Source organism: Insulibacter thermoxylanivorax (genome assembly GCF_015472005.1).
Classification (GTDB): Bacteria; Bacillota; Bacilli; order Paenibacillales; family DA-C8; genus Insulibacter; species Insulibacter thermoxylanivorax.
On sequence record NZ_BMAQ01000019.1, the window covers coordinates 1 to 115,343 of the forward strand.

Genomic DNA, 115,343 nt, shown 5'->3' on the forward strand with positions numbered 1-115,343 from the left:
TTGTCCTAAAAACAGGACAAAAACCGAAAAACAGGCGCCGGCGGGGAGGATGTGTCCTAAATTTAGGACAAAATCGTTGAAGAATCGTTTGGCACAACATGATGACAGGGTGTTCCAGCACAATATGATGGCAGGGTCTGCGGATTCGAAATTGACACCAGGGATTCCTGGGTTCTTAAACACCAAGGGATTCATGTATTCCTCTAAATGGAACCAAGGCATAATTGGAACCAAGGCAGGCGACCTAACATAGGATGTGGTAAAAGGTGATACTGTTAGTCGATGCAGATCATCGAATCAACGATCTTGCGTATCCATCATCGACTTCGCCAGAAAATCATGAAAATATAAGACTATGGCATGAGCGAAGATGCTTGATCTAATCTTGATCGAATCAAGATTAGATTGTTTCGTCAAAGGGATTCTGTGATAAAGTTTAAGAGTTATAGATTTGTGGCATAATGCTAAAAAAAGAAATAAGGATGATGGTGCCTATGGAACAAAATGCAGAAGTGTGCATCATATGCGGCCGTGATCAGCAGACGGGTATATTGATTTGTGACCAATTAATCTGCGAGCAATGCGAACAAGAAATGATCCGAACAGATGTTAAGGAAGAGAAATATCATTTCTTTGTCGATCAAATGAAAAAGATATGGTATAAGATGACCTCATAGCGCAGAAGTATCTTCTTAACAAGGCCTTTCGATCATAGTGATTGATCGGGGCTTGTTCGTGTTATAATAGACATAATTCGCCCTTTGGCAGCCGTTGTTTACACTGCAAAGCTGTATAGAGGATCATTTTAACCATAGTGTTTATAATCATAGAAGAACATGAGCCTTAATAGAAGGTGTGCATGCTCGTCTGAGTAATCGCGTTATATTCGCATCATAACCTAAGATGTAACGAACGCAAAGTACATAAACGCAAAGTACATAATACTTAGATAATCTATACACATAACTAGTGGTGCAACAGCCAATATTAGAACACGAAATGCAACAAAAACACAGATTGCAAAAACACAGATTGCAATAACACAGAATGTAATAACACAAAATGTAATAACACAAAATGCAAGAGCACCCGATAAAAAATAAACACAAAAACTAATGCATGGATCATCAACACCTAAACACAGATCATGCGTTGCGGAGGCCTACATGTTGGATAAGCATCGTGCCCCATTATATGAACGAATCATAGAACACCATGAAAGCCGGCCGATCAGCTTCCATGTTCCGGGGCATAAACAGGGAGACGCAGTGCCTGGGGAAGTTTTGCCGGGGGAAATCATACCGCGAGAGGCTGTGTCAGAGGCAGCCATATCGAGGATAGCTATGCCGGGTAACGCGGTGCAGGATGCAGGAAGTCAAAATCGGCTTAGGGCTTGGATGGAATACGATTATACAGAGATTACTGGATTGGATGATCTGAATCAGCCGACAGGTGTGATCAAGGAAGCGGAGCAGCTGGCGGCACAGTGTTTTGGTGCGGATCGGACGTTCTTCCTTGTGCAAGGAAGCACATTAGGGAATCTGGCGTTGATCCTAAGTGTATGTGCTCCGGGGGATGTGATCCTCGTCGACCGTTTTGTTCATAAGTCGGTGATTCATGGCTTGATGTTAGCCAATGCGAAGGCAGTCTTCCTGCCGCCGATCTGGGATCCGATCACTGGGTATCCTGCGGGAATCCAGGTATCTGCATTGGAAGAGGCGCTGCGCCGATATCCGGAGGCTAAGGCATTGTTCCTGACGCGGCCGAATTACTATGGACAAGCCGCTGATCTGGCAGAGGTCGTAAGCATCGTGCACCGTGCCGGAATCCCGCTGCTGGTGGATGAGGCCCATGGCGCGCACTTCGGCTTCCATGAAGCCGTACCCCCGTCTGCGCTGAGCTTCGGCGCAGATGCCGTGGTACAGTCGACGCACAAGATGTTGTCGGGACTGACGATGGGAGCGATGCTCCATATCCAGGGACCGCGCGTCGACCAGGAACGCATCGTTCAGACGATTCGCCTCTTGCAGACGAGCAGTCCTTCATATCCGATCATGGCCTCGTTAGATGTGGCCAGGCTTTTGATGCATACGAAGGGCAGAGAATTCATCGAAGCGGGCTTGCAAGCTGTGCGCCGTTTTGAACAAGGGATGGCGGAGATGGAGTGGTTCTATCTGGCCTCATCTCGAATTCCGCCTCGAACCCCGCCGCGAGCATCGGAGTCTGAGCATGGATTGGATTCGGTGCAGGAATCTTTGAAAACTCAGGATTCACTGGCAACCATTCTGCAGGATCCTTTTAAGCAAACTGTTCAAGACTTAACAGGGACTTATACGGGATATGAGTTACAGCACCTGCTTGAGCAGCACGGGTGCATGGTCGAACTCGCAGATCCTAATTGTGTACTGCTTGTATTCAGCCCCTTTTCAACGGTGGAACACAGCGAGCGGATCTTGGAAATTTTTCGACGGATCTCGACGCAATCTCAGTTGGACAAGAAGGAACTTAGCAAGCCCGTAACGAATACATATACATTACCCACCATTCCGACTTCAACCGAAGCAGTAACGTTCTCTAGACATATGATGGATGGGGAACAGATCGTCAAGGTGCCGCTTTCAGAAGCGGTTGGCAAGCGCAGTGCAGAGATGATCATTCCCTATCCGCCGGGAATTCCTTTCGTCTATCCTGGTGAAAAGCTGAGCGGCGAAGTGATCGGAATCTTGCAGACGATGGCAAGGATGGGGGCGCGGTTTCAAGGGACGATCGATGCTGGATTAGATGCTGTCTGCATCATCAAGGGAACTTGAAACGCATGAAAGGAAGGCATACGATATTGCATCTTAAGGGAATATTCATCACATTCGAAGGTCCTGATGGATCAGGGAAGTCCACACAGATTCAGAAACTTGCTGAGGCACTGGTTCGTGACGGTTATCCGGTAGTGGTTACCCGGGAGCCGGGAGGCACGCCGATCAGTGATCAGATTCGAGGCATTCTGCTCTCCCCCGAGAACACCGCGATGAATGGGCAGGCAGAGGCGCTGCTCATGGCAGCTTCACGAGCACAGCACGTCCATGAGAAGATCATCCCCGCCTTAGAAGCCGGAAAGATCGTATTATGTGATCGTTTTGTCGATGCCAGCATGGCTTATCAAGCAGCTGGATTAGGTCTTGATGCAGAGGCGGTAAGAGAGATTAATCGTTTTGCGATCTCCGGCATCATGCCGCATCGCACGTATCTGCTTGATATCCCGGTGGAAGTGGGGAGGAGACGGATTCAAGAGCGGTTAGCGCGGTCAGGAACTCGTCTGGACCGCATCGAACTGAAGGACGAAGCCTATCACGAGCGGGTGCGCGAAGCTTTCTTGCAGATCGCATCAGCGGAACCGGACAGGGTATACCTCATCGATGCAGACCGGGATCCGGAGGAGATATTCAAGACGATCTATACCGATTGCCAAAGGTTGCTTCGTGTGTCGTCAGCAGATTAAGGTATAATGAAGGAGGAGGATTGTCTATGAAAATGGTGGTTGCTGTCGTACAGGACAAGGACGCGCCCAGACTGTCTAATGCCTTGGTTCAAGAAGGAATCCGGGCGACGAAACTAGCGAGTACGGGCGGCTTCTTGAGAGCGGGGAATACGACGTTCCTCATCGGGGTTGAAGATGAGAAGGTGGAAGATGTCATGCGCATCATCCGTTCGAACTGCCGTGTTCGCGATCAATTGGTCACACCAGTTTCGCCGATGGACGGTACGACTGATTCATACATTCCTTACCCCGTTGAAGTACAAGTGGGCGGAGCAGCGGTATTCATCATACCTGTAGATCGCTTCGAACATTTTTAAGGTCAAGGGAGGCCGCCGGAGGCCTCTTTTATAGATGATATATAGATGCATTCACAGAGATGCATAGAAGAGTTGCATGTGAAGATGCATTGAAGTCATTCCGATAGATGGGATTTATTCCATCGTCCAGAGAGGGAGCAGGTTCGATCATGAAAGCGAAAGGGGCGTGTTGGATATGAAGATCGACAATCGAATACGCGCGATCACCAGCGACAGGAAGACGGTGGATCATCCTTCCGCGATGCATGTCCGAAACCGCTCCTTTCAAGACTTTATGGGGCAGCAGGAGAAAGAGCATTCCGAAGAGCAGCTGCGGCGAACACTGCAACAGATCATCCTGCAAGGCGAGCGGTTGAGCAAGTCGATGACCGTGCGCGAGTTATACGCATACAAGAACATGATCCGTAACTTCTTGGAGGATACGGTACGCAGGGGCATCGGCATCAAAGAGACGCGCGGCTGGGATCGGCGCGGCCGCGGCAAGAAGTACAAAATTCTCGACGAAATCGACGCTCATCTCATCGGCATGGCAGAGGAGATGCTAACCCATGAGCAGGGACGCATCCAGATCCTGCAGAAAATCGGAGAGATCAAAGGTCTGCTGATCAACCTGCTCTCATAATTGGAAAGAGGGATCAGCATGGGAATCACCACGAGTATCAAGCGTGAACATGCGGAGGCGCTGCTTCTAAGAAGCTTAGCGGAAGGGAAGCTGTCGCACGCATATTTGTTTAGCGGACCGAAGGGTTCAGGCAAGCTGCAGACGGCGATGGCGCTGGCCCAAGCGCTCTTCTGTACGAATCGGACAAGCCCTGTAGACGGCGGAAGAGCCTGCGGTCAGTGTGTTGAATGCCGCAAGGTCCTTAACGGCAATCATCCGGATCTCATCCGCATCGCACCCGACGGCGCTTCGGTTAAGATCGACCAGATCCGCCAATTGCAGCGCAGCTTTGCTTATCTCGCCGAAGATGATCGGCCGCGTATGTATATCATCGAAGAAGCGGAGAAGATGACCATCCAGGCAGCGAACAGTCTGCTCAAATTTCTGGAGGAGCCCGGCGAGAGGATCACAGCAGTGCTGATCACGGATAATGCGAATGCGCTTCTGCCAACGATCGCTTCACGAGTACAACGCATCGCTTTCCCCCCGTCACCTCCTGCCAGCATCGCCAGCCAGCTCATAGCAGAAGGCATCCCCGATACCCTAGCAAACCCCGCATCGCAGTTAGCAGCAGGTTTGGAAGCTGCTAGAGAATATGCCCAATCCGAATGGTTTGCAGAATGTCGGAATATAGTGATACAATTAGCGAAAGAATCCTTGAGTTCGCCTGCTAAGTCATTGCTGACTGCGCAGCAGAAAATATTCAAGAATTCTTTGTCGGAACATATGGAGATCATATTGCAATTATTTGGATTACTGTTTAAGGATATCATCCATGTACAGGCCCGGCTGACAACGGCTTTGAATTATCCAGACCAGATCGGCTGGCTAAAGCAAGCAGCGCTTAAGCGAGATGCAGGCTGCTGGGTCCGGGCGCTGGAGTTCGTGATCGAAGCACGCAAACAATTGCGGGCGCATGTCAATCCGCAGCTTGTACTGGAGCGGTTACTTGTTGCAGTACAGGAGGTGTAATCGATGTACAGCGTCGTAGGCGTCCGTTTCAAACGAGCCGGCAAGATCTACTATTTTGATCCGCATGATCTTGAGATCGAGAAGGATCAATATGTGATCGTCGAAACGGCACGCGGCATAGAATACGGCAAAGTCGTCATCGGACGCAAAGAAGTAGATGACACCGATGTCGTCCTGCCGCTGAAGAAAGTCATCCGCGTAGCCGGCGAAGAGGACGCGAAGATCGTGGAAGAGAACCGCGCAGCTGCCAAGGAAGCCTTTGGCACCTGTGTGATGAAGATCAAAGAGCATAATCTGGGCATGAAGCTCATTGATGTGGAATATACCTTCGATCGAAACAAGATTATCTTCTATTTTACGGCTGAGGGACGAGTGGACTTCAGAGAGCTTGTCAAAGACTTGGCCGGTGTATTCCGTACACGAATCGAACTCCGCCAGATCGGGGTTCGCGATGAGGCCAAGATCTTGGGCGGGATCGGTCCCTGCGGGCGTCCGTTATGTTGTTCGACATGGCTGGGTGATTTTGAACCCGTATCGATCAAGATGGCGAAGGACCAGAATCTGTCCCTGAACCCGACGAAGATCTCCGGGTTGTGCGGCAGATTGATGTGCTGTCTGAAGTTCGAACATGATAACTATGAGAATGTGAAGACAGAACTTCCGAAGGTGGGCTCCCACGTGATGACCACGATGGGACCCGGCAAGGTCGTCGGTTTGAAAGTGGACGAACATATGGTTCAGGTTCAGTTGTTCGAACATCACAATAAGATCTGGGACATGTCCCCTGATGATGTAGTTGAACAAAACGACATCTAATGGATATCGCACCGTGAGTGATGTGCTGAAGCAGAGGTGAGACCGTGGACAAGAAAGACATCTATCAACAGATGATTCTTATCGAAGAGCAAGCCGGGATCTTGCACGAATCGCTCAGTGCTATGAAGGAACAGCTCGTTCACTTGCTTGAAGAGAATAAGAGGTTAAGCATAGAGAACCAGCAATTACGCAAAATCTTAAAAAAAGAGCACGCCGTCGAATCTGCGGAAGAGGACCAGAAGCGTGCATCCCAGCAAGCTGAGGAGGATGCCAAAGCTTCTTCAGCACAGGTGGGAGAAGGGTATGACAATCTCGCGCGGCTGTATTACGAAGGTTTTCATATCTGCAATATCAACTACGGCCATTTACGAACGGAAGGCGATTGTCTATTCTGTCTCTCCTTCTTGCATAAATCATAAATGACCGCAGGATGATCTCCTGCGGTTTTAACATCACTGGAAAGTGGAGTGTTATGAAAGATATTGTGTTGTACCCCAGCGAACGCATCGACGATCTGTTAACCCATGACCTGCGCATCATCCAAAGTGATGAGGTGTTCAGCTTCTCCCTCGACGCGGTGCTGCTGGCGAGGTTCTGCAGCATTCCAGCCCGCGGCAGGCTGCTGGATCTATGCAGCGGGAACGGAGTGATCCCTTTGCTCCTGTCAACGCGCAGCAAGCTGCCGATTACCGGCGTGGAGATCCAGCCGCGGTTAGCCGATATGGCGAGAAGGAGCGTGAAGCTGAATCATCTGGAAGGGCGCATCACCATCGTCGAGCAAGACCTTCGAACCTACCAATATGAAGTTCCGCCCGGATCTTACGATCTGGTCACCGTTAACCCTCCGTATCTGCCGAAGAAGATTGGGATGGTGAATCAGAACGAGTACATCGCAGCTGCTAGATTTGAGATTCTATGCACGATGGAAGAGGTCATCGCTGCCGCTGCCCGCTTGGTCAAGAGCGGCGGCAAAGTAGCCGTGGTTCACCGCGCTTCACGTCTTGGCGAACTGCTGTCAGTGATGCGCGAGTATCGTTTAGAACCCAAACGGCTGCGTATGGTGCATCCAAGAGCAGGGACAGAAGCGAACATGGTATTGGTGGAAGCGATCCGCGATGCGGCTCCGGAACTCCGCGTACTGCCGCCCCTCATCGTCTATGAAGGCGATCGATATGGACAGGAGTTATTGGATGTCTATTATGGGAAGCGTTCTCAGCTCCAGGATTGAACGGAAACAGCAGGAAGATGGGACGGACCGTAGATAGACCGGAGTGATGAACAAGAAGGAGAGCGGACAAAATATAGGGAACAGATAGAGAACAGATAGAGAACAGATAGAGAACAAACCCCAAGGAGATCACCCCGATATCACCATGCGGAGAGGAGATAGCCATGCAGATCCAAAAGAGTTTCGATGAGCACCCGACAGGAACGCTGTATCTGGTCGCAACGCCGATCGGCAATCTGGAGGATATGACCTTCCGCGCGATTCGCATCCTGCGCGAAGCGGACTGGATCGCTGCAGAGGATACAAGACATACACGCAAGCTGCTGACGCACTTTGACATCACACCGAAGCGTCTGGTCAGCTACCATGAACACAATAAGCATGCCAGCGGCGAAACATTAATCCGCGCCTTGCTTGAAGGACAGGATGTGGCGCTTGTCAGCGACGCGGGACTGCCCGCGATCTCGGATCCCGGAGTGGACCTTGTTCGGGCTGCCATCGCTAAGCAGATCCCCGTTGTTCCGATCCCCGGAGCCAATGCAGCTCTCTCCGCGCTGATCATCTCAGGACTTCCTGCGGAGCGCTTCATGTTCGCTGGGTTCCTGCCGCGGGAGAACAAGAAGCTGAAGGCCGTGCTGGAAGAACTCCGAGGCTTCGAAGGAACGGTGATCTTCTATGAAGCGCCGCATAGACTGCGCAAGACCTTGACCGCTGTTCATGAGCTGTGGGGAGACCGGTCGGCAGCAGTGGTCCGTGAGCTCACGAAGAAGCATGAAGAAGTCATCCGCGGCACGCTTGCGGAATGCATCGATTGGTTTGCGTCCCAGGAGCCGTTAGGCGAGATCTGTCTGCTGGTAGAAGCACCGGGTGCAGCAGCGCAAGACGATACCCTGTGGTGGGAAGAACTATCAATCCCCGAGCACGTGGCTTATTATCAAGAGCAGGGCTTCGATCGTAAGGAATCGATGAAGAAGGCTGCTGCGGACCGCGGTCTTTCGAGGCGCGAGATCTATCAAGCCTGTCTAGCAGAACAAAAAAATCCCTAAGTACGCCTCGAGCCAAACGCACTTAGGGATATTAAGGAGATATAAAAGGTTAGAATTAACAAGGTCATTATTACTTAAATTATAACCTATTTTCACCGATTTGTCAGCATAATCTGAAGAGATAAGCGGAAAATATCTGACCAATCGGTGAAAACCGCGCCGCTAAAGGGATGCAACCGACAGGCTTGTCCCTTTAGAAGTCCTGGTAAGGCGCAGGTCGAACAGGAATTAGGATTGCGACTGTGAAGAATTGTAGATTTCGATCAATTCCTCAATACATTGCTTGCTGATCATCTTGCCTCTGTAGTGAATGAGATCATCAGCGTTGCCGGTGAAGATGCAAGCAGGCTCATACTTCTTGAGCATGATGCGTTCGCCGTCTACATAGATCTCCAGTGCATCTTTCTCGCTGATTCCTAGAGTGCGACGTAATTCGATCGGAATAACTACGCGTCCTAGTTCGTCAACTTTTCTAACAATTCCAGTAGATTTCATCATGACAATAATTCTCCTCTCTAAAATTAAACGTCATCTTTCGACACTCTTTTCATTACTAGAGTACCAACCATTCCCAAATAAGTCAATATCCTTTGCGGGTGAAAAATTAGTATGTAGGCGAGAAATATGCAGATTATATGGAGAAAAACGACTATAATGACTATATATTAATTTTAAAACAAATTCAATTGAAAATTTATTTATTCGACATGTTTCGACATTTTTTTCGCCTATCATCGTCAATAATCCGACAAAAATTTCAATTATCTAAAGGCGGGTGAACCTATGCGTCTGGTAAATATGGAAGAAAAGGTATTCAAAGATCCGGTTCATCAATATATCTATGTGCAAGATGAACTGATCTGGGATTTGATCAATACGAGGGAGTTTCAGAGATTACGGAGAATTCGCCAGCTCGGAACTTCATTCATGACCTTCCATGGCGCCGAGCATAGCCGATTCACTCATTCGCTTGGAGTCTATGAGATAACCCGGAAGATCATCTCGCAGTTTGAACGGCATCGGTATGAGGATTGGCCGGCGGAGGAACGCATGGTATGCTTGTGTGCTGCCTTGCTTCACGATGTCGGGCACGGTCCCTTCTCCCATTCGATCGAGCCGATCTTCCATGTGGATCATGAGGAATGGACGTGTCAGATCATCCTTGGGGATACGGAGATTAATCGGGTATTGCGTAAGGCCGATGAGCGTCTGCCGGAGCGGGTGGCGGCGGTGATCCGCAAGGAGTATCCGCAAGAGATCGTCGTACATCTAATATCCAGTCAACTAGATGCGGACCGCATGGATTATCTGCTGCGCGACGCCTATTATACCGGTGTCAGTTACGGCACTTTCGACTTGGATCGCATCCTGCGGGTTATTCGCCCCCATCAGGGACGGATCGTCGTGAAAGAGAGCGGGATGCATGCCGTTGAACACTATTTGATGTCGAGATACCAGATGTATTGGCAGGTATACTTCCATCCTGTCACCCGCAGCTCGGAGATTATCTTAAGGAATATTCTTAAACGGGCAAGAAGCTTGTACCAACAGGGCTATGCTTTTCGGTTCTTGATGGATCCCCTGCCGGCCTTATTCGAAGAAAAGCTGACGCTTGAGCAGTACCTCAAGCTGGATGAATCCTTCATGCAGATGACCTTGATGCAATGGACGAAGGAGGAGGATGCCGTGTTAGCCGATCTTTGTGATCGCTTCCTCTTTCGCCGCCTATTCAAATATACACCATTGGAAGAAAAAGATAAACCATTCGTGAACGAGCTTCGCATGTATATGAAGGATCTGGGCATCGATCCGGACTACTACCTGGAAATTGACTTCCCTTCCGATCTTCCTTATTATGTTTATCAACCTGGAGAAGAGACGAGCAAGAAGGCGCCGATCTTGCTGCTCGGCGAGAGGGGACAGATCATCGAGATCTCCGAGAAGTCCGAGGTCGTCCGCTCCATCAGCGGTGTTCATAAAGGCACGAATCAGCTGTATTATCCACGGGAATGGCTGAAGCAGCAAACTTCGGCATGGCCGGCGGAGCTGAGGGATTTCCTGGGTATGTAACAAGCCGATCCGGCTGCAGGGTAAGATCAGTATAGATACAACTTGGATTGCAAGAGATCCAGAGTGGAAAGGAAGGCAGTCAGATGTTAATCGATACGCACGCTCATATTAATATAGAACAATTCGACGAGGACAGAGAACAGGTCATCGAGCGGGCTCTGGATGCAGGTGTGACGAGGATCGTTAATATCGGATATAATCGCGAGACGATACCAAGTTCGCTTAAACTGGCAGAGGAACATGACTTCATCTACAGCACCGTGGGCTGGTATCCGCAGGATGCGATCAATATGGAGGAGGGCGATCTCGAGTGGCTGGAATCGCTCTGTTCCCATCCAAAGGTCGTTGCCATCGGGGAGATCGGATTGGATTATTACTGGGATACTTCCCCCAAGGAGCTTCAACAGCAGATCTTTCGCGAGCAGATTCGCTTGGCCCGCCGGATGAAACTGCCGATCGTCATTCATAACCGCGAGGCCCATGGCGATGTGGTGCGAATCTTGAAGGAAGAGAATGCTGCAGAAGTAGGGGGCATCATGCATTGTTTCTCGGGCAGTTGGGAGATTGCCAAGCAGTGTCTGGATATGAATTTTTATATCTCCTTTGGCGGCCCGATCACCTTCAAAAACGCGGTCCGACCCAAGGAAGTGTTGGCCAAAGTGCCATTGGACCGTCTGCTGATCGAGACGGATTGCCCATATCTGACTCCTCACCCATATCGCGGGAAACGAAACGAACCTGCCTATGTTCGTTATGTTGCAGAGGCAGCTGCGGAAATAAAAGGAATAGAAATGGAAGAAATCGCAAGAATAACCTCCGAAAATTCGTTTCAAGTATTTACCAAAATGATATAATCATGAGCATTCATGAGAAATGAAGAGAAAGAATGCAAAATAACTGGGTTCTGTTTGGAAAATGGAATTGGGAACTCGGATTAGGTCAAATGACGCATAATCAAAGGAAATCCCCATCTTTACACTTCCTCCTCAAGTTGAGTAATATCCCTAAATGAGATAAAAAAAGAGGAGGAAATAGTTGGTGGGTCTTATTAGTCACGTTAAAACCGCAGTGAAACCTGCCGCCGGTTGGATGCGTGACAATTTCCGAATCGTTGGTGGAGCAGCCGCAGCGCTCATCATGATCGTCATATTGACCGTCGTGCTGAATCTAAGTCAGCTCAAGCAGGTAGAGCTCATCGTCGATGGGCACGGCCAGACGGTTAGGACGAAAGCTGTGTATGTGCAGGAATTACTTGCGGAACAAGGAATCTCTCTCGCAGAAGCGGATGAGGTTTCTGTGCCATTGACGGATAGAGTGAGTGATCACGCGCGGATCGAGGTGAACTTCGCCGTACCCGTAACGATCACGGCCGATGGGCGATCGATCGAACGGATGACGACGGCGGAGATCGTAGCAGAACTGCTGCAAGAAGCGGGTTATGAGCTCGGCGAATGGGACGAAGTTCAGCCCGGGTTGACGAGCCCGATTGAAGCAGGGCAGCAAATTCGAATCGCGCGCATCGAGAAGAGAATCGAGACAGAGAACGAGATCATTCCATATGAAATTGTCACGACCCAAGACCCGGCGATCGTCAAGGGGAAAGAGAAGGTCTTGCAAGAAGGTTACCCCGGTATGATCGAACACGTCTATGAGCGCGTCTACGAGGATGGGCAGCTGCGTGAAGAGCGGCTGATCTCGACCACGCAGCAGCGCGCTCCGACGAACAAGGTCGTCGCCGTTGGAACACGCAGTGAAGTGGCGATCCTTTCGGCGTCATCGCCGAACATCCAGACCGTCACGAAGGACGGTGTCACCTTCGGGGTGAAGAAGATCATCGAAGCGACGCTGACGGCCTATGATGCCGGACCTGAATCGACGGGCAAGACAGAGGATCATCCGGAATACGGGATCACTTATACGGGAACGAAGGTGAAGGAAGGCCGTACGGTTGCCGTCGATCCCAAGGTGATTCCGCTCGGCTGGTGGATGTATATCGAGGGATACGGCTTCCGTCGAGCTGAGGATAAGGGGAGCGGAGTGAAGGGCAACTGGGTGGACATCTACTTCGACTCCCATGAAGAAGCCGAAAAATTCGGCAAGAAGAAGGGAACCGTATATATAATCGGTCCCGAACACCCGCTGGAGAATTGATAAGTCGGGAATGTGCAAAGGGAGAGGTTCAGGGCCTCTTCCTTTTATCTTGTTACTGGAGTTAATACAAGCATGATTGTGAGGAATGGGCATGATCCGTGAAGTTATTGTCGTAGAAGGCAGAGAGGATACGGCAGCGATCCAGCGAGCCGTGGAGGCGGACACGATCGAAACCGGAGGCTCTGCGATTAACCAAGAGATTATCGAGCGCATCAAGCTGGCGCAGGAGCGCCGCGGGGTGATCATCTTCACCGATCCCGATCATCCGGGAGAACGTATACGCAGTATTATCTCGCAGCATGTTCCGGGCTGTAAGCATGCGTTTCTGCCGGTATCCGAAGCGAGGCGCAAAGGCGAGGTCGGGGTGGAGCATGCTTCGCCGGAAGCGATCCGCCGAGCACTGAGCCATGTGAAGACCGAGATGCCGGAAGCGGAGCCGGAGATTACGATGGAGGATCTGCGGGCGTGCGGCCTGGTCATCCATCCGGGTGCAGCGGCACGCAGGGAAGTGATGGGCATTCTGCTTGGTATCGGACATGCCAACGGCAAGACTTTCCTCAAGCGCTGCCGCATCTTTCAGATCACCAGGGAAGAATTCTGGAAAGCCTATACCCAGATGGAGGAGACGCTTCATGAATGACCATGGACATATATCCCAGCAAGAAATCGCAACGCCGACCAGAACGCAGCAGATCCTGAAGAAGCATGGATTTACATTCAAAAAAAGCCTGGGACAAAACTTCCTCATCGATCAGAACATCCTAAACAAGATCGTCAGCGCGGCACAGCTTACAGAGCAAAGCGGCGTACTTGAGATCGGTCCCGGCATCGGTGCGTTGACGCAGCGTTTAGCGGAACATGCCCGCAAGGTCGCAGCGGTGGAGATCGACCAGCGTTTAATCCCGATCCTCAGCGAATTGTTCGCCGATCAGGATCATGTGGCGATCATCCACGGCGACATCCTGCAGATCGATGTCAAGCAGCTGATCTCGGAGCAGTTCGCGGACTGTGCTTCGGTGCATGTCGTCGCCAATCTGCCTTACTATATCACGACCCCGATCCTGTTAAAGCTGTTGGAAGAGCGGCATGACCTCAGCAATATCGTGGTCATGATCCAGAAGGAAGTAGCAGAGCGGATGGCAGCAGATCCAGGAGGAAAGGAATATGGAAGCCTAAGCATCGCGGTGCAGTATTACTGCGAGCCGGAGTTGGTGACGCTGGTGCCGCATACGGTGTTCATCCCACGGCCGAATGTGGATTCAGCGGTTATTCGCTTAAAGGTGCGGAGCGAGCCGCCGGTGTCCGTTAAGGATGAAGTGCATTTCTTCCGCGTCGTGAAGGCGGCCTTCGCCCATCGCCGCAAGACGATCTACAACAATCTTGCCTCGTTCACCGGCAAACAGAACAAAGAGCGGTTAACGGAAGCGCTGCTGTCAGCCGGTGTAGATCCGTCGAGGCGGGCTGAAACCGTATCGATTGAGGAGTTTGCTCTGATCGCTGACGCTTTGTATGAGAATCATTGAAAATGCCATACACCATCCGCCCATGTTCACCATAGGATGAACGAGGAGGGATGGCTGCATGAAGCAAGGCGATATCGTTGTACGCAAATCATATGGCGAGGATATTCAATTCCGCATCGAGACGATCAAGGGAAACTTAGCAGTGCTCCGGGGCTTAGAGGTTAGACTCTTGGCCGATGCCCCTCTGTCCGATCTGCTTCCTGCCCCGGTGACTGAGGAAGAGATCTATCGCAGCTGGGATGCTGCGGCAGAGCAGCGGACGAACGAACTGCTGCGCTATGTAGAAGCAGCGCGTATGCAGGAGCTGAAGAGAGACGCAGGGGAAGAAGAGGATTCCCAGCGGCTGGACGAAACCTTCGAACTGCCTGGCAAGGTATTGCACCTGGACGGCGACCTGAGTTATATGCGAAAGTGCATGCAGGTGTATGGGAGGCTTAAAGTACCCGCTGAAGGGCATTATGTGCCGGAAGCAGAGATGGCGGATTTCCTGCAGTACATCCTGCCGCATTCACGTCCCGATATCGTCGTCATCACCGGGCATGACGGACTGGATAAACATTATGTCAACAAACATGACCTGTCCAGTTACCGGAATTCGCACAATTTCGTCAAAGCCGTGCAGGTCGTTCGGCGTTATGAACGGAACAAGGATGCTTTGGCGGTGATCGCGGGTGCCTGCCAATCCCATTTTGAGGCGCTTCTGCAGGCGGGAGCGAACTTCGCCAGTTCACCGGCGAGAATCCTGATTCACGCTTTGGACCCCGTACACGTCGCAGTGAAGATGGCCTACACCTCGATTCGCGATACGGTGAAGGTGCGGGAGGTGCTGCGGCAGACGCAGTCCGGCACGCGGGGGATGGGCGGATTCGAGACGCGCGGCAGTTATCGGGTCGGCACGCCCAAAGTCGAGGGATAACAGAATATTTCATTGACAACATCACAAGGCATTGTTATAATATTTTTTCTATCTTTGACAAGCGTGTCCACCTTGTGCTATAATGGCACATGAAAGAGGTGGTAGCTCGTCATGGCAAGGAATTCTTTAAGTGAGATCAAACAGAGTTTGGATGCGCACGTGGGACAGAAGATCCTGCTTCGTGCGAATGGAGGTCGTCGCAAGACGATTGAGCGAGTTGGCGTGCTTGAAGAAACCTACCCATCTGTTTTCATCGTCAAATTGGACCAGGATCAACATGCCTTCAAGCGAGTTTCGTACAGCTATGCCGATATTTTGACCGAATCGGTTGAAGTAACGGTCATCAGCGACGAAGGGCAAGTTCGCATTTCCTATATGCAAGATTAACCTTAACTTGTTACAGCAGTCCTCGCACTGCTGTTTTTTCTGCTCATCGCGGGCTGTATCATCGGATAGGATGCCGACCATACTAAGGGTGATTCCTTAATCCAAAGGAGGGATCCCTTGATGTCAAGACGCAGAAGGGGCGTCATGTCGGAAGAGTTGAAGACAGAGCTGGCCAAGGACTTGGGTTTCTATGATCAAGTCCAGCGTGAGGGCTGGGGCGGAATCACCACGAAGGATGCCGGCAATATGGTGAAGCGGGCGATCCAGCTGGCAGAAGAACGCCTTAAGCAGCGGTGATGGAGAGAGCGTGTGGCTGTTCCGAGAGCAGGACTCTTGGAGCGGCTTTTTTTGTTTGCTTGGAAGGTTCCTGAGGAGGGGTTCCCTCTATTGGCATCACCTGGGGGAATCCGATATACTATCAGTTAAGTCATGGTCAAGAATATGAACACAATCCATTAAGTAGGAGTCATAATCATGATCGTATATGAGAAAGCACCTGCTAAGATCAATTTGACATTGGACATCTTGCGGAAACGTGAAGACGGCTACCATGAAGTCGAGATGGTGATGACCATGGTGGATTTGGCCGACCGTCTGGAGCTGAAAACGCTGGATCGCGATACGATCATCATCGCAAGTCCCGTCGGCTATATCCCCGTTGATGAGAAAAACCATGCCTTCCAGGCTGCGAAGCTGATCAAAGAGCGTTATGGGGTCAAAGAAGGCGTCTATATCCATATCGACAAGCAGATTCCCGTCTCCGCCGGTTTGGGAGGCGGGAGCAGCGATGCTGCGGCGACGCTGCGCGGCTTGAATCGCTTGTGGAATCTAAATATCAGCGAGCAAGAACTGCAGGAATTAGCAGCTGAGATCGGTTCGGATGTGCCCTTCTGCGTCACCGGCGGAACGGCCCTTGCTGCCGGCAGAGGCGAGAAGCTGAAGCGGGTGAAGTCTCCTCCGCCTTGCTGGGTGATCCTGGCCAAACCCGCGATCAGCGTGTCCACGGCTGAGGTATACAGGAAGTTCGATGTCTCGGCCAATCAAGAGCCGGCAAGAAGTCGTCAGATGATCCAAGCGCTTGAGAATGGGGATTACGAAGGGATGTGCCGCTCTCTTGGCAATATGTTGGAGCAGGTGACCCTCCGCATGTATCCTGAGGTCGCACGCATCAAGGCCTGTATGGAGCGGCTTGGTGCTGACGGCGTGCAGATGTCGGGAAGCGGACCGACGGTTTTCGGTTTGGTAAGGAAGGAGTCCAAGGTGCATCGCATCTATAACGGTCTGCGGGGGTTCTGCAAAGAGGTGTATGTGGTTCGAACTTTGGCGTGATGAAACAGCACAGATTATTGCTTAAACCCGTACATAGATGATATATTCACTATATAACATTCGGATTTGGAGCATAATTTAGATTCATTTGGACCACATATAGACTGAGGAGATCACATAGATGAAGAAAATGAAAAGAAGTTCACGACTCGTGGACATGACACAATATTTGTTATCCCGCCCTCACACCTTAATCCCGCTCACTACTTTCGCTGAGCAATACAGGGCGGCCAAGTCGTCGATCAGTGAAGATCTGGCGATCATCAAGGAGGTCTTCACTTCCGAAGGTTTGGGAGAACTGATCACGGTCACGGGAGCGGCCGGCGGAGTCAAATATATCCCTCGGGCGCCGAAGCAGCAATCCCTGGCATTCATCCAGCGCATCTGTGCGATGCTGGGACAATCGGAGCGCATCCTGCCGGGGGGATATCTGTATATCACCGATCTCTTGGGAGAACCGTCGATCATGCAAGAGGTGGGCCGGATGTTCGCTTCAGCCTTCGCCGACCGCGAACTGGATGTCGTTATGACCGTGGAGACGAAAGGCATCCCGATCGCCTACGCTACAGCATCTTATCTGAATATCCCCGTAGTGATCGTGCGGCGGGATAACAAAGTGACGGAAGGTTCAGCCGTCAGCATCAACTATGTCTCGGGTTCATCCAAGCGCATCCAGACGATGTCCCTTGCCCGCAGGGCATTGTCAGAAGAAGCGAAGGTACTGATCATCGATGACTTCATGAAGGCCGGCGGCACGATTCAGGGCATGATGGATCTGCTTAAGGAGTTTCGGGCTACGGTGCAGGGTGTGGGCGTATTCGTCGAATCGGAAGTGCCGAACAAGGAAGAGCAGTTGATCAGCGATTATGTTTCTTTGGCCAAGATAGCTAAGATAGACCAGAAGGAGAAACGAATAGAAGTCCTTCCGGGCAATTACTTTGAGATGGAGGGTTGAACGAGATGACCATATCAATCGAAACGATCGCAACATCAGAAGCGCCTGCTGCGATCGGTCCATACTCGCAGGCGGTAAGAGCAGGCCAGATGCTCTGGACATCGGGGCAGATTCCCTTGACGGCTGACGGCCGCCTCGTGGAGGGCGGGATTGAGGAACAGACCCATCAGGTGTTTCGCAATTTGCAAGCGATCCTGAAGGAAGCAGGTGCTTCCTGGAAGGACGTTGTGAAGGTAACGGTATTCCTGAAGGATATGGATCAGTTCGCGGTTGTAAATGAGATTTACGCCTCGTATTTCGGTGATCACAAGCCGGCTAGATCCACCGTAGAAGCAGCCCGTTTGCCCAAAGATGTCCTGATCGAAATCGAATTAACAGCAATTTTGCACAATTAAATTTGTTATATTAGAAAAAATCAAAAAAATATCGCAAAAATAAGAAGGAATTTCGGCGCATTTGTGGAATTATACACCAACCAGCAGGTAGGGGAAAAAGGTGGTGAACACAGATGCAAATTACTGATGTCAGACTCCGCCGAGTCAACACAGACGGCAGGATGAAAGCGATCGCATCGATTACGATTGATAACGAATTCGTCGTTCACGACATTCGCGTAATCGACGGCAATAACGGCCTGTTCGTGGCCATGCCGAGCAAGCGTACACCTGACGGTGAGTTCAGGGACATCGCTCATCCGATCTCTTCTGCAACCCGCGAGAAGATCCAATCCGCGGTGCTCGCTGAGTACGAGCGTGCAGTAGAAGAAGATGAAAGTGTAGTAGAAGAAGGTGCATAATCTAAAGAGCAAGAGCCTGCGCTGTGCAGGCTCTTTTTCCTTGTCTCCGAATCTTATTCGCGGTGCCAGAGTAAAGATTTCCTCGATAGATAGAAGATTTTAGGGGCGAAAACAGCGATTCCTAATCCAAGGGTCATTGTGTTACGATAGAACGAGATCAACTGAAGATTGGAATTCTACTAGATGGAGGGTAATGGATTGATGAATCGTTATGGAATCGTTCTGGCAGCGGGCCAGGGCAAACGGATGAAATCCAAATTATATAAAGTACTCCATGAGGTCTGCGGCAAGCCGATGGTCGGCCATGTGACGGACGCACTCGCAGAAGCTGGAATCCAGCAAACCTACGTCGTGGTCGGTCACGGCGCGGAAGCGGTGCAGCAATACCTCGGAGAACGGGTTCAATATGTGATGCAGCAGGAGCAGTTGGGCACAGGACATGCGGTGCTGCAGGCTGCGCCGCTGCTGGCTGAGCAAGCGGGGACAACGGTTATCGTCTGCGGCGATACCCCGCTGATCCGCGGTGAGACGATCCGGCGGATGGTGGAGCTCCATGAGGAGAGCGGCGCGGCGGCGACGATCATGACCGCGGTCATCGAGGACCCAACGGGTTACGGCCGCATCATCCGCGGTGCGGACGGAAGCGTGGCAAGGATCGTGGAGCATAAGGACTGCGATGAGGAAGAAGCTGCCGTTCGCGAGATTAATGCGGGAACGTATGTTTTTGACAATCGCAAGCTGTTTGCCGCCTTGAGCCAGGTGACCAATGACAATGCGCAGGGCGAATACTATCTGACCGATGTGTTCCGCATTCTAAGCGGGGAACAGGAGCGGATCATCGCTTACCCGATCGAAGATATCACGGAGACGATCGGCGTGAATGACCGCATCGCCCTGGCCGAAGCTGAACGGCATATGCGCGAGCGGATTAACCGGGAGCTTATGCAGGGCGGCGTGACGATCATCGATCCGGTCCATACGTATATCGAGAGCGGCGTGACGATCGGCGCTGATACCGTACTCTTGCCGGGTACGATTCTAAGGAGCGGCACCATCATCGGCGAGGACTGTGTGATCGGGCCGCAGGCGGAGATCGCGGCTTCGAAGATCGGTTCAGGTGTCACGATCCGCTATGCGGTATTGGAGCAAGCTGTCGTCGGCGACGGCACGACGGTCGGTCCGTTTGCTTATCTGCGGCCGGGCGCTGAGATCGGCAGCGGCGTGAAGATCGGGGACTTCGTCGAGATCAAGAATTCGGTGATCGGAAACGGCAGCAAGGTGCCGCATCTCAGCTATGTCGGAGATGCCTATGTGGGCGAGCGGGTGAATATCGGCTGCGGCGTGATCACGGCGAACTATGACGGGTTCAACAAGAATCGCACGACGATCAAGAACGATGCATTCATCGGGAGCAACAGCAATCTGATCGCGCCTGTAACCGTCGGCGAAGGGGCTTATGTCGTCGCCGGCTCGACGATCACGCAGGATGTGCCCGATGATGCCATGGCCGTCGCCCGGGAGAGACAGACGAACAAAGAAGGGTATGCTTCGCGAATCAAAGCACGTATGAAATCGAAAAAAAGGGAATCCTAGTCGTATCACGGTTAAGCGGAATGGAGTGAACCCGGTTGTCTCAAGAAGACCCGAACTTGAAACTGTTCAGCGGCAATTCCAATCCCATGCTCGCGCAGGAAGTGGCGCGGGTGATCGGCGTGTCGCTGAGCGAAGCAGAGATCTCTCAGTTCAGCGACGGGGAGATCAAGATCCAGGTGCAGGAGAGCGTCCGCGGATGCGATGTGTACGTGATCCAGTCCACCTGTTCGCCGGTGAATGACCATCTGATGGAGATGCTCGTATTGGTGGATGCGCTGAAGCGCGCCTCGGCGAAGACGATCAATCTGGTCATCCCTTACTACGGCTATGCGCGGCAGGATCGCAAGGCGCGATCTCGGGACCCGATCACCGCTAAGCTCGTGGCCGATCTGATCACCGCCGCGGGCGCCCACCGCGTGATCACGATGGATCTGCATGCCACTCAGATCCAAGGGTTCTTCAACATCCCCGTCGATCATCTGCACGGCGTACCGATCATCTCGCAGTATTTTCAGACCAAGCAGCTGCAGGATGTCGTTGTCGTCTCCCCTGATCACGGGGGCGTGGTGCGCGCCCGCAAATTGGCTGAACAACTGCAAGCACCGATCGCGATCATCGATAAGCGCAGACCCGAGCCGAATGTCTGCGAAGTCATGCATATCATCGGCGATGTGGCCGGCAAAACCGCGATTATCATCGATGATATCATCGATACGGCGGGAACGATCGTGCTGGCGGCGGAAGCGCTGAGCCAAGCGGGGGCGAAGCGCATCTTTGCGACCTGCACTCACGCCGTGCTTTCCGGCAGTGCGATGGAACGCCTCCATCATTCAGTCATCGAAGAAGTTGTCGTAACCAATACGATTCCCTTCCGCGGCGGTTCGGATAAGTTCACGGTGTTGTCCGTTGCTGAACTGCTCGGCAAGGCGGTCATGCACATTCACGAGAATATCTCGATCAGCGTGCTGTTCGAGACCGTCTGAGGCTTCTGCAGAGAGGAATCCCGCAGGCGGTGCGGTGATCTGACGTTTGCGCTTGTCCGTCTTTCCTTATGTTGGAGAAACAAAACTACCCTGGTAAACGACCTGAGAGCCGGCGAAGTTTTTCTAGCTTTTCTTTGCTTTCATGGTTGTATGTTCGCTATAATGCATATAGATAAAGAGGAGAAGTAAAGGAGTCTGGATGGTGAAATGGATCGCAGGCCTGGGCAATCCAGGCGGCAAATATGAAGACAATCGGCATAATGTCGGTTTCATGGCCGTGGACCGCATGGCCGAGCGATGGGACCTCCGCTGGAGGGCGGACGCGAAATGCCGGGCTTATGTTGCCGAGGGCAGAGCGCCTAACGGAGAGTCCGTCGTTTTGTTGAAACCGCAAACCTATATGAACTTATCAGGAGAATCTGTGAAGGCATATATGAACTACTACAAGCTGCCCTTGGAGGACTTCATCGTCATCTATGATGATATGGACACAGAAGTTGGGCAGCTTCGCTTGCGTTATAAAGGCAGTGCCGGCGGTCACAACGGCATCAAGTCGATCATTCAGCACGTGGGGACGGAGGAGTTCAAACGGGTGCGCATCGGCATCTCCCGACCGCCGCAAGGGATGGAAGTGGTCCATTACGTGCTCTCTGATTTTACCAAGGCGGAACGGCCGTTGATCGAGGAAGTGCTGGACCGCGCGACGGAAGCGATGGAGATGGCACTCACGGAATCTTTCGATAAGGTGATGGCCAAGTTTAACAGCAAGAAGCGTTCATAGGTGTCATACGGGTATTACTTGCAGGCATTCCGGACATACTGATGGCAAGCAGCATTCGAGCATCGATCCGGGAGGAATCAGTATGCCTGTCATCTACTATTGCCGACATTGCGGGACCAAGGTAGGAGAGATCCACGACGATGTGAGCGAATATGCTCTAGGATTCCACCATCTAACCCCTGAGGAACGATCGGAGATGATCTCCTATCAAGCAGGTGGCGAGATTACGGTACGAGTGATCTGTGACTATTGCAGAACCGCACTAGAGACGAATCCCGAACTGTCGCTGCTTCCGAACCTCCTGCAATAGATGCATGTACCGCGTATGGCCTGGGCCTTAAGCCGAGGCCTATTTGGATATGAGAGAGGAGTGGAATTCTATTGCTGCAGCTGCTGCAAGCTTTTCAGAATGACCGAGATTTTCAGACGATCCTATCCGGCATCCGATCCGGGATGCGTGAGCAGCTCGTATCAGGACTCGCAGGATCCGCACGGCAAGTGATGGTGGCAGCCCTGCACCAGAATATCGAACGGCCGCTCTTAATCGTGACTCACAATCTATATGCAGCGCAGAAGATGATGGAGGATCTGCAGGAGATCTGCGACGAAGACTCGGTGATGCTCTACCCGGCGAACGAGCTGACCCTGATCGATATCGCCGCTTCGAGTCCGGAGACCGTCGCCCAGCGCATCGCTGTGCTGTCCCGGCTGTCCCAGGGCTATCGCGGCATCGTGATCGTGCCGTATGCCGGATTGCGCAGGCTGCTTCCCGTGAAGGAAACTTACCGCGATGCGCAGCTCACTTTGCGCGTCGGGGAAGAGGTGCCGCTTGCTGAACTGTCGCTGCAGCTCGTCAGACTCGGCTATGAACGGACGGATATGGTAGAGAAAAAAGGAGAGTTCAGCATCCGCGGCGGGATCATGGACGTCTATCCGCTTACCGCCGATGAAGCCTACCGTATCGAGTGGTTCGACGACGAGATCGATTCGATCCGCACCTTCGATCCCTCTGACCAGCGTTCGATTCATAGAGTGGAGTCGCTGACGATTACCCCGGCGAGAGAGATCATCGCCGATGAACAGCGGATGGCAAAGGCCGCCGATCATGCCGCCGAACTGTTGAACGAACAGCTGGCGAAGATGACGGACCGCCGGGCGAAGGAGCAGCTCGAGGAACATATCCGTGAAGATATTGCGAGATTAAGAGACGGGCATTACTTTCAAGAGATCTATAAATATATATCCTTGTTGTATCCTGAGAGACAGACGATCATCGATTATATGCCTGAAGATACGATCATGATCGTCGATGAGCCGAATCGGCTGCTGGAAACCGCCCGCCAACTGGAGCGGGATGAAGGGGAAACGGTAACGGACTTGCTCAGTGAGGGCAGGACCTTGCCGGCTTTTGTGCTGTCCAAGACTCACGAGCAGGTTCTGCAATATAAGAAATTCCCGATGCTCTATATCCAGTTATTCCTGCGCCAGGTGCCGCATACACAGCCGCAGAATATCGTCAACTTCGTTACCCGGGCGATGCAGAATTTCCACGGCCAGATGAATGTGCTCAAGGCGGAGGCGGACCGCTGGGCGAAGGCGGAGACGCAGGTGCTCATCTTAGCCAGCGACGAGGAGCGGATCAACCGTCTTCGCAGAGTATTAGCTGACTATAAGATCGAGACACCGAGAATCATCAAGGGCAATCTGCAGAGCGGCTTCGAGTTCCCAACCGGAAGGATCGCCGTGATCACCGAGGGTGAAGTTTTCTCGCAGAAACAGCGCAAGGTGAGGAGAAGCGACCGGAAGATCGACAACGCGGAACGCATCAAGAGCTATACGGAGCTTAAGGTCGGCGACTATGTCGTGCATGTCAACCACGGGATCGGCAAGTACGTCGGCATCGGCACCTTGGAGATCGACGGCATCCACAAGGATTATCTCCATATCCTCTATGCCGGCGGGGATAAGCTCTCCGTGCCGATCGATCAGATCGATCTCGTGCAGAAGTATGTCGGCGCCGAGGAGAAGGAACCGAAGCTCTATAAGCTGGGCGGCACGGAATGGCAGCGGGCGAAGAGCAAGGCGCGCAAGTCCGTACAGGACATCGCAGATGATCTGATCAAGCTCTATGCCGAGCGTCAAGCGAGCCGCGGCTACGCTTTCTCGAAGGACACTCCTTATCAGAAGGAATTCGAGAGCATGTTCATGTACAATGAGACGCCTGATCAGCTGCGGGCGATTGAGGAGATCAAGCGGGATATGGAAAGCCCTGTGCCCATGGACCGGCTCTTATGCGGCGATGTCGGCTACGGCAAGACGGAGGTGGCGATTCGCGCTGCCTTCAAGGTGGCGATCGAGGGCAAGCAAGTCGCCGTGCTTGTGCCGACGACGATCCTTGCGCAGCAGCACTTTGAGACCTTCAAGGAGCGATTCAGCGGCTTCCCCTTCGAGATCCACGTGTTAAGCCGCTTCCGCAGCCGCAAGGAACAAAACGAGACGATCAAAGGCCTGAAGCTCGGCACCGTTGACATCGTCATCGGCACCCACCGCCTGCTGTCGAACGACGTGCAGTTTAAGGATCTGGGACTGCTCATCGTCGACGAAGAGCAGCGCTTCGGCGTGGCCCACAAGGAGAAACTGAAGCGGCTGAAGACCAATGTCGATGTCCTGACCTTAACGGCCACGCCGATCCCGCGCACCCTTCATATGTCCATGCTGGGTGTGCGGGATCTGTCCGTCATCGAGACGCCGCCGGAGAACCGCTTCCCCGTACAAACCTATGTCGTCGAACACAGCAACTCGCTGATCCGTGAAGCCGTTGAGCGGGAACTGGCACGCGGCGGTCAGGTATACTATCTCTACAACCGCGTCCAAGGCATCCATCAGATGGCCGAACATATCCAGAACCTCGTGCCCGATGCCCGGGTGGCTGTCGGTCATGGGAAGATGAGCGAGCAGGAGCTGGAGAAAGTGATCCTCGATTTCCTCGATGGGGAGTATGACGTGCTCGTCAGCACGACGATCATCGAGACGGGGGTCGATATCCCGAACGTCAATACTTTGATCGTGCATGACGCCGACAAGATGGGGCTGTCCCAGCTGTATCAGCTGCGCGGCCGCGTTGGCCGTTCCAATCGGATCGCTTACGCATACTTCACGTATCAGAAGGATAAGGTGCTGAACGAAACGGCAGAGAAGCGGCTGCAGGCGATCAAGGAATTCACGGAGCTCGGGTCCGGTTTCAGGATCGCTATGCGCGACCTGGCGATTCGCGGCGCAGGCAATCTGCTCGGTGCTGAGCAGCACGGTTTCATCTCCTCCGTCGGCTTTGAGTTGTACACCCAGATGCTCGCGGAAGAGATTGAGAAGCGCAAACTCGGCCTGCAGGGCGCAGAGGTGAAGGAAGAGAGCAAGGAGTTCACCACGCAGATCGATCTGCCGATCGACGCTTATCTGCCGACGGAATATATATATGACAGCATGCAAAAAATCGAAATATACAAAAAGACTGCTGCCGTGCGTACGCTTGACGATGCTGAACAGCTGCGCGAGGAGATCATCGACCGCTTCGGTCCGATGCCGCAGGCGGTTCAGAATCTTCTGGCTGTTGCCCGCCTGAAAGCTTATGGTAATATGTATAAGATCATATCGATCACGCAGAAAGGTCATGAAGTATCGCTCATCATCGATGAGTCGCAAAATGCGGTCATCGACGGGCAGAAGCTGTTTGCCCTGGGCAGCCAATTCTCCAGAAGGGTGCAGTTCAAATCCGGTTCCAAGATCCACATCGTGTTCAACTGCCGCGGTTTGACGCCCGAGGAGACGGTGGAATTGCTGGAGCAATTCCTCTCCCAATATCAGGATTGCCTGAAACCTAAGGAGGTTCTACAACATGCAGCCAAGTAAATTACGCACTGGATTCACCGCAGCCGTTCTGTTGATCTTACTCGCCGCCGCGCTTACCGCATGCGGGGGCAAAGGTGATCCTGAGCCAATCGGGGATCCGGAGAAGATCGTGGCAGTGTATCAAGGCGGGGAAGTGGACGAGCAAGAATTCAACCGCTACTATTATGTGGACAAATTTCTATTTGCTGCTATGCACGATTATTACGAGCAGATTGCACCCGAGGAGTTCAAACGCCATATGCTTGAGAGTTATATCTCATTCAAGATCCTGGGCGAAAGAGCAAGCGAAGAGATCAGCTCCAGAACAGAAGGTGAAGTGGACGAGCGGATGGTCCAGTTCGAGGCAGAGCTGAGCGCCGATGAGGCAGCGACGCAGAGCTGGGAAGAGAAGTCCAAGGAATGGGGACTCCAGAAGGATGACATCAAGCAGTATATCCTGCTGCAGGCCAAGGCTCTGAATCACGTCCGCTCGCTCATCACCGAGGAGAGAATTCAAGAGATCTATCATGCTGCTTTGGCCGAGAATCCGCACGCATATACGACGGCTACGGTCAGACATGTGCTGGTCGCCTTTGAGCCGGAGGGCGGGGAGCCGCGGTCGAAGGAAGCTGCCCTTGAGCGTGCGCAAGAGATCAAATCGCTGTTAGAGCGTGGAGAAGATTTCACGGAAGTGGCTGAATCCTACTCCGATGATCCGGGTTCCAAAAACAACGGCGGCAGATACGAAGCCGTGAACGTGAACAACTGGGTGGAGCCGTTCAAGGAAGCGGTGCTGGAACTGGACATCGGCACGATCAGCGAACCGGTGGAAACGGCCTACGGCTACCATGTGATTCAAGTGGAAGAACGCGTGGAACCGGGCCTTGATGAGCTGCGAGATCAGCTCGAGGGACAAGCTGTTGACGAGTACTACAAGGCGTTCGTCAACGAAGAATTGCCCGCCTTGATCGAAGAGATCAAGCTGTAGGACGGTGCAGCGTGCAGCAGACGTTCTTCGCGGTCATCACCAGCTTCCCAGCGGCGCAGCAGTGCATAAAATTATGGGAACAGAAGAACACTATGGTCAGCACCAAGTAACCCAGCTATTCCTGTTGTATGACCCATAAATCCCTGTATCCAGTGTCCAATACAAACCCCAAGGAAAGTGAGGCATCAAGACACATGAAAGCAACTGGAATTGTTCGTCGTATCGACGATTTAGGAAGGGTCGTCATACCGAAGGAAATTCGTCGCACACTGCGTATTCGTGAGGGAGATCCGTTAGAAATCTTCGTGGACCGCGACGGTGAAGTGATCCTTAAGAAATATTCTCCGATTGGGGAGTTGGGTGATTTTGCCAAGGAATATGCGGAATCGTTGTACGAGAGCACGAATCATATCACGATGATCTCTGACCGCGATACCATGATCGCCGTTGCCGGAGCATCGAGGAAAGAATACCTGGATAAGGGTGTCGGCTCCCTCGTCGAGAATGCGATGGAATCCCGCAAGACCATCCTGGAGACCAACCCTGGTGAATATGACCTGATCCGTGATGTCATGGAATATTATACCTCCTTTGTTATCGCTCCGATCATCGCGGGAGGAGATCCGATCGGTTCGGTTATTCTCCTCAGCAAGGAAGAGGGCGTGAAGATGGGCGAGATGGAGACGAAGATGGCGGAGACGGCGGCAGGTTTTCTAGGCAAGCAAATGGAACATTAAACAGCCGGATGATACATGGAAGATCCAGGCTTCCGCTCAGCAGACCATGGTCTAGCGAGGCGGAAGTCTTGTTGCTTTAGGGCGCCCTCCCGCGTTTGCTTCCCGCACCAAACGGTGGTAAGGTTTGGGTGAGAGCGGGATGGTTGTTGAAAAGTTACTGGCCTTATAGATGTGGTTACAAGCCGCGCAGGTATGTTGTTCATGTTGTTTGTTCATTAGGTAATGGTCTTATTCCAGTGAATGTTAAGTGGGGGAGAGCATGAAAGGATCTACGCCCGGTACAGCCGTTCATGGGGGAACGCGTCTCATAAGAGGGGTCGCCGTCCTCGGTCTTGCGGCTGCCATCTCGAAGCTGCTTGGCACCCTGCAGAAGATCCCGCTGCAGAACTTGGCCGGAGACGAAGCCTACGGGATCTATTCAGCGGTATATCCCTTCTATGTGCTGGTCCTGTTCCTGGCCACCGCCGGTCTGCCCGCAGCGGTATCCAAACTGGTATCCGAGCAGGCGGCGCTTGGGAATTGGCGGGAAGCACGCAGGATCTATCGGCTGTCCTCCTATCTCTTAACCGGTACGGGCATCGCTGCCTTCCTCTTCTTATATGCCGGGGCAGGGCTTATCGCCTCTTGGATCGGCAGCGCCCAGGCAGAGCAAGCGCTGCGCAGCGTCTCTTACGCGCTGCTCATCGTTCCGCTGATGGCCGCGGGTCGCGGCTATTACCAAGGTTTGCAGAATATGATCCCGACGGCTGTATCGCAGGTCGTGGAGCAGACAGTGCGCGTGGCAGTGATGATCGGCCTGCTCTTGTATCTGACCGGAGCGGGGGAGTCCAGCGGCACCATCGCCGCGGGAGCTGCCTTTGGCTCTGTTGCAGGCGCAGCAGCCGGGCTTGCGGTTATGCTCTGGATCGATATGCGGGATCGCCCGCGGCGCCTTGCCGGGATCCGAACAAGCAGCCGTGAGGCCCGCTTGCCGGCATCCGTCCTCATGCGCAGCATCATCCGTTATGCCATGCCGGTCGCCTTGGGATCGATCGTTGTCCCGATCATCAATATGATCGATTCCTTTACTCTGCCGCGGCTCTTGGTCATCTCCCAAGGATTAAGCGACAGTGAAGCGCTGCATGAATTCGGCATCTATGCCCGCGGTCTGCCCTTGGTGCAGCTCGTCTCGATGCTGTTCAGCGCGATGTCGGCAGCCCTGGTGCCGTCCCTGTCCGAGGCGAAGGTGCAAGGGCAGGAGGAGATGGTGAGGCGCCGCGCGGATCTGACCCTATGGCTCACCTGGCTGATCGGCCTCGCTGCATCTGCTGGTCTTATGGCTGTGAGCTTGCCGGTGAACATCATGCTGTTCACGGATGCCAACGGCACGGTAACCATGATGATCGTCGCCTGGACGGCGGTCTTCAGTTCGCTGAATGTCGTATCTACAGCGATCCTGCAAGGCATCAGTCAGGAGCGGCTGCCGGCGATCCATCTGCTTATCGCCGCCCTATTGAAAGTCATCCTGAACCTCCTTCTCATTCCCGTCCTGGGAATTAACGGTGCTGCTTGGTCGGGTGTGGTCGCTTATGCCGCAGCGTCGCTCCTTAATATCCGAGCGATCATGAAGCATATCGGCTTAAGGCGGGGGATGAAAGAGGCAGCAGGCAAACCTCTCCTTGCTGTCATCACGATGGTGATCTGCGTCCTGATCGTCTACAGCGGTCTGACTTGGCTGGCGGTGGTGCTGGGAGCGGATGCGGAGGGAAGAGGATGGAATACGATCAGTGCCCTCGTGCTGATCCCGTTTGGAGCGGCTGTGTTCGGACTTGCCTCACTTGCGAGCGGGGCAATCGGCGCAGCCGAGCTTATGCTCTTGCCCGGCGCAGGCGAGAAATTGGTGCCGCTGCTGAGAAGGCTGCGGCTATTGCGAGGGGGACGTGAGGATTCGGCTGAGGATTCAGCATAGCAGAACATAGAGATGATCAGAGGAAGTGATGAAGATGAGAGGATCGATTACCATCGCAGGGCTTGGCTCGGGCGATGAAACACAGCTGACGATCGGTGTATGGAGGCAGTTGGAACAAGCGGATCTTATCATGCTCCGCACTATGCATCATCCGGTGACGGAGTTTCTGAGGAGCAAGGGGATGCCGATCCGAAGTTTCGATCACCTCTATGAGGCCCATGATCAATTCCCCGATGTGTATCAGGCGATCGTTGATGAACTGGTGCGGCTTGCCTTGGAGGAGCCTGGACGCAAGATCGTCTATGCCGTCCCCGGTCACCCCCAGGTAGCGGAGGCAACGGTGCAGCTGCTGCGCGAACGGGCGCCTGAAGCGGGCATCGAGCTCAAGATCATCGGCGGGGAGAGTTTCCTGGATCAGGCCTTCCTAAGATTGGGATTTGATCCCCTGGACGGCTTCCAACTCATCGATGCGACGAACCTGGAGCGCGTGCAGTTTAACCCGCTGCAACACACGATCTTCGCTCAGGTGTATGACAGGATAATCGCCTCTGAGGTCAAGTTGACGCTGATGGAATGGCTGCCTGATGATTATCCCGTCGTGGCCGCCCATGCCTTGGGTGTAGAGGAGCAGGAGAAGATCCAGAAGGTCCCGCTCTATGAATTGGATCGCATCGACGGATACGGCAATCTGTCGCTGGTCTGGGTGCCGCGGGATGATGATGAGGAACTGCTTAGCCGCAGCTTCCAGAGGCTGCATGAGATCGTCGAGATCCTGCGCAGCCCCGAAGGCTGTCCTTGGGACCGCGAGCAGACGCATCAGAGCATCCGCAAGAATCTCATCGAGGAGACCTATGAAGTCCTGGAGACGATCGATGAGGATGATCCGGAGCATATGTGCGAGGAACTCGGCGACTTGCTGCTGCAGATCATGCTGCATGCCCAGATGGAGCAGGAAGCGGGCACGTTCAATATCTATGATGTGATCGAGGGTTTGAACCGGAAGCTGATCCGCAGACACCCGCATGTATTCGGTGATCTGTCCGCAGCTGATCCGGAAGCTGCGCTTCGCAATTGGGAATCCATGAAGCAAGAGGAGAAGCGCCAGACCGGCCGGGACCCGCAGCAGTTATCCGTTCTGTCCGGGATTCCGAAGGACCTGCCCGAACTGCTTAAGGCGCTCAAACTGCAGAAAAAAGCGGCGAAGGTCGGGTTCGATTGGGATCACATCCAAGGTGTGTTTGAGAAATTGAGCGAAGAATTGCAAGAGCTGCGCGAGGTGATAGATGCCCCGGGCAAGGAAGAACAACGGATGGAAGAATTGGGGGATCTGTTATTTGTCGTAGTGGTCTTGGCGCGATTCTTGAACGTAGATCCTGAAGAAGCGATCGCTCGTGCGAATCGCAAGTTTGTCCAGCGCTTCACATACATCGAAGAACAGCTGCGTTTAAGAGGCAAGACTTTTGAACAGACTGACTTAACAGAAATGGAAGCTCTGTGGCAAGAAGCTAAATATCGGGTAAACAGGGATTGATAGGCGTATATCTCCGCTGATTTCATGATTTTCGTGAATAAAAATTTATCGAAAACCGCCCCTGTAGCAGGATTTTCCTCGGCAAGGCAGAATACATAAAATCATGCGCAGCAAGTTTAATTTTCACACCTGTCCCAAGGTGCTGAAAAAGATTAAACCAATTATCAGGAGGTTTATGACAAATGAACAAAACGGATCTGATCAACAACATCGCTGCGAAAAGCGGCATGACCAAAAAGGATGTTGAAACCGTACTGAACGGACTGCTGGGTGAGATTACGGAAGCGCTCGCTAAAGGCGAGAAAGTACAACTGATCGGTTTTGGTACTTTCGAAACGCGCAACCGCTCCAGCCGTGTAGGCCGCAACCCGCAAACAGGCAAGAGTATTACGATCCCGGCTACGAAGGTCCCGGCGTTCAAGGCGGGCAACAAACTCAAAGAAGCGGTTAAATAATGCGACTGGACAAATTTCTTAAGGTCTCTCGCCTCATCAAAAGGCGCACCGTTGCCAAGGAGGTAACCGAACAGGGCCGCGTATGGCTTAACGGCCGCGAAGCGAAGCCCAGTGCTTCCGTTAAGCCGGGAGATGAACTCAAGATTCAGTTCGGTCAGAAGCTGGTGACGGTCCGCGTGGAGCGGGTCGCCGACTCGGTGCGCAAGGAAGAAGCCGGCGAGATGTACACGATCCTTAAGGAAGAGGGAATCGGTTCATAGAAGAACCGGTTCCTTTTTTTTGTGGTGATAGTTCTAATTGAACACCTGTCCTCATAAGTTACTGATAAGAGGAGGGGTACAGGCCATGATCGATCAAGGGAAGAGCAAGCGACAAGAGATCAAGATGTTGAACCGCAAGCTGCTGGAGATCTCCGGCGTGCTGAATGTCGAGAGCTTCGACAGCGAGGAATTCTTGTTGGAGACGGAGTGCGGCTTTCTGACGATACGCGGGTCCAATCTGCATATCAAGAATCTCAACCTGGAGCAGGGGCTGGTCGCGATCGAGGGCTTAGTGAACGATCTGACCTATCTGGACGCCCATGCCCCCGGCAAATCATCGGGATTCTTCGGTAAGTTGTTCAAGTGAGCCTGAATACACAATTCATCACTCTATGGATGATGTTCGTCAGCGGCTGCATGCTGGGCGGCATCCTCGATTGCTACCGCGTCCTCTCGGGACAGCTGCACCTTAAGCGATGGTTGATCCCGTTGTTCGATGTCCTGTACTGGTTAACCGCCATGGTGCTTGTCTTCCGCATCCTGTATTGGAGCAATTTCGGCGAAGTCCGGTTATTCATCTTCCTCGGACTGATCGCCGGGGCAGCGGTGTACTATGCCTTGTTCAGCAGGCACTTCATCCGCTTGTTCCGTCTCATCCTTAGGTGGCTTGCTGCATGCTGGCGCTTCATAGTACATTTCTTCCGCATCTTCGTCATCACGCCGATGGTTTACATCAGCCGTATTGTCTTGGCTGTAGTGATGTTTTTTGGCACAGCCTCTATTTTATTGGGGAAATTTGTGCTACAATTGGTATACCCGCTGTGGAAAATCTTGCGCCGATCGTTGCAGCATCTGATGAGGATCACATGGCTTCGTGCAGCGGCCAAACAACTTCGCGCCAAGATATCCCAATTTAGGCGAAGGTCATAGGAGGCGTGAAAGCGATGCCTGCAGACTATACATATAATAGCCGCAGGACCGTGGAGCGAACCGGCAGCAACAAGGGGAAGAAGCGCCGTATTCGGCTGTTCTTGACAATTCTGCTTGGTTTCATGGTATGGGCAGGATTCACGATATATGATCAATATACCCTTGCACAGGCCAAAGCGGAACAATTGATCGAAACGGAACAGAAGCTGGCCGAGATTCGTCAGCTGAATGCCGAATATAAACGTGAGATTGAACGTCTGAAGGATCCGGAATATATCGAACAGAGGATCTACAAGGATCTGCAGATGAAGAGGGACGGAGAAACCCTGTACCACGTTTATCCATAGGCTTCCTGAAGCACCGTGTGCGAATGCCCAAGGGATAAGTTTAGCATTGACCGTGAAGTCCCCTTCGGTTATAATCGGCATAACATGATCATAGTGATCTATTGAGGCATTCCAAGGGAGGAACATCTGATTTTATGGCAATTGAAGTTGGCACGAAGTTACAGGGCAAGGTGACGGGGATTACCCATTTTGGAGCGTTCGTGGAGCTCGCGGGGGGTGTCACCGGACTCGTGCATATATCGGAAGTGGCGGACAACTACGTCAAAGACGTGAACGACCACTTGAAGATTAATGACGTCGTAACGGTTAAAGTCATCAATGTGGACAAAGACGGCAAGATTGGTCTCTCGATCAAACAAGCCGCAGACAGACCAGTCAGCGACAGACGTCCTCCTTCCAACGATAGAAAGCCTTACGGTGATCGGAAGCCCTATCGAGATCGATTTGGCGGAAGCCGGATGGATGCCAAACTATCGTTCGAAGACAAGATGTCTAAGTTTCTCAAGGACAGTGAAGAACGAATCTCTTCCTTACGGAAACATACCGATTCGAAACGAGGCGGTCGAGGTTCTAGACGTTATTAAGGAACCGTCCGTAATATTCTAATTAATCAAGGACTTGCGAAGCCGATTCCCTCAACCGGGGATCGGCTTTTTGTATGTTCATCTGCAGGTCGAATGGATGCACCGCTGCAGAGAAGACATGTCGAGGAAGATGAATCCTTCGACTAGTTCGTACGTGATATGAGGTATTTCATGCTTGTTCTTGCCCGCTTGCTGCAGCGGTTATCCTTCGTATGCTCTGCACATGTGTTGTACGAGGAAGCCATGAAGTGCATCCACCATGCTTCCTCCGCTCTTGACTGAGGGATGCAGAGGAAGCGGGATCTTGTCGGAAACTTTTTCTATCCCGGCAACGCATTGTGACAAACTTCTAATTCTAGGCCGTTCTATAATAGGGGGCACACGAATATATATGTAGGTGGTGCTTCCCATGATGCTGAGATGGAACGGCTGGAGCAAACAAGGTTCGCAGATGGATCCGATACGAAGCAGGGCGGACAACCGATGGGGGGGATATGCTCGTCAGAAGCAGGTTCGTCCAAGCCGTTGCCGCCCGCAGATGGTCGATATTATTGGTCTTGATGGCTTTGCTGCTGGGCAGAGCTGTGATATTGGATGAACTCGCGCCTTTCGCGCTTGCCTTCTTCGGCGTCGTGTACTTCCTGCGGCGGGATGTGATCTTCTGGGCGGCTGCGGCGCTGCTCCTCGGCAGTGTGTTCTCGCTCTCCAGCGCCGGTTTGGAACTGCGGACGGGCATGCTGGCGGCGGAGCTGCTGGTCTTCCTCGCCATCCAGCGCAGTTTGGAGAACTTCGGCAAAGCGGATCCCGCCTATGCGCCGATTCTGGTCTTCGTCTCTTCTTTCTTTGTGGATTTCGTTGCAAGTGTGATGCAGACGCAGGTTTCTTGGTACGGACTTCTGATGGGCGGGGTAGAAGCGGGGCTTGGTTTCATCCTGACGCTCATCTTCCTGCAGGCGATCCCTGTCTTCACGATGACGCGCCGGCATTATCAACTGAAGAATGAGGAGATCATCTGCTTGATCATCTTGCTGGGATCGATGATGACGGGGACGGTGGGCTGGTTGATCGCGGGTACGGTGTCCATCGAGCATATTTTCTCCAGACTGCTAATCCTCATCTTCGCGCTGGTCGGCGGAGCTCCGCTGGGTGCGTCCGTTGGTGTCGTCACCGGTTTGATCCTAAGCTTAGCCAGTCCGGATGCCGTCTACCAGATCGGCCTGCTGGCTTTCTCCGGAATGCTGGCCGGACTCCTGCGCGAAGGTCGGAGAGCGGCGGTGTCCTTCGGTCTGCTGCTCGGTTCGATGATCCTTACTTTCTATATCAGTGAGCAAGGACAGCTCTTGCATTCAACCCTGGAATCCCTCATCGCCATCGCCGTCTTCCTCCTGCTTCCGCGCAGTTTGCTGGATACCGTGGCGAAGTATGTGCCCGGGACACAGCAGAACATAAAATCGCACTATGACTACGTGAAGCGGGTGCGGGAGATCACAGCTTCCCGCGTCCACCAGTTCTCTGAAGTGTTTCGGCAGCTGTCCCACAGCTTCCGTCCGCCGGCTGAGGAACTGATGGTGAAGAAGGAGGCCAGGGCCGAACAGTATATGAACCATGTGGCGGAACGGGCGTGTGCGAACTGCTTCCGGCGGCAGCGGTGCTGGGAACGGAACTTTGATCAGACTTATCAATGCATGACAGAGATGTTAAACAGCGTGGAATCCGCACTGGATCGGGATCAGCGCTCCCTGCGTCCGGAGTGGCGCGATGCTTGCATCAAGGCGGAGACAGTATGGGAGATCATGAAAGAGAAGTACGCGCAGGAGCTGCATGACTTGCACTGGCGCAAGCAGATCCAAGAGAGCCGGCTGCTCGTCGCAGAGCAGCTGCACGGCGTCTCGCAAGTCATGGAGGACTTAGCGAATGAGATCAAGCGAGAAGGCCAGGAATTGTTCCTGCAGGAGGAACAGATTCGCCAGACCTTGGAGGAGCTCGGGCTGTCCATCCGCGGCATCGACATCATCAGCCTGGAAGAAGGAAACGTGGAGATCGAGATCATCCATCAATATCACAAGGGATTGGATGAGTGCCGGAAGATCATCGCCCCGCTTCTTTCCGATATATTAGGCGAGAATATCGCGGTGAAGAAGGAAACCTATTCCGGGATTGAAGAAGGTTGCTATACGGTATTGTTCGGTTCGGCGAAGGAATATGAGATTGAGACGGGGATCGCCGGGGCGGCGAAGGGCGGAGGCTTGCTTTCCGGTGACAGCTTCAGCACGGTGGAACTCGGCAACGGCAAGTTTGCAGTTGCCCTAAGCGACGGCATGGGCAATGGAGAGCGGGCTAAGATGGAGAGCAGCGCGGCGTTGATGATCCTGCAGCAGTTGCTGCAATCGGGAATGGATGAAGAGCTGGCGATCAAGTCCGTGAATTCCGTCCTGCTCCTGCGGTCTTCGGAGGAGATGTTCGCGACGATCGACGTGGCCCTGATCGATCAGTACAGCGCTCATACGACGTTTCTGAAGACGGGTTCGACGCCGAGCTTCATCAAGCGGGGAGAAGAGGTTCTGACGATCTCCGCGAATAATCTGCCGATCGGCATCCTTCAGGATATCGAAATCGATCTGATCCGCCTGCAGCTCATGCCGGGGGATACGCTCATCATGTTGACCGACGGCATCTATGATGCCCCGGGGCCGGCGGTGAACAAAGAGCTGTGGCTCAAACGGATGATCCAGGAGATCCAGGCAGAAGATCCGCAGGACTTTGCGGACCTCCTGCTGGAGAAGGTCGTGCGTTACCATCAAGGTGAGATCAAGGATGATATGACCGTCGTCGTGGCGAGCATCGAGAAGTACAAACCGGAGTGGGCGACCTTCCGGCTGCCCAACGCACCTCAGATTGAACGCCCGAAGACGGTTAGTTAACCTGCGCGCAGCGCTTGCCGCGGTCCGGCAGCGGTGTCTCAGCAGCGGCATTGATGGGGGCTTGATCACAGGCGGAGTCCGCATGGGCTTCGCCTTCTGCTTGTCTATGCTGATGCACGCTCTCTGTGCGCGGTGCCGGGATGCTGCTTTGGATTCAGCCGTTTGCACAACCTTCGCTGATGTTGCACCAAGTCCGCTCAGGGTCAGGGAATGAAGGGATAAAGATCCATGATTTTGGCGAGACTGTTACTAGATTCAGATTGCTAGAAAAAAGAGGGTGTGTGAACTTGCTGAAACAGATCCTGTTGATTACGGATGGCTGCTCGAATGCCGGACTCAGCCCTGTGGTGGCTGCAGCCCATGCGGCGAGCGCCGGTGTGACGGTGAATGTCATCGGCGTCGTCGAGAAGGGAGAGATCGGCCGAAGCGGTGCAGCGGAGGCAGAAGCGATCGCCCAGGCAGGCGGCGGCATGTGCCGCATCGTGCAGCCGCGTGAACTGGCTCAGACGGTGCAGATGATGACGAGGAAGACGGTGGCACAGACGATTCAACGAGTCGTGGAGAAAGAGTTGCAGAAAACCTTCGCCGTAGATGCTGTGGAGCGGCTGTCCCCCGTCAAGCGGGCCCATGTAGTAAAGGTGATGGACGATCTGGGAGAGACGGTATCCATCCGGGTATGCCTGTTGATCGACGCCAGCGCCAGCATGAAGTCGAAGCGCTCCTCCGTTGAAGAGGCGGTGCATGATCTTGCCCTGAGCTTGGAAGCGAGGGCGGGGAGGAGCGAGATCAGTGTGCTGACGTTCCCGCATGCCGATCAGTATGTCGACATCGCCGTGCCGTGGACGATGCGTTCGCAGGAGATCAGAGAGATCTTCGGCCGTCTGGAGATGAGCGGCGTGACGCCGACCGGCCCGGCGATGATGGCGGCGCTTCAATATATTACTGAGAACGTCATCGAACCGCTGCGGGATGAGCGTCCGGATGCCGCTCGCGAAGCGGGGACGGGAATGGGGCTGCTCCAGGACTATGTTGTATGATCGCCTGCTAAAGCCCGGCGAGATCATCACCGGTATATGGAATAAGCGCGTCTACCGCGTAGAGGAGTGTCTCGGTTCCGGGGCGAACGGCGAAGTCTATCTCGTCGTACACAACGATGTGCGCTGTGCGCTGAAGATCGGTTATGATGCGGTAGACTTTCAGTCAGAGATCAATGGGCTTACCTCTTTGCAGCAATACGCAGGCGGAGCGGATCGATTCCTGCTGGACAGCGATAATGTGTTGATCCGGCACAAGGATTATCCTTTCTATGTGATGAAATATGTAAGCGGTGTACATCCCGCACGCTTCCTGTATGAGAACGGGATCGAGTGGTATCCGGTCATCGGCTACCGCATCCTCGGAAGGCTTGCAGAGATTCATGACCGCGGCTATATATTCGGCGACCTAAAATCTGATAATATATTAGTGTCGGGATATGGTACAACGGAATTGATCGATTACGGAGGCTTAACCCGCCGCGGCCGAGCCGTCCGGCAATACACGGAGCGTTTCGATCGGGGGTTCTGGCGCGCAGGCAGCCGTATCGCCGATGAGCGGTATGACCTGTTTGCCTATGCGATCGTCTGTCTTGAAATGGCGGACCTCAGCGGCTTAAGTCTGGCTCAGCTGGAGGCCGATCGCGCGCGGTCCGTGGAACATTTGGTCCAATTAGCAAGGCAGCTGCCCGCGAGCCAGGCGGCAGCGCCGGTGATCGAAGGCTGCCTAAGGGGCAAGTACAACAGCGCAGCTGAGGCAGAGCAGGCCTGGCGCCGAGCGATCTACGCCGCGGCCAAGGGCGATGCGAACCGCGGCAAGCATAGTCAAGCTTCGCCGGGACTTACCTTGAGTCTTGCCACAGCACTCATCCTTATGGCCGCAGTATGCGGCACGGTATTCTATTGGACCTTCAGCCCCGGATGGTAAGGCGCGGGCGGAACGGCTGAGGTCAGGGAAGAGGGGGGATCTGGAGCGACGGTGTCTATCTTAGAGCGCATAGAGAGCTATATCATCCAGGAGAATATGATTGCAAAGGGCGAGCGGATCATCGCGGCGGTATCCGGAGGGCCGGATTCCACGGCGCTCTTGTATATTCTGAAAGAATTGAGCACGGCATGGGATCTTAAGTTGCATGTGGCTCATATGGAACATGGATTCCGCGGGGAAGAGTCCCTTCGTGATGCAGAATGGGTACGGGAACTGGCTGTCCGGCTCGAACTTCCCTGCACGATCCGCCATGCGGATATTCCGGCTGTGGCTGCGCAGCGAGGCGGCAACGCACAGGAGATCGCTCGGGAAGTGCGGTATCAATTTCTGCTGGAGACAGCCCGCAGCCTGGGAGCTACGTCGATCGCTTTGGGTCATCATGCGGATGATCAAGCGGAGACCGTGCTGATGAAACTGCTCCGCGGTGCATCCCTGTCCGGCCTTGCCGGCATGGCCCCGGTTACAGAGCGGGAAGGCGTGAAACTATTTCGTCCGCTGCTGCGTATATATAAGGATGAAATCGAGGCCTATCTGCATGAGCGGGGACTGGCATACCGAACGGACAGCAGCAATATGGACCGCTCTTATACGCGCAATCGCCTGCGGCTGGATCTCATGCCCTTGCTAAAGACCTTTAATCCCGGATTCGTACAAGCCATTAACCGCACGGCGGATCTGATCCGCGATGAGGACCGCTTGCTGAGCCGCTTGGCTGAAGCGGAGGTGCAGCGGATCTTTCGATCAGTTCAGGATGGGCCGGCAGATTCCTACATAGGTTCACGAGCAGAGTGGTTAAAGCTCGATGTCGCTTTACAAAGAAGAGTGATTAAACTAATATTAAGTTATCTGTGTGAAAATCAGGATATGCAATCCATACATATTGAACAAGTGAGGGAAGCGATCGCGCAGGATGCTTCGCCTTCCCTTGTCTTGCATCTGCCCGGTGTCACATTCCGGCGGGAGTACGATCGGCTGCAGTTTGCGAGGGGGCATCTGGAGGACGCCCCCCCGTCCTTATGAATACCGGGTATCGCTCCGGGATGGTCGTCTTGCCGTAGCAGAGGCCGGGGTTGAGCTGATCTTTAACAGCTATGAGCGGTCTGCTGGAAGATCTGGAGATGATGAAGGTCAGCATGGAATCGATCAACGAAGCGCATACTTTGATCTGGATGAACTTCACTACCCGCTTACGGTTCGCAACAGGCGCCCCGGTGATCGCATCCAGCTCTGGAATACGCAAGGGTCGAAGAAGCTGAAAGACCTGTTCATCGATCTGAAGATCCCACCCAGCAAACGCGATGCAATTCCACTGATCGTCGATGCAGAAGACCGAGTGCTGTGGGTGTGCGGGATAAGGAGAAGCCGCCATGCGCCTGTACAGCCCGGCACGAGGAATATCCTGCAGATTAAGCTTGTGCAGAATGAGCGGAATCACCGCGACATAGACTAACTTAGGAGGTTTACGTCCCTTGCATAACGACATCCAAGAAATCTTATACACAGAAGAACAGATCCAGGACAAGATTCGCGAACTCGGCGAGAAGATCAGCAGCGAATACGCAGGCCGCAATCCGCTGGTCATCTGCGTATTGAAAGGTGCTTATATGTTTATGGCTGACTTGACGAAGCGAATCACCATCCCGATTGAAGTGGACTTCATGGCGATCTCCAGCTACGGGCAATCGACCAAGTCTTCCGGCGTTGTAAAGATATTGAAGGACCTCGATGTGCCGGTAGAAGGCCGCGATGTCATCATCGCTGAAGATATCGTCGACAGCGGACTCACCTTGAGCTACCTCATCGATGTCTTAGAACGCCGCAATGCGAAGTCCGTGTCGGTTGTAGCGCTCTTTGACAAACCAGCCGGCCGCAAGGTGGATCTGCAGGCGGATTACATAGGATTTACGCTGCCGGATGCATTCGTCGTCGGATATGGCTTGGACTATGCGGAGAAATACCGCAATCTCCCCTATATCGGGATCTTGAAGCCGGAAGTCTATGCCTAGGAGCATCCTTTCCCGTCCAAACGACGAATTGTATTCATCGGATCGCCGTGATAAAATGATTAGAACTCTGCCTGTAATGGAGCAGAATCAACGCTACTGAGAGGAGGGTGGGGATGAATCGATTCATCAAAAATACCGGATTCTACTTAATCATTATCCTTATAACTGTTGGTATCGTTAACATAATAAGCAACAACAATGAACAAAGATCCGAACTTACGTATGATGTTTTTCGTTCCCAACTTGAACAAAACAATATTACCGAGATCAGCGCAAGATTTGACGGATATACCTATTTTATAACCGGTAAGATGAAGGTGAACCCGGATCCAACCAGGTACCCATCCACGGAATTCTGGACCAGAGCCCCTTATACCAGCGATCTGATTCAGAAGATAGAAGAAGCTGGGATCACCGAGAAATACCTGCCTATGGAAGGGCAGAGTATATGGATCACGTTGTTAACGACGCTTATCCCGTTCATCATCATGTTCGCCTTGTTCTTCTTCTTATTGAATCAGGCGCAGGGCGGCGGCGGCAAGGTGATGAACTTCGGCAAAAGCCGTGCGAAACTCTATACGGAAGACAAGAAAAGAGTCACGTTCGATGATGTCGCAGGTGCGGATGAAGAGAAGCAGGAACTCGTGGAAATCGTTGAATTCCTCAAAGATCCCCGCAAGTTCGCCTCTCTGGGAGCTCGTATCCCTAAAGGTGTGCTTCTTAACGGACCGCCGGGAACGGGCAAGACGCTGCTGGCTCGGGCGGTTGCCGGAGAAGCGGGCGTTCCCTTCTTCAGCATAAGCGGTTCAGACTTCGTCGAAATGTTCGTCGGTGTCGGTGCTTCCCGTGTCCGTGACTTGTTCGAAAATGCGAAGAAGAATGCGCCTTGTATCATCTTCATCGACGAGATCGATGCTGTCGGCCGTCAGCGGGGTGCTGGACTCGGCGGCGGTCATGACGAACGCGAGCAGACCTTGAACCAGCTGCTTGTCGAGATGGACGGATTCGGAGCGAACGAAGGCATCATCATCATCGCTGCTACGAACCGCCCGGATATCTTGGACCCGGCGCTTCTTCGTCCGGGCAGATTCGACAGGCAGATCACAGTGGATCGTCCGGATCTTAAGGGACGTGAAGCGGTGCTTAGAGTCCATGCACGCAACAAACCGCTGGCTAAGGACGTGAAACTGGATGTCCTGGCACGGTATACGACGGGATTTACAGGAGCCGATCTGGAGAACCTGCTGAACGAAGCGGCGCTCATCGCAGCCCGCCGCAACCGCAAGGAGATCTCCATGGCGGAATTGGACGAAGCCTTCGACCGCGTCGTGGTTGGTACACAGAAGAAGAGCCGCGTGATCAGCGAGCGCGAGAAGCGCACGATCGCTTATCACGAAGCAGGGCACGCGATCATCGGTTATTATGTACGCCATGCCGATGTCATCCATAAGGTGACGATCGTCCCAAGAGGTCGTGCCGGCGGCTACGCGATGATGATCCCCAAAGAGGGCGAAGACCGTCTGCTGCAGACCAAGTCCGAACTGCTCGACCGGGTTGTTGGGCTCTTGGGCGGACGTGTAGCTGAGGAATTGTTCATCGGCGAGATCGGCACCGGTGCCTATGATGACTTCCGCAAAGCGACACAGATCGTCCGTTCGATGATTACCGAATACGGTATGAGCGACAAGCTGGGGCCGCTCCAATTCGGCAACAACCAAGGTCATGTATTCTTGGGCCGCGATCTCGCTCATGAGCAGAACTACAGCGATGCCATCGCCTACGAGATCGACCAAGAGATGCAGTCGATGATCCGCGAATGCTATGAACGCGCAAAGCAGATCCTGCAGGAGCACGCGGATAAAGTGCATCTTCTGGCCGATGCGCTGCTCAAATACGAAACGCTTGATCGAGAGCAGATCACCGAACTTCTGGAGACGGGCAAGCTGAGCAAGGACCCTCTCGGATTCGGAGATGATGGGCAGGAAGACACGGCGAAGGAAGCCGCGGATTCCAGCGACGTGAAAGTGAACATCCAACAGCAAAGCAGCGGCAATGAAGCCAATAAGCTGGACTTTGACCGGGTCAAAAAGGACAACGCCCCTGCTGATGAAGCGGACCGGGATAAGGAATCTGCACAAGACAGCAGCGGCGAAGGTAACCCTGACCATAACAATAAAGAATAAGTCAAGAGCAATAGAGAGCACTCCTGAACACACTGTTAGCACAAGGCAGTCCTTGGTTAGCGGTGTGTTATTTTTATGTCTTTCATTTCTTGCACGTTGACACCGTATGGGGCGTTGTGTAAATTAGGTGTTAACTAGCTTCCAGCTGGCATTATATATATAACTATGTACATTTTTTCACGAATAGGAGGGGGCGAAACCGATGGCGATGACGATGGATCAATTAGCTAAGCAACGCAAAGAGGAACAGAATCGCGAACTCAAAGAACGGCTGATGCAGCTCAAGAAAGAGAGAAACGCGATTATCCTGGCCCACTATTATCAACGTGATGAAATTCAAGAGGTGGCGGACTTTCGCGGGGATTCCTTCCTGCTTGCGCAGAAAGCGGCTCAGACGGATGCGGATGTGATCGTATTCTGCGGCGTTCATTTCATGGGAGAGAGTGCGAAGATCTTAGCGCCGGATAAGACGGTGCTCATCCCCGACGAACGCGCCGGATGCCCGATGGCCGATATGGTGAATGCTGAAGGGCTGTTGGATCTGAAACGCAAGCATCCGAAGGCGAAGGTCGTGACCTATATCAACTCTTCAGCTGAAGTGAAAGCCGTGACGGATATCTGCTGCACTTCATCGAATGCGGTGAAGGTCGTGAATTCCCTGGATGCGGATGAGATCATCTTCGCTCCGGATAAGAACCTCGGCCGCTATGTGCAGCAGTTTACCGACAAGAAGATGATCCTCTGGGAAGGTTACTGCAACACGCATGATCTCTTGACCCTGAAGGATGTCGAGGAGATGAAGGCCAAGTATCCCAACGCCCAGTTTGTCGCGCATCCTGAGTGCCGGCCGGAGGTAGCGGCGGCTGCGGACTTTGTGGGCAGTACTACGGCTATCTTAAAATATTGTCGTGAAACTGACTGTGATGAATTCATCATCGGCACCGAGGACGGCACGGGGTATCAGCTGCGTAAAGACAGCCCGCATAAGAAGTTCTATTTCGCATCGAAGTACCTTGTATGTCCGAATATGAAAGTGAACAATCTGAAGAAAGTCGTGCGTGCGCTCGAGACGATGCAGCCGCAGATTTACGTTCCGCCGGTCATTGCGGACAAAGCCAGACAGGCATTGGAACGCATGCTGCAAGTCCAATAATGCATCAAGCAGGTCCAAAATGGATAAAGGTGGCGCATAGCATGACAGTACCTCGGTATCTTAGCAGCTTCAGCCTCGATGAACTGCCCCGGCAAGATTTCGATGTGATCATCGCCGGCGGCGGCATCGCAGGTTTGTATACAGCGCTGTGCTTAAGTTCAACGCATCACAAGGTCTTGATCATCGCGAAGCACTCTCTGCTCGACAGCAATACGAGGTATGCACAGGGCGGCATCGCGGCGGTGTTCTCCGATGATGACGCACCCGAATACCATCTGCAGGACACGCTGCTTGCCGGGGCCGGACTGTGTGATCCTAAGGCCGTCGAAGTGCTTGTTCATGAGGGGCCGGCGTGCGTGCAAGATCTGATGCGTCTAGGTACAAATTTCGATACGAAGCAGGATGGCAGCATCGCGCTGACGATGGAAGGCGCACACAGCCGGCGGCGCATCCTGCATGCGAAAGGCGACGCGACGGGCAGCGAGATCATCCGCGCCTTGTCGGAGCAAGTTAAAGGCGATCCCCATATCACCGTATGGGAGGATCATTATGTCATTGATCTGATCACCCATGAGGAAGTCTGCCTCGGCGCGCTTGTGCTTAGGCCGGATGGTTCGCAGGTGCTCGCTGCCGGCAAGGCAACGGTCCTTTGCACGGGCGGAGCGGGTCAGTTGTACCGCTGTACGACCAATCCCGAAGCAGCGACGGGGGACGGGATCGCCATCGCATACCGGGCAGGTGCATATGTACGGGATATGGAGTTCGTCCAATTCCACCCAACAGCGCTCAGCCTGCCGGACGCGCCCCGGTTCCTGATCTCAGAAGCGGTGCGCGGAGAAGGAGCCTGGCTGCGCAATATCCATGGGGAACGCTTCATGGCGCGCTATCATCCCATGCTGGAGTTAGCGCCGCGGGATGTTGTGGCGAGAGCGATCATCAGTGAGATGGAGGCGACCGGGGCGGACTTCGTCTATCTCGATATCACCCATGAAGATCCGGAGCGGGTGCGCGCTCGATTCCCGACGATCTATGCGACTTGTCTGCGATATGGGCTCGATCTGACGAAGGATCGGATTCCCGTTGCACCAGCGGCCCATTATATGATGGGCGGGATAAAAACCGACCTGAGCGGAGAGACCAATATCAAGGGATTATTCGCCTGCGGCGAAGCGGCGTCGACGGGCGTGCACGGTGCCAACCGCCTGGCAAGCAATTCGCTCACGGAAGCGATCGTCTTCGGCCGCCGCATCGCACAGAGAATATCTGAGCTTAAGGCCGCGGCCTCGCCGCTGACTGCTGCCTCGCAGGAACACCGCGATCCCCTGACGATGCCGGTTGCCGAGAAGCAGCGGCATCTGCAGGAGACGATGCTTCGATATGTCGGGGTGCGGCGTCATGCATCCACCTTGAAGATCGCGCTGGAAGAACTGAGGTCCCATCAGGTGATCTTCAGCGCTAAGCTCAGAACCCGCGAGGAATATGAATATGCGAACCTGCTCACCTGTGCGCTGCTGACGACGGAGGCGGCGCTCTTGAGAGAAGAAAGCCGCGGCGGCCATTACCGGGAGGATTACCCGGAGCAGGATGATGCTTGGCTTAGGCATCTGGTATTCCAACGAGAGATCGGTATAGTGGAGGAACCCATCTATGAGCATGCTTAATATAGAGAAGCTGAAGGCGATGATCCGCGATTGGCTGGAAGAAGATCTCGGGACGGGAGACATCACTTCCTTGGCTGTGATCCCGGAAGATCATGAGTCGATCGGGATCATCCATATGAAGGATCAAGGGATCATAGCCGGCTTGCCGGCGGCGGAGACGGTGTTCCGCGAGGTGGATCCGGGTCTTCACTTCCGTGCGCATGTTGAAGAAGGCGCCCATGTATCCCCAGGAGATGTGATCGCCCGGGTGCACGGGCGTACCCGCAGCATCCTGAGCGGAGAGCGGCTGGCTTTGAACCTGCTGCAGCGGATGTCCGGCGTTGCGACGAAGACCGGGGAGTTCGTCCGTGCCCTTCAGGGGCTGCCTGTGCGCTTGGTCGACACGCGCAAGACGACACCGGGTCACCGCATGTTGGAGAAATACGCGGTGCGGGTTGGAGGCGGACATAATCATCGCTTCGGACTGTCGGATGCAGTGATGATCAAGGACAATCATATCAAGGCGGCGGGCGGCATCGAGCAAGCCGTGCTGGCGGCAAGGGAGATGATCCCGCATACGATGAAGATCGAAGTGGAGACGGAGACGCTGGAACAAGTACAGGAAGCCTTGGCAGCGGGTGCGGATATCATCATGCTGGATAATATGCCGATCGACCGCATGGAGGAAGCGGTTCGCATGATTCGTGCGCATGCGGAGCATGTCGTCATCGAAGCCTCCGGCGGCGTGACGCTTGAGAACGTCAGGAGCATCGCCCAGACCGGCGTCGATGTGATCTCTGTCGGCGGCTTGACGCATTCGGTGCGATCTCTGGATATCAGCTTGGATTTGAATGCGAAGAAGGAGCGGCGTATATGATATTGGTGATGGATGTAGGCAATACAAATATCGTACTGGGCGTATACGAAGGGAAGGAGCTGCTTCATAACTGGCGTCTAAGTACGAATCGTTCGGCGACGGCAGATGAATACGGCTTGATGATCAGCAACTTGTTCAAACATGTGCAGCTGGATGTGTCCGAGATCAGCGGCGTCATCCTCTCATCGGTCGTTCCGCCCCTGAACCACTTGATGGAAGAGATGTGCGAGCGCTATTTGGGCAAGAATCCGTTCATCGTGGGTCCCGGCTTAAAGACGGGGCTTAACATCCGCTATGAGAATCCCAAGGAAGTCGGAGCGGACCGCATCGTGAATGCGGTAGCGGCGATTGAGCAGTATGGTGCGCCGCTGATTATCGTGGACTTCGGCACAGCGACCACGTATGACTATATCGATGAACACGGGCAGTATATCGGCGGGGCCATCGCGCCGGGGATCGGCATCTCAACGGAGGCCCTGTATCAAAAAGCAGCGAAGCTGCCGCGCATCGAGCTCAGCAAACCGAAGAGTACGGTCGGCCGCAACACCGTCGCTTCGATGCAATCGGGGATCATCTATGGATATGTCGGTCAGGTCGACGGGATCGTCAGCCGGATCTGTGCAGAGACGAAGCTGAAGCCGCGGGTTATCGCGACGGGGGGCTTCGCGGAATTGATCGCATCAGAGTCGAAGACGATCGAGATCGTGGATCCGCTTCTCACGTTGACCGGCCTTAGAATCCTGTACGAGCGCAATATATCGTCATAATCTATTTGGCATCAAGCAGGACCTGCAGCGGTTTATAAATTCATGAACGTTAACAACTAGGGGGGATCTCATGCGAGACTATCTGATTCGCGGTACGGCATTAGATCAGAAAGTGCGGATATTCGGCGTGCGGGCAACGGAGATCGTAGCGGAACTGCAGCGCCGCCATGATACGTGGCCGACAGCTACGGCAGCGCTGGGCAGAGCGGTAGCGGCCGGGTTGATGATGGGAGCGATGCTGAAAGATGAGCAGAAACTGACCATTCAGATCAAGGGCAACGGTCCGCTCGGCCAGATTGTCGTCGATGCCAATGCCAAGGGGGAAGTGAGGGGCTATGTCGACAATCCGCATGTTGATCTGCCGCCTAATGAACAAGGAAAGCTGGACGTTAAAGGCGCTGTCGGTACCGAAGGCGCGCTGTATATCATTAAGGATCTGGGGCTGAAAGAGCCGTACCGCGGCAGTATCCCGATTATATCGGGAGAGCTGGGAGAAGACTTTACTTATTACTTTGCAAAGTCGGAACAGACCCCTTCCGCGGTAGCCGTTGGCGTGTTGGTTAACCCGGATGGTTCGGTGCGTGCTGCAGGCGGCTTCATCCTCCAGCTGCTGCCGGGACTTTCCGATGAAGAGATCAGCGATATGGAGAGAAGACTTGCAAACCTGCGCCCCGTTACCGAGATGCTTGACAGCGGAATGTCATTAGAAGAGATCATCTCTGAAGTCGTTGACGATGTGAAAGTCGGCGAGACGATGGATGCAATTTTTCGCTGCCAATGCTCGGATGAACGGGTGGAGCGGACGCTGATCAGCATGGGACGTGAAGAGTTGGAGAACTTAGCGGGTGAAGATGAACCGGTGGAAGTGGTGTGTCATTTTTGTAATGAAAAATATCTCTTCGAGAAAGAAGACCTCCAGCGAATTATCGAGCAGTTGAATCAAGATGAATGAATAATCCATCGGTGGAACCTGCCACACTGGTCATAGGGATCGCTGGTTGCTGATGGAATTCGAAATTCTGAAATAATTCCATTGACAACCATGATATCCACTGTTAATATTGAAAGTAATATAAAGCCGACTTGAATACTCGGATTAAGATTCACTCACAAATACATGTCCAGAGGGATAATAGGAGGTTCACATCGATGGCCAAATTAGTACAAAACATCACCCAATTAATCGGTGACACCCCGCTGGTTCGTCTGAACCGCGTAGTGCCGGAGGACAGCGCTGAGATCTATGTCAAGCTGGAATATCAGAACCCCGGTGCCAGCGTCAAGGACCGGATCGCGATCAGCATGGTAGAGGCTGCAGAGCAAGAGGGCAAGCTGAAACCCGGCGGAACGATCGTTGAGCCGACGAGCGGCAATACAGGGATCGGTTTAGCGATGGTCGCCGCTGCCAAGGGGTATCGTGCGATCCTGGTCATGCCGGATACGATGAGCATGGAGCGCCGCAATCTGCTTCGCGCTTACGGCGCTGAGCTGGTGCTGACTCCGGGAGCAGAAGGGATGAAGGGTGCGATCCGCAAAGCTGAAGAAATCGTAGCCGAGAACCCGGATTACTTTATGCCGCAGCAATTCAAGAACTTGGCGAATGTGAAGATCCACCGCGAGACAACAGGACCTGAGATCGTAGAAGCGATCAAAAATCACGACGGCAAACTGGATGCCTTCGTTGCAGGAATCGGAACAGGCGGTACGATCACCGGTGCCGGCTCTGTATTGCGCGAGCATTTCCCCGACATCAAGATCTATGCGGTTGAGCCTGCTGCGTCCCCGGTCCTGTCCGGCGGCCAGCCAGGTCCGCATAAGATCCAAGGGATCGGTGCAGGTTTCGTTCCGGATATCCTCGATACAGGGATCTATGACGAGGTCATCACAGTGGAGAACGAACAAGCCTTTGAAACATCGCGCCGCGTAGCTCGTGAGGAGGGCATCCTCGGCGGAATCTCCTCTGGTGCAGCCATCTTCGCTGCACTGAAGGTGGCAAAGGAACTCGGCAAGGGCAAACGCGTTGTCGCTGTCCTGCCGTCCAACGGGGAGCGCTACTTGAGCACGCCGCTGTATCAGTTTGATTGAGCTTGATGACGGGTCTATACTGTCTCGTCTCTTGCAGACAAGGGAGCCTGCGGGCTCCCTTGTTGTTTTTGTCTGGATATTTCCGCTGCTCCTTACTGCTCTTTGAATATGGACGATATTTCCATTATACTAATCTTATTACCATGGGGGGTGGGAGATGAGCCATGATCCGTACTGATTGGCAGGATTGGAAGCGTTGGAGCCGCAAGTATACGATGCTTCCTTATATATATGAAGCAGAATGGAAGGGGCTTCCCTTGTCGTGGGAGGCATTCTGGGATCAGGCAGGTCCTTATTCCTTCGTCTTGGAGAGCGGAAGAAGCGGCCGTTACACCTATGTGGGTTTGCTTCCTTCTGCATATATCTGCGGTTGCGGTGAGGAGGCTGTCGAATATGTACTCTTGGATCGAGACAGCGTTCAGGAGGCATTGAGCGGTGCCTCTGCACATCTGCTCTCTGTTCGCTATGAACCGGCACGAAAGATGCAAGGCCCTCCGCTCGACATCTTGCGTGCTTGGATGGCGGAGTATCACTCCCCGCTGCCTGAAGAGATGTCATGTTTTACGGGGGGCTGCGCCGGTTACTTAGGATATGACAGCCTGCCAATGACGAAACAGCCCCGATCCCGTACCGAGGCTGATCCGGATGAGCCGGATTATCTCTTCATGTTGTTCGACCGGATCTGGGTCTATGACCATGAATGCGAGAAGTTGTCGGTTTGTGTCCATATCGACATTTCCCGGGAAATGTCGGATCAAGGGGTCGATGAGGCGAAACTGCTCGAAGCTTATCGCCGGGCAGCGCGAACGGCAGAGAATCTAGCAGACATGTGGCGGGTCTGTGCAGAGAAGGCGGCCGCCGCGGGGAAGACGAGACGAGCACGCTTCGAGCAATTGGCGAAGGCGGAAGATCGGAACACCGATGGTGAGGCATATCTTCTTGAGACCAACATGAGCAAGGAACAGTTCACAGCTGCCGTCAAGCGCGTACAGGACTATATTCGTGCCGGGGAAGTACTCCAGGTCAACCTGTCCCTGAGCCAGAAACGCAAGGTTGATCTTGCGCCGGAGATCTTGTATGAATGGTTGAGGCTGCTGAATCCATCTCCGTATATGGGGTTGTTAAGATTGGGAGAGTTTCAGCTGGTCTCTGGTTCTCCGGAACTGTTGATCAAGAAGTCGGGGAATCACTTGCGAACGCGGCCGATTGGCGGCACTCGCAAGCGGGGCAGAACAGAGGAAGAAGATCGGGCACTGGAGCAGGAACTGCTTACGAACGCCAAGGAGCGCTCGGAACACAAGATGCTGGTTGACGTTGAGTACGCAGATCTCAGTCGAGCAGCGGAACATGGTACGGTAAGCGTCGATCAATTCATGGTGATCGAACGGTATTCCCACGTCATGCACCTCGTATCCGACTTGTCTGCTAAGCTGCGGCAGGGACTGGATGCCTATGATGTCCTGGAAGCTGTCTTCCCAGGCGGTACGATCACGGGTGCGCCGAAGCGCCGGACGATGGAGATCATCGAGGAACTGGAGCCGACGCGGCGCGGGGTATATACCGGTTCCTTCGGCTGGATTGACTACAAAGGGAATATGGAATTTAATATAATCATACGTACGATGCTGGTGAGAGGCGGCACAGCCTATGTACAAGCCGGAGCCGGGATCGTCAGCGAGTCGGTGCCGGAGCGGGAGTATCAGGAATCCCTAAGCAAGGCGCAGGCTCTATGGCAAGCGGTTCATTATGCGGAGTCGGCCGAGAAGGATAGTTTAACGTGAACTGCGTCTAGATGGTTGGATAGTGGAAAGTGGAATTAATAACGCTATTATTGTAATAACCGATAACTCGGGGCAGCTGCAGGGATAGAACTGGCAGATGTTCTGCATCGACTAAGATCATGAGAGATCAGGGGGCAAGTGATGATCATCTCGATCAATGGGCGTCTGGTGGATGAACGGGAGGCGGTCATCTCCGCCTATGACCACGGTTTCTTGTATGGGCTGGGGTTGTTCGAGACCTTTCGCACCTATGACGGCCGAGCCTTCTTGTTGGAGCAGCACTTGGCGCGGCTCCATGAGGGCTGTGCCTTGCTCGGCATCCCGCACCAAGCTGAGCCGGAGGATGTGCAGGCGGAGATCGATTGCTTGCTTGCGGTCAATGGCCTGCAGGATGCCTATATCCGCTACTCGGTATCAGCGGGCAAGCAGGATCTTGGCTTGGCCCAGACCTTGCCGGATCATCCCACGGTCGTTATCTATATCAAGCCATTAGCGATTGTAAATAAGTGGTATGAGACGGGGCGTCCGATTCAACTGCTGCGCACCATTCGCCCAAAACCTGAAACCACTGTTCGGCTCAAGTCGTTTCAATATATGAACGGATGGTTGGCGAAACGGGAACTCGCCGGCTATGCGTGGGCGCATGAGGCAGAGGGGGTGCAGGTCAATGAGCTGGGGGAATTGACCGAAGGGATCGTCAGCAATATCTTCTTCGTGCGGAAGGATCGTCTTCATACGCCTTCTCTTGCCGCCGGTGCTCTTCCCGGGATTACGAGAAGTTATGTTCTAAGACTGGCTGCACATCTGGGCATCCCTTCCGAGGAGGGGATGTACACCTTTGATGACCTGCTTCAGGCAGAGGAGGTATTCCTTACGAATTCCATTCAGGAGATCGTGCCGGTCTGCACGATCTATGATCCCGATGGACGGCGGACGAAGTTTCCTTCGGCGGTGCCCGGCCCCATCACGTCAGCCTTGATGAGGGGCTATGGTGATGTTGTGTAGAATCGAGCAGCGATGAGCGGGCGATGAGGTATGATTACAATGGGATGATGATTCGATCAAGTATCGATGACGCATTACATCGCGATCCAATGCATAAAATGACGTGAATGTGATTATGTGAATATATGATCGGATGACGATTATGATTGGATGACGATTATGATCGGATGACGATTATGATTGGATGACGAATGTGATCGCATGACGAATATGATGGCATGACGAATATGATGGCATGACGATCAGATACGACTTGATATGGCAGAAAGTGAGGCATAGTCCGATGACCAATCAACAACTCTCCAGAAGGATTCGCGGTACCGATGAATTGCAGCCAAACCGCACCTATATCATGGGGATCCTGAATGTAACGCCGGATTCCTTCTCCGACGGCGGCCGCTACCATACCCTGGATGCGGCGGTGAAGCGGGCGCTGGAAATGGTGGAAGAAGGAGCCGATATCATCGATATCGGCGGTGAATCGACCCGCCCGGGTCATGAACCGGTGCCGCTGGAGGTGGAGATGAAGCGCGTCATCCCCGTTGTGCGGGCCGTGCGCGAAGCCGTCGGCGAGCGGGCTTTGATCTCCGTTGACACGTATAAAGCAGAGGTGGCGCGCGAAGCCATCCTGGCCGGTGCTGACTGGATGAATGATATATGGGGATTGAAGCGTGATCCGAAGATGGCTGAATATGCCGCTGAGCTCGGATGTCCTGTTGTGGTGATGCATAACAGACAAGAAGCCGTCTATGAAGATTTCATGCGGGATGTGATCGCAGATCTGCAGGAAAGCATCGCCATCGCCAAAGCAGCCGGCATGCGGGATGAACAGATCATCCTTGATCCCGGTGTGGGCTTTGCTAAGTCCCATGAACAGAATCTCATGGTGATGCGGGAACTGGATCAGATCGTCGCTTTGGGCTATCCGGTCCTGCTGGCCACATCCCGCAAAAGGGTCATTCGCCATACCCTTCAGCTGCCCGTCGACGATCTCGTAGAAGGCACGGCGGCGACGGTGGCCATCGGTATCGCCAAAGGATGCCGTATCGTCCGCGTGCATGATGTCAAACCGATCAAGCGGACGGCGCTGATGAGCGATGCCATTGTATATGGCGGCTCTGTCGGCATACAATAACGAAAATAGTCGTTGACCCGCGGATCAACAGAGGTGGGAGAGACCATGGATAAAATTACATTACACCGCATGACGTTCTATGGCTATCATGGAGTCATGCCGGAAGAACGCACTCTTGGGCAGAGGTTTATCATCGATGCGGATCTGCATCTGGATCTGCAGCCGGCAGGACGGGGAGATGATCTAAACTTAACCGTCAATTATGCAGGAGTATTCGAGACCGTACGGCGGATCGCTGAGGGCGAGCCTTGCAAGCTCATCGAAGCTTTGGCAGAACGGGTCGCCCAGACGCTTCTCGAGACCTATCCGCTGATTCAGACGGTCACGATACGCGTGACCAAGCCGCAGCCGCCCTTCGCAGGTGATTATGAGGGTGTGTCCGTGGAGATTACCCGCAGGAGATCGATGAGCGATGCATGATGCGATAACCGATACAGCGAAGAAGAATCTCTACATCGCTTTGGGATCTAATGTGGGGGATCGCGAATCATGGCTGGCGAAGGCCCTTGCTGCCTTGAACCGGCTCCCCGGTGTCAGGCAGATGGTATGCTCAGCTGTTTATGATACGGACCCGGTAGGCTATACAGAGCAAGCGTCCTTTCTCAATATGGCGGTCAAGTTGGAAGTGGAGATGCCGGTGGTGATGGTCTTCCGCTGTATGCGGGAGATCGAGACCAGCCTCGGACGCAGGAGGGAGATCCATTGGGGTCCGCGAACGATTGATCTCGACCTGCTCATGGTGGATAACCTGGACGTGCAGATTCGGGCTTATGACCCGGAACTCATCGTTCCTCACCCTCGTATGTTGGAGAGAGCTTTCGTTCTCATCCCCCTGCTCGATGTGTTAGAACGACAGCATCCGGACTATGAGAAGCTTGAGCAATGTCTGCAGTTGCTGTCGGATCGGGAAGGAGTCAGATTATGGAGAGAAGCAGTTCCATAGCAAGGCGCATCCGGGCGTTCCGCAAGCTCAAAGGCTTAACGCAGCTGGAATTAGCCGAGAAGGTGAACATCTCGATCGCAGTGATCGGTTCGATCGAACGTGGAACGCGCAAGCCGGATGAACGTATACTATCGCGCATTGCTGAAGCGCTCGATGTATCTTTGGAGGAATTAACTGGTACAGAAGCGCAGAATCTCATTCAGAGGCCGCACTAATCACTAATACGCACTAATCGTTGCGTGGATGAGCAAGTACAGGTATGAAAGGAGAGGATGCTGTATTGCTCAAGATCGGAGATATCACGATGGCCAACCAGGTTGTGCTTGCGCCGATGGCAGGAGTGTGCAATCCGGCATTCCGCTTGATCGCGAAGGAGTTCGGCACGGGACTGGTATGTGCTGAGATGGTCAGTGACAAGGCGATCCTGCACGGGAATAAGCGCACGATGGAGATGCTTTACGTCGATGAACGGGAGAAACCGCTCAGTCTGCAGATCTTCGGCGGGGACAAGGAATCCCTCGTGGAAGCCGCTAAGATCGTGGATCAGCGGACGAACGCCGATATCATCGATATCAACATGGGATGCCCGGTGCCGAAGGTGACAAAATGCGATGCAGGCGCAAAATGGCTGCTTGACCCCAACAAGATCTATGAGATGGTCGCCGCCGTGGTGGATGCCGTCAGCAAACCGGTCACCGTCAAGATGCGGATCGGCTGGGACGCACAGCACATCTACGCCGTAAAGAACGCTCAGGCAGTTGAGCGGGCCGGCGGGCAGGCGGTGGCGGTGCATGGCCGTACCCGTGAACAGATGTATACGGGCAAAGCTGACTGGGGCATCATTAAAGAGGTAAAGGAAGCGGTCAACATTCCGGTCATCGGCAACGGCGATGTCTTCACGCCGGAAGATGCGAAGCGAATGCTGGATACAACCGGGGTTGACGGTGTGATGATCGGTCGTGCTGCGCTGGGTAATCCATGGATCCTGTACCGCACCGTCGAGTATCTGACGAAGGGCGTGCTGCCGCCCGAGCCGACACCGCGCGAGAAGATCGATATCGCCATGCTCCATCTTGATCGGTTGATCGCCCTCAAAGGAGAGAAGGTCGCCGTGAAAGAAATGCGCAAGCATATGGCGTGGTATCTCAAGGGGCTCAAAGGTGCGGCTAAGGTCAAGGAGCGGATCATGGAGGAAACCACGCGGGATGCGCTCACAAAAATTCTCTATGAATTCGTCGAGCAATTGGAAAACGCAAATGCTGCAGATGAGCAAGCAGCCCTTGCGTTACATTGACATTTCCATATGCGGATAATATAATATTCAATCAAAGTAGACACCAGAGTTGAAGATATTACCAGCGGATACTGCTTGATTAGCAGTCATACACGATGTTCTGCTGATATATGATTAAGAAGTACCATGTGCCTGTGCGGCTCATGGAATATCACGATGTGACAGGAGATCGGTAGCTATGTCAGAAAAGGAAGTCATTCTCACTCAAGAAGGACTGAAGAAGCTCGAGGAGGAACTCGAACATCTTAAGTCAGTCAAACGCCGCGAAGTAGCAGAACGCATCAAGGTTGCGATCGGCTACGGCGACTTAAGTGAGAATTCAGAATATGAGGATGCGAAGAATGAGCAGGCTTTCATCGAAGGACGCATCATCACTCTGGAGAAGATGCTTCGCAACGCACGCATCATCAACAACGACGAAGTTGATACAAATATAGTCAGCATCGGCTCAACGGTCATACTGGAAGATCTGGAGTTCGGTGATAAGCTGGAATATACGATCGTCGGGACCGCGGAGTCCGATCCTTTCCAGAATAAGATCTCCAATGAAAGTCCAGTTGGAAAGGCGATCCTGGGTCAGAAGAAGGGATCGATCGTAGACGTACAAGTTCCTGCAGGCATCATCCAGTATAAGATTATAGATATTAAGAAGTAATTGCAGCTAACTGGACATAGAACATGGAAGAAGCTCCATACGGAGAAGAAGCTCCATTCGGAGCTTTTTCCATGTTGTAAGAGTGCGGAACTGACATGGGCGCAAGATTTGTGTTAAAATGTTGAAGTCCTATATTGTTCGTTACAGTTGTAATATATGGCATAAAGTTAGGAGTTGAAGTCGTTGAGCCAGGAACAAGAATTAAATGAACTGCTCGCGGTACGTCGTGAGAAACTGGACGAACTGCGCAGTCTGGGCTTCGATCCGTTCGGTCAGAAGTATGAGCGCACCCATTGGGCAGAGCCCTTACTCAAGGAATACAGCGATAAGTCCGCTGAAGAACTGGACGAGCTGGCAGTGGAAGTCAGCATCGCCGGTCGTGTGATGCAGCTGCGCAAGATGGGCAAAGCAGGTTTTGCTCATGTACAGGATCAGACGGGACGCATTCAGATCTATGTGCGGCAGGATTCCGTCGCGGAGAATGAATATGCGGCCTTTAAGCTGCTTGATCTTGGCGATCTGATCGGCGTTCGGGGGACGGTATTTAAGACCAAAACCGGCGAGACCTCGATCAAGGTCAGCAAGCTTACCGTGCTCACCAAATCTCTCTATCCTCTCCCAGACAAATTCCACGGTCTCAAAGACGTAGAACTGCGCTATCGCCAGCGATATGTTGACTTGATCATGAATCCGGAAGTCAAACATACCTTCATCACGCGCTCCCGGATCATCCAAGCGATGCGCAGATATTTGGACGAGAGAGGATACCTGGAAGTGGAGACGCCGACGATGCACGCGATCGCAGGCGGCGCAGCGGCCCGGCCGTTCATCACGCATCACAATGCGCTGGACATGCAGCTCTATATGCGAATCGCGATCGAATTGCACCTGAAGCGCTTGATCGTGGGCGGTTTGGAGAAGGTATATGAGATCGGCCGCGTCTACCGCAACGAGGGGATCTCCACCCGACACAATCCGGAGTTCACGATGCTGGAGCTGTATGAGGCATATGTGGACTATGAGGATATCATGCGTTTGACGGAAGACATGATCGCCAGCATCGCCGAGGAAGTCCTGGGCACGAGGGTGATCCAATATCAAGGTCATACGGTGGATCTGAATACGCCGTGGCGCCGTGTGTCCATGGTGGAGCTGGTGAAGGAAGCAACGGGCGTGGATTTCAGCCTGCAGATCAGTGATGAAGAAGCGCGCCGCTTGGCGAAGGAGCATCAGGTGCCGGTAGAAAGCACTTACTCCGCCGGACATATCCTGAATGCGTTCTTCGAGCATTTTGTTGAGCATACGTTGATTCAACCGACCTTCGTCACTGGGCACCCTGTGGAGATCTCTCCGCTGGCGAAGAAGAATGCGGAGGATCCGCGATTCACAGACCGCTTCGAACTGTTCATCGTCGGCCGTGAACATGCCAATGCCTTCACGGAGTTGAACGATCCTATCGATCAGCGGGAGCGCTTCGAAGCGCAGCTGCTTGAGCGCGAGCAAGGCAACGAGGAAGCTCATGAGATGGATGAGGATTTTGTCCATGCACTTGAGTACGGGATGCCGCCAACGGGCGGACTGGGGATCGGTATCGACCGCTTGGTGATGCTGCTTACCGATGCGCCTTCGATCCGAGACGTGCTGTTGTTCCCATTGATGCGAGATCGGAGCTAAGGGGCAAGGATATCAGCGAGCGGAGCATGAGAATATTTGCATCTTGAGATTCATACAACTTGTGAGTATAATGGATTACGTGCTCCGCTCGAATTATTATGCTATAATGGTGTTTGTCGTGCAAAGATGGGTATTGCAGGGTTGGGTGCCGATCTAGCCTCCGAATTAGGGTGCCTAAATGGTAACTTAGGTATCTAGAGCTGGAGTGAATGCAGGAGGGATTGGTCCAAGTGTGACAGAACACCGAACATAATCAATTGCATAAAAATGGACTTGCATTTTGGTGCGAAGATGTGTTATCTTAAAAAAGTCGCTGTTAAAGAGTTTAACCCACAAGAAGTCATGTGGCGGCGTAGCTCAGCTGGCTAGAGCGTACGGTTCATACCCGTAAGGTCGGGGGTTCGATCCCCTCCGCCGCTACCATTATTCTCATCAAGAGAATCCCGCTGGGTGACAGACGGAACAGCGGAAGAGGATGCAGTGCAAGACGGTGCAGCGAAATTCCATACCATGCCGGTGTAGCTCAATTGGTAGAGCAACTGACTTGTAATCAGTAGGTTGGGGGTTCAAGTCCTCTCGCCGGCACCACTTAAGGAGGAGCCGTGGTGTAGAGGCCTAACATGCCTGCCTGTCACGCAGGAGATCGCGGGTTCGAATCCCGTCGGCTCCGCCATTATTTTCTAGCTCTGTAGAGGGCTTTTTTCATTCACGGCTCGGTAGCTCAGTCGGTAGAGCAGAGGACTGAAAATTCTCGTGTCGGCGGTTCGATTCCGTCCCGAGCCATCCGGAATCTCCGCAGTTTCGCGGTACACCCTCGAAGTGAACTGATTAAGCGGCGAAGCGGAGTACAAGTGTTTCCCATTGCTTCTGGATTCTCACTGCAGCATCTGGGATCACCTGAGTTCCGGAATACCCCCTTAGATTATGGGTATGCTCATTACATGGAGGCTTAGCGAAGTGGCCAAACGCGGCAGACTGTAAATCTGCTCCCGTAAGGGTTCGGTGGTTCGAATCCATCAGCCTCCACCATTTTTACCATATGAAGTCTGTTGACATAAGACCCTAATACATGATATTATCTTACTGTTGATGAACAACACATTATGCGATCGTGGCGGAATTGGCAGACGCGCTAGATTCAGGTTCTAGTGGGGTAACACCCGTGGAGGTTCGACTCCTCTCGATCGCACCATACATACAGATCTCCGTTTACGAACACACCTTTATTGATTCTGCTAATAGACGATAAGGGTGTGTTTTTTCATGTTGTATTGATATCAGTAAGGGAACATTCATTAGGCCCGATCTCGCCTCTTTGGAGGGATGAGTGATCGGGCCTTATGGCATTAGCCTTATAGCATCACTTATAGCATCATTTGATATTCGCGGCATTATGAAATATCTGAAGATACTTGTTGGTGACGTTGTTCATAATAAGTCATAACCTTGTCGACATATCGCTGCGTCTCTTGCGGAAGCAGTTCATAACGCGAGCGAAGATCGGCGTCATCCTGAATTCCGAGCCGATCGATGCGGCCTGGACCGGCATTGTATGCGGCGAGTGCGGTGCGCACGTTCCCGCCATACTTATCGATCAGCATGGATAGATAGCGTACGCCGCCGTCGATATTTTCTTCAGGATTGAATGGATCGCGGACGCCCAGTTCTGCAGCGGTGCCGTCCATCAACTGCATCAAGCCTTTGGCACCGGCACGGGAGACAGCATAAGGGTTAAAGGAGGACTCCGCCTGGATGACGGCCATGACTAGGTTCGGATCGACGCCGTAACGCGCAGCCTTGGTCTGAACAAGCGGTGCAACGGCGGCTTCCTTCTCTCCCTTAACGACAGGGTATGTATTGACTTTGTTGGCTTGAATACCCATCAAACGCTGCCAATCGAATGCTGTTGACGAGCTTGCACGTTTTGCCGTATCCGCTGGAGATGATGACGCAAGTATGATATCCGACAACATTTGATGAAAATCCGTCGACGATGTTGTTCGCTTGTTGTCTGAACTATGCAGATCAAGCGGCCGCATCGCCGATAACTGCAACAATTGCTTCATATGCCTTGGATCAATATTCATGATCGATTTACTCTCCTCTATATGATCCCTTCTTATATAGCTTGACTTATCTTACCTTGTCTTAGGTTATTATAATATCACTTGTATTTGGAATAGTAATTGTGATTTAGGGTAATAGTGATTTCGCATTATCTTATATTGATTTCGGCATGCCGCCGTTGAAATATTAGAGATGGTTTTGCACGAATTCACGTTGAGCCGACAGGAAGCGTGGATTGAGCAGCGGGCAAGCATGGGCTCGTGCTGAGTCGACTGGAAGCGTGGATTCAGTAGCGGGCAGGCATGGGCTCGTGCTGAGACAACAGGAAGTGTTGACTTAGCCGTGGTGCAGGCATGGGCTCGTGCTGAGTCGGCAGGAAGTGTTGACTCAGCGGTGGTGCAAGCATGGGCCTGTGCTGAAACAACAGAAACCGTGGACTGAGCGGCGGGGACAGGCATGCGAGTGCGCCGAATGAGCGTGGATTCGCAATCGACTGAGAAGCGTCGGCTTCTATGCGGTTGTTCGTGCTGATCGATGCCCGGCTGTGGTAAAATGAAGGATATGACGGTTAAGGTGGTCGTAAGATGGATCTGGAACGAACGAAACACCGATTGGAACAAACCTTGGGCGTGTCTATCCGCGTAGAGACATTGCCTGTTTGGGATTCGCCATCCATCAGCTGGGAAGTGAACGGAACGATCTATTACAAACTGCAAAATTCCTCTGAGCAAGCTTCCGACGGGATCCTGGCATGGGCGGTGGATGCCCGGGAGATTTCGCCGAAGGAAAGGCGGCTCATCGAATTGCTGCTTGAAGCGGTGCTGCAAGATGGGACAACCCCGGCGATTCGTCCGGTCTCGGTGAATGATGAGGAGGGACGGGCCCGGGCAATCGGGGAATGGATCGCCGGCAAGCTGGAGGAAGGCGATCTGGCCAGTATGCTGCCGGATCTGGCTTTCCTGCGTTCCTTGCAATATGATTCCTCCCTCTGCTTGCTGCTGGATGTGGAATTCCGCGAGTCCAATCGCTTTACGTATAAGGAATTAAAGAAATTAATCGGTACCTACTTCGAATCGGACACTGTGCTGATCCCCCTCACTGAAGGGGAATGGATCATCTTGGCTTCCGGTGCTGTGCTGGAGTCCGTTCATGAGGACGGGGACAACGAGGAATCCATAGAGGAGCTTATGGAGTCGATCGCGCTGTCCATGCATGAGATGATCAACGAGTGGATCGGGGACTGCCGCATCTCGGCAGCCGGATTGATCCACGCGCCGACGAATCTGCTGCAAGCGATCCAGAACATGCGCGGCTCGATCCGTCTGGGGAGATTATTCCATCCAGAGGAGTCGGTCTACCTGCCGTGGAAGCTGCATCTCGAACGGTTGCTGTATACGATGGAGGAGCGGGAGAAGAAGCGGTTCCTGGAACAATTGATGAAAAATACGGACTCTTCCACCCTGGATGCGGAGATGTTAATGACGCTGAAGACCTTCTTCCAGCACAACTGCAACATCAGCGAGACGTCCAAGGCGTTGTACATCCACCGCAATACCTTGCTCTATCGGCTGGATAAGTTTAAGCAGGCAACGGGGATGGATGTCAGGAACTTCCACGATGCCGTGCTGATCCATATGGCCCTGCTATTGTATAAAGTAACGAAATGGGATTAGTTTTTTTGTAAGGATTGTGCATAGTCATATGGAACGGAAGTAGGGTAAGATAAAGTTAGCCTTAAGTACATTTGATTGGGGGAGAACCTAATGGCAGGATTATCGCTTAGACACATCTATAAGCGCTATCCAGGTGCGAAAGAGCCGTCTGTTAAAGACTTTACGCTGGAGATTAAGGATAAGGAATTCATCGTTCTGGTTGGTCCATCCGGCTGCGGTAAGTCCACCACGCTTCGGATGATCGCAGGACTGGAAGAGATCACGGAAGGTGAACTGTATATCGGCGACCGCCTCGTGAACGACGTGGCTCCGAAGGACCGCGACATCGCGATGGTGTTCCAGTCCTACGCTCTGTATCCGCACATGAACGTATATCAGAACATGGCATTCGGTCTGAAACTCCGCAAATTTAAGAAAGACGAGATCGATCGCCGCGTAAGAGAAGCTGCGAAGATCCTTGATATCGAGCATTTGCTGGACCGCAAGCCGAAGGCACTCTCCGGCGGTCAACGTCAACGTGTTGCTCTCGGACGTGCAATCGTGCGTGATCCGCAGGTGTTCCTGATGGACGAACCGCTGTCCAACTTGGACGCGAAGCTGCGCGGACACATGCGTGCTGAGATCAGCAAGCTGGCTAAGCGCTTGGAGACAACGGTTATCTACGTTACTCACGACCAAGTAGAAGCGATGACGATGGGTGACCGGATCGTAGTTATGAATAACGGGGTCATCCAGCAAGTTGATACGCCTGAACAGCTGTACAACTATCCGGATAACCTGTTCGTTGCAGGGTTCCTGGGATCTCCGACGATGAACTTCATCAACGGTCGTCTGGAAGAGTCCAATGGTGTCGTCTCCTTCAAAGCTACGGGCATGGATATTCAGCTGCCCGAAGGCCGTGCGAATGTTGTACGCGAGAAGGGCTATGTGGGCAAGGAAGTCATCCTTGGCGTACGTCCGGAAGACATCCATATGGAACCGATCTTCCTCGAAGCTTCTCCGAACAGCATCGTGAACACTTATGTCGATGTTGTGGAGAACTTGGGTCACGAGATCATCCTTTACCTGAGCGGTGTGGGTGAAGGTTCGTTCATAGCTCGCGTAGATGCACGCAACAATGTCACCGACGGCACGAACCTCAAGCTTGCGATCGACATGAACAAGATTCATCTGTTCGATCCAACAACGGAAAAAGCGATTCGCGAATAATGACATCGATTACCATAAGGTCGGCGAAAGCCGGCCTTTTAGCTTTATAGCGTGCCCAGCTAAACACGCATTCTCTAGCCGGTGCAAGTCCGGTCGCGGGAGGAACCAAGTCCCCGCGCAGCTAGGATAGCTGCGTATAGAGAGATCTGTGCGTAGAAGCGTATCGACGAAAGTACCTGTCAGAGACAGGGCGAGCAACATACCAGGCGGTAACATAAAGAACGTCGGAAAGCCGTATGAGGGAGAACCTCACGTACGGTTTGATGAGGAGGGGCTGGGCTCCGCCCAGCCTCTCACTCTAGGTTATATATATATACATTATATATACATAATCAAGATCTCATTGCGCTGTACATACAGTTCTCTATAAGATAAGTATTAACGGCCTAGAAAGGTCAAAAAGGGATATTTTTCGACTTTAGGTTGATTTTATCCCCGGTATTGAATTACGATGAGAACGATGGAAATTCGGGACATAAGGAGTTATCGAGAGATGGCCAAAAAGTTACGCGTACAAAAGCTCGTTAACCGTATGAATCTTGATGTGTTAGCTGGAGAGAACGGTCTGCACCGCATCATCCAGGTGGCAGACTTGCATCGTCCGGGGATGGAGATCGCGGGATATTTTGACTATTATCCGAGAGAACGCGTGCAGATCATGGGCAAGACGGAATTGACCTTCATCCAGACGCTGCCCAGCGAAGTCAGGCAGGAACGCATTGCTCGGATGCTTGCGGATGAGACGCCGTGCTTTATCATCTCGCGGGGGATGGAAGCGCCGGACGAACTGCTGCGCATGGCAGAAGAAGCGGCGATCCCCGTGCTGAGAAGCCCTCTGACGACGACGATCTTAGCTAGCCGTTTGACGAATTTCCTGGAAAACGAATTAGCACCGACAACGACGATTCACGGTGTACTGGTCGATGTATACGGCGTGGGCGTACTGATCACCGGCAACAGCGGCATCGGGAAGAGCGAGACGGCTTTGGAACTGGTCAAGCGCGGACATCGGCTGGTCGCTGACGATGCAGTGGAGATCCGGCAGACAGCGGATTTTCAGCTCTATGGCTCGGCACCGGACTTGATCAAGCATCTCTTGGAGATCCGCGGCATCGGCATCATCAATGTGATGACCTTATTCGGTGCGGGCGCTGTACGCAATGTGAAGAAGATATCGATTGTCATGGCGCTGGAGAACTGGCAGCAAGATAAGCAGTATGACCGGATCGGACTGGACGAGGAGAAGACCCAGATCATCGATACTGAAGTCCCGCTGCTTACGATTCCTGTTCGTCCTGGTCGAAACATCGCGGTCATCATCGAAGTAGCCGCTATGAACTATCGACTGAAGGCCATGGGGTACAATGCTGCACAGCAGTTTACTAATAAATTAACCGCTGCGATCAGTGACGAATTGGAGGATTCCGAATAGGAGGTTGTAGGCAGATGTTAGATCCGGTAGCATTTCATATAGGTCCCATACCGGTTCATTGGTATGGGATCATCTTGGGATTAGGAGCTGTGGTGGGCCTAATCATGGCGATCTGGGAAGGGAAGAGGTTTCTTATTCCTTCGGAATTTTTTATGGATCTGCTCTTGATCGGCGCTCCCTCTGCAATCCTCGGTGCACGAATCTACTATGTCGCTTTCAGATGGGAGGATTACCAGGATAACCTCTGGGATGTGTTCAAGATCTGGGAGGGCGGCATCGCCATTCATGGTGCGCTCATCGGGGCAGTGATCGCCGGTGTGATCTATACGAGATATAAAGGATATGATTTCTGGCGAATTGCGGATATCTGTGCCCCGTCACTGATCACAGGTCAGATGATCGGCCGCTGGGGCAACTTCGTTAACCAGGAAGCATACGGCGGTCCGGTATCGGAGGAGTTTCTGCGGAAGACGCTGCATTTACCGGATTTTATCGTGAATCAGATGAATGTCCAAGGAACCTATCACCATCCCACCTTCCTATATGAATCGGTATGGAACTTAGGCGTGCTCATCCTGCTTCTCGTGCTGCGCCGCCGCTCCTTCATGCGGGCTGGGGAGCTGTTCGCAACGTATCTGATCAGCTATTCGGTGGGACGTTTCTTCATCGAAGGTCTCCGAACCGACAGCCTGGCTTTCCATGGTCCGGCGTGGCTGGATTCGCTGTTGGATGTTCTGTGGTCGCCGATGCTGCTCGTATTCGAGCCCGGGTTTCTCGATCCAGCTTACGGCAATATACGCACGGCCCAATTCATAGGCGTACTGATCATCCTCGCTTGTGTCCTCTTCATCGCAGCCAGGAGACTGCTTGGCTATGCGAACATGAAGTATTCGGACCCGATCAAACCGCAGCTTAGATATCACAGAAGATAAAGGAGAGAGCTATGGCGCTTTATGATACGGTGTTGTTCGACTTAGACGGAACGATCATCGATACGAATGAGTTGATCATCGCATCGATTCAGCATGTATGGCAGCAAAAGTACGGCACCCTTCTGAATCGGGAGAAGATCATCCCCCAGATGGGGCTGCCGCTGGAACAGCAGTTCCAAACCTTCACCGGCCTTGATGAGGTTCAGGATCTGATCGCCGAATATCGGAAGTTCAATTATGCGGCTCATGACGACTTCGTGAGACCATTCCCCTACGTGAAGGAAGTGCTGACGACCCTGCGCGAGAACGGCATTCGAACGGGAGCGGTCACGACGAAGATGCGTGCGTCATCGCTTCGAAGTCTGGCTTTCTGCGGATTGGACGAGCTGTTGGAGGTTTTGGTGGCGGTGGACGATGTGGAGCATCCGAAGCCCCATCCTGAGCCGGTGCTGAAGGCAGTAGAGCAGCTTGCTGCAGATCCGTCCAGAACCTTGATGGTCGGCGACAGTCCCTTCGATCTGGTTGCAGCAAGGGAAGCGGGGGCGGCATCCGCAGCTGTCGCCTGGTCATTGAAGGGCGAAGATGTCCTGCGCGAATATGAACCGACCCATGTCATCTACAACATGCGGGAACTGCTTCCGCTGGTCGGGCTCGAGGATCTTGCAGGATAGACGGAAGGCAGGGAATGATCATGCGTAACGTCGAGAGATATCCCGTGGAAGGACCCAATTCCCTGTGGCAGATCTATCGAACGGTCAGCCCTTGGAAGGGAATTCGCAATTTTATCTTCATCCAGATTGCCCGTTACAGCCCTTCCTTGAAGTTGAAGAACTGGATCTATCGCCGCATCCTGGGGATGAAGGTGGGGAAGAATACAGCCTTCGGCTTAATGGCGATGGTGGATGTCTTCTTCCCGGAACGGATCACCGTGGGCGATAATACGATCATCGGTTACAATACAACGATTCTGGCCCATGAATACCTGACGAACGAGTATCGCTTAGGCGATGTGAAGATCGGTTCCCATGTGATGATCGGTGCGAATACGACGATCCTGCCGGGCGTGACGATCGGTGATTATGCCGTGGTCGGGGCGGGGTCCGTTGTACACAAGGATGTGGCGCCGCACAGTTTCGTTGCGGGCAATCCGCTGCGCGTGATCCGCGAGCAGGCGAAGACGAAAGATGAGGACGGGGCTTGGTCGTAGAGCCTCAGTCCTCATTCGATTGTGCATGAATGAACAATAGGCTGGCTAAGAAACGGTTTGGTCGTACATAGAGGGGTTGGAGGAGCGGGCGTAATGTCGGGTGAAATTTTATTTTTTTGGTTATTCACTTTACTTTGATGATATGTTACCATATTAGCAGACTAAAGCATTTGTTGATTTCGCTTTGTTTTGCATGTTATTTTGCATGTTATGAAGATGATTGATCATGATGATGAGTAATTGGTTGAATATGAACCTAGGAGAAGGTTAACAACTTCTTAGAATGGATATAGAGGTGAACTCCGTGCCTAAACCGAAAGTGTTCGAGAAGCCGTCCGGCGTCAAGGACTACCTGCCGAAGACAGTGGCCCGGCTGCGCCGCATCGAAATCCAGGTACTGGCTTGCATGGAACAGTGGGGATACCGGCAGATTATGACGCCGACGCTGGAATATTACGATACCGTTGGAGTGACAAGTTCGACTTCGGATAAGCGGCTGTTCAAGCTGCTCGATCATCGGGGCACCACGCTGGTGCTGCGTTCGGATATGACGGCGCCGATCGCCCGCGTGGTCTCCTCCCTGCTGAAAGATGAACCGCTGCCGATCCGCTTGGCTTACCATGCCAATGTGTTTCGTGCTTTTGAAGAAGAAGCGGGCCGGGATGCGGAATTCTTCCAGACGGGTGTAGAGCTGGTAGGGGATGCTTCGGCCGATGCAGATGCGGAGGTCATCGCTTTGGCGACGGCTGCGCTGCAGGCTGCCGGTATCAGCGAGTTTAAATTAGCTCTTGGGCATCAAGGATTGCTTAACGGCTTGTTGCGGGAATCCCTGGAAGGTCAGGAGGAGGCCCAAGATCAGCTGAAACAATGTTTGCTCGCCCGCGACTATGTCGGTTATCGATATTTCATCCGCAATATGGGCGTGCCTCCTGAGATTCAGAATAAGCTGGAAGCGATCTTGGAACTGCGCGGCGGCAAGGAAGTTTGCGAGAAAGTGGCGTCCTATACGCAAGATGAAGAGACGCGTGCAGCTGTGCATAATCTCTGCGAGATCTGGGAGGCCTTGGAAGCATACGGGGTAAGCGATCGGATGTTAATCGATCTGACGATGATCGGTCATTTCTCCTATTATACTGGGATGGTCTTTGAAGCTTATTCGGCGCAGTCCGGCTTCCCCGTGGCCAGCGGCGGCAGATACGATAATCTGCTGCAGCGGTTTGAGCGTCCGGCACCGGCGACGGGATTTGCCCTGAAGACGACGCGCATCCTGGAGATCCTCGGGCCGAGCGTCAAAGAGGATGAGAAGCGGGTGCTGCTCGTCTATGATGCGGCTCATCGCCGCGAGGCTTATGCTCGGGCATCCGAGCTGCGCAGCCGGCAGGGGTATGTGGTGGAGACGTATCGCGCAGATGCCCGGGAGACACCGGAGATCGAACATACGGCTGACGGCAAGGCAAGCTGGAGCGGACGGGTTTATGATGAGATCGTCTTGATGACGGACGCAGCGAGAGGAGGGATGGGAAGATGAGCGATCGGTTGAAAGTGGCGATGCCGAAGGGACGCATCTATAAGCAGGCTTCGAAGCTGTTCCGCGAGGCAGGATTGCCGATCCCGGAGGAATTTGATGATTCGCGCAAACTTATCATCGAGATTCCGGAGGCGGGTATGGAGTTCATCATGGCGAAGCCCGTGGACGTCCCGACCTATGTGGAGTACGGCGCGGCGGATGTCGGCGTGGTCGGCAAGGATGTCCTCATGGAGGAGAGACGCGATGTCTATGAACTCTTGGATCTCGGCATTGCCCGCTGCCGCATGTCGGTGATCGGACTGCCGGACCGCGAGTCTGGACATACGATCAAGGTGGCAACCAAGTACCCGAACGTCGCTTCCCAATTCTTCCGGGAGAACGGACAGCAGGTGGAAGTCATCAAATTGAACGGTTCCATCGAACTTGCGCCCTTGATCGGGCTCGCCGATCAAATCGTCGACATGGTCGAGACAGGGCAGACAATTCGTGAGAACGGACTGATCGAACTGCAGACGATCTTCCATATCACAAGCAGGCTGATCGCCAACCGCGTCAGCTTCCGCATGAAGAGCGAAGCAATCGAGGATTTGTGCAGGAGACTGCAGAGCGTCATCCCGCAGGCGCCTTAAGCGGCGAAGCGCCAGGTCCAGTCTGCTTGACTGACGGGTGACAGCAGTGCGTACAGGGTGAGTACAGGATAAGTCAGGGTATGGGCAGAGTGAATAGAGAATAATCGGATGCCACGAATTGTAAAGTGAAGGGGTGGAGTTTATGCCGATGCGCATAATCCCAGCGGATGAATTCCAAATTGAACGAAGCGTCGAATACGGGATGCCGGATCAGAACGAAACGGTGAGACGGATTATCGGAGATGTGGCGGCTAATGGTGATGAGGCGCTGCTGCGGTATACGGCGGAGCATGATAAGATGACCCTGACGGCGGCAGAGCTGCGTGTGACCGAGGAAGAACTGCAGGAGGCTTACCGCTCGGTTGACGAGTCCGTCCTGCAGGCCATTCGCCTGGCTGCAGCGAATATCCGAGCCTACCATGAGAAACAGAAGCGCAACTCGTGGATGGATCTGCAGGAGGACGGAACGATCCTCGGACAGATCGTCCGCCCGTTGAAACGGGTCGGTTTGTATGTGCCGGGAGGAACAGCGGCGTATCCATCATCGGTGCTCATGAACGCCATTCCGGCGCAGGTCGCCGGCGTGAAGGAGATCGTCATCGTGACGCCGCCGGCAACGGCTGGAGCGGCAGGGATCAATCCGTATATCCTGGTCGCGGCAGCAGAAGCCGGCGTGACGGAGATCTACCGCGTCGGCGGAGCGCAGGCGATCGCAGCCCTCGCCTACGGGACGGAGACGATCCGCGCCGTCGATAAGATCTGCGGCCCGGGCAACATCTACGTCGCGCTGGCGAAGCGCTATGTATACGGACAGGTCGATATCGACAGCATCGCAGGACCAACGGATATCGTCGTGCTGGCGGATAAGACAGCGGACCCGCAGTACATAGCGGCGGACCTGCTGTCGCAGGCGGAGCACGATGTGCTGTCTTCGGCGATTCTGGTGACGGATTCCGCCGACCTTGCGGAAGCTGTGTCGCAGGAGATCGACAGGCAGCTGGCAGAGCTGCCGCGCCGCAAGATCGCTGCCGAGGCGATTGCGAAGAGTGCGATACTGCTGGTGAAGAGCTTGGCGGAAGGCGTAGAGACAGTGAACCGCATCGCGCCGGAGCACTTGGAAGTGATGGTGCAGGACCCGATCAGCCTGCTGCCTCTGCTCGAAAATGCGGGCGCGATCTTCCTCGGTTCGTACAGCACGGAACCGGTTGGAGACTACTTCGCTGGACCGAACCATGTGCTGCCGACCAATGGCACGGCGAGATTCTCATCACCGCTGAACGTGGATGATTTCTTGAAGAAACAAAGCATCATTCAATACAGTAAGACCGCGCTGCTGCGCGATGCGGAGCACATCATGACCTTGGCGAGATGCGAAGGGTTCGAGGGACACGCGCGGGCAGTGGAGATTCGAGTGAAGAAGGAAGGGGAGCAGAAGACATGACACAGCAGCTTGATCGGCAGGCGTCGATTAAACGGACGACGAGTGAGACGGATATTGAACTGACCTTCAATCTGGATGGAAGCGGCGTATGCGAGTTAGAGACGGACGTTCCGTTCTTGAACCATATGCTGGATCTATTCACGAAGCACGGGCAGTTTGACCTGAAGGTGGATGCGCGCGGCGATGTGGAGATCGATGATCACCACACTGTTGAAGATATCGGCATCTGTCTTGGACAAACGCTGCGGGAGGCACTTGGAGATAAGAGGGGCATCAAGCGCTATGCCAGCGTGTTCGTTCCGATGGATGAGGCGCTGGCGCAGGTCGTCATCGATGTCAGCAACCGGCCGCATCTGGAATACCGGGCGGAATATCCCAGTGCAACGGTGGGCAGCTTCAGCGTGGAACTGGTGAAGGAATTCCTCTGGAAATTCGCCCTTGAAGCCCGTATCACCCTGCATGTCATTGTGCACTACGGCGAGAATACGCACCATATGATCGAGGCGGTCTTCAAAGCGCTCGGCCGGGCTTTGGATGAGGCGACGCAGATCGATCCGCGGGTTAAAGGCGTGCCGTCGACGAAGGGCTTGCTCTAGGATGAAACTTACAAGACGAGATGCAAGAAATGAACGATAAAGAGATGCAAGAAATGAACGATAAATGATGGGATAACATGAGCGAGGACAAGAACGATGAGATTCAGACCATGTATCGATCTTCATGAAGGAAAGGTCAAACAGATTGTCGGCGAGACCTTGCAGCCGGATGCCGGCAAGGTGATAGAGAACTACGTATCCGAGCGTTCTCCGGCTTACTATGCGGAGATGTACCGCACCGACGGCCTGACCGGCGGGCATATCATCATGCTGGGCAAGGGGAATGAGCGGGCTGCCGAAGAGGCCCTGCGCGCTTATCCCGGCGGCATGCAGATCGGCGGCGGCATCCATGCGGACAATGCTCAGCACTATCTGGATATGGGCGCATCCCATGTGATCGTCACCTCTTATATCTTCCGAGACGGCAAGCTGAACTGGCGCAACCTTGAGAAGATCGTCGCGAAGATCGGCAAAGAGCGCTTGGTCATCGACCTCAGCTGCAAGGAACGGGACGGCAAGTATGTGGTGGTCACGAATCAGTGGCAGACTTACAGTGATTTTGAAGTGAATGCAGCTAACATCAGAGAGCTGGAAGCCTATTGCGATGAGTTTCTGATCCATGCTGTAGATGTGGAAGGCAAACGCGGGGGAATCGAGGAGAAACTTGCTGTGCAGCTGGCGGAATGGACGACGATTCCGACGACTTATGCAGGCGGCGCCAGGTCGCTTGAAGACCTCGCACGATTCCGCGAGATCACGGGCGGCAGGCTGGACATCACCATCGGCAGTGCGCTCGATATCTTCGGCGGTCAACTCTCTTATAGGGAAGTAGTCGAGTTTTGTCGAGCAGATCGCGCGGGTCATGGATTCGGCTGAAAGCAAGCGGCGGGCGGCGGGAGCTAAGCTGGGTGAAGGTGATCTAGAACCCAAAGGAGGAAATTATATGGCAGCAAAACGCATCATACCGTGTCTTGATGTGAAAGACGGCCGGGTGGTTAAGGGTGTGAATTTTGAACATCTGCGCGACGCCGGAGATCCGGTGGAACTGGCCGCACTGTATGATCAGGAAGGGGCGGATGAACTCGTCCTGCTCGATATCTCGGCTACCGTGGAAGGCCGTGCGACGATGATCGAAGTGGTACGGCAAACAGCTGCAGTGATCAAGATCCCCTTCACGGTAGGCGGCGGGATCTCCAAGGCGGAAGATATCGAAAGACTGCTGAGCGCAGGTGCGGATAAGATCGGCGTGAATACCGCCGCCGTGAAGAATCCCCAGCTGATCTCGGAAGGTGCGCGCTTGTTCGGTTCCCAGCGCATCGTTGCAGCGATCGATGCGCGATACAACCCGGAGATGCAGGATTGGGAAGTTTACACCCACGGAGGGAAGACCGCCAGCGGCATGAAGGTGTTGGACTGGGCGAAGAAGGTGGAAGAACTCGGAGCGGGGGAGATCCTGTTGACGAGCATGGATGCCGACGGAACGAAGGACGGCTTCGATCTAGCGTTGACCCGGGCGGTAAGCGAGTATGTATCGATTCCCGTCATCGCTTCAGGCGGCGCGGGTTCCATCGAAGACTTCTATAAGGTGTTCACCGAAGGCAAGGCGGCCGCGGGCTTAGCGGCTTCGATCTTCCATTATCAAGAGGTAAGGATTCCTGAATTGAAGCAGGCACTGCGGGCTAAAGGAGTGGATGTGCGGTGACAGCCGTGGACATCGAGGCATTGCGTTGGAATGAACAGGGGCTGATCCCGGCGATCGTCCAGGATGCCGTGAGCAAAGAGGTTCTGACCCTTGCCTATATGAACCGTGAATCGCTGCAGCGTTCGCTGGAGGAAGGCGAAACCTGGTTCTGGAGCCGTTCGCGCGGCGAATTATGGCACAAAGGAGCGACTTCCGGCAATAAGCAGCTCATCCGCGAGATCCGCTATGACTGCGATGCCGATGCCTTGCTCGTGCTGGTCGAACCGCAGGGACCGGCTTGCCATACGGGCAAGTACAGCTGCTTCCAGCATCGTCTGGACGGCGAAGCAGTGCAAGAAGGGAAAGCGGACCGGTTCGCGATCTTGAATCAGCTGGAAGCCGTTATCGCCAGCCGGGAAGCAGAACGACCGGAGGGCGCCTATACGACTTACCTGTTCGATAAAGGCGTCGATAAGATCTTGAAGAAAGTAGGAGAGGAAGCAGGAGAAGTGATCATCGCCGCGAAGAACCGCGACCACGATGAATTGAGCTGGGAGGCGAGCGATCTCCTCTTCCATCTGCTTGTGTTGTTTAGAGAGCAGAAGCTGCCCATTGATCGTGTGCTGGCTGAACTGGAAGGGCGCCACATCAAGCCGAAGGAGCAGCAGACGCAAGAATAATCGTTACAGTGAGATTGCCCGGGGTTCTTAGAACTTCGGGCGATATTTGCATACGCGGGCTTATGGACGAATATGTGCTGCAAACTTGGGATGGATACGATGAACATTACAAGAGAAAGGAAGAATACGGATGTGGATCGATTATCATACACACCACGCCCGCTGCGGTCATGCTGCAGGGGAACTTGAAGAATACGTTTTGCGAGGGATCGAACTCGGCCTGAAACAGCTGGGGTTGTCCGATCATATGCCCTTGATCCATGTTGATCCGGCCAAATACTATGAGGGCATGGCGATGCCGTTGGAGGAATTCCCGCGGTATGTGGAAGAATGCTTGGAGCTGAAGGAGAAGTATCGGGATCGGATCGATATTCGCGTCGGCGTGGAGGCGGATTATATCGAAGGGTATGAGGAGGACATCGCCAAGCTGCTTGAACCGTATCCCTGGGATTATGTGATCGGATCTGTGCATTTTCTAGGGGAGTGGGATGTGACCGATTTCCGGCAGCTGCATAACTGGGAAGGCAAGGATGTCGACGAAGTATATGCGCAGTACTACGACGCGGTGCAGAAGGCCGCGCGCACCGGGCTGTACGACTATATCGGGCATATCGATGTGATCAAGCGGTTCGGGCAGAAGCCGACTAAGGATGTCTATGATCTGGAGAAGCAGACGCTGGATGCGGTGAAGGAAGCGGGACTGGCGATCGAACTCAACGCTTCCGGTCTGCGCATGCCGGCCGCGGAGATGTTCCCGAGCAGGAGGATGTTGGAATACTGTCTGGCTGAGGGCATTCCCCTTACCGTGGGTTCCGATGCCCATGATCCGACAAAATTAGCGCAGTATCTGGATCAAGCTTATGCCTTGTTGAAAGATCTCGGATTTACGGAGTTGGCAACATTCGACAGACGCCGCCGCATCATGGTCCCCATTGAATAGAAAGTTTTGAAACAAGCTGCTTAGAAGGGTATAATGTAATGGGTTAGCTATATTTATTCGATACAAGCAGTATTTTTATATAATGTTTGGGAGGGCCTTATTGTATCATGGTGGACTGCGAATCAACCAAAATCTTCTCAGGAACGTCGAATCCTAAGCTGGCGGAGAGAATCTCCAGGGTACTGGGTATTCCGCTGGGCAGGATCAACATCTCTCGTTTCAAAAGCGGTGAAGTGTATTGCCACTATGAGGAATCGATCCGCAACTGCGACGTGTTCCTAGTACAGTCATTCTCACACCCGATCAACGAGAACTTTGTCGAATTGCTCGTGATGATCGATGCAGCTAAACGCGCTTCAGCGCGCACGGTTAACGTCATCGTCCCTTACTACGGATATGCCCGGCAGGAGCGCAAATCGAAGCCTCGTGAACCGATCTCGGCGAAGATGGTGGCGGATGTGCTGACGACGGCAGGAGCCCGGCGGGTGATTACCGTGGATCTGCATGCTCCGGCGATTCAAGGGTTCTTCAACATTCCTGTGGATCATCTGACCGCATTGGATATGATCGTCGACTATCTGAAGCAGCAGAATATCCAGAATCCGGTTGTTGTATCCCCGGATGCGGGGCGCGCATCAACGGCAGAGAGATTGGCGAGTTATATGAATGCTCCGTTCGCCATCATGATCAAGAAACGACCGGCCCACAATGAGTCTGTGATCACGCACCTCATCGGGGATGTCGAGGGACAGACGCCGATCATCATCGAAGACCTCATCGACACCGGCAGCACCATAGTCAATGTTGTCGAAGGGTTGAAAGAACGGGGCGCGAACGATGCCTATGTATGTGCAACTCACGGTCTGTTCTCTGAGAACGCGATTCAGAAACTGGACCGTCCGGATGTGAAGGAGATCATCGTGACGGATACGATTGCACAGCCGGAGAACTTATCTCCCAAGTTCAAGATCTTATCACTGGACCATCTGCTGGCTGATGCCATCCGGATCATCGTACAAGGCGGTTCGATAAGCACCTTGTTCAAATCGGGAGGCGTATAATCATAGCAAGATATGACGGTGAAGGTCGATCGCCGCTGCGAATGACAGGAGGTGCAGGAAACGGTGAAGAACAAAGAGATGCCCACCGTGCATGCCGCTCATAACATCATACCGCTGCACTTAAATGCCGAATTCTACTTCCAACGCGGAATGCAGTCACTGGACCGGTACCACTATGAGAAGGCGCTTCGATACTTTCGCCGTGCTGTGGAGAGCGAACCGGATAATGCCGTTCATCATATCAATCTGGCAGGTGTATTGTCTGAGACGGGGGATTTTGCCGCCTCGAATCAGATCCTGCAGTATGTCTTGGAGTCGCTCGATCCGAATCTAACGGAATGCCACTTCTATATGGCGAACAATTATCTGAATATGGATCTCCTCGAAGAATCCGAGCGCAGCCTGCTGCTCTATCTGGAGTTGGACGAGCAGGGGCTGTACTTGGATGAAGCAGAGGAGATGCTGGAGCTCTTGTCCTTTGAATTGGGGCGCCCGATCAAGGTGAAGACCATCCGCAGCCGTGCTGCGCTGTTCGAGCATGAGCAGGCCCGTCAGCTGCTGGAAGAAGGGCGTTTCAATGAAGCCGTGGCCAAGCTGGAGAGCTTGGTGGACCGCTTCCCAGACTTCCTCGCAGCCTACAACAACCTCGCTCTGGCTTACTATTACAGAGGTCAGCTTGATCTTGCACTCGCGACGGTGGAGAAGGTGCTGGAGGAGGAAGCGGAGAACCTCCATGCCCTGTGCAACCTTGCGATCCTGAAACTGCAGCTGGGTCAGATCTTGGAAGTACAAGCTCTTCTGAACATGCTGCGCAAGCTGTATCCGCTGAATCCGGAACACAGCTTCAAGCTGGCGACCACGATGGGGATCTTAGGCGAGCATGAACATGCCTATCGGCTTTTTCGAATGCTGCTGAAGATGGTGCATACGGAATACGACCCGAGTCTCTATCACTACACAGCGGTAGCAGCTGTGCACACCAACAGACTGAGTGAAGCACGTTCCTTGTGGAAGCAAGTGAAGAAGCTGGATCCTGGAGAGCATGTGGCTGATTACTATCTGCAGCGGCTTGATGAGTATGAAGAAGGCGCTTGTGATCTCCAAACCTTCAGTTACAGCTACCACCTGCCCTTCGAAGAACAGTTCAAGTGGATCGAGACGGCGGACGAATCGCTTTCGGAGCAGTTGCGCCATGATCCGATCGTGCGCTCGTCTTTTTTCTGGGTACTGCGTTACGGCGATCATGATATGAAGCTGCAAGTCATTCAGGCCCTCGGTATGATCGGAGACCAAGAAGTGGAACCAGCGCTTCGCGAATTCATCCAACGTCCCGATGAGGCGGAAGATCTCAAACTAGCGGCGCTTCACGTGCTCCAGTCACTGAGATCCGAGGAGGTGCGCCAAGACGGAACAGCGGCGCATGAAGTTTTGAACTTGCACGGTACAACGCTGCCTGTATGGGAACAGTCTTGGCAGGATGTCCTTGAGATCGCGCTGCAGCAGATGGAGCATCGCTATGATCTCATCGAACGTTATGATATGCAGACGTTGTGGACGGATTTTCTCAGCCGGACGTATCCGGGAACCCCGCAGATTCGCCGTCCGGAAGGATGGTCAGCGGCGCTTGAATATTTGATCGCGAAGATGCACCGAAGACAAGTCACCTATATGGAAGTAGCCGCGAGATACGGCATCTCCGAGTCGACGGTGCGCAGGAATGCGGCGCGAATCGATGAGGCCTGCGGCCTGCGGGAGAAGATGGAAGGAATCTTTCCCCATTATGGCGGCAAATTATAGATGTTCTATGCCATGTACGATGAGCGGCTTGGATCATAGGATCTAAGCGGCTCATCCTCACATATATTGATAGAAGCAGGAGGTAGATCATGGTGTACAAAACAGTCGTAATCGGCACGGGTCCTGCAGGACTTACAGCGGCTATCTATCTGGCACGCGCGAATCTGGAACCCCTCGTCATCGAAGGTCCGCAGCCGGGCGGGCAGCTCACGACAACGACGGATGTGGAGAACTTCCCAGGATTCCCGGAGGGTATCCTGGGGCCGGATCTCATGGACAATATGCGCAAGCAGGCAGAGCGCTTCGGTGCGAAGTTCCAGCGGGGATGGGTAACGAAGATCGATGCCTCCCGCCGGCCGTTCAAGTTGACGGTGGACGGCATGGGAGAACTGGAAGCGGAGACCATCATCATCTCCACGGGAGCGACGGCGAAGCTGCTTGAGATCCCGGAGGAGAAGGAGAATATCGGCCGCGGGGTCAGCACATGTGCCACCTGCGACGGGTTCTTCTTCCGCGGCAAGAAGCTCATCGTTGTCGGCGGCGGAGATTCGGCGATGGAAGAGGCGAATTTCTTGACGAAGTTTGCAACGGAAGTGCGCATCGTGCATCGCCGCAATGAACTGCGGGCATCGAAGATCATGCAGGACAGAGCGCGCGCTAACGAGAAGATCACGTGGAGCCTGAACCGCACGCCGGTAGCCGTCGTTTCCGATGAGCATGGCGTAACAGGGCTGAAGGTTAGGAACAATGAGACCGGAGAGATCGAGCTTCTGGAAACCGACGGCATCTTCGTGGCCATCGGTCACAAGCCGAACACCGATTTCCTGCAAGGCGTTGTTGATCTCGATGAGCAGGGCTATGTCATCGTGAAGCCGGGGACAACGGAGACGAGTGTTCCGGGGATCTTCGCTTGCGGTGATGTGCAGGATAAGAAATACCGCCAAGCGATTACCGCTGCAGGAAGCGGCTGTATGGCGGCACTCGATTGCGAGCGCTTCTTGGAGGGAAGTGCTGCACAGGATTGGAGTCAAACATTAGGGTAACAGGCAAATCAATCTGACCGCCGGAAGATTTTCGGGCGGTCAGATTTTATTCGTATGAGGGATTGGCGAGGAAACGGAGAAGATGGCATTGCTCTTAAAGGTAAAGCAGGATGGAAAAATAGTGGGCGACGGAGCCGGCAATGACGAAGAGATGCCAGACGAAGTGATGGAACTGGAATCCGCGCCACACATAGAAGATCGCTCCCACGGAGTAGAGGATCCCGCCGATGACCAGGAGCGTGATGCCCTCGGAGGGAATAGCGGCGGTGAGCGGCTTCCAGGCCATCACGATCAGCCATCCCATCAAGATATAGAGCAGTGTGGACAGATAGAGGAACTTTTTCACATAGAAGATCTTGAATACGATCCCGAATAGGGTTAGTCCCCATACGATGCCGAACAGCGTCCAGCCGATCGGGCTGCGCAGCGCCGTCAATAGAAAGGGCGTGTAAGTGCCGGCGATGAAGATATAGATCGAGGAATGATCGAAGATATCGAAGATGTGCTTCGCTCTTCCTTCGGGGAAGCTGTGCACCAAGGTGGAACTGAGATACAGAAGGACCATCGCCGCGCCGTAGATGGAGAAACTCACGACGTGCCATACCGTGCCTTCAAGTGCAGCTGTGACGATGAGGACGGGCAGGCCGGCGATGCTTAAGGCGGAGCCGATACCGTGGCTGATCGCGTGCGAGATCTCTTCTTTCAGTGTGTAAACATGAGTATTGGCCATGCTGCCAACACCTTCTTTCCTTATAGAATATTGCAAAACTAATTCTACCAAGCATATGTCTTTATTATACACGTTATATCCGTTGAACGGGGCAATTTCTTGACCTTATATTGCCCTTGAATTATATTGGGTATGATAAACGGAAGTATACATATCGTTCGGGGTGATCAGTGAATGACAGATCAGATTTATACAGGTGTCGATGTAGGCGGCACGTCGATTAAACTCGGCATCTGTGACCGGCAGGGAAACCTGCTGCACACCTTTGAAGGGCCGACGGGAACCGACGGCGGTCCACAAGTCGTCCTGCAGAACATCGTCACCTATGTTAGACAGCTTGTCGATCAGTCCGCCTATAGTTGGGAGCAAGTGGCGGGCATCGGCATAGGCTTCCCCGGGTTCATGGATATGAAGAACGGAATCGTCAAATTTGCTCCTAACCTGCGTTGGGAGAATGTACCGGTGAAGGATGTGCTGGAGCAGGAACTGCGGAAGCCGGTTAAGATCAACAACGATGCCAATATCGCAGCTCTAGGCGAAGCATGGGCCGGTGCAGGCAAAGGCGTTGATGACCTGGTCATGTTGACCCTGGGTACGGGGGTAGGAGGCGGTATCATCACCGGCGGCAAGATCCAAGAAGGACATAACGGCATGGCGGGAGAACTCGGCCATATCCAGATCGTGCCGGATCTCGAAGCGATCAAGTGCGGCTGCGGCCAGAAAGGCTGCGTGGAGACGGTATCCTCGGCCACCGGAATCGTGAAGATGGCGCTTGATGCTCTGGAGCGCGGCGAGAAGACCATGCTGAGCATGCACGAAGACATCACGGCTAAGGCGGTTCTGGACGCTGCCCGCGAAGGGGATGAGGTGGCGAGAAGGATCGTGAACCGGGCGGGTTATTATCTAGGCCGTACGATGAGCATCCTTGCATTGGTGCTGAATCCGAAGCGGTTCATCATCGGCGGGGGCGTGTCCAAAGCAGGGGATATCCTCTTCGATCCGATCCGCGAAGCGTTCGCCCAGTATACACCGCCAAGTTCTCAAGAAGGAGTGGATATCGTTCCTGCTGAGCTGGGGAACAATGCCGGCGTTGTCGGTGCCGCAGGATTGCATATAAGAGGATGAGCCCGGGCGGGAACGTTCTGATATAATGATAGTAGGAAATTTAGCCCGTGATGTCAGTTATTCATACTAAGGAGGTTCCTTTCATGACGCAAAGCCAGAGCATGGCTAATCTCGTCATCATCACAGGTATGTCTGGAGCCGGCAAGACGATCGCGGTCCAATGTTTGGAAGATCTAGGGTATTTTTGCGTCGATAATCTTCCTCCTGTGCTGATCCCCAAGTTCGCTGAGCTCATCGAACAATCCCGCGGAAGTATCGAGAAGGTCGCGCTCGTCATCGACCTGAGGGGAAGGGAATTCTTCCGGGCTTTGAACGATGCGCTGGATGCACTTCAGGACAACCCCACGATTCATTATGAGATCCTGTTCTTGGATGCTACGGATTCTGTACTAGTTCAACGATATAAGGAGAGCCGCCGCCGTCACCCGCTGGCCAAGGGCGGGCTTCCTTTGGAGGGCATCCAGCAGGAACGGGTCTTGCTGGAAGAACTCAAGGGTATGGCGACGCAAGTCATCGACACGAGCAATATCAAGCCAGCACAGCTGAAAGCAGTGCTGACCTCTCGTTTCAGCCAGATCGAACGGAACAAGATCCATGTGAATATTATATCTTTTGGATTTAAGTATGGGATCCCGATCGATGCAGACCTAATCTTCGATGTGCGCTTCCTGCCGAATCCTCACTATATCGACCACTTGCGGCCCAAGACCGGGTTGGATCAAGAAGTCTATGATTATGTGATGAAATGGAATGAGACCCAAGCATTCTTGAATAAACTCTTGGATCTCTTGCAATTCCTGCTGCCTCAATATAAGAAGGAAGGCAAAAGCCAACTGGTGATCGGAATCGGTTGTACGGGAGGAAAACACAGATCCGTTGCGATCGCTGAATATCTCGGCAAGATGATCAGCAGCGGTGAGAATGAAGCGGCGCAAGTGTCACATCGGGATGCTGCGCGTGATCATCGTTAAGAGGTGAATAACCATGGGAATAGAAGATCACCGGCCTGCCCGCCGGGCGCGGGCAGCCGTGATCGGCGGAGGTACCGGGCTCTCGGTGATGCTGCGCGGCCTTAAGACGCTGCCTTTAGATCTAACGGCGATCGTCACGGTGGCGGATGACGGCGGGAGTTCGGGCGTGCTGCGTTCGGAGATGCATATCCCGCCGCCGGGAGATATCCGCAATGTGCTCCTGGCTTTGGCAGATGTTGAACCAATGTTGTCCAAGGTGCTGCAGCATCGGTTTCAGTCGGGCTCGAGCTTGGCCGGACACAGCCTGGGTAATCTGCTCCTCGCCGCGATGAAGGAGATTACGGGAGATTTTGTCCTAGGCATTAAGGAACTCAGCAAGGTGCTGGCCGTCCGGGGGCGTGTGCTGCCAGCCAGTGCTCAGCCGATCGTATTGATCGGAGAGTATGAGGATGGCAGCGAGGTGCGCGGCGAATCCCAGATCCCGAAGTCCGGGAAGAAGATCAAACGGGTGCGCCTCGATCCTCCTGACGCGGTGCCGCTGGAAGAAGCGGTGGAAGCCATCGAAGAAGCGGATGCGATCATCATCGGCCCGGGAAGTCTCTACACGAGTATCATCCCGAACTTGATCGTCCCCGGTATCGGAACTGCCGTCGTTCGTTCAGAGGCCGTGAAGATCTTCGTATGCAATGTCATGACGCAGCCCGGCGAGACGGATCGTTACAGCGTCAGCGATCATGTACAGGCCCTCGTGCAGCATGTTCCAGGGCTGGCGTTAGATTACATCGTCGTGAACAAGGGACAGATCTCACAGGAAGTCTTGGATCGATATGCGGAGAAAGGCTCTGTTCCCGTTCAGATCGATATGGACGAACTCAGTCGTACCGGTGCGAGGATCATCGCCGATCATTTGGTTCAGGTTGACACGTACTTACGCCATGATACAGAGAAGCTAAGCAAACAATTATTACGGATCATCCATTCCTGGATATCGGGGAAGAGGTGAGCGGGAATGACGTCATTCGCAGCGCAGACGAAGAAGGAGCTGACGCTGATCGAGACGGAATCAGCTTGCTGTGAGCGAGCTGAACTGGCAGCCTTGATCCGCATGATCGGAACGGTGCAGTTGACCGACAAGCGCATCCTTCTGGATATCTCTACGGAGAATGCGGCGATTGCCAGAAGGATCTTCACGCTGGTGAAGAAAACCTTCGGCGTCCAATCCGAACTGCTTGTCCGCAAGAAGATGCGGCTGAAGAAAAACAACGTTTACATCGTGCGCGTACCGCGCAAAGTTCAGGAGATCTTGGCAGATTTGAAGATCGTATCGGAAGGGTTCGTCTTTCAATCGGGGATCGATGAAAGCCTCATCAGCAAGGAATGCGATCGGCGGGCTTACCTGCGCGGCGCTTTCTTAGCAGGAGGTTCGGTGAACAACCCTGAGGGCTCTTCCTATCATCTAGAGATCGCTACGATGTATGAGGATCACTGTTACGCCTTGTGCGAGCTTGCAAATCGCTACAGGCTGAATGCTCGTTGTATCGAGCGGAAGAAAGGTTACGTTCTCTATCTGAAGGAAGGCGAGAAGATCATTGATTTTCTCAGCGTGATCGGTGCCCATCAAGCGCTTCTGAAGTTTGAAGATGTGCGGATCATGCGCGATATGCGCAATTCGGTGAACCGCATCGTGAATTGTGAAACGGCGAATCTGAATAAGACGATCGGTGCTGCGATGCGGCAGATTGAGAACATCAAGTTGATAGATCAAGAGATCGGTCTGGAGAACCTGCCGGAGAAACTAAGAGAAGTTGCGATGGTTCGGCTGCAGCATCCGGATCTCAACCTGAAGGAAGTCGGAGAGCTGCTCAAAGGGAACGTCAGCAAGTCCGGCGTCAATCACCGCCTGCGCAAGATCGATGAACTTGCTAATAAGGTGCGCAATGGACTAAAATAAGTAACGAAAACGTATATATTCTACGATAACTCATGTTTGGTTCTAGTGCTAACACGGGAATAATGCTATAATATGCTAGTAGCCTGCGGTTAGCTGGGGAGTGATCCCTAACCTTGTCACATCAGTTATTGGAGTTTTAGATACAGGAATTAGTCTTTATTATGATTACCATTATCTTGGTCTAGGGGGAAAGGTTGATATGGCTAAATGCCCTGTCGTAGTCAGATTGAAAACGGGACTCCATGCTCGACCAGCTGCATTGTTCGTACAAGAAGCGAATAAGTTCTCTTCAGAAATATACGTCGAAAAAGACGAGAAAAAAGTCAATGCCAAGAGCATCATGGGGATCATGAGTCTGGCGATCAGTTCCGGTACGGAAGTGAACATCATCGCCGAGGGAGCTGACGCAGAACAAGCGGTAAGTGCGCTGGTTGCTCTTGTCAGCAAAGAAGAGATTGAGAACCCATAAGTTTCCTCGTTCGGCGGAGAGAGGATCGGAATATCCTTTACAAGTTGTTAAAGCGTCATCTCATGCAATATGGATGACGTCTTTTGCACATACAAAAAGCTGCGACGAATGCCTCGTCACAGCTTATTCTTATTGCTTCGCTTTTATCCAGCTTCTGCTTATACCCTCTCGATGACACGGTCGACGATTCCATACTCCATAGCCTCATATGCGGTCATGAAGTAATCGCGATCCGTATCCTTCTCTATGCGTTCCAGCGGCTGTCCTGTGCGTTCGGCCAGGATCTTGTTCAAGTGATCGCGCATCTTCAAGATGCGTCTCGCCCGAATCTCGATATCGCTTGCCTGCCCTTCTGCACCGCCGAGAGGTTGATGGATCATAACTTCGCTGTTCGGCAGAGCAAAACGCTTGCCCTTCGCACCTGCTGCCAGCAGGAAAGCTCCCATCGATGCTGCCATCCCTACGCAGATCGTGGATACATCCGGCTTGATATATTGCATCGTGTCATAGATAGCCATCCCGGCTGTGATCGATCCGCCTGGGCTGTTGATATACAAGCTGATATCCTTGTCAGGATCCTCAGCGGCTAAGAACAGCATCTGGGCGATGATCGAGTTCGCCACGGCGTCGGTAACCGGCGAGCCCAGGAAGATGATCCGGTCCTTGAGCAGCCGAGAGTAGATATCATAGGCTCTTTCGCCGCGGTTGGTCTGTTCTACTACCATAGGAATGAACCCACTCATAGACAGTTCCTCCTTCTCTTTATAAAGATTATAGATAGTCGTGTTGATCATAAGCTTACGGGATCCTGAGATCGGATCCAGATCGATCTTCTGTCGATCATCCCGTCAGCGATCCTTGTATCTCGAACCCTTACAATTATATCATAAATCAATCGCCATCAAAGGTCAAGAAAGGTCAGACCGTTGATAAAAAAATATAGTTATACTCGTCGTGCCGATGATTCCTCATCTGGGATAATGGCGCGCTCGCGAGGAATTGAACCTCGATCTCAGGCTCCGGAGGCCTGCGTCGTATCCATTGGACCACGAGCGCTTATGCATAATAGCTGAAACAAAGGTTATTATATGATATAGATGTCGAAAAATCAAGCGGTACAATTTTCTGAAATGGATTATTCACAATTATGGAATTTCCGATCGTTCTGTGTGTAAACGGACTTGCATTTCAGCCATTGTTGGCATACAATAGGTGCATCAACAACTTTCGCAAAATACTGCGCATATCGATCTTCTTTTTTTAACCAGAGTGGGACGCTTTTTGTTGGTCAGGGACATAACGAGTCCCGATGTCGGCAGGTTTGTTTTTCGCTTATGCGGCGAACCTGAACATGCAATTAAAGTGAGGATTCGTATGAGACGGTTAATCGACATCCAGAAGCACCTCTTGCCTGATCTGACTGAGATCCTGAAGAAGAGGCATACCATCCTTAAGTCGATCATGGTAAGCGGGACAGTCGGAAGGCGTTCGCTGGCTTCTTCACTGGGCATGACGGAGCGCGTGCTGCGCGCTGAGGTGGATTTCCTTAAAGCACAGGGCTTGGTTCATGTCACCCCTGCCGGCATGCAGATTACGGAAGCGGGTATCCTACTGTTGGAGGAGATCGAACCTTTCATCAAAGATCTCTTCGGTCTTACGGACATGGAAGAGAAGATCCGTCAAGCCTATGGTCTCCAGCAGGTTGTCATTGTACCGGGGGATTCGGATCACTCCCCGCATACGAAGCGAGAATTGGGGCTGGCCGGCGCGCAGGTGCTGCGCAAGGTCGTCAAAGAAGGAGACGTCATAGGCGTTACCGGAGGTTCCACTCTGGCAGAAGTAGCTAACCTGTTGACTTTCCCAACCTCGGATACGAACTGCATGTTCGTGCCGGCTCGCGGCGGACTTGGGGAGAATGTGGAACTGCAAGCCAATACGATCGCCTCGACCATGGCGAAACGAACAGGCGGACAGTATCGTCTCCTGCATGTTCCCGATCATCTTGGCGATGAGGCATACCAGTCTTTGATGTCAGATCCGAATATTCAAGAGGTCGTTGAGGTCATCCGCCGTTCCCGCATCGTCATCCACGGGATCGGAAACGCTATGACCATGGCTCGCAGGCGCAAGGCCGACGAACGCACGATCGAACTCCTGAAGCAGGAAGGAGCACATGCCGAGGCTTTCGGCTATTATTTCGATCGTGAAGGCAATGTCGTCCATAAGATGCCGACCGTCGGCTTGAAGTTAGAAGACATCATGGAAACAGAGGTCGTCATCGGTGTAGCGGGTGGCAGCAGCAAGGCTGAAGCGATTGAGTCGATCCTGAAGTTCGGTCATGAGGACATCCTGGTGACCGATGAAGCAGCCGCTCAGGTCATCGTCAGCCGTTGTTGAACAAGTTATTGATTGGCTAAGCTGCATTCAGCAGGTCAGCTGGCCATTCAAATATATCCTAATGCGTATATCACGAAGGAGGAAAACAAGATGGTAAAAGTAGGTATCAATGGTTTTGGTCGTATCGGCCGCAACGTATTCCGTGCAGCCCTGAACAATCCGGAGGTTGAAATTGTAGCGATCAATGACTTGACCGATGTCAAGACATTGGCACATCTGCTGAAGTACGACACCACTCACGGCAAGCTGGATGCAACGGTAGAGGCTAAAGAAGGCGAATTGATTGTCAACGGCAAGTCCGTGAAGGTATTCGCAGAGCGCGATCCAGGTGCACTTCCTTGGGGAGACCTCGGCGTAGAGATCGTTGTTGAATCCACCGGGATCTTCACAGATAAGGAAAAGGCACAAGCTCACCTGAAGGGTGGAGCGAAGAAAGTCATCATCTCTGCTCCTGCTAAGAACGAAGACATCACGATTGTTATGGGCGTTAACGAAGACAAATACGACCCGGCAAACCACCATGTGATCTCCAACGCATCTTGTACAACAAACTGCTTAGCGCCATTCGCGAAGGTTCTTAACGATAAATTCGGCATCGTAAAAGGAATGATGTCGACGATTCACTCCTACACGAACGACCAAAATGTTCTCGACCTGCCGCACAAGGATCTGCGCCGTGCACGTGCAGCTGCTGAGAACATCATCCCGTCCACTACTGGTGCAGCTAAGGCGGTTGCATTGGTACTGCCTGAACTGAAAGGCAAGCTGAACGGTATGGCATTCCGCGTACCTACTCCGAACGTTTCCGTAACTGACCTGGTTGCAGAACTGGCTACGAACGTCACCGTGGAAGAAGTAAACGCTGCGCTGAAGGAAGCTGCTGAAGGTCCGCTGAAAGGCATCCTGGCATACTCCGAAGAGCCGCTGGTATCGAGAGACTATAACGGTAACCCGGCTTCCTCGATCATCGATGCTCTGTCCACGATGGTTGTCGGCGACAACCTTGTGAAGGTTGTATCCTGGTACGATAACGAGTGGGGTTACTCCAACCGCGTTGTTGACCTCGTACAATATATCGCAAACAAAGGCCTGTAATCGAACAATAGAAGCAGTTTGAACGAAAGGGAATAGAGGAGGTTGCACTCCTCTATTCCATCGTTTCATATATATTCGAAGGGAGCAGGGCATATGAACAAGAAGAGTGTTCGCGATATCGATGTAGCTGGCAAGAGAGTATTCGTCCGTGTGGACTTTAACGTTCCGATTCATGACGGCGTGATTACAGATGACACTCGGATTCGTGAAACTTTGCCGACGATTAAGTATCTCATCGAACAAGGTGCGAAGATCATCTTGGCGAGCCACCTAGGTCGTCCTAAGGGGCAAGTTGTCGAGGAATTCCGTCTTACGCAAGTTGCGAAGCGCCTGTCCGAATTGCTTGATGGCAAGCCGGTAGCGAAGGCAGATGAGGCTGTGGGCGATGCTGTCAAGGCCCAAGTCGAGAAGCTGAATAACGGAGATATTCTTCTGCTTGAGAACGTGCGCTTCTATCCAGGGGAAGAGAAGAATGATCCGGAATTTGCCAAGCAGCTGGCTGAACTTGCGGACATCTATGTGAACGATGCTTTCGGCGCTGCTCACCGGGCTCATGCTTCGACGGAGGGAATTGCGCATCATCTGCCGGCGGTTTCCGGTCTTCTGATGGAGAAAGAGCTGGAGGTTCTCGGCAAAGCGCTGCAAGAACCTGAGCGTCCATTTACGGCGATCATCGGCGGTGCGAAGGTTAAGGATAAGATCGGCGTAATCGAGAATCTGCTGAACATCGCGGATAATATCTTGATCGGCGGCGGAATCGCTTATACCTTCTTCAAAGCGCAAGGATATGAGATCGGCAAGTCCTTGGTCGATGAGGAGAAGCTGGATCTGGCTCTAGGCTTCATCGAGAAAGCCAAGGAGAAGAATGTGAACTTCTATCTCCCTGTTGATATCGTTGTAGGGGATGATTTCAGCGAAGATGCGAACGTGCAAGTTGTAGATGTCGACAAGATCCCTGCCGATTGGGAAGGTTTGGATATCGGACCGAAGACGCGCGAGATCTACGCCGATGTGATCAAGAAGTCGAAGCTCGTCGTATGGAACGGCCCGATGGGTGTCTTCGAGATGGATAAGTTTGCAGAAGGAACGAAAGCCGTAGCACAAGCTTGCGCGGAAACGGAAGGATATACGATCTTGGGCGGCGGCGATTCGGCAGCGGCTGCAGAGAAGTTCCAACTTGCAGACAAGATGGACCATATCTCGACGGGCGGCGGTGCATCGCTTGAGTTCATGGAGGGTAAAGCACTGCCCGGCGTAGTAGCACTTAACGATAAATAATCATGACAGGTAAGGAAGTGAAAGTATGCGGACCCCGATCATAGCGGGCAACTGGAAGATGTTCAAAACTGCAGGGGAAGCGGTCTCTTTCGTCAATGAAGTGAAGGGCAAAGCGGAGATCGCAGGTGTGGAAAGTGTGATTTGCGCTCCTTTCACGGCCTTGCCGGCACTCGCAGAAGCGGTGAAAGGGACGAGTCTGAAGATTGGCGCGCAGAATATGCATTGGGAAGAGAGCGGCGCATACACAGGTGAGATCAGCGGCCCGATGCTGCAGGACCTCGGCGTTCACTATGTCATCATCGGCCATTCTGAGCGCCGTGCTTATTTTGCAGAAACCGATGAGACGGTGAACAAGAAAGTTCATGCAGCATTTAAATACGGCATCACGCCGATCATCTGTGTGGGCGAGAAATTAGAAGAGCGCGAAGCGGGCCAGACGAAGGAAGTTTGCCGTGTGCAGACGGAGGCGGCGCTGCAAGGTTTGACTGCAGAACAAGCTGCACAAGCGGTCATCGCCTACGAACCGATCTGGGCGATCGGCACGGGCAAATCTTCCACGGCGGAAGATGCGAATGAAGTGATCAGCTATATTCGTGAACGGGTAGCAGCGGTATTTGGCCAAGAAACCGCTGATAAGATTCGCATCCAATACGGCGGCAGCGTGAAGCCGAGCAATATTCGCGAATTCATGCAGCAGCCGGATATTGACGGTGCGCTCGTAGGCGGTGCAAGCCTCGAGGCGGCATCGTATATTCAATTGGTCGAGGGGGCCAAATAAACGATGACTAGACCTAGACCAGTCGCACTAATCATCTTAGACGGCTTCGGACTCCGCGATGAGAAGGAGAACAATGCCGTAGCACAAGCACATAAGCCGAACTTCGACCGCTATTGGAATGAGTATCCTCACACCACCTTAACGGCATACGGCGAAGCCGTCGGTCTGCCGGATGGGCAGATGGGCAACTCGGAAGTTGGACACCTGAATATCGGCGCGGGCCGGATCGTCTACCAGGATCTGACGAGGATCACGAAGTCGATTCGCGACGGCGAGTTTGAGAACAATGAAACGCTGCTTGGCGCCATCCAACATGCCAAATCGAAGGGCAAGAAGCTTCATCTTGCCGGCCTCGTATCCGACGGCGGCGTGCACAGCCATATCAGCCACCTCTATGCCCTTCTGGATCTGTGCAAGAAGCAGAACTTCTACGATGTCTATGTCCATGCCTTCCTCGATGGGCGGGACGTAGCTCCGGACTCCGCGAGAAAATATGTGGAAGAATTGACGAACTACATGAAGGATCTGGGAGTCGGGCAATTGGCTACGGTCCAAGGCCGCTACTATGCGATGGACCGAGATAAGCGCTGGGATCGCGTAGAGAAGTCCTACCGGGCGATGGTTTACGGCGAAGGTCCGCAGGCGCAAGACCCGCTGAAGGCGATCGAGGATTCCTATGCCCAAGAAGTCTATGACGAGTTCGTCGTGCCGACAGTGATCGTCAAGGAAGACGGCAAGCCGGTGGCAACCGTTGAATCCGAGGATTCGATCATCTTCTTCAACTTCCGTCCGGACCGGGCGATCCAGCTGTCCCTCGTGTTCACGAACGAAGACTTCCGCGAGTTCGACCGCGGGCCTGGCCGTCCGACGAATCTGTTCTTCGTGTGCATGACGCTCTTCAGCGAGAGTGTCGGCGGGTACGTTGCATACAAGCCCAAAAATCTGGATAATACTTTAGGGGAAGTCATCGCGCAGCATGGGCTCAAACAGCTCAGAATCGCTGAGACGGAGAAGTATCCGCACGTGACCTTCTTCTTCAGCGGCGGACGCGATGTGGAACTCCCTGGGGAGACGCGCGTTCTGATCAATTCTCCGAAGGTCGCAACTTACGACCTGAAACCGGAGATGAGCGCCTATGAAGTGGCGGATGCCTGCGTGAAGGAGATCGAGGAAGACCGTCATGATGTGATCATCTTGAACTTCGCTAACCCGGATATGGTCGGTCATTCCGGCAAGCTGGAACCGACGATCAAAGCGGTTGAAGCGACGGATGCCTCCCTTGGCAAAGTCGTTGAGGCGGTCCTCGCTAAGGGCGGAGTTGCTGTGATCATCGCTGACCACGGCAATGCCGAGATGATGCTCGATGAACAGGGACGTCCGCATACCGCGCATACGATCAATCCGGTGCCGTTCATCGTCACGGATAAGAATGTTAAACTGCGCGAAGGCGGTATCCTGGCGGATGTGGCGCCGACGATCCTGAAGCTGATGAACATTCCGCAGCCGAAAGAGATGACGGGTAAGACGATCATCGTCGATTAATCGCCGCTGATCATGCTGCATCTTGACTAAGCTGTGTTTGCCCAAGGATACATGAACATTGTGCTTGTTAAGCGCTGCTGCTTAACAAGCACAATTCATGAATATATAAGTAAAGATGAATAGGAGTGTGGATCTAATATGACAATCATTGCTGATGTCTATGCACGCGAAGTGCTTGACTCCCGCGGCAACCCAACAGTAGAAGTAGACGTGCTGTTGGAATCCGGTGCACAAGGCCGTGCCATCGTTCCTTCCGGCGCTTCGACAGGTGCATATGAAGCTGTTGAACTTCGCGACGGCGATAAGAGCCGTTATCTGGGTAAGGGTGTACTTAATGCGGTTAAGAATGTGAACGAAATCATCGCGCCTGAGATCATCGGTTGGGATGCCCTTGATCAAGTCGGTATCGACAAGAAGATGATCGAACTGGACGGCACTCCGAACAAAGGCAAACTCGGTGCGAACGCGATCCTCGCGGTATCGATGGCCGTAGCTCGGGCGGCTGCTGACGCCATTGGCGTACCTCTATATGTCTACCTTGGCGGCTTCAATGCGAAGACCCTGCCTGTGCCGATGATGAATATCCTGAACGGCGGCGCGCATGCGGATAACAACGTGGACATTCAGGAGTTCATGGTTCTGCCTGTAGGTGCAAAGACCTTCACCGAAGCTCTGCGCATGGGTGCTGAGATCTTCCATAACCTGAAGGCAGTTCTGCAAGGCAAGGGCTTGAATACGGCAGTAGGCGACGAAGGCGGCTTCGCTCCGAACCTCGGTTCGAACGAAGAAGCACTGGCTACGATCATCGAAGCGATCGAGAAAGCCGGCTACAAACCAGGCGAAGACGTCATGCTGGGTATGGACGTTGCATCCACTGAGTTCTTCAAGGATGGCAAGTACCATCTGGAAGGCGAAGGCAAGACCTTCACATCGGCGGAGTTCGTAGACTTCCTGGCTGATCTTGTGGAGAAGTATCCGATCATCTCGATCGAAGACGGCTGTGCAGAGGACGACTGGGAAGGATGGAAACTGCTCACTGATCGTCTCGGCGACAAGGTACAGCTCGTCGGCGATGACCTGTTCGTAACGAACACAGCTCGTCTGTCCGAAGGCATCGAGAAGGGCGTGGGCAACTCGATCCTGATCAAGGTGAATCAGATCGGTACGCTGACGGAGACCTTCGATGCGATTGAGATGGCGAAGCGCGCAGGTTACACGGCGGTGATCTCCCACCGTTCCGGTGAGAGCGAAGACAGCACAATCGCTGACATCGCTGTGGCAACCAATGCCGGCCAGATCAAGACCGGTGCTCCTTCCCGTACAGACCGCGTAGCGAAGTACAATCAGCTGCTCCGCATCGAGGACGAGCTGGGCGATATCGCTCTGTATGGCGGTCGTGATGCATTCTACAACCTGAACAAGTAATCGCAAGGCTAAGCCCTCTGGGGATTCCCTCGGAGGGCTTTTGCTGTGCAGTCATTTGATATACAAATGAACAGAATGAATCGCGGCAAAGGTAAAGCCATTTATTGTTGCGCATATCGTGGAAGTTATGCTACAATACAAATGTTGTCCGTATAGATGGTTTGGGAGGTTTTTTGAGTGGCTATCGCAGTTAAGATCCTTTTGGTGATCGTTTCCTTAGGGTTAATATTGACCGTATTACTGCAACAAGGTAAGAGTGCCGGTCTGTCCGGTGCGATCAGCGGCGGTGCTGAGCACTTGTTCGGGAAACAGAAAGCTCGCGGATTAGATCTTCTTCTGCATCGTACGACGATTGTGCTTGGTGTTTTATTCGTCGTGTTATGCGTTGCCGCGACGTTCATATCGGGTTAAGAATTCATACCAGGTTAAGAAGACTTATGATTGGTTTTGCTGTGAAACGTTCATACTAAACGGCAGGATGAGCTTCCTGTCGTTTTTTTTGTACATGATCCCGGTGGAAGAAGGTGGTGTTATGACTCAAGGTTGGAAATCAACGCAATCATTCTATCTGGAAGGGATCGGGGAGAAGAAACGGACTTGTCTGCTTCTGATCCATGGTTTTACCGGTAATCCGGGGGATTTCCGCAGGTTGGGCAGCTGCTTGCATGGTGCGGGATATACGGTGCTGGCGATTCGCTTGCCCGGCCACGGTACGACTCCCGAGGAGATGCAGAGGACGCGCTGGGAAGATTGGTGGCAGCATACGCTCCTTAGTTATGATCTGCTGGCTAAGACGGTACCGGATGCAGAGATCATACCCATCGGCTATTCCATGGGCGGGCTGCTGGCGATGAAGTTGTCTTTGGTGCGGCAGACGGAAGGTGTCGTCAGTCTGGCGGCGCCGATCGAACTTATGGATCGCAGGATTCGTTACGCGGGATTGGTGAAGTATGTCAAACCATATATTCACAAACAGCCTGCGATATGCGATTATCTAGTAATAGAGAGAGGCGCCTATTCTAAAACACCGCTTGCTTGCGTCGAAAGCTTGTACAAGCATATCCAGATCATGAAACGGCAGCTGTCCTATGTGACGGCTCCGATCTTCATCGGACAAGGTCTGCGTGATGCTACGGTTAAACCGATCAGTGCAGCATATATTGAGCGCCATGTGTCTTCTAGACATAAGGTGGTGCGATACTATCCGGAGACGACCCATGCGATCTTGGCGGATCGAAGCCGGGATGAAGTCTATGCTGATGTGCTTCGTTTCGTAGAGCATCTTCACACTGGCAAAGAACTGGACCGTACAGCTTCTGTCGATAACAGCGGTATGGTGATGGCCGACGGCTCAGATGTGATCCTGGAACCGACTCTCGTCTGATGCCGAACAGGTCCGGATCTCAGGATAGGATGGATCCTAGTTATGGTGGATATAAAGGGGTGATCATCATCGTTACGGAAGAGCAAATACTGGAATTTATGCGGGAAAAGGCATATAAGCCGATGACTTATCAGGAGTTGGAGAAGCATTTTAACATAGAGGGAGCGCAAGCGTTCAAGGAGTTCCTGAAGCTGTTGAATGATCTGGAGCAGCGCGGAGAAATCCTGCGCACAAGATCCGGGGATCGATACGGCGTACCGGAACGGATGAATCTGCTGCGAGGCCGGCTGCAGACGCATCCGAAGGGGTTTGGTTTCCTCATCCCGGATGATCGGGATCATCCGGATGTCTACATTCATGCTAATGATATGTTAGGTGCGATGAATGGGGATACGGTGCTGGTCAGGATAACCTCGAAGGGCAGCGTCGGCGGCAAGCTGGAAGGGGAAGTCGTACGCATCCTGAAGAGGGCAAATACTGAAGTAGTCGGCACCTTCGAACATTATGGGAGTTATGGCTTCGTGATCGCTGATGACAAGCGGATCGTCAAGGATATCTTCGTGCCGCAGGAAGCGATCAACGGCGCCGTGGACGGTCAGAAGGTCGTCGTCCGCATCGTACAATATCCGGAGGGAAGGTCGCTTGCGCAAGGTGAAGTGATCGAGATCCTCGGTCATAAGAACGACCCCGGCGTCGATATCCTGTCGATTATTCGCAAGCACGGATTGCCGGAAGCGTTTCCGCCGGATGTGTTGGAAGAGGCGGAACAGATTCCGGATGCGATCAGCGAGGAGGAACTGGCCGGCAGGCGGGATCTAAGGGATAAGCGCATCGTCACCATCGACGGGGAAGATGCGAAGGACTTGGACGATGCGGTCCATGTGGAGCGCCTGCCGAACGGCGGATACCGATTGGGCGTTCATATCGCGGACGTGGGTTATTATGTTCGGGAGAATTCGCGGCTTGACCAAGAAGCTTATAACCGCGGCTGCAGCGTCTACCTGGTAGACCGAGTGATCCCGATGCTGCCGCACCGCTTGTCGAACGGGATCTGCAGTTTGAACCCCAGGGTGGATCGCTTGACGCTGACCTGTGAGATGGAGTTTGATGAGAAGGCACGGCTGGTCAAACATGACATCTACACCAGCGTCATCCGCACGGTGGAGAGGATGACCTATACGAATGTGCGCAAGATCCTGGTGGATGAAGATCCGGAAGTGATGGAGCAGTATGAGGAGGATCTGGTCGAGGATTTCCGCACCATGGAGGAGCTGGCTCTGAAACTGCGCGCAGCGCGCATGGCTCGAGGCGCGATCGACTTCGATTTCCAAGAGTCGAAGGTCATCGTGGATGAGAACGGCAAGCCAATCGACATCGTGAAGCGGGAGCGGACCATCGCTGAACAGATCATTGAGGAGTTCATGCTGGCGGCCAATGAGACGGTGGCGGAACATTTCTTCTGGCTGAGGGTGCCGTTCATCTATCGGATCCACGAAGATCCGGACAGCGAGAAGATGATGTATTTTATGCAGTTTATTAACAACTTCGGCTATGTCGTGCGCGGCAAGGGCAACCGCGTCCATCCGCGGGCGCTGCAATCGCTGCTGGAGGAGATTAAGGGGACGCGCGAGGAAACGGTGATCAGCACGATGATGCTGCGTTCGATGAAGCAGGCGAAGTACGATTCAGAGAGCCGCGGCCACTTCGGTCTGTCGGCGGAATTCTACACGCACTTCACCTCGCCGATCCGCCGTTATCCCGACCTCGTCATCCACCGCATCATCCGTGAGGTGATCGAAAACGGCGGACAGCTCAGCGATGCCCGGGAGGAATATCTGGCGAGCCGCATCCAGGATATCGCGGATCATTCCAGCGAGCGCGAACGCATCGCTGTGGAAGCAGAGCGGGATACGGAAGCGCTGAAGAAAGCGGAATTCATGCTGGATAAGGTCGGTGAAGAGTTCCAGGGCATCATCAGCAGCGTGACGAGCTTCGGCATGTTCGTCGAACTGGACAACACCGTGGAAGGGCTGATTCGTCTCAGCTATCTCACGGATGATTACTACCATTTCCACGAGATGCAGATGGCGCTGATCGGAGAACGTACATCCAAGATCTATCGCATCGGCGATGAAGTTCGTGTACGCGTCGCTCGTGTGAACATGGATGACCATACCATCGACTTCGAATTGGTTGAGGCTCAGCCGCGGCACGATGAGCCCCGGGTGATCTATGCCAAGAAGAAAGGCCGCTACAGCGGGGACGTTGGCAGATCACGCGGCGGCGGCAAGTCCGGCCGCGGGTCCGGCGGAAGCAGTTCGGCCGATGCGGATGACGGCGTGGACTTCTGGGGCTTCCGAAGCGGCGGCAAACGCGGCAAAGCCGGTGCCGGTGGAAGCAAGCTGGGCAAGGCGAAGACGGCCAAATCGAAGAATCCGAAGGCCGCGAAATCGTCCAGCCGCACCGGGAAGGCGAAGGCCGGCGGCAAAGCGGCGGGCAAGAAGGCGAAGAAGAAGTAGCGGAACGGTCGTCGCAGGAGCCGAATCTGCGGATGCTGCGCGTGTATGACAGCAGCGAGTGTAGAGCTGCAGCTGGATCATCGGGCGGGGTCCGAAGGGATGCCCGCCTGGTTTGTGCGGTGCGTTGGCTGCGGTGAAGGTTGACGGATGTTGATGAGTGTTGATGTGTGTTGACGTATGTTGATATGTGTTAATATGTGTTGATATGTGTTAATATGTGTTGATATGTGTTGATATGTGTTAATATGTGTTGATGGATTTTGACTTATTTTTCGTATAAAAGGGATCAGCGGGATGAGGGGTTGAGTGGTTTTATACGAACTTTCGTATAAAATCGCCCTGTCGGATGGTGTTTTGAAGGATTTTGTCCTAAATTTTGTATAAAACATTGGTTTTGGGAGAAGCGGCGCATCATTTTATCCTATAATTCGTATAAAATGATGTGTTCGGCGGAAAAGGGACGGGGTTTTGACCTAAAAGTCGTATAAGAACAGACCATGGACCGCGCGTTGATCCTGCTTCCTTTCGGTTGCATGGTGATGCGGAAGTGCTTAGAGTATCAAGGGTTTAGAAGGGATTGCCCCCTTGATTTCATGCGATGAACTTGATACAATCAACTGTACTCGGGTTTTAGGATGATGCTGATCCTGACCCGTATGGCCAGCGTTCGATCGTCGGGCTTGAGTAATGAAGGATGGGACAGGAAGGAAGTGAAGGCATCATGGGTAAGAAGCATGACGGCAAGGTTCTAGTCCAGAATAAGCGGGCGAATTTTGACTATTACATCGAAGAAACCTATGAAGCTGGCATCGTCTTAAAGGGTACGGAGATCAAATCGCTTCGCAACGGCAGAGCGAATATGACCGATAGTTTCGCTACCATTCGCAATGGGGAAGCCTTCCTTCATAACATGCATATCAGTCCCTTCGAACAGGGGAATCGCTTCAACCCGACCGACCCGACCAGACCGCGCAAACTTCTGCTGAAGAAGGCCGAGATTCGGAAGCTGATCGGAGCTTCGAAACAACAAGGCTATACATTGGTGCCGATCAAGGTATATCTGAAGAACGGCTTTGCGAAAGTGCTGATCGGACTAGGCCGCGGTAAGAAGCTGTATGATAAGCGCGAAGTTGCGGCGAAACGAGATGCAGAGCGTCAGATTCAGCGGGCGCTTAGAGAGAGGCAGAAGATCGCCAGATAACGGCTTAGGGCTGGTGTTGCGTTGTCGACGGCAAACTGCCATCTCACGCCTGCATTGCCATGAACCTTTGCACATCAAGAGATCTAGATATGATATAATATATATAGATTTAATATGGTTGAATGTTTGCTGTATTAAGCTCTAATCCCCAGTTGACTGCGTTGGCAGTCGGAGGATGACGCCGCTTAATCGTCGTTAATATGAACGCGGGGGCGTTTATGGATTCGACGGGGGTAGTTCGAGCATGAGCAGCGGGTAGTGGGGCAGCGTCCACTATAAAACGCGAAGCCAAGTTTAAATGGCAAACAACAACCTTCTTACGCTTTAGCAGCCTAAGAAACTGCTGGCGTGCTCCTGCCCGGCATCGCCCACGTGCTGGGACAGGGGCTCACCCCAGTGGGCTACGCAGTCTGACCTCCGCCTGTGGTCGACTGAAGAAGACAATCAGGCTAGCCTGGTGAGCAGCGGGTGACTTGGCAGCTCGCTAGGTGAACCATCCTCAAGTCACTACACCCGTAGAAACTCATGTGTTCGTTATCTCCGGACAGGGGTTCGACTCCCCTCGCCTCCACCAATACCATCAGAAAAGAGATCGTGTTAGGTCTCTTTTTTGCATTTTCGGTATGCGTGGTAGTTAGAAAACCGCGTTATTACTGGATTTTTTGCTTATCTGACTTCGAATACGAAAAATTTCTGATAGTGTACATGCTGGCACCTCAACAAATAATGGAGGTTGAGTACCATTCAACGGTAAGTGAAGGGTTTTTATGAAAACATGAAGAATAACAAATCGACATGATACGATAGGGACAATATTGAACCCAGCAGATTGTATTGGATTTCGAAAATTGAAGTGTATAATGAATACCTTGAAGCAAGATAATTCACAAAAAGGATCGAACACCATGAACTGAACTTATCGTTTAATAATTTAGCAACCTTCACCAGACCTATATATAACTTAGAGTAAATCAATGACCACCGAGACCAATAATGATACAATAAAAATGACAGGTTAGACAAACAAGGGTGATAGACGATGAATATTCAAAAACAGCAAATTTTGGTGCAAAGAATTGAAAAACCACTGGCTCGGCCAATTTTAAAGTGGGCGGGCGGGAAACAACAACTGTGGGATGAAATCGTTAGGCATATTCCCAACCATTTTAATAAGTATATTGAGCCATTTATGGGAGGAGGCGCTATCTTTTTCGGCTTGCAACCTGATCGCGCAGTTCTTTCTGATACTAACCCGGAATTGATGACGCTTTATGAAGTTGTCAGAGATAATGTTGATGATTTAATTAGAGAGCTTAAAGAATATGTAAACGATGAAGATTTTTACTACTACGTTAGACAGCAAAATCCGGAAAAGTTAAGTAAGGTTCAACGTGCGGCAAGGATGCTTTTCCTTAATAAGACATGTTACAACGGGTTATACAGGGTTAATAAAAAAGGACAGTTTAACGTTCCATTCGGAAAGTACAAAAATCCAACAATATGTGATGAAGAGGCACTAAGATCTGCCAGTTCGGCTTTACAAGGAAAATTACTGGTATGCGGAGATTACATAGAGGTTCTTAATCGGTATGCTGAACCGGAGGATTTGATTTACCTTGACCCTCCTTATCTCCCGATATCCACCTATTCAGACTTCAAACGATATACGAAGGAGTTCTTCTATGAGGAAGATCATGTTAAACTGGCAAACGAAGTTCATCGATTATATGAGTTAGGGTGCACGGTTATTTTGACGAATTCTAATCACCCTCTTGTTTATGAACTTTATCGTGATTATAAGATAGAAGTTCATAAAACGAAGAGGTACATCAATTCTATTGCAAGTAAACGAAATGGACAGGATGTAATTGTGCTGGCACAACCCCGGCGTCGAAGTTTCAAAATAGTCAAGCCGGAAACACCGAATAATCAACTTGATCGTTTTCCAGGAACCCGGTATATGGGAAGTAAATATAATCTGTTGGATAGCATTTGGGATATTGCTAAACAATTTAGATTTGAATCCGTACTAGATGCTTTTAGCGGTAGCGGAGTAGTAAGCTATATGTTTAAAACAAAAGGAAAAACGGTCTATTCCAATGATTTTATGACTTTTGCCGCGAATATAACTAAAGCACTTGTTGAGAATAATTCAGTTACACTTACCAAAGAAGATGTTGACTATCTCCTAGAACCCGGGGATGGTAATGGTTTCATTTATAACACGTTTAAAGGTTTATATTTTAGTGACGAAGAGAATATTTTCCTCGATGATGTAAGAGCCAGAATTGATAAACTTCAATGTCCATACAAAAAAGCTTTGGCGATATCAGCTTTATGTCGTGCCTGTTTGAAAAGGAGACCCAGAGGAGTTTTTACGTACGTCGGTTATCGTTATGATGATGGGCGTAAAGATTTGCAAATGAACCTCATGGAACATTTTGTTGAATCTGTTAAGGCTTTTAACGATGCGGTTTTTGATAATGGAAAAATCAACATTTCAATAAATAAAGATACAATGGAATTAAGACGTCGTGCAGACTTGGTATACATTGATCCGCCATACTATAGTCCTTTGAGCGACAATGAATACACAAGACGTTATCACTTTGTAGAGGGACTGGCCAGAAACTGGAATGGGCTTGAAATACAGTGGGATACAAAAACAAGGAAATTCAAAAAGTATCCAACTCCTTTTGGAAGTAAAGTAGGTGCATATGATGCTTTTGACAAACTTTTTGCAAAACACAAAGATAGCATTATAATGGTGTCTTACTCATCGAACGCCTATCCAACAATGGAAGAAATGATAGAGTTATTATGCAAATATAAAGATAAAGTTGAAGTCAACCAGATCGATCATAGATACTCATTCGGAAATCAGGGACACAAAGTTGATGACAATCACAATGAAGTACAAGAGTATATTTTTGTGGGTTACTAAAAGTTGAGGTGTCAAAATGAATTCTCCTTGGCATTTCGGCAATACTACCGTAAGAAATCCTATGAGGATTAGAGATGGTCTGGCAGTTCTAAAGAATCCAACATTAAATGGACATCTTATTGGAAAAGAGCAGGAAAGTCTATTAGCTTATGAGCTTGATAAGGCTGGAGTTATTAACCTGGGCCAAACCGATCCTGATTTTATGGGACGAAAATGGCGTTCTTGTTTCTCTCAATTGGGATTTATTACACATAAATTCACGAGGAACTTAAACCCTGGTGAAAAAGACCCGATAATAATAGAGGTCATTAAAGATCACCCTGAACTTGGTTTGACTGGGCAACCTTATCAATTGACACCAAGTGGTCTAAGGATGATTGAAGCGGAAACTGTTCAGGAACAACAGGAATGTATGCTTCGAGCATTATTAGCTTATGAGATTCCTTCATTAATTGAGCCCAATAACGGCGAATATTCCTTTAATCCTTTTATCTTTATACTTCAAGTTCTGAAAAAATTAAGCGCGGTAGAAAATCCAAGGGGCTTATCTAGTGTTGAAATGGGGATAGTCCAATCATATCGAGATCATTCGAAGGTTGATCAAGTTGTACAGGAAATTCTTAACTTTAGAGCCGAACGTGATGCGGCTATTGGTCGAGTAGCAAGAAGAAAAATAGATAATCAATTACTTGAAAAACTTGCCAATGCCGCAGGATTAAAGAGAGGTTCTATTAAGGATTACACGGATGTTAATTTTCGATATCCTCGATTAACCGGATTAGTTTCTTTGAAAGATAAAAGGTTAGTATTAAATGAAAAGAAACTGCCTGTGATTGATGCCATTCTAGCTGGTGGCCCTAAAATATATGGTAAGGAGAATCATCATAAATATCTTCTGCGTCTTTGGAAAGGCGCTGAACTTCCGACTGATAACGAAGCAACTGCAAGAGAAGAAATTTTACGATTTAAACACTTACTAATTGATTCAGGTGTCCAACCAGAGTTAATTCCGTTAATTCCTGATACTCAAGATGTTGCAGAATTAAACCAAATTCGCTTGCGTCTTGAGGTGTTATATCAGCAGGTTCTTGAGAAAAAATTTGCCTCCGAACAAAATGCTGATGAGCAAGTAAAGGAAATCGTAGCATATTTAAAGAGCATCGATAGGCAACCAATTGATGATGCATATGACATTGAGATCGATGACGAACCGGCATATTTAGAATGGGCAGTCTGGAGAGCGTTCTTGGCAATTAACCAGTTGGTTAATAAGCCCCATGAAGCACGTAGATTTAGGGTTGATCAAGATTTTTTTCCGCTTGGATGTGCCCCAGGTAATGGGCCTGACATGATTTTTGAATTTGAAGATTATGTTCTTGTAGTTGAAGTTACTTTAACAAGTTCCTCAAGACAAGAAGCGGCAGAAGGAGAGCCGGTTCGCAGGCATGTTGCGAAAGAAAAAGCTAATGTTAATGCAACGACAGGCAAACCTGTTTATGGGCTGTTTTTAGCTCGAACTATAGATAACAATACTGCTGAAACTTTCCGAATTGGCGTTTGGTATAATGGAGATGAGCCTGATTTTATTAATATTGTTCCTATAACACTTAAGCAATTTATTCTAATGATGGAGAAATTTCTTACCAAACGTTTTGACAATAGGGAGTTTAGACGAGTGTTGGATAGTTGTCTTATACCGAGGAATGCACATGCCCCTGCATGGAAAAGAGAAATTCAAAAAGTTGTAGAACAATTCCTTGTAGGTTAATGCCAGATAATGAGAAAGGGACTTTTCATCGTTAAGTCTTTGTGGTATAAATGAAATTAAATTATAAGCAGGTTTATCCATCAGCATTGCTGAATGTATAAATAAAAAACAATCATTGGTGCAAAGCATGCCCGAATCCCGTGTTCAGGCGTGCTTTTTGTTTTGGAGGCGAAAGAACTATGAAAAGTGTAATATCTTATCCGCATCGTGGAAAATGGGGAGATGCAAATTATAGAGGTAACTGTTCCGGTTATGTTATTAAAGAATTATTGGAGTATTTTAAGCCTCGTACATTTCTTGAAGTTTTTGCAGGTGGTGGAACGGGTTATGATGTAGCAAGGGAATTGGGTTACACTGACTCCGTACACTTAGACTTAAATCCTCGTTGGGGTGGTTGGAATGCTTTAAAAGATGCAGTGCCAGTCAGCGTTGATTTTATCTTTTGCCATCCACCCTATTTTGACATCATAATTTATTCGGGTGAAGTTTGGGGGGAGGCTCACAAGGATGATTTATCACGGGCTCGTGATTATAAAGATTACATTGAAAAGTTGAACTTTGTTCATAAAAAACTATTCCGAAGTTTGAACAGAGGAGGGAGACTGGCAATTTTAATAGGAGATTGTAGGAAAAATGGGGTATATTATTCGATAATTAAAGATATGGACTATTTTGGAACACTGGAGTCGCACATTATTAAGATACAGCACAATGTCAAATCCAAAAAGATTAAGTATCATGGCTCGTTTATTCCAATTATACATGAACATTTACTCATTTTTCGAAAAAGCTGACTCATTTCAAGTTCAGGCAACAAAGCATTTCATTTTATGAACTATGTTCAAAGTGGAGTGCAACTTTAGGGTTTTAATTATATTCCTGCATTCGTATGAAACACAAAAGAAACGAATTGGGAGTGATTCGTCGATTCTCCAGTCACTTTCCCGCTCCTCCTTGCCAAACCGCTGATTTTGCCGGGAATCTAAATAAAAAAACAGAGCGGTTGGCAAGCAATCTGCCAACAGCCCTGCATCCACATCCTATATATCCGCAAAAATCGAAAAATGTAACGACCATCAACGGATATCATCCGATTACTCTGGCACTCTTGCACCCGCTTCAACCAATAATCGCAATATCTCGTCGCTGTATGTCATTTTTGCAAGCTGAACGCCTTTGTTCGGATCGGCACCAGCCTTCAGCAAAAGTTTCACGATCTCTGTCTAATGAAACATCACTGCCGATTGCAGTCCTTGATTGACATCACCGCCGCCGCTGATAAGCAACTTCACTGCATCCAGATCACCTTTCTCGATGGCCGCGTGCAAGGCATAAAAATCTTTCGCGGGATCGGCACCGGCGTCGATCAGCAATTGAATGACATCAGCCGGTTGCTTGCTGTAGACAACAGCGAGGTTGAGAGGCGTCATCTCGGCATCGCTCAGTTTGCCGTGTGCATTCGGGTCTGCGCCGTACTTCAACAGAAGTTTCACCATGTCGATATCGTCGTTCATCAAGGCGATGTTGAGCGACGTCAGCGATCTGCCTTCGTATGCATCCGGGTCAGCGCCCTTCTTCAGCATGCGCTCCACCGCTTTGATATCTCCTTTCTCCACTGCGGCGGCTAGACGTGTCTCTTTCGGATTGAATTCGTTGTAAACGAGAACCGCACAAACGGCAATTGCGGAAATCCAAAGCAAAGCTTTTATCCATTTCATGCTGATATCACCCCGGTATAATTAGTAGCCGCCAAAACGCCTGAATTGATCTTCAAAGCGGATGGCCAGCGCATGTTTAAAATGCTTCATTGCGTTTATGTCATGTATCGAATCCACAAAAAGATGAACAATGCAATGAAACCGATCAGCGCGGCGGACAACGCCCATCTGCGGATGTTTCTGATCGGCGGCTTGCGTTTTCTGTTCATATCCCGTATCAACTGCACCTGCTCGTACAAAAATTCGATATGCGAAGCCGTTCTCGTATGCAATCCTTTGGCCCGATCCAGTTCGTCCAGTATTTCGTTCATGACTTTCACGTTTTGCGCGTGATACACCGCCAGCGTCAGCACCAGTTTGATTGTCGTCTGCTGGGTTTGGGACAAGTCACGCATCAGCGAAATCATTTCCCGATTCGTGGAGCCGGTAATGGAACCCCACACCCGGCCAAGAAAGAGGCGTTGAAAACATCAAGAAAGGGGATTGTTGCTATGAATGTGGTAACGTATCTGCGAGTCTCGTCGGAAAAACAAGCCGAGCGTGAACTATCCATCCCCGCTCAACGGGAAGCATTGCAACGGTATGCAGAAGAACGCGGATGGAACATCGTCGGCGAATATGTTGACGAAGCGAAATCAGCAAAGACTGCCGAGAACCGTGATGCTTTCCAGAGGATGATCGACAACGCTCAACAACCAGACAAAATATTCGAAGCAGTGCTGGTACACAAATTCGACCGTTTCAGCCGTAACCGTGCGGATCATGTCTTTTATAAAGCATTGCTCAAAAAACATGGGGTCGTTGTCCTTTCGGCAACTGAACCAACCGACCCGGATACGCCGCACGGTGTTCTGCTGGAAGGAATGCTTGAGGTACTAAGCGAGTTTTACAATGTCAATTTGAAGTTTGAAACGCTCAAAGGATTGCGTGAAAATGCGGAGCAAGGATTTCATTGCGGAGGCCGTGCTCCGCTGGGATACAGAAGAATGAAGATTGGAAAGAAGGTGACTTTTGAACTTGGCCCGGACGATGAAATCAGGATGATCCGGCGAATGTTTGCGCTGGCGGCGCAAGGTTACGGCGGAAAGAGATCGTCCGCACGTTGAGAGAAGAAGGGTATCCGGCGGAAAAATTGGTCCCTTCGACGGTGTTGTCACTGCTCGCCAATCCGGTGTATCTGGGACAACGCGTCTGGAATAGAAAGAACGATAGGGGAGGCAAGAACCCGCCGGACGAATGGGTTGTAGCCCCAGATGCTCATCCGGCTATCATTGATGAAGAGACGTGGTTGGCCGCACAGGCTCAATTGAGTACGAGAAAAGTGAAGAGGTAATGTAGCGGGTGTGAAAGAAATAATCGCACCTGCTTTTTTCATGTTTGCTCGCAGGCATTCCATCAACGGGATGCCTGCTTTTTTTATGCTCAAAAACCATCATACAAGGAGGATTTTTCGATGAAAGTAGTCAGTTATGTTCGTGTATCTTCGGATCGTCAGGCGGAAAAGGAACTCAGCATCCCAGCGCAATTGAAGGCAATTCAACAGTTTTGCCAGGATCGTGGATGGATCATCGTTCGTGAGTACATTGAAAGAGGCAAGTCAGCGAAAACGGAGACCGCCCCGAATTTCAAAAGATGATTGCGATGGCACGCCGTCCCAACCGCAATTTCGATGCCATTGTGGTTCACAAATTCGACCGGTTTGCTCGAAATCGGGATCATCATGTTTTCTACAAGTATTTACTTGCTCAATGCGGAGTTAAAGTCATTTCCGTGACAGAGCAGACCGAAGCGGAGACGCCTCATGACAAATTGCTTGAAGGCATCCTTGAAGTTGCGTCAGAGTTTTTCAATGCCAATCTTGCGGCAGAAGTCCGGAAGGGCATGGCTCAGAATGCAAAGCAAGGTTTTAACAACGGCGGCACGCCGCCTTATGGCTATCGTACAGAGCATATTGCCCTCGGTAATCAGCGAACAAAAGCGGTATGGGTGCTTGGACCGCGAGAAGAAGTGGACATTGTACGATGGATATTTCATCAATACGCTTATGAAAATAAAGGCTATCGCAAAAATGCTTCCGAGTTGAATGAGAAAGGTATTTCGGCACAGAAAGGCGGAAAATGGTCGGCCTCGACCATAAGAGCGATTATATATAATGAAGCGTATATTGGCCGCCGGTGCTGGAACAAGCAGGATTATCAAACGAAAGGGAAAAAGTGGAGGGATCGTTCCGAGTGGATCATTACGGAAAATGCCCATCCTGCGATCATCACCAAAGAGTTATTTGAATTGTGTCAGGAAAAGGCAAAGTCAAAGTGGAACGGCGGCGGAGAGACACACAAGCCTTTCAAAACAACGGGCACTTCTCCTTTTTGGCTCCGAGGGATTATGGTTTGCGATAAGTGCGGATCACGCATGGTCGGAAATTCCACTTCATCAAAAACCGGAGGACATCGATACTACACTTGCGGCGGTTATTTGAGAAAAGGCAAGGAGTTTTGCACGTATTATGCCTGGAGGAAAGAACGGGTCGAGGAAATTGTGAAAAACAAATTACGGACAACCTTACTACGGCTGTCGATGGACAATCAACTGGAAGAGGAAATAAAATTGTATCACAACGAGAAAAACAAACATATCATCGCTCAAGTTTCAAATCTTGAGGCGGAAATCAATTTTCTGAGGAAACGCATCCAGACAGTGGAGGAAGATATACAAGCAGGCCGCGCGAAACCATACCATCAGGATATGCTGGATGAAATGAATCAGGAGCTGGCCGAGAAAACAGCGGAACATTCAAGGTTATCGCTTCATCTTGAACCATTGCATGTATCTGAAGAATATATTGCCGCTGTGAAGTACGATATTCAGACAATGATCGCATTGTTGGACGCAGACGCGCCCAATCCGTAGATGCTCCACACTCTTGCGGGAAAGTTTATTTCCAACTTGTTCATCCAGAGAGAAACGCGGAAATTGTATCTTACCATTCAATTCAGAAATGGTGATATGATTTTATATGAGAAAACCATCGTTGCTAACTGGGAATGAGTTAAGTTGATATTATGGTCCGGAGGCCTTGGTGGCCTCCAATTCTTTTATCCAGGTTGTGGAGGAATTTATTAGTGAATATAGAATATCAGCTTTAAGACAATTTCCGACAAAATAAAGAGTAAACAAAGGTTACTTTCGGTCAGTCATTGAGTTTTGCTAATCACTCATGATAATGAAGTCAGAAAAGATATGGGAGAAAAGTTATGAGGTGGTGTAAAAAAGAAACAGAAAAGAAGCATACTTACATACTTAATTATTACGCAAGGATATGGCGGAAACTGTCGAAAGTTAACTGAATAATTTAACTATTTGTTTTGGATATCCTTGTTTCACTTAGATAGAAAAAGATGAAATATTATGAAAGAATCAATCCGTGAAAAACAGATACTTGATAGCTTATGTGCAGGTCAGCCTATTACAATAAACAGCCGAGTTTATAATTTAGATAACGATGAAGCGAGAAAATTCTTGGCATATATACGTACTCTTTCTTCAAACATAATAAAACCGCCCTTTAGTAAGGTGAACTGCTCCCTGTCAAGTAGACAGTAGAAATAACAAAAATCGTAATGTCTAGACTCCGTTAATTACGGGGTCCATTTCTTATGCTGCATGTTCAAGCTGCTGACGGTAGGTCATCGGAGGCAGCTTATTTAACCTTTTCTGTCTACGCTTGTAGTTGTAAAAGTGTATGTAGTCCTCAATTGCCTTAGCAAGACTATCGTAATCCTCAAAATGTCCGTTCAGGTAATACATCTCACATTTGAGGATGCCCCAGAAGCCTTCCATCGGACCGTTATCGATGCAGCGACCTGCACGAGACATGCTTTGCGTCATCCCCGCCTTGTCTAATCTCGCTTTAAACTGTTTGCTTGTATATTGAAATCCCCTGTCGCTATGAAAGATGGGACGTGCATCAGGATATCTGGATACAGCTAAGTCAAAGGTGTCGAATACTAGTCGGTTATTATTGCTCTTGCCCATGGCGAAGGAAACGATGCTATTATCCTTCAGATCGAGAATCGCACTGAGGTACATTTTTTCATTGTTGCCATACTTGAATTCCGTGACGTCAGCTAACCATTTCTCATTCAATTTCTCGGCCGTAAAGTCTCGATTCAATAGGTTTTCTGCTGTAACCTCTGGTGTGGAACGCCGGTAATGCGGACGCTTCCTTCGGATCACAGCTTTGATGCCAGCCAAGACGGCAAAGCCGAGTTCATGGTGAAGGTCGCAGATGGAACAAGAGTCTATCTGCCGAAGGAAGACGGTACAATCGATGATCTGACCGATGAACCGGCATACGTAATCGGTGATCCGAATGCAGTCTGGGTAGGAGGTCTGCAAAACCCCGCCAACAATAACGAGATCAATAACACGGCCCTTGGCAGAGTGGCTTCTGGTCCGGAGTACATCGCGGTCTTCAACGGGGAAACCGGCGAGCCGATCGATTATGTTGAATATTTTGCGCCGTATAACATCAACCCGAACTGGGGCGATAACAACAATAACCGCAGTGACCGCTTTAACGCAGCGGTGGCCTATATGCCGAAGAACGGTGAGCCCGGAGCAGAGCCTTATCCGACGGTGATCGAAGTAAGAGGTCATTATGGACCGCACTTCGCAGCCGCTTATCAGCTGATCGATAAGAAGATCGTGAAGATCTGGGAATTCAGACTGGCTGAGTGGAATGCGGGCACGAACCAAGGCAACCACAACCTGCAAGCAGCTGATTTGGACTTTGATGGTTATTATGAAATCGTGCTCGGTGCTCTCGCACTCGATCATGACGGCAGCTTGCTGTGGAGCACGAATGGTACGCGAGGAACTGCTGCTGCTGGACACGGCGACGCGCTGCACGCTGCGGCTATGCTGCCAGACAGCGATGAGATCTTCGTGATGTCGCCGCATGAGCATGGACCGCCGAACAATGTCACCTTGATCCGCGGTTCGACGGGGCAGCCGGTATGGACGTACTCGGCTAATGTCGGCGATGTTGGGCGCGGCATGGCAGCGAATGTTACACCGCTTCCGGGTTATGAAGTCTGGGCATCCAGAACTCCGATGTACAACATCATCACGGGCGAAGTGATCACAACGGACGTAGGCGGCATTGGCGTGATGAACAAGGCGCCGATTAACTTCATCCTGTACTGGGATGGGGACTTGCTGAGCGAGTTCTTCGATGGTCCAGACAACTATGCGACTTCGGAACCGCCGTCGATCACGAAGTTCATGTACGATGTTGCAACAGGGGAAAGCGAACTCGTCACGCTTCAGAGCTTGAGCGGTGCATACTCGAACAACGGAACGAAAGCTAACCCCGGCTTGATCGCGGACATCTTCGGGGACTGGCGTGAGGAGGTATTGGTGCGTACCGCTGACGACAAGCATTTGCGCATCTACACCACAGATATTCCAACGGATCATGTGATCTATACGCTGATGCATGACCCGACATACCGCATGTCGGCCAACTCGCAGAACTCCGCGTACAACCAGCCGACTCACCTCGGATTCTATCTAGGGGAAGATATTCGCGATCAAGTAGAGGCAAGACAGCTTCCGGTATCTAACATATTCTATACAGTGGAGTCAGCAGCCGTATCACCGTCAACCATCTCGATCCGCACGGATCGGGAGATCACCGATGTGTCAGTGACGGTGACGCTGAACGGCCGTACGCTGGAAGCGATCAAGAAAGGTGATACAGTTCTTGCACCGGATACAGATTACGTCCTTGGCGAAGTCGCCGCAGACGGCAAGTTGTCTGTGACGATCAAGAGCGAGTATCTCGCTTCGTTGAAGAATGGCGATGTTCTGACCTTCGTGTTCGACATGGGTCAGTGTGCATCGGTGATCATCAAGTTCGTAGATCCTGCTCCTTATACTCCGCCGACATCTCCGACAAGCCCAGTTACACCAGATGAGGATGAAGATGAAGGGGCTGCGGATGAAGAGGAGCCGGTAACGGATGAAGAGCCTGAGGACCCCGTTTCGGATAAACCGGCTCTACAAGCGACGGTCACGGATGCGGAACGGCTTAAGACGAAGGTGAGAAATGCGCTGTTGGCAGCATCCCCGATCCGCTTTCCGGATGTCACCGAGACGCATTGGGCTTCTAAGGCGATCAAATATGCATCGCAGATCGGGATTGTCCAAGGTGTGCCTTCTGGGGAGTTCAGGGGTACGGATCATGTGACAAGGGCTCAATTTGCAACGATGATAGTTCGCGCGTTGGGCATCGACCCGACAGGTAAAGCAGGTTTCTTCACTGATACAAACGGCCATTGGGCAGAAGCCTGCATTAGTGCACTGCATCAATTGGGAATCGTCCAGGGTACGGACGGAGGCAAGTTCGAGCCTGATCGGGTGATCTCCCGCGCTGAAATGTCCGCTATCCTTGCACGCACATTGGATCTAAGTGCGAGCGATGGACCGAGGTTCACGGACACTTCCGGCCACTGGGCAGCTGAAGCTGTCGATCAGCTGAGCCATGCCGGCATCGTCCTCGGTGTTAGCGAGGGCAGGTTCGCGCCCGATGCAACCGCTACTCGCTATGAGGCGGCTATGATCATCGTGAGGATGCTGGACATCGTCTTGGATCTTGGACTTGATCTATGAACGCATCTAATCGAAGCAATGGTTGATGATATGATCTTGAATAGTGTATAAATACAAGGAGACGGTCGCTTGACCGTCTCCTTATACATATAACTCAGCGGATGATCTGACATGTTCAGAATGGTATAGCTATACTGTTGATTTTACAGCGAAATTCGGATAAAGTTAAGATACAGAACTTGTAATCACAACTTTCAGCATTTGTATAAACTAGTGCTAGAGAACACGTAAAAGAGACGGTCCGCCAAACCGTCTCTGCGTACAACTTACTTGGGTGGGTCCCTCCTACGAAGATTGACTATGCAGTTTGGGAAACACCCGCAGGCGCCAACCTGTGGCGGGTTAGTCTCGTTTCTTAATCATCACTGACACAATACTTATCATGACTGTAATAAGTGTAAGGATGAATACTCCAAAGCTTATGACATCTTGAAACGAGTACATTTCATCACCTCCTTTAAAGGAGGGATGCACCACCACAAGTTGAGTTGTACAAGCAGATTATACCACATTTACCTTTAATAGTCGCCGAATTGGCGGCTTTTTATTTTGGATATCATTCGGTTACGATCTGCTTCGCTTCAATTGTTCTGTTTGCTTGGCGAGGATCTTGGCGGATCGTCCGAGGTAGTCGAGGATCAGTTGGAGCTCTTCAGCGTTGTAACGGGAATAGAGTTCAGTCATCGCTTCGACGAGGGGAGCAAATACTTCACGAAGCGGTTCCAGGTGTTGGTGCACTAGTTCAACATAGACGATCCGCATATCGCTAGGATCCTTCACACGGCGTATAAACCCAGCTTTCTCCAAGCGATTGATCACGTTGGTAATAGCACCTGTCGTCAGTCCCGTGAGATCAGCCAGTTGCCCGGCGGTTGCGCGCCCCATCCCGAGCACGATATCCAGACATTTATGATCCGTTATATTCAATCCCAGATACTTGGCTACTGCCTGGTGGAAGAAGACAGTCTGTGTGGACAGTTCCTTGGAAGCATGCTGCAGTGAGGTGTACAGGGTGTGCAGTTCTTCTAAGTTTTTTTGACGATTCATGTAACATCCCTCGTTTACCTTGATCATGAGTATACGGGTAATGGGCGGTTCAACATCAGCTAAAGCTAAGCTCGCTATCAACTCGATCAAAGTCCAGGATCCAATTCAGACCAGAGTCGGTACCAAAAGCAGCTTTATAACTATAATATAGTATGCAAATGAAGATCGTCATCCGCATATATCTTAATTATTAAGATATATGAACGGCCACAGGTACGCAAACTTCTATCTTTAACAACCTTCGATGCCAAAACCTAAGGTATAACTTCATCGCAGCAACAGAAGTTCCCCATATTAGCAATCCCATAGGATCAATAAGGGTTTATATCTTAATTTTTAAGATAAGTTACAAGACTAATTTTAAGGAGGAGCACAACATGAGTCAAAAAAGAGCACTAATCATCGGCTGTGGAATTGCCGGTCCTGCTGTTGCGATCTTTCTAAAGCGGGCTGGGTATGATCCGTGCATTTATGAAGCGAAGGAGGTTCACAATGATTACACAGGCTTGTTTCTTAATGTGGCACGCAATGGAATGAGAGTCTTAGCTGAACTGGGAGTGGATGAGCAGATCCGCAGAGAAGGCATCGAGATGCGCGCCATGAGCTTTCACAGCAGCAACGGAAAATATCTCGGTACGATTGGCGAGCGATCTGGAGAACCGCAAGGGTATACGGTTAAGAGAGGATTTCCGCATCAAGTGCTGCGCGAAGCGGCACTGCGGGAAGGGATTCCGGTCGAATTCGGCAGGAAACTCGTTCATATGCAGATGACTGATCGTCAAGTCACAGCATTTTTTGAGGATGGAACATCCGCGAAAGGTGACTTCCTAGTTGGCTGCGACGCATTCATTCGCGCACTCGCAAGCTGCTCATGCCGAGCACCGTGGAGCCCGAATATACGGGGTTAATCAGCTTCGGCGGTTTTGCGCGCGGCGTTCAAGTTCCGCATGAACCCGGCACCCAGCATATGATCTTTGGCAAAAGAGCGTTCTTCGGCTATCTGGTCAGAGCGGACGGAGAGATCTTCTGGTTCGGCAATCATGATTATCCGGGTAAACCGACGAGACAAGAACTGCAATCGATCCCCCAAAGAGAGTGGCGCCGCCAATTGAATGAGCTGTATCACGATGAACAACCGCATGTCATGAATATCATCCGGGCAACGCAGGGCGACATCGGCGTCTACCCGATCTATGACATGATCTCTGCTCCTGCATGGTACAGAGATTCAGCAGTATTGATCGGCGATGCGATTCACGCCGTTTCACCCAACGCAGGTTAAGGGGCTTCGTTGGCGCTGGAAGACGCTCTGGAACTCGCCAGATGCCTCCGGGATCTCGGCGGCGTGGAGGAGGCCTTCCGGACATTTGAACTGCTGCGCCGGGAGCAGGTGGAGAAGATCGTCGAATATTCGCGAAGCATCGGCCAGCGTAAGCATGCGAAGAATCCTGTGCAGGTGTTTTTTCGCGATTTGATGCTGCCCTTTTTCCTGAAGCAAGCCAACCATCAATCCCCGGAGTGGTTATATGACTATCGTGTGAATTGGAATGACAAGGTCACTGTATAGAGTATAGCCAGGTTTGTAGAAGTTTCCAGACATATCTATTTCTCGACTAAGTTGGTTCAGACGTATCGGTCTGGGCCTCTTTTTATGCAAGCAAGAAAGTCTCATATTTAGTACTTTACACTATTCGTCGTCGAGAGGAGCATGCCAATAGTTCATTTTTTATTCTCCCATTCAGATGAAACGTATTAACACTGTTCATGAGCCAAGAATTTACTTAAACGGGTTAATCTCTCGAGCATCTTGATCGTAATAAGTCAGTTCCGCTGGAAAAGTCTTTTTTAGATTTTTAGGCAGCTGCACGTATTTTAAGTACAAATCTTCTGAGGATACATCTGCTGTAAAACTGAAATCCTCGTAATATAGGTCAACTTTAATATGGTCAATTTTTAACCCGGGATTTTTCCCATACAATATAGCGTACTTCCCATGATTCGTCTTTATCGTTTTATAGGACGTAATATTTGTTCCATACCCAGAGCTGTTCATTTTAAATTTGTCATTCCAACCTTTCATGAGATGGGCGTAACCGACATTTCCATTCTCTAATTGGAATAACAGCATATAAGAATTTGTGTTGTCTATTTGCACCAGGTCTGCGGTTCTTAGTCCATTGAATTCCGAATCATCATACACCCATTCCTTTAGAACAGATTCTATTGCTGTGCGTTCATTCTCAATATTGTATTGTCTAAAATAGTTAAACAAATAAACACAGCCAACAACCAAGATCAATATAGATACATAAATCCCTTTTCTAACCCCTTTGTTCAAAGTCAGACCCTCCCCCAAAACCATGATCAGCGTTCACTATGTTAACTTAGATAACCTGAGTTTAACATATTTTCCGTGAATATTTCCATTCTGTGGATTAAGTCAATTCGATTGCGATCTGCTCAAGGCCGCGAAGCAGTGATGACGTTTCCCTTCGATACATTTCAGAACAAATGTTTTCATTTCTCCTAACAAGGTATATAATAAAATGGAAAACATGTCAATACGGAGGGAATCTCTTGGAAAGGATTGAAAGGATCCAAAAGCGTATGATGCATCACTTACGCGTCTTGGCTTCTGAGATCGGTGCAAGGCCGATTGGCACGGAAGGGAATCGAGCAGCATCGGCATATATCGAAGGCGTGTTCAGAGGAGCAGGTCTGGAGGTGGAAACCCAATCCTTTGAAGTTCCAGCTTGGAGCAGTGAAGGTGCATATCTGACGATTCATGGAGAACGATTGAGCGTGCAGAGCAACACATTTACGGCACCGTGTGACGTTGCCGCGGAGATATTCCCGATCTGCACGATGGAACAGCTGGAATCATCCTATGATCTGACGAACAAGATCGCGCTGCTGTATGGGGAGTTAACCAAAGAACCTTGGGTACCCAAGGGATTTACCATCCCGCGGCTGTGATCACCGTTGGTACGCAGACCGAAAACGACCTTCCGATCATTCGTGATTGGGACTTCCCTATTCCATCCGTTACTGTCACTCCAGAAGTCGGTTTGCTCCTCCTAACCAACCGCGAATCGACCTCCGTACAGCTAACCATCCACAGTTCTATCCAACCTGGGAGCACGAACAACATCATCGGCAGACTGGCAGGCCGCAGAGAGGACAAAATCATCCTCACCGCCCATTATGATACGGTATTTGGGACAAGCGGCGCCTTTGACAATGCTTCCGGCATATGCGTACTTCTGACGATCGCCGAGTATATGGCTGAGCGGCATCATCATGATCCCGGCTTGGAATTCATCGCATTCAGTTCAGAAGAGTATCTTGGCCTTGGTGATCAAATCTATGTCAGCCGTTATGCCGATCAATTTGACAGGGTGCTGGCAGCAATGAATTTTGACGGCATAGGTCAAACCGTTGGCACCAACAATCTCACGCTGATGGCTGGTTCCGAGGAATTCCTGGATGAGGTCAAAGCGATCAAAGCTAATCACCCATCGATCCAATGGACGGATCCCTGGTATGAAAGCAATCATTATACCTTCTTCTCTCGCGGTGTCCCCAGCATTCCCTTCAGTTGCAGCGGCGTTCAGAACCTGCTGCATACGAGAGAAGACCGAGTGGAATGGATTAGTCCGGCCAAATGTTATGAAGTGTATAAACTTGCCCTGGAGCTCATAGAGATGTTGCAAGACAAAACACCTGAATGGACCAGGGGACGGACGGGAGGGAGAACATGAAGAGAACCATGGGTATGATCATCATTTTTTTCATGTTGGTTTGGCTCTGCGGCTGTTCTCTAGGCGGTCGAATGCATTCGATTCCCAAGGAACTGTCTCTAGTCAAGGAAACGGAGCATGCACTGTTCTATGTGCGGGATACGGATGAGGATTACCGTGACATGATTGAGATCTTATCCGCCGCATTTGAGGAGCATTATGATCGAATTACGGAGATGTTGAGGTTCGAACCGCCGGAGAAGACAGTCGTCTGGATCTATACGGATAAGAAACAGTATCAGGAGATGATCGGCAGGGATACGGAAGGAACTTATGATGCCGCGGATCGGCGCATCAAAGTGTATACCCCGAGCGACTTGAGCCAGACCCACGTGCGCAAAGCCTTTACGGATCAATTGATTCATGAATTTGTACATGCTGTGATCCAGCAGAAGAATCCGATCATCGGTCATGTGAAGTGGCTGGATGAAGGCACGGCTTACTACGTTTCCATGCAGCTCCAGGATGAATTACGGTCGGGGAAGAGAGTTGGAGACCCCTTTCCGGGCCTGGAGAAGTTGGAGGAAAGTGAGTTGTATTTTGAAGAGGCGGGCGGGGAAGCGTATTATTTTTCCGGCTTAATCGTCCAGTTCATCTATGAAACATATGGTGAAGAGGCTTTTCATGAAATCCTTGAAGACCCGGAAGCCCTAGAGTCGATATTAGGAATATCCATCCCTGAATTATACGAGGAATGGAAGGCCTATGTATTGGAACTTTATAAGGATTTGATCTAACAACAGAAGCG

114 protein-coding genes, 7 tRNA genes, 1 other RNA gene and 3 pseudogenes are annotated in these 115,343 nt (G+C 51.9%); 112 read left to right on the forward strand and 13 right to left on the reverse strand.

What is annotated here, in order from left to right:
- A partial coding sequence (locus PRECH8_RS14380) for a hypothetical protein (protein ID WP_207161783.1) occupies nt 1-195 on the reverse strand: 195 nt, incomplete at its 3' end.
- Nucleotides 196-494: 299 nt separating this feature from the next.
- Here PRECH8_RS14380 and PRECH8_RS08285 point away from each other — a divergent pair.
- The 10 genes from PRECH8_RS08285 to rsmI all read left to right on the forward strand — a co-directional run bounded on the left by PRECH8_RS08285 (nt 495) and on the right by rsmI (nt 8,572).
- Nucleotides 495-677 (forward strand): sigma factor G inhibitor Gin, encoded by a 183-nt coding sequence (locus tag PRECH8_RS08285; protein ID WP_200966635.1) that lies wholly within the window; start codon nt 495-497, stop codon nt 675-677.
- Nucleotides 678-1,169: 492 nt separating this feature from the next.
- Complete coding sequence (locus PRECH8_RS08290; RefSeq protein ID WP_200966636.1) at nt 1,170-2,810, forward strand: aminotransferase class I/II-fold pyridoxal phosphate-dependent enzyme; 1,641 nt, start codon at nt 1,170-1,172, stop codon at nt 2,808-2,810.
- 5 nt (nt 2,811-2,815) lie between these two features.
- Complete coding sequence (gene tmk, locus PRECH8_RS08295; RefSeq protein ID WP_200966758.1) at nt 2,816-3,493, forward strand: dTMP kinase; 678 nt, start codon at nt 2,816-2,818, stop codon at nt 3,491-3,493.
- Nucleotides 3,494-3,519: 26 nt separating this feature from the next.
- Entirely contained in the window at nt 3,520-3,849 is a 330-nt protein-coding gene (gene darA / locus PRECH8_RS08300; RefSeq protein WP_200966637.1) for a cyclic di-AMP receptor DarA, read from the forward strand.
- A 175-nt stretch (nt 3,850-4,024) separates the two neighbouring features.
- The gene (locus tag PRECH8_RS08305) at nt 4,025-4,471 is read left to right on the forward strand and encodes a YaaR family protein (RefSeq protein ID WP_200966638.1); all 447 of its coding nucleotides are present in this window, start codon (nt 4,025-4,027) and stop codon (nt 4,469-4,471) included.
- Between the two features lie 18 nt (nt 4,472-4,489).
- Nucleotides 4,490-5,482, forward strand: coding sequence for a DNA polymerase III subunit delta' (gene holB, locus PRECH8_RS08310; RefSeq protein ID WP_200966639.1), 993 nt, complete (start codon nt 4,490-4,492; stop codon nt 5,480-5,482).
- Nucleotides 5,483-5,485: 3 nt separating this feature from the next.
- Complete coding sequence (locus PRECH8_RS08315; RefSeq protein WP_200966640.1) at nt 5,486-6,298, forward strand: PSP1 domain-containing protein; 813 nt, start codon at nt 5,486-5,488, stop codon at nt 6,296-6,298.
- A gap of 44 nt (nt 6,299-6,342) precedes the next feature.
- On the forward strand, nt 6,343-6,717 hold the full coding sequence (gene yabA, locus PRECH8_RS08320; RefSeq protein ID WP_200966641.1) for a DNA replication initiation control protein YabA: 375 nt from the start codon (nt 6,343-6,345) through the stop codon (nt 6,715-6,717).
- Nucleotides 6,718-6,770: 53 nt separating this feature from the next.
- Complete coding sequence (locus PRECH8_RS08325; RefSeq protein ID WP_200966642.1) at nt 6,771-7,526, forward strand: tRNA1(Val) (adenine(37)-N6)-methyltransferase; 756 nt, start codon at nt 6,771-6,773, stop codon at nt 7,524-7,526.
- A 164-nt stretch (nt 7,527-7,690) separates the two neighbouring features.
- Nucleotides 7,691-8,572, forward strand: a complete 882-nt coding sequence (gene rsmI / locus PRECH8_RS08330) for a 16S rRNA (cytidine(1402)-2'-O)-methyltransferase (RefSeq protein ID WP_200966643.1) — start codon at nt 7,691-7,693, stop codon at nt 8,570-8,572.
- A 228-nt stretch (nt 8,573-8,800) separates the two neighbouring features.
- Here rsmI and PRECH8_RS08335 read toward each other — a convergent pair whose 3' ends face one another.
- On the reverse strand, nt 8,801-9,070 hold the full coding sequence (locus tag PRECH8_RS08335) for an AbrB/MazE/SpoVT family DNA-binding domain-containing protein (RefSeq protein WP_200966644.1): 270 nt from the start codon (nt 9,068-9,070) through the stop codon (nt 8,801-8,803).
- A gap of 285 nt (nt 9,071-9,355) precedes the next feature.
- Between PRECH8_RS08335 and PRECH8_RS08340 the strand changes: the two genes are divergently transcribed.
- The 28 genes from PRECH8_RS08340 (at nt 9,356) to spoIIE (ending at nt 36,642) form a co-directional block, all read left to right on the forward strand.
- Nucleotides 9,356-10,642 carry an HD domain-containing protein gene (locus PRECH8_RS08340; protein WP_200966645.1) on the forward strand — a complete coding sequence of 429 codons (1,287 nt, stop codon included), beginning with the start codon at nt 9,356-9,358 and terminating at the stop codon, nt 10,640-10,642.
- 83 nt (nt 10,643-10,725) lie between these two features.
- The gene (locus PRECH8_RS08345) at nt 10,726-11,496 is read left to right on the forward strand and encodes a TatD family hydrolase (RefSeq protein WP_200966646.1); all 771 of its coding nucleotides are present in this window, start codon (nt 10,726-10,728) and stop codon (nt 11,494-11,496) included.
- 184 nt (nt 11,497-11,680) lie between these two features.
- On the forward strand, nt 11,681-12,793 hold the full coding sequence (locus tag PRECH8_RS08350) for a resuscitation-promoting factor (protein ID WP_207161784.1): 1,113 nt from the start codon (nt 11,681-11,683) through the stop codon (nt 12,791-12,793).
- Nucleotides 12,794-12,884: 91 nt separating this feature from the next.
- On the forward strand, nt 12,885-13,433 hold the full coding sequence (gene rnmV / locus PRECH8_RS08355) for a ribonuclease M5 (protein ID WP_200966648.1): 549 nt from the start codon (nt 12,885-12,887) through the stop codon (nt 13,431-13,433).
- Nucleotides 13,426-14,316 (forward strand): 16S rRNA (adenine(1518)-N(6)/adenine(1519)-N(6))-dimethyltransferase RsmA, encoded by an 891-nt coding sequence (gene rsmA, locus PRECH8_RS08360; protein WP_200966649.1) that lies wholly within the window; start codon nt 13,426-13,428, stop codon nt 14,314-14,316. The genes rnmV and rsmA overlap by 8 nt, the downstream gene beginning before the upstream one ends.
- Nucleotides 14,317-14,374: 58 nt before the next feature.
- Nucleotides 14,375-15,232, forward strand: coding sequence for a sporulation peptidase YabG (gene yabG, locus PRECH8_RS08365; RefSeq protein ID WP_200966652.1), 858 nt, complete (start codon nt 14,375-14,377; stop codon nt 15,230-15,232).
- Between the two features lie 111 nt (nt 15,233-15,343).
- Complete coding sequence (veg, locus tag PRECH8_RS08370) at nt 15,344-15,619, forward strand: biofilm formation stimulator Veg (protein WP_200966653.1); 276 nt, start codon at nt 15,344-15,346, stop codon at nt 15,617-15,619.
- Between the two features lie 120 nt (nt 15,620-15,739).
- Nucleotides 15,740-15,916: a small, acid-soluble spore protein, alpha/beta type gene (locus tag PRECH8_RS08375; protein WP_200966654.1), complete on the forward strand. Its 177-nt coding sequence runs from the start codon at nt 15,740-15,742 to the stop codon at nt 15,914-15,916.
- A 177-nt stretch (nt 15,917-16,093) separates the two neighbouring features.
- Nucleotides 16,094-16,948: a 4-(cytidine 5'-diphospho)-2-C-methyl-D-erythritol kinase gene (gene ispE, locus PRECH8_RS08380; protein ID WP_200966656.1), complete on the forward strand. Its 855-nt coding sequence runs from the start codon at nt 16,094-16,096 to the stop codon at nt 16,946-16,948.
- Nucleotides 16,949-17,069: 121 nt separating this feature from the next.
- Nucleotides 17,070-17,903: a pur operon repressor gene (gene purR / locus PRECH8_RS08385; RefSeq protein WP_200966657.1), complete on the forward strand. Its 834-nt coding sequence runs from the start codon at nt 17,070-17,072 to the stop codon at nt 17,901-17,903.
- 5 nt (nt 17,904-17,908) lie between these two features.
- Nucleotides 17,909-18,298 carry a RidA family protein gene (locus PRECH8_RS08390; protein ID WP_200966658.1) on the forward strand — a complete coding sequence of 130 codons (390 nt, stop codon included), beginning with the start codon at nt 17,909-17,911 and terminating at the stop codon, nt 18,296-18,298.
- Between the two features lie 113 nt (nt 18,299-18,411).
- Nucleotides 18,412-18,699 (forward strand): septation regulator SpoVG, encoded by a 288-nt coding sequence (gene spoVG / locus PRECH8_RS08395; protein ID WP_200966659.1) that lies wholly within the window; start codon nt 18,412-18,414, stop codon nt 18,697-18,699.
- 201 nt (nt 18,700-18,900) lie between these two features.
- Nucleotides 18,901-20,292: a bifunctional UDP-N-acetylglucosamine diphosphorylase/glucosamine-1-phosphate N-acetyltransferase GlmU gene (gene glmU, locus PRECH8_RS08400; protein ID WP_276569101.1), complete on the forward strand. Its 1,392-nt coding sequence runs from the start codon at nt 18,901-18,903 to the stop codon at nt 20,290-20,292.
- Between the two features lie 35 nt (nt 20,293-20,327).
- Nucleotides 20,328-21,275 (forward strand): ribose-phosphate pyrophosphokinase, encoded by a 948-nt coding sequence (locus tag PRECH8_RS08405; protein ID WP_200966661.1) that lies wholly within the window; start codon nt 20,328-20,330, stop codon nt 21,273-21,275.
- Between the two features lie 202 nt (nt 21,276-21,477).
- Entirely contained in the window at nt 21,478-22,056 is a 579-nt protein-coding gene (gene pth / locus PRECH8_RS08410) for an aminoacyl-tRNA hydrolase (RefSeq protein WP_200966662.1), read from the forward strand.
- Nucleotides 22,057-22,138: 82 nt separating this feature from the next.
- Nucleotides 22,139-22,366 (forward strand): anti-sigma-F factor Fin, encoded by a 228-nt coding sequence (gene fin / locus PRECH8_RS08415; RefSeq protein WP_200966663.1) that lies wholly within the window; start codon nt 22,139-22,141, stop codon nt 22,364-22,366.
- 71 nt (nt 22,367-22,437) lie between these two features.
- Complete coding sequence (mfd, locus tag PRECH8_RS08420; RefSeq protein ID WP_200966664.1) at nt 22,438-25,962, forward strand: transcription-repair coupling factor; 3,525 nt, start codon at nt 22,438-22,440, stop codon at nt 25,960-25,962.
- Nucleotides 25,949-26,929, forward strand: coding sequence for a peptidylprolyl isomerase (locus PRECH8_RS08425; protein ID WP_200966665.1), 981 nt, complete (start codon nt 25,949-25,951; stop codon nt 26,927-26,929). The genes mfd and PRECH8_RS08425 overlap by 14 nt, the downstream gene beginning before the upstream one ends.
- 194 nt (nt 26,930-27,123) lie before the next feature.
- Nucleotides 27,124-27,666 (forward strand): stage V sporulation protein T, encoded by a 543-nt coding sequence (gene spoVT, locus PRECH8_RS08430; RefSeq protein ID WP_200966666.1) that lies wholly within the window; start codon nt 27,124-27,126, stop codon nt 27,664-27,666.
- Between the two features lie 259 nt (nt 27,667-27,925).
- A complete protein-coding gene (locus PRECH8_RS08435; protein ID WP_200966668.1) occupies nt 27,926-29,614 on the forward strand; it encodes a putative polysaccharide biosynthesis protein in 1,689 nt (562 codons plus the stop codon).
- 34 nt (nt 29,615-29,648) lie between these two features.
- Nucleotides 29,649-31,145 carry a bifunctional methyltransferase/pyrophosphohydrolase YabN gene (yabN, locus tag PRECH8_RS08440; protein ID WP_200966669.1) on the forward strand — a complete coding sequence of 499 codons (1,497 nt, stop codon included), beginning with the start codon at nt 29,649-29,651 and terminating at the stop codon, nt 31,143-31,145.
- Nucleotides 31,146-31,327: 182 nt separating this feature from the next.
- Nucleotides 31,328-31,600 carry a non-specific DNA-binding protein Hbs gene (gene hbs, locus PRECH8_RS08445; protein ID WP_200966670.1) on the forward strand — a complete coding sequence of 91 codons (273 nt, stop codon included), beginning with the start codon at nt 31,328-31,330 and terminating at the stop codon, nt 31,598-31,600.
- Nucleotides 31,600-31,860 (forward strand): RNA-binding S4 domain-containing protein, encoded by a 261-nt coding sequence (locus PRECH8_RS08450; RefSeq protein WP_200966671.1) that lies wholly within the window; start codon nt 31,600-31,602, stop codon nt 31,858-31,860. The genes hbs and PRECH8_RS08450 overlap by 1 nt, the downstream gene beginning before the upstream one ends.
- Before the next feature lie 85 nt (nt 31,861-31,945).
- Nucleotides 31,946-32,227 carry a sporulation protein YabP gene (gene yabP / locus PRECH8_RS08455; RefSeq protein WP_200966672.1) on the forward strand — a complete coding sequence of 94 codons (282 nt, stop codon included), beginning with the start codon at nt 31,946-31,948 and terminating at the stop codon, nt 32,225-32,227.
- Entirely contained in the window at nt 32,224-32,790 is a 567-nt protein-coding gene (gene yabQ / locus PRECH8_RS08460) for a spore cortex biosynthesis protein YabQ (protein ID WP_200966673.1), read from the forward strand. The genes yabP and yabQ overlap by 4 nt, the downstream gene beginning before the upstream one ends.
- Nucleotides 32,791-32,804: 14 nt before the next feature.
- Nucleotides 32,805-33,137: an FtsB family cell division protein gene (locus PRECH8_RS08465; RefSeq protein WP_200966674.1), complete on the forward strand. Its 333-nt coding sequence runs from the start codon at nt 32,805-32,807 to the stop codon at nt 33,135-33,137.
- Nucleotides 33,138-33,271: 134 nt separating this feature from the next.
- Entirely contained in the window at nt 33,272-33,721 is a 450-nt protein-coding gene (locus tag PRECH8_RS08470; RefSeq protein ID WP_200966675.1) for a S1 domain-containing RNA-binding protein, read from the forward strand.
- A gap of 494 nt (nt 33,722-34,215) precedes the next feature.
- Entirely contained in the window at nt 34,216-36,642 is a 2,427-nt protein-coding gene (gene spoIIE / locus PRECH8_RS08475; RefSeq protein ID WP_200966676.1) for a stage II sporulation protein E, read from the forward strand.
- Here the strand turns inward: spoIIE and PRECH8_RS14625 are convergent.
- Entirely contained in the window at nt 36,635-36,760 is a 126-nt protein-coding gene (locus PRECH8_RS14625; RefSeq protein WP_276569102.1) for a hypothetical protein, read from the reverse strand. The genes spoIIE and PRECH8_RS14625 overlap by 8 nt on opposite strands.
- 169 nt (nt 36,761-36,929) lie before the next feature.
- On the opposite strand from PRECH8_RS14625, the gene PRECH8_RS08480 reads away from it, so the two are divergent.
- The 27 genes from PRECH8_RS08480 to PRECH8_RS08610 all read left to right on the forward strand — a co-directional run bounded on the left by PRECH8_RS08480 (nt 36,930) and on the right by PRECH8_RS08610 (nt 59,054).
- Nucleotides 36,930-37,679, forward strand: coding sequence for a vWA domain-containing protein (locus tag PRECH8_RS08480; RefSeq protein WP_242457496.1), 750 nt, complete (start codon nt 36,930-36,932; stop codon nt 37,677-37,679).
- Complete coding sequence (locus PRECH8_RS08485) at nt 37,624-38,604, forward strand: protein kinase domain-containing protein (RefSeq protein ID WP_200966679.1); 981 nt, start codon at nt 37,624-37,626, stop codon at nt 38,602-38,604. The genes PRECH8_RS08480 and PRECH8_RS08485 overlap by 56 nt, the downstream gene beginning before the upstream one ends.
- A 51-nt stretch (nt 38,605-38,655) precedes the next feature.
- Nucleotides 38,656-39,684, forward strand: coding sequence for a tRNA lysidine(34) synthetase TilS (gene tilS / locus PRECH8_RS08490; protein WP_200966681.1), 1,029 nt, complete (start codon nt 38,656-38,658; stop codon nt 39,682-39,684).
- Entirely contained in the window at nt 39,644-40,114 is a 471-nt protein-coding gene (tilS, locus tag PRECH8_RS08495; RefSeq protein WP_242457497.1) for a tRNA lysidine(34) synthetase TilS, read from the forward strand. Before tilS (PRECH8_RS08490) ends, tilS (PRECH8_RS08495) begins: the two co-directional genes overlap by 41 nt.
- A gap of 19 nt (nt 40,115-40,133) precedes the next feature.
- Nucleotides 40,134-40,670 (forward strand): hypoxanthine phosphoribosyltransferase, encoded by a 537-nt coding sequence (hpt, locus tag PRECH8_RS08500; RefSeq protein ID WP_200966685.1) that lies wholly within the window; start codon nt 40,134-40,136, stop codon nt 40,668-40,670.
- 113 nt (nt 40,671-40,783) lie between these two features.
- On the forward strand, nt 40,784-42,853 hold the full coding sequence (gene ftsH, locus PRECH8_RS08505) for an ATP-dependent zinc metalloprotease FtsH (protein ID WP_200966686.1): 2,070 nt from the start codon (nt 40,784-40,786) through the stop codon (nt 42,851-42,853).
- Nucleotides 42,854-43,067: 214 nt separating this feature from the next.
- Nucleotides 43,068-44,006, forward strand: coding sequence for a quinolinate synthase NadA (gene nadA / locus PRECH8_RS08510; RefSeq protein WP_200966760.1), 939 nt, complete (start codon nt 43,068-43,070; stop codon nt 44,004-44,006).
- A gap of 41 nt (nt 44,007-44,047) precedes the next feature.
- Nucleotides 44,048-45,667 carry an L-aspartate oxidase gene (gene nadB / locus PRECH8_RS08515; protein ID WP_200966687.1) on the forward strand — a complete coding sequence of 540 codons (1,620 nt, stop codon included), beginning with the start codon at nt 44,048-44,050 and terminating at the stop codon, nt 45,665-45,667.
- Complete coding sequence (nadC, locus tag PRECH8_RS08520; protein WP_200966688.1) at nt 45,654-46,523, forward strand: carboxylating nicotinate-nucleotide diphosphorylase; 870 nt, start codon at nt 45,654-45,656, stop codon at nt 46,521-46,523. The genes nadB and nadC overlap by 14 nt, the downstream gene beginning before the upstream one ends.
- Entirely contained in the window at nt 46,520-47,290 is a 771-nt protein-coding gene (locus PRECH8_RS08525) for a type III pantothenate kinase (protein WP_200966689.1), read from the forward strand. Before nadC ends, PRECH8_RS08525 begins: the two co-directional genes overlap by 4 nt.
- A 70-nt stretch (nt 47,291-47,360) precedes the next feature.
- The gene (gene hslO / locus PRECH8_RS08530; RefSeq protein ID WP_200966690.1) at nt 47,361-48,242 is read left to right on the forward strand and encodes an Hsp33 family molecular chaperone HslO; all 882 of its coding nucleotides are present in this window, start codon (nt 47,361-47,363) and stop codon (nt 48,240-48,242) included.
- A 197-nt stretch (nt 48,243-48,439) separates the two neighbouring features.
- Nucleotides 48,440-49,375, forward strand: a complete 936-nt coding sequence (gene cysK / locus PRECH8_RS08535) for a cysteine synthase A (RefSeq protein ID WP_200966691.1) — start codon at nt 48,440-48,442, stop codon at nt 49,373-49,375.
- Between the two features lie 164 nt (nt 49,376-49,539).
- Nucleotides 49,540-51,156: an anthranilate synthase component I family protein gene (locus PRECH8_RS08540; RefSeq protein ID WP_200966692.1), complete on the forward strand. Its 1,617-nt coding sequence runs from the start codon at nt 49,540-49,542 to the stop codon at nt 51,154-51,156.
- 141 nt (nt 51,157-51,297) lie between these two features.
- Nucleotides 51,298-52,161 (forward strand): aminotransferase class IV, encoded by an 864-nt coding sequence (locus PRECH8_RS08545; RefSeq protein WP_200966693.1) that lies wholly within the window; start codon nt 51,298-51,300, stop codon nt 52,159-52,161.
- A gap of 283 nt (nt 52,162-52,444) precedes the next feature.
- Nucleotides 52,445-53,296, forward strand: coding sequence for a dihydropteroate synthase (gene folP / locus PRECH8_RS08550; RefSeq protein ID WP_200966694.1), 852 nt, complete (start codon nt 52,445-52,447; stop codon nt 53,294-53,296).
- Nucleotides 53,297-53,341: 45 nt separating this feature from the next.
- Nucleotides 53,342-53,716 (forward strand): dihydroneopterin aldolase, encoded by a 375-nt coding sequence (gene folB / locus PRECH8_RS08555; RefSeq protein ID WP_200966695.1) that lies wholly within the window; start codon nt 53,342-53,344, stop codon nt 53,714-53,716.
- On the forward strand, nt 53,709-54,239 hold the full coding sequence (folK, locus tag PRECH8_RS08560) for a 2-amino-4-hydroxy-6-hydroxymethyldihydropteridine diphosphokinase (protein ID WP_200966696.1): 531 nt from the start codon (nt 53,709-53,711) through the stop codon (nt 54,237-54,239). Before folB ends, folK begins: the two co-directional genes overlap by 8 nt.
- On the forward strand, nt 54,218-54,454 hold the full coding sequence (locus tag PRECH8_RS08565; protein WP_200966697.1) for a helix-turn-helix domain-containing protein: 237 nt from the start codon (nt 54,218-54,220) through the stop codon (nt 54,452-54,454). Before folK ends, PRECH8_RS08565 begins: the two co-directional genes overlap by 22 nt.
- Nucleotides 54,455-54,519: 65 nt before the next feature.
- Nucleotides 54,520-55,533: a tRNA dihydrouridine synthase DusB gene (dusB, locus tag PRECH8_RS08570; protein ID WP_200966698.1), complete on the forward strand. Its 1,014-nt coding sequence runs from the start codon at nt 54,520-54,522 to the stop codon at nt 55,531-55,533.
- 178 nt (nt 55,534-55,711) lie between these two features.
- A complete protein-coding gene (gene greA / locus PRECH8_RS08575; protein WP_200966699.1) occupies nt 55,712-56,188 on the forward strand; it encodes a transcription elongation factor GreA in 477 nt (158 codons plus the stop codon).
- A gap of 183 nt (nt 56,189-56,371) precedes the next feature.
- On the forward strand, nt 56,372-57,862 hold the full coding sequence (gene lysS, locus PRECH8_RS08580; RefSeq protein WP_200966700.1) for a lysine--tRNA ligase: 1,491 nt from the start codon (nt 56,372-56,374) through the stop codon (nt 57,860-57,862).
- A gap of 346 nt (nt 57,863-58,208) precedes the next feature.
- Nucleotides 58,209-58,285 (forward strand) — tRNA-Met (locus PRECH8_RS08585).
- An 89-nt stretch (nt 58,286-58,374) separates the two neighbouring features.
- Nucleotides 58,375-58,450, forward strand: a tRNA-Thr gene (locus PRECH8_RS08590).
- Nucleotides 58,451-58,458: 8 nt separating this feature from the next.
- Nucleotides 58,459-58,535 (forward strand) — tRNA-Asp (locus PRECH8_RS08595).
- Nucleotides 58,536-58,572: 37 nt separating this feature from the next.
- Nucleotides 58,573-58,645, forward strand: a tRNA-Phe gene (locus tag PRECH8_RS08600).
- 160 nt (nt 58,646-58,805) lie between these two features.
- A tRNA-Tyr gene (locus tag PRECH8_RS08605) sits at nt 58,806-58,891 on the forward strand.
- 76 nt (nt 58,892-58,967) lie between these two features.
- Nucleotides 58,968-59,054, forward strand: a tRNA-Leu gene (locus tag PRECH8_RS08610).
- Nucleotides 59,055-59,253: 199 nt separating this feature from the next.
- Here PRECH8_RS08610 and PRECH8_RS08615 read toward each other — a convergent pair.
- Nucleotides 59,254-59,949, reverse strand: a complete 696-nt coding sequence (locus PRECH8_RS08615) for a lytic transglycosylase domain-containing protein (protein ID WP_200966701.1) — start codon at nt 59,947-59,949, stop codon at nt 59,254-59,256.
- Between the two features lie 564 nt (nt 59,950-60,513).
- Here PRECH8_RS08615 and PRECH8_RS08620 point away from each other — a divergent pair.
- The 17 genes from PRECH8_RS08620 to trxB all read left to right on the forward strand — a co-directional run bounded on the left by PRECH8_RS08620 (nt 60,514) and on the right by trxB (nt 77,778).
- The gene (locus PRECH8_RS08620; RefSeq protein WP_200966702.1) at nt 60,514-61,602 is read left to right on the forward strand and encodes a PucR family transcriptional regulator; all 1,089 of its coding nucleotides are present in this window, start codon (nt 60,514-60,516) and stop codon (nt 61,600-61,602) included.
- Nucleotides 61,603-61,692: 90 nt separating this feature from the next.
- On the forward strand, nt 61,693-62,811 hold the full coding sequence (locus PRECH8_RS08625) for an ABC transporter ATP-binding protein (protein ID WP_200966703.1): 1,119 nt from the start codon (nt 61,693-61,695) through the stop codon (nt 62,809-62,811).
- A gap of 493 nt (nt 62,812-63,304) precedes the next feature.
- The gene (gene hprK, locus PRECH8_RS08630; RefSeq protein ID WP_200966704.1) at nt 63,305-64,243 is read left to right on the forward strand and encodes an HPr(Ser) kinase/phosphatase; all 939 of its coding nucleotides are present in this window, start codon (nt 63,305-63,307) and stop codon (nt 64,241-64,243) included.
- Nucleotides 64,244-64,257: 14 nt separating this feature from the next.
- Nucleotides 64,258-65,175: a prolipoprotein diacylglyceryl transferase gene (gene lgt / locus PRECH8_RS08635; protein WP_200966705.1), complete on the forward strand. Its 918-nt coding sequence runs from the start codon at nt 64,258-64,260 to the stop codon at nt 65,173-65,175.
- An 11-nt stretch (nt 65,176-65,186) separates the two neighbouring features.
- The gene (gene ppaX / locus PRECH8_RS08640; protein ID WP_200966706.1) at nt 65,187-65,846 is read left to right on the forward strand and encodes a pyrophosphatase PpaX; all 660 of its coding nucleotides are present in this window, start codon (nt 65,187-65,189) and stop codon (nt 65,844-65,846) included.
- Nucleotides 65,847-65,866: 20 nt separating this feature from the next.
- Nucleotides 65,867-66,382, forward strand: coding sequence for an acyltransferase (locus tag PRECH8_RS08645; RefSeq protein WP_200966707.1), 516 nt, complete (start codon nt 65,867-65,869; stop codon nt 66,380-66,382).
- A gap of 304 nt (nt 66,383-66,686) precedes the next feature.
- Nucleotides 66,687-67,910: an ATP phosphoribosyltransferase regulatory subunit gene (locus tag PRECH8_RS08650; protein WP_200966708.1), complete on the forward strand. Its 1,224-nt coding sequence runs from the start codon at nt 66,687-66,689 to the stop codon at nt 67,908-67,910.
- On the forward strand, nt 67,907-68,539 hold the full coding sequence (hisG, locus tag PRECH8_RS08655; RefSeq protein WP_200966709.1) for an ATP phosphoribosyltransferase: 633 nt from the start codon (nt 67,907-67,909) through the stop codon (nt 68,537-68,539). Before PRECH8_RS08650 ends, hisG begins: the two co-directional genes overlap by 4 nt.
- Before the next feature lie 148 nt (nt 68,540-68,687).
- On the forward strand, nt 68,688-69,980 hold the full coding sequence (gene hisD / locus PRECH8_RS08660) for a histidinol dehydrogenase (RefSeq protein ID WP_200966761.1): 1,293 nt from the start codon (nt 68,688-68,690) through the stop codon (nt 69,978-69,980).
- Complete coding sequence (hisB, locus tag PRECH8_RS08665; protein ID WP_200966710.1) at nt 69,977-70,576, forward strand: imidazoleglycerol-phosphate dehydratase HisB; 600 nt, start codon at nt 69,977-69,979, stop codon at nt 70,574-70,576. Before hisD ends, hisB begins: the two co-directional genes overlap by 4 nt.
- Nucleotides 70,577-70,672: 96 nt before the next feature.
- Nucleotides 70,673-71,452: a phosphoribosylformimino-5-aminoimidazole carboxamide ribotide isomerase gene (gene hisA, locus PRECH8_RS08670; protein WP_200966711.1), complete on the forward strand. Its 780-nt coding sequence runs from the start codon at nt 70,673-70,675 to the stop codon at nt 71,450-71,452.
- A 67-nt stretch (nt 71,453-71,519) separates the two neighbouring features.
- Nucleotides 71,520-72,278, forward strand: a complete 759-nt coding sequence (gene hisF, locus PRECH8_RS08675; RefSeq protein ID WP_200966712.1) for an imidazole glycerol phosphate synthase subunit HisF — start codon at nt 71,520-71,522, stop codon at nt 72,276-72,278.
- Nucleotides 72,279-72,283: 5 nt separating this feature from the next.
- Nucleotides 72,284-72,937, forward strand: coding sequence for a bifunctional phosphoribosyl-AMP cyclohydrolase/phosphoribosyl-ATP diphosphatase HisIE (hisIE, locus tag PRECH8_RS08680; protein WP_200966762.1), 654 nt, complete (start codon nt 72,284-72,286; stop codon nt 72,935-72,937).
- Between the two features lie 130 nt (nt 72,938-73,067).
- Nucleotides 73,068-73,877, forward strand: coding sequence for a histidinol-phosphatase HisJ (hisJ, locus tag PRECH8_RS08685; RefSeq protein ID WP_200966713.1), 810 nt, complete (start codon nt 73,068-73,070; stop codon nt 73,875-73,877).
- A gap of 107 nt (nt 73,878-73,984) precedes the next feature.
- Nucleotides 73,985-74,938 (forward strand): ribose-phosphate diphosphokinase, encoded by a 954-nt coding sequence (locus PRECH8_RS08690; protein WP_200966714.1) that lies wholly within the window; start codon nt 73,985-73,987, stop codon nt 74,936-74,938.
- Nucleotides 74,939-75,001: 63 nt separating this feature from the next.
- On the forward strand, nt 75,002-76,735 hold the full coding sequence (locus tag PRECH8_RS08695; RefSeq protein WP_308808482.1) for a tetratricopeptide repeat protein: 1,734 nt from the start codon (nt 75,002-75,004) through the stop codon (nt 76,733-76,735).
- A 92-nt stretch (nt 76,736-76,827) separates the two neighbouring features.
- Nucleotides 76,828-77,778, forward strand: a complete 951-nt coding sequence (gene trxB, locus PRECH8_RS08700) for a thioredoxin-disulfide reductase (protein WP_200966715.1) — start codon at nt 76,828-76,830, stop codon at nt 77,776-77,778.
- Between the two features lie 94 nt (nt 77,779-77,872).
- Here trxB and trhA read toward each other — a convergent pair whose 3' ends face one another.
- Entirely contained in the window at nt 77,873-78,508 is a 636-nt protein-coding gene (trhA, locus tag PRECH8_RS08705) for a PAQR family membrane homeostasis protein TrhA (protein ID WP_200966716.1), read from the reverse strand.
- A 174-nt stretch (nt 78,509-78,682) separates the two neighbouring features.
- On the opposite strand from trhA, the gene PRECH8_RS08710 reads away from it, so the two are divergent.
- The 5 genes from PRECH8_RS08710 to PRECH8_RS08730 all read left to right on the forward strand — a co-directional run bounded on the left by PRECH8_RS08710 (nt 78,683) and on the right by PRECH8_RS08730 (nt 83,024).
- Nucleotides 78,683-79,633 carry an ROK family glucokinase gene (locus tag PRECH8_RS08710; protein WP_200966717.1) on the forward strand — a complete coding sequence of 317 codons (951 nt, stop codon included), beginning with the start codon at nt 78,683-78,685 and terminating at the stop codon, nt 79,631-79,633.
- Between the two features lie 83 nt (nt 79,634-79,716).
- Entirely contained in the window at nt 79,717-80,604 is an 888-nt protein-coding gene (rapZ, locus tag PRECH8_RS08715; protein ID WP_200966718.1) for an RNase adapter RapZ, read from the forward strand.
- A gap of 13 nt (nt 80,605-80,617) precedes the next feature.
- Nucleotides 80,618-81,607: a gluconeogenesis morphogenetic factor MgfK gene (mgfK, locus tag PRECH8_RS08720; RefSeq protein WP_200966719.1), complete on the forward strand. Its 990-nt coding sequence runs from the start codon at nt 80,618-80,620 to the stop codon at nt 81,605-81,607.
- A gap of 6 nt (nt 81,608-81,613) precedes the next feature.
- Entirely contained in the window at nt 81,614-82,555 is a 942-nt protein-coding gene (whiA, locus tag PRECH8_RS08725) for a DNA-binding protein WhiA (RefSeq protein WP_200966720.1), read from the forward strand.
- Between the two features lie 199 nt (nt 82,556-82,754).
- Entirely contained in the window at nt 82,755-83,024 is a 270-nt protein-coding gene (locus tag PRECH8_RS08730) for an HPr family phosphocarrier protein (protein WP_200966721.1), read from the forward strand.
- 158 nt (nt 83,025-83,182) lie between these two features.
- Here the strand turns inward: PRECH8_RS08730 and clpP are convergent, their stop codons facing one another.
- Together clpP and PRECH8_RS08740 are read right to left on the reverse strand one after the other, a co-directional pair.
- Nucleotides 83,183-83,767 carry an ATP-dependent Clp endopeptidase proteolytic subunit ClpP gene (gene clpP / locus PRECH8_RS08735; RefSeq protein ID WP_200966722.1) on the reverse strand — a complete coding sequence of 195 codons (585 nt, stop codon included), beginning with the start codon at nt 83,765-83,767 and terminating at the stop codon, nt 83,183-83,185.
- Between the two features lie 238 nt (nt 83,768-84,005).
- Nucleotides 84,006-84,080 (reverse strand) — tRNA-Arg (locus PRECH8_RS08740).
- Between the two features lie 318 nt (nt 84,081-84,398).
- On the opposite strand from PRECH8_RS08740, the gene PRECH8_RS08745 reads away from it, so the two are divergent.
- The 14 genes from PRECH8_RS08745 to PRECH8_RS08810 all read left to right on the forward strand — a co-directional run bounded on the left by PRECH8_RS08745 (nt 84,399) and on the right by PRECH8_RS08810 (nt 102,149).
- Nucleotides 84,399-85,421 (forward strand): sugar-binding transcriptional regulator, encoded by a 1,023-nt coding sequence (locus tag PRECH8_RS08745; RefSeq protein WP_200966723.1) that lies wholly within the window; start codon nt 84,399-84,401, stop codon nt 85,419-85,421.
- A 90-nt stretch (nt 85,422-85,511) separates the two neighbouring features.
- On the forward strand, nt 85,512-86,516 hold the full coding sequence (gap, locus tag PRECH8_RS08750) for a type I glyceraldehyde-3-phosphate dehydrogenase (protein WP_200966724.1): 1,005 nt from the start codon (nt 85,512-85,514) through the stop codon (nt 86,514-86,516).
- A 93-nt stretch (nt 86,517-86,609) separates the two neighbouring features.
- On the forward strand, nt 86,610-87,794 hold the full coding sequence (locus PRECH8_RS08755; RefSeq protein WP_200966725.1) for a phosphoglycerate kinase: 1,185 nt from the start codon (nt 86,610-86,612) through the stop codon (nt 87,792-87,794).
- Between the two features lie 25 nt (nt 87,795-87,819).
- The gene (gene tpiA / locus PRECH8_RS08760; RefSeq protein WP_200966726.1) at nt 87,820-88,572 is read left to right on the forward strand and encodes a triose-phosphate isomerase; all 753 of its coding nucleotides are present in this window, start codon (nt 87,820-87,822) and stop codon (nt 88,570-88,572) included.
- 3 nt (nt 88,573-88,575) lie between these two features.
- Nucleotides 88,576-90,114 (forward strand): 2,3-bisphosphoglycerate-independent phosphoglycerate mutase, encoded by a 1,539-nt coding sequence (gene gpmI, locus PRECH8_RS08765; protein WP_200966727.1) that lies wholly within the window; start codon nt 88,576-88,578, stop codon nt 90,112-90,114.
- Nucleotides 90,115-90,252: 138 nt separating this feature from the next.
- Nucleotides 90,253-91,539 carry a phosphopyruvate hydratase gene (gene eno / locus PRECH8_RS08770; RefSeq protein ID WP_200966728.1) on the forward strand — a complete coding sequence of 429 codons (1,287 nt, stop codon included), beginning with the start codon at nt 90,253-90,255 and terminating at the stop codon, nt 91,537-91,539.
- 177 nt (nt 91,540-91,716) lie between these two features.
- On the forward strand, nt 91,717-91,950 hold the full coding sequence (secG, locus tag PRECH8_RS08775) for a preprotein translocase subunit SecG (protein ID WP_200966729.1): 234 nt from the start codon (nt 91,717-91,719) through the stop codon (nt 91,948-91,950).
- Nucleotides 91,951-92,071: 121 nt separating this feature from the next.
- On the forward strand, nt 92,072-92,923 hold the full coding sequence (locus PRECH8_RS08780; protein WP_200966730.1) for an alpha/beta hydrolase: 852 nt from the start codon (nt 92,072-92,074) through the stop codon (nt 92,921-92,923).
- Nucleotides 92,924-92,991: 68 nt separating this feature from the next.
- A complete protein-coding gene (rnr, locus tag PRECH8_RS08785; RefSeq protein WP_200966764.1) occupies nt 92,992-95,442 on the forward strand; it encodes a ribonuclease R in 2,451 nt (816 codons plus the stop codon).
- A gap of 721 nt (nt 95,443-96,163) precedes the next feature.
- The gene (smpB, locus tag PRECH8_RS08790; protein WP_200966731.1) at nt 96,164-96,643 is read left to right on the forward strand and encodes an SsrA-binding protein SmpB; all 480 of its coding nucleotides are present in this window, start codon (nt 96,164-96,166) and stop codon (nt 96,641-96,643) included.
- A 208-nt stretch (nt 96,644-96,851) separates the two neighbouring features.
- Nucleotides 96,852-97,217: a transfer-messenger RNA gene (gene ssrA, locus PRECH8_RS08795) on the forward strand.
- A 465-nt stretch (nt 97,218-97,682) separates the two neighbouring features.
- Nucleotides 97,683-99,587 carry a Dam family site-specific DNA-(adenine-N6)-methyltransferase gene (locus tag PRECH8_RS08800; RefSeq protein WP_200966732.1) on the forward strand — a complete coding sequence of 635 codons (1,905 nt, stop codon included), beginning with the start codon at nt 97,683-97,685 and terminating at the stop codon, nt 99,585-99,587.
- Between the two features lie 61 nt (nt 99,588-99,648).
- A complete protein-coding gene (locus PRECH8_RS08805) occupies nt 99,649-101,355 on the forward strand; it encodes an AlwI family type II restriction endonuclease (protein ID WP_200966733.1) in 1,707 nt (568 codons plus the stop codon).
- Nucleotides 101,356-101,534: 179 nt separating this feature from the next.
- A complete protein-coding gene (locus PRECH8_RS08810; protein WP_200966734.1) occupies nt 101,535-102,149 on the forward strand; it encodes a DNA modification methylase in 615 nt (204 codons plus the stop codon).
- 300 nt (nt 102,150-102,449) lie between these two features.
- On the opposite strand, the pseudogene PRECH8_RS14770 reads toward PRECH8_RS08810, so the two are convergent.
- From PRECH8_RS14770 to PRECH8_RS08820, 3 genes and pseudogenes are all read right to left on the reverse strand, one after another.
- Nucleotides 102,450-102,575: pseudogene (locus PRECH8_RS14770) on the reverse strand (hypothetical protein); the annotation flags it as partial.
- 3 nt (nt 102,576-102,578) lie between these two features.
- A complete protein-coding gene (locus tag PRECH8_RS08815) occupies nt 102,579-103,073 on the reverse strand; it encodes an ankyrin repeat domain-containing protein (RefSeq protein ID WP_200966735.1) in 495 nt (164 codons plus the stop codon).
- 95 nt (nt 103,074-103,168) lie between these two features.
- Entirely contained in the window at nt 103,169-103,468 is a 300-nt protein-coding gene (locus PRECH8_RS08820; protein ID WP_200966736.1) for a hypothetical protein, read from the reverse strand.
- 96 nt (nt 103,469-103,564) lie between these two features.
- Here PRECH8_RS08820 and PRECH8_RS08825 point away from each other — a divergent pair, with 96 nt between their 5' ends.
- The 4 genes and pseudogenes from PRECH8_RS08825 (at nt 103,565) to PRECH8_RS14495 (ending at nt 105,983) form a co-directional block, all read left to right on the forward strand.
- On the forward strand, nt 103,565-104,179 hold the full coding sequence (locus PRECH8_RS08825; protein ID WP_242457498.1) for a recombinase family protein: 615 nt from the start codon (nt 103,565-103,567) through the stop codon (nt 104,177-104,179).
- Between the two features lie 26 nt (nt 104,180-104,205).
- Nucleotides 104,206-104,406, forward strand: coding sequence for a recombinase family protein (locus tag PRECH8_RS14485; protein ID WP_242457503.1), 201 nt, complete (start codon nt 104,206-104,208; stop codon nt 104,404-104,406).
- Between the two features lie 120 nt (nt 104,407-104,526).
- Nucleotides 104,527-105,320, forward strand: a pseudogene (locus PRECH8_RS14490) (recombinase family protein); the annotation flags it as partial.
- A 165-nt stretch (nt 105,321-105,485) separates the two neighbouring features.
- Nucleotides 105,486-105,983 (forward strand): recombinase zinc ribbon domain-containing protein, encoded by a 498-nt coding sequence (locus PRECH8_RS14495; RefSeq protein WP_242457504.1) that lies wholly within the window; start codon nt 105,486-105,488, stop codon nt 105,981-105,983.
- Between the two features lie 744 nt (nt 105,984-106,727).
- Here the strand turns inward: PRECH8_RS14495 and PRECH8_RS08835 are convergent.
- Nucleotides 106,728-107,321: pseudogene (locus PRECH8_RS08835) on the reverse strand (IS3 family transposase); the annotation flags it as partial.
- Between the two features lie 24 nt (nt 107,322-107,345).
- On the opposite strand from PRECH8_RS08835, the gene PRECH8_RS08840 reads away from it, so the two are divergent.
- The gene (locus PRECH8_RS08840) at nt 107,346-109,748 is read left to right on the forward strand and encodes a rhamnogalacturonan lyase family protein (RefSeq protein ID WP_371871197.1); all 2,403 of its coding nucleotides are present in this window, start codon (nt 107,346-107,348) and stop codon (nt 109,746-109,748) included.
- Nucleotides 109,749-110,312: 564 nt separating this feature from the next.
- Here PRECH8_RS08840 and PRECH8_RS08845 read toward each other — a convergent pair.
- Entirely contained in the window at nt 110,313-110,795 is a 483-nt protein-coding gene (locus tag PRECH8_RS08845) for a MarR family winged helix-turn-helix transcriptional regulator (protein ID WP_200966739.1), read from the reverse strand.
- A 377-nt stretch (nt 110,796-111,172) separates the two neighbouring features.
- Here PRECH8_RS08845 and PRECH8_RS14500 point away from each other — a divergent pair, with 377 nt between their 5' ends.
- Genes PRECH8_RS14500 through PRECH8_RS14510 form a run of 3 tightly spaced genes read left to right on the forward strand, consistent with a single transcriptional unit; the run spans nt 111,173 to nt 112,362 of the window.
- Nucleotides 111,173-111,703, forward strand: a complete 531-nt coding sequence (locus PRECH8_RS14500; RefSeq protein WP_242457499.1) for an FAD-dependent oxidoreductase — start codon at nt 111,173-111,175, stop codon at nt 111,701-111,703.
- Nucleotides 111,679-112,077, forward strand: coding sequence for a hypothetical protein (locus PRECH8_RS14505; protein ID WP_242457500.1), 399 nt, complete (start codon nt 111,679-111,681; stop codon nt 112,075-112,077). Before PRECH8_RS14500 ends, PRECH8_RS14505 begins: the two co-directional genes overlap by 25 nt.
- Nucleotides 112,078-112,086: 9 nt before the next feature.
- A complete protein-coding gene (locus PRECH8_RS14510; protein WP_242457501.1) occupies nt 112,087-112,362 on the forward strand; it encodes an FAD-dependent oxidoreductase in 276 nt (91 codons plus the stop codon).
- 210 nt (nt 112,363-112,572) lie between these two features.
- Here PRECH8_RS14510 and PRECH8_RS08855 read toward each other — a convergent pair whose 3' ends face one another.
- Nucleotides 112,573-113,133, reverse strand: a complete 561-nt coding sequence (locus PRECH8_RS08855; RefSeq protein WP_200966740.1) for a hypothetical protein — start codon at nt 113,131-113,133, stop codon at nt 112,573-112,575.
- Between the two features lie 269 nt (nt 113,134-113,402).
- On the opposite strand from PRECH8_RS08855, the gene PRECH8_RS08860 reads away from it, so the two are divergent.
- The 3 genes from PRECH8_RS08860 to PRECH8_RS08870 are packed head-to-tail and all read left to right on the forward strand — an operon-like array spanning nt 113,403 to nt 115,332.
- Nucleotides 113,403-113,771 (forward strand): hypothetical protein, encoded by a 369-nt coding sequence (locus PRECH8_RS08860; protein WP_200966741.1) that lies wholly within the window; start codon nt 113,403-113,405, stop codon nt 113,769-113,771.
- Complete coding sequence (locus tag PRECH8_RS08865; RefSeq protein WP_200966742.1) at nt 113,735-114,556, forward strand: M28 family metallopeptidase; 822 nt, start codon at nt 113,735-113,737, stop codon at nt 114,554-114,556. The genes PRECH8_RS08860 and PRECH8_RS08865 overlap by 37 nt, the downstream gene beginning before the upstream one ends.
- Nucleotides 114,553-115,332, forward strand: coding sequence for a gluzincin family metallopeptidase (locus tag PRECH8_RS08870; protein WP_200966743.1), 780 nt, complete (start codon nt 114,553-114,555; stop codon nt 115,330-115,332). Before PRECH8_RS08865 ends, PRECH8_RS08870 begins: the two co-directional genes overlap by 4 nt.
- Nucleotides 115,333-115,343: the final 11 nt, after the last annotated feature.

Excerpts from the sequence above, each read along its gene's own strand:
- PRECH8_RS08425 (WP_200966665.1), top strand. The coding sequence starts at position 25,949 with ATGCAGCCAAGTAAATTACGCACTGGATTCACCGCAGCCGTTCTGTTG.
- PRECH8_RS08450 (WP_200966671.1), top strand. The coding sequence starts at position 31,600 with ATGCGACTGGACAAATTTCTTAAGGTCTCTCGCCTCATCAAAAGGCGC.
- folP (WP_200966694.1), top strand. The coding sequence starts at position 52,445 with ATGACCAATCAACAACTCTCCAGAAGGATTCGCGGTACCGATGAATTG.
- spoVG (WP_200966659.1), top strand. The coding sequence starts at position 18,412 with ATGCAAATTACTGATGTCAGACTCCGCCGAGTCAACACAGACGGCAGG.
- fin (WP_200966663.1), top strand. The coding sequence starts at position 22,139 with ATGCCTGTCATCTACTATTGCCGACATTGCGGGACCAAGGTAGGAGAG.
- greA (WP_200966699.1), top strand. The coding sequence starts at position 55,712 with ATGTCAGAAAAGGAAGTCATTCTCACTCAAGAAGGACTGAAGAAGCTC.
- gap (WP_200966724.1), top strand. The coding sequence starts at position 85,512 with ATGGTAAAAGTAGGTATCAATGGTTTTGGTCGTATCGGCCGCAACGTA.
- PRECH8_RS08305 (WP_200966638.1), top strand. The coding sequence starts at position 4,025 with ATGAAGATCGACAATCGAATACGCGCGATCACCAGCGACAGGAAGACG.
- PRECH8_RS08860 (WP_200966741.1), top strand. The coding sequence starts at position 113,403 with ATGATGCATCACTTACGCGTCTTGGCTTCTGAGATCGGTGCAAGGCCG.
- hslO (WP_200966690.1), top strand. The coding sequence starts at position 47,361 with ATGCGAGACTATCTGATTCGCGGTACGGCATTAGATCAGAAAGTGCGG.
- PRECH8_RS08435 (WP_200966668.1), top strand. The coding sequence starts at position 27,926 with ATGAAAGGATCTACGCCCGGTACAGCCGTTCATGGGGGAACGCGTCTC.
- PRECH8_RS08805 (WP_200966733.1), top strand. The coding sequence starts at position 99,649 with ATGAGGATTAGAGATGGTCTGGCAGTTCTAAAGAATCCAACATTAAAT.
- ftsH (WP_200966686.1), top strand. The coding sequence starts at position 40,784 with ATGAATCGATTCATCAAAAATACCGGATTCTACTTAATCATTATCCTT.
- darA (WP_200966637.1), top strand. The coding sequence starts at position 3,520 with ATGAAAATGGTGGTTGCTGTCGTACAGGACAAGGACGCGCCCAGACTG.
- folK (WP_200966696.1), top strand. The coding sequence starts at position 53,709 with ATGCATGATGCGATAACCGATACAGCGAAGAAGAATCTCTACATCGCT.
- rsmA (WP_200966649.1), top strand. The coding sequence starts at position 13,426 with ATGAATGACCATGGACATATATCCCAGCAAGAAATCGCAACGCCGACC.
- gpmI (WP_200966727.1), top strand. The coding sequence starts at position 88,576 with ATGACTAGACCTAGACCAGTCGCACTAATCATCTTAGACGGCTTCGGA.
- PRECH8_RS08285 (WP_200966635.1), top strand. The coding sequence starts at position 495 with ATGGAACAAAATGCAGAAGTGTGCATCATATGCGGCCGTGATCAGCAG.
- folB (WP_200966695.1), top strand. The coding sequence starts at position 53,342 with ATGGATAAAATTACATTACACCGCATGACGTTCTATGGCTATCATGGA.
- spoVT (WP_200966666.1), top strand. The coding sequence starts at position 27,124 with ATGAAAGCAACTGGAATTGTTCGTCGTATCGACGATTTAGGAAGGGTC.
- PRECH8_RS08545 (WP_200966693.1), top strand. The coding sequence starts at position 51,298 with ATGATCATCTCGATCAATGGGCGTCTGGTGGATGAACGGGAGGCGGTC.
- yabN (WP_200966669.1), top strand. The coding sequence starts at position 29,649 with ATGAGAGGATCGATTACCATCGCAGGGCTTGGCTCGGGCGATGAAACA.
- holB (WP_200966639.1), top strand. The coding sequence starts at position 4,490 with ATGGGAATCACCACGAGTATCAAGCGTGAACATGCGGAGGCGCTGCTT.
- rnmV (WP_200966648.1), top strand. The coding sequence starts at position 12,885 with ATGATCCGTGAAGTTATTGTCGTAGAAGGCAGAGAGGATACGGCAGCG.
- hbs (WP_200966670.1), top strand. The coding sequence starts at position 31,328 with ATGAACAAAACGGATCTGATCAACAACATCGCTGCGAAAAGCGGCATG.
- PRECH8_RS08870 (WP_200966743.1), top strand. The coding sequence starts at position 114,553 with ATGAAGAGAACCATGGGTATGATCATCATTTTTTTCATGTTGGTTTGG.
- hisA (WP_200966711.1), top strand. The coding sequence starts at position 70,673 with ATGAGATTCAGACCATGTATCGATCTTCATGAAGGAAAGGTCAAACAG.
- PRECH8_RS08345 (WP_200966646.1), top strand. The coding sequence starts at position 10,726 with ATGTTAATCGATACGCACGCTCATATTAATATAGAACAATTCGACGAG.
- glmU (WP_276569101.1), top strand. The coding sequence starts at position 18,901 with ATGAATCGTTATGGAATCGTTCTGGCAGCGGGCCAGGGCAAACGGATG.
- ppaX (WP_200966706.1), top strand. The coding sequence starts at position 65,187 with ATGGCGCTTTATGATACGGTGTTGTTCGACTTAGACGGAACGATCATC.
- yabP (WP_200966672.1), top strand. The coding sequence starts at position 31,946 with ATGATCGATCAAGGGAAGAGCAAGCGACAAGAGATCAAGATGTTGAAC.
- nadB (WP_200966687.1), top strand. The coding sequence starts at position 44,048 with ATGACAGTACCTCGGTATCTTAGCAGCTTCAGCCTCGATGAACTGCCC.
- smpB (WP_200966731.1), top strand. The coding sequence starts at position 96,164 with ATGGGTAAGAAGCATGACGGCAAGGTTCTAGTCCAGAATAAGCGGGCG.
- nadA (WP_200966760.1), top strand. The coding sequence starts at position 43,068 with ATGGATCAATTAGCTAAGCAACGCAAAGAGGAACAGAATCGCGAACTC.
- PRECH8_RS08730 (WP_200966721.1), top strand. The coding sequence starts at position 82,755 with ATGGCTAAATGCCCTGTCGTAGTCAGATTGAAAACGGGACTCCATGCT.
- PRECH8_RS08465 (WP_200966674.1), top strand. The coding sequence starts at position 32,805 with ATGCCTGCAGACTATACATATAATAGCCGCAGGACCGTGGAGCGAACC.
- eno (WP_200966728.1), top strand. The coding sequence starts at position 90,253 with ATGACAATCATTGCTGATGTCTATGCACGCGAAGTGCTTGACTCCCGC.
- rsmI (WP_200966643.1), top strand. The coding sequence starts at position 7,691 with ATGCAGATCCAAAAGAGTTTCGATGAGCACCCGACAGGAACGCTGTAT.
- rapZ (WP_200966718.1), top strand. The coding sequence starts at position 79,717 with ATGACGCAAAGCCAGAGCATGGCTAATCTCGTCATCATCACAGGTATG.
- PRECH8_RS08645 (WP_200966707.1), top strand. The coding sequence starts at position 65,867 with ATGCGTAACGTCGAGAGATATCCCGTGGAAGGACCCAATTCCCTGTGG.
- lgt (WP_200966705.1), top strand. The coding sequence starts at position 64,258 with ATGTTAGATCCGGTAGCATTTCATATAGGTCCCATACCGGTTCATTGG.
- PRECH8_RS08485 (WP_200966679.1), top strand. The coding sequence starts at position 37,624 with ATGCCGCTCGCGAAGCGGGGACGGGAATGGGGCTGCTCCAGGACTATG.
- veg (WP_200966653.1), top strand. The coding sequence starts at position 15,344 with ATGGCAAGGAATTCTTTAAGTGAGATCAAACAGAGTTTGGATGCGCAC.
- hisB (WP_200966710.1), top strand. The coding sequence starts at position 69,977 with ATGACACAGCAGCTTGATCGGCAGGCGTCGATTAAACGGACGACGAGT.
- PRECH8_RS08620 (WP_200966702.1), top strand. The coding sequence starts at position 60,514 with ATGGATCTGGAACGAACGAAACACCGATTGGAACAAACCTTGGGCGTG.
- PRECH8_RS08820 (WP_200966736.1), bottom strand. The coding sequence starts at position 103,468 with ATGCGTGACTTGTCCCAAACCCAGCAGACGACAATCAAACTGGTGCTG.
- purR (WP_200966657.1), top strand. The coding sequence starts at position 17,070 with ATGAAGAAAATGAAAAGAAGTTCACGACTCGTGGACATGACACAATAT.
- trhA (WP_200966716.1), bottom strand. The coding sequence starts at position 78,508 with ATGGCCAATACTCATGTTTACACACTGAAAGAAGAGATCTCGCACGCG.
- PRECH8_RS08390 (WP_200966658.1), top strand. The coding sequence starts at position 17,909 with ATGACCATATCAATCGAAACGATCGCAACATCAGAAGCGCCTGCTGCG.
- PRECH8_RS08800 (WP_200966732.1), top strand. The coding sequence starts at position 97,683 with ATGAATATTCAAAAACAGCAAATTTTGGTGCAAAGAATTGAAAAACCA.
- mgfK (WP_200966719.1), top strand. The coding sequence starts at position 80,618 with ATGGGAATAGAAGATCACCGGCCTGCCCGCCGGGCGCGGGCAGCCGTG.
- hisG (WP_200966709.1), top strand. The coding sequence starts at position 67,907 with ATGAGCGATCGGTTGAAAGTGGCGATGCCGAAGGGACGCATCTATAAG.
- PRECH8_RS08565 (WP_200966697.1), top strand. The coding sequence starts at position 54,218 with ATGGAGAGAAGCAGTTCCATAGCAAGGCGCATCCGGGCGTTCCGCAAG.
- PRECH8_RS08625 (WP_200966703.1), top strand. The coding sequence starts at position 61,693 with ATGGCAGGATTATCGCTTAGACACATCTATAAGCGCTATCCAGGTGCG.
- hprK (WP_200966704.1), top strand. The coding sequence starts at position 63,305 with ATGGCCAAAAAGTTACGCGTACAAAAGCTCGTTAACCGTATGAATCTT.
- hisJ (WP_200966713.1), top strand. The coding sequence starts at position 73,068 with ATGTGGATCGATTATCATACACACCACGCCCGCTGCGGTCATGCTGCA.
- PRECH8_RS14495 (WP_242457504.1), top strand. The coding sequence starts at position 105,486 with ATGGTCGGAAATTCCACTTCATCAAAAACCGGAGGACATCGATACTAC.
- PRECH8_RS08745 (WP_200966723.1), top strand. The coding sequence starts at position 84,399 with ATGAGACGGTTAATCGACATCCAGAAGCACCTCTTGCCTGATCTGACT.
- tpiA (WP_200966726.1), top strand. The coding sequence starts at position 87,820 with ATGCGGACCCCGATCATAGCGGGCAACTGGAAGATGTTCAAAACTGCA.
- PRECH8_RS08710 (WP_200966717.1), top strand. The coding sequence starts at position 78,683 with ATGACAGATCAGATTTATACAGGTGTCGATGTAGGCGGCACGTCGATT.
- PRECH8_RS08525 (WP_200966689.1), top strand. The coding sequence starts at position 46,520 with ATGATATTGGTGATGGATGTAGGCAATACAAATATCGTACTGGGCGTA.
- PRECH8_RS14500 (WP_242457499.1), top strand. The coding sequence starts at position 111,173 with ATGAGTCAAAAAAGAGCACTAATCATCGGCTGTGGAATTGCCGGTCCT.
- nadC (WP_200966688.1), top strand. The coding sequence starts at position 45,654 with ATGAGCATGCTTAATATAGAGAAGCTGAAGGCGATGATCCGCGATTGG.
- hisF (WP_200966712.1), top strand. The coding sequence starts at position 71,520 with ATGGCAGCAAAACGCATCATACCGTGTCTTGATGTGAAAGACGGCCGG.
- PRECH8_RS08810 (WP_200966734.1), top strand. The coding sequence starts at position 101,535 with ATGAAAAGTGTAATATCTTATCCGCATCGTGGAAAATGGGGAGATGCA.
- tmk (WP_200966758.1), top strand. The coding sequence starts at position 2,816 with ATGAAAGGAAGGCATACGATATTGCATCTTAAGGGAATATTCATCACA.
- hisD (WP_200966761.1), top strand. The coding sequence starts at position 68,688 with ATGCGCATAATCCCAGCGGATGAATTCCAAATTGAACGAAGCGTCGAA.
- PRECH8_RS08340 (WP_200966645.1), top strand. The coding sequence starts at position 9,356 with ATGCGTCTGGTAAATATGGAAGAAAAGGTATTCAAAGATCCGGTTCAT.
- PRECH8_RS08470 (WP_200966675.1), top strand. The coding sequence starts at position 33,272 with ATGGCAATTGAAGTTGGCACGAAGTTACAGGGCAAGGTGACGGGGATT.
- PRECH8_RS08540 (WP_200966692.1), top strand. The coding sequence starts at position 49,540 with ATGATCCGTACTGATTGGCAGGATTGGAAGCGTTGGAGCCGCAAGTAT.
- PRECH8_RS08815 (WP_200966735.1), bottom strand. The coding sequence starts at position 103,073 with ATGAAATGGATAAAAGCTTTGCTTTGGATTTCCGCAATTGCCGTTTGT.
- PRECH8_RS08335 (WP_200966644.1), bottom strand. The coding sequence starts at position 9,070 with ATGATGAAATCTACTGGAATTGTTAGAAAAGTTGACGAACTAGGACGC.
- PRECH8_RS08315 (WP_200966640.1), top strand. The coding sequence starts at position 5,486 with ATGTACAGCGTCGTAGGCGTCCGTTTCAAACGAGCCGGCAAGATCTAC.
- cysK (WP_200966691.1), top strand. The coding sequence starts at position 48,440 with ATGGCCAAATTAGTACAAAACATCACCCAATTAATCGGTGACACCCCG.
- PRECH8_RS08690 (WP_200966714.1), top strand. The coding sequence starts at position 73,985 with ATGGTGGACTGCGAATCAACCAAAATCTTCTCAGGAACGTCGAATCCT.
- whiA (WP_200966720.1), top strand. The coding sequence starts at position 81,614 with ATGACGTCATTCGCAGCGCAGACGAAGAAGGAGCTGACGCTGATCGAG.
- PRECH8_RS08845 (WP_200966739.1), bottom strand. The coding sequence starts at position 110,795 with ATGAATCGTCAAAAAAACTTAGAAGAACTGCACACCCTGTACACCTCA.
- clpP (WP_200966722.1), bottom strand. The coding sequence starts at position 83,767 with ATGAGTGGGTTCATTCCTATGGTAGTAGAACAGACCAACCGCGGCGAA.
- PRECH8_RS08780 (WP_200966730.1), top strand. The coding sequence starts at position 92,072 with ATGACTCAAGGTTGGAAATCAACGCAATCATTCTATCTGGAAGGGATC.
- spoIIE (WP_200966676.1), top strand. The coding sequence starts at position 34,216 with ATGCTCGTCAGAAGCAGGTTCGTCCAAGCCGTTGCCGCCCGCAGATGG.
- PRECH8_RS08755 (WP_200966725.1), top strand. The coding sequence starts at position 86,610 with ATGAACAAGAAGAGTGTTCGCGATATCGATGTAGCTGGCAAGAGAGTA.
- PRECH8_RS08840 (WP_371871197.1), top strand. The coding sequence starts at position 107,346 with ATGGTGAAGGTCGCAGATGGAACAAGAGTCTATCTGCCGAAGGAAGAC.
- yabG (WP_200966652.1), top strand. The coding sequence starts at position 14,375 with ATGAAGCAAGGCGATATCGTTGTACGCAAATCATATGGCGAGGATATT.
- PRECH8_RS08375 (WP_200966654.1), top strand. The coding sequence starts at position 15,740 with ATGTCAAGACGCAGAAGGGGCGTCATGTCGGAAGAGTTGAAGACAGAG.
- PRECH8_RS08825 (WP_242457498.1), top strand. The coding sequence starts at position 103,565 with ATGAATGTGGTAACGTATCTGCGAGTCTCGTCGGAAAAACAAGCCGAG.
- PRECH8_RS08615 (WP_200966701.1), bottom strand. The coding sequence starts at position 59,949 with ATGAATATTGATCCAAGGCATATGAAGCAATTGTTGCAGTTATCGGCG.
- ispE (WP_200966656.1), top strand. The coding sequence starts at position 16,094 with ATGATCGTATATGAGAAAGCACCTGCTAAGATCAATTTGACATTGGAC.
- PRECH8_RS08325 (WP_200966642.1), top strand. The coding sequence starts at position 6,771 with ATGAAAGATATTGTGTTGTACCCCAGCGAACGCATCGACGATCTGTTA.